This is a genomic window from Allobosea sp. P1_B10 (assembly GCF_056406735.1).
In genome coordinates this window covers 1-97,317 of the sequence record NZ_JBFTZP010000015.1, presented here as the reverse complement: position 1 = coordinate 97,317, position 97,317 = coordinate 1, and the positions used below count along the sequence as shown (strand labels likewise).

The window sequence follows — 97,317 nt, the reverse complement described above, 5'->3', positions numbered from 1 at the left end:
CATCTGGAAATCCGTCAAATACGAGGAGGTCTACCTGCGAGCCTACGCCAGCGTGTCCGACGCGCGCGCCTCGATCGGCCGGTATCTCGCCTTCTACAACGGCAGGAGACCTCATCAGAGCCTGGCACGGCAGACGCCCGATCAGGTCTACTTCAACCCGCTGCAGCCAATCCCGGTTGCAGCATAACAAGGGCCGAAATCCACCTAACCACAGCCCGCAAACTGTTCAGACAAACCGAGCCAGCTCTGTGACGAGGGATGTTGCCCGGAACCAGGCAATATCCCCTTTACTGTTCAGGCGGCTTATGCGGCGCGCCTGTTAGAGTTTGCTGGGTCCTGCTTCTCCCCGAGCGTCTGATAGCTACCGAGTTGCGGATCAAAGCGACGGCTAGCGCCCATGAACCAGAGCTTCACCATGCCAGGCGAGCCGCAGATCGGCTGCCGGCGGATCTTGCGCGAGATGACATAGGTGCAGCGCTCCTCGTAATCGCGATAGACGACAATCCCCGCGTCGGCCTTGTTGCGCCAGTGCGCCGATCCGGCGATGTCGTAAAGCCCTGGCATCGGCTCCTTGCCACCGGTCGGGTTCGCAATCTTGGTCGGGTGCGCGACCATGAACACCGTTACCTCGTGCATCTTGGCGAAACGCTTGCACTTGCTGATGAGCTGCGAGACGAACTCGGTCTCGGTCTGGTGAGGCGACCGGCCGGCTTCGAGCTCGTTGTACGGGTCGATGATCAGGGCATTGATGCCGTAGCGGAGGACAGCCGCCCGAGCCCGCTCCAGCACCCAATCGACGCTTGGGGTAATCGAGCGTCAGCCAGAGATACGGTAGAGACGCCGCCTAGGCCCATCTCCTTCAGCTTACCGTCCCACTTGAACATGTAGAGCCAGCGCCTGGCGCCGGTCTTGTCCACGATAAGATAGAGGCCGTCGCCGTCGTTATGGCGGCCGGGCTTCGTCAGCGTCACTACGCTTCGGGCCGAAAGTCGCTTGACCTCACGGGCCATCCGTCCACCCCAACTTCTACCCCAACCGGAGAAGCGGATTGTAACGGACTGATGCGAACGGAAACAACCCGGCCTTCACCGTTTGTCCTCTGGATGTTCCTGTTCTGTGGACCGTTCTGAACGGCTCCGGGCAGAGATTGGGTGGACCTCAGCTCCACCAGGTTTCTGGTGGAATTAGAAGCGTAGCAAGTTCATACGCTTAAGGGATGTGGCAGGTGGGTTTTATCCTCACTCGCGGACCCCGCTCGAAGGTCGCTTTCCCGTGATTCGATTACTGTCCGACAGGTAGCGTCAAGGCGCGCCTTGCGATGCGTTGCCTCAGCGTGACCGCGCGGATTTCGCTCGGTTCAAGTCTGCTCCTCCGGCCGGGGCGCACGCGCTGCTTCCAGCCAGGCCTCGATCATGGCGCCGTCCTTGCGCCTGCTCTGCCTGAGCCAGCTCATATAGAGCTTCGCGCCCTCGGGGGCGACGGCAAGGCTGCGAACCGAGCTCGGGCTGGTCTGGTATCGCTTCTGGAAGGCCCGGCTGAAATGCGCCTCGCTGCGGAAGCCGTGGCTGTGAGCGATGACGGAGATCTTGTCCCTGCCGGCCGACTGGACGATGCTCCGCAGGCTCGCGCGCAGCCGCTCGCCGAGCATCCAGCGCTGCACGCCACCATGGGCCTCGAACAGGCGAAACAGCTTCGAGCGCGAGATTGTGAGGGCTCGCGCCAGTTCCTCGGGACCGAAGCCGGGATCGGCCAGCCTGCGTCGTGCCAACCGGCTGGCGTGGTCGAGAAGCGACGCGTTATCGCCCCTCATCGTCAGCCCAGGTGCAGCCAAGCTGGCCTCGGCGAAGCGCAGGATGCCGTCGACGAGCGATTGAGCCTGGTTCAGGCCAAGCCCGTCGACATGGTCGACGAGAGAACGGATCTGGGCCCCGATCACCGCGCCTGCGCTGCTGCCTCCCGTCAGCGTCAGGCCATGGGCATTGGTCTGGAGACCAGCCGGCGCGTTGGCCCTGTCGAAGGTGATGGTGATCGCCTCGCAGCCCGAGGTCGCGCTCTCATAGGGCAGGGAATAGTCGATGACCGCGAGATCGCCGGTCTCGTGGTCGCGGACCAGGCCGTCGTAATTGGTCTCGATGCGGCCTCCCGTCACCAGGCACAGCGCCATCTGGGAGATCGGCCGGCTGTCGATGACCCGCTGCGGTCGCGACAGCTTCATTGCCGGGCCGCGGTTTGCGTGGACGAATGCGTGCGGCAGCTGCCAGGTCCTGCCGTGGAAATCGAAGCTCGCCGGGTCGGCGTCGGCGGGAATCGAGCCGTCGACCAGAGCGTGGATCGCCTTCTTCCAGGCGGCGAGGCAGACCCTGCCGGGAGGGTAGGGCCAGACGCTGCAATGGGGCGCGGCGGTCTGAACTCGGGCGTCGGCTTCGGCGTCGCGCATTCGCAGTCCGGTTCCGGATCGTCCGGCCCCGCATGGCGCCGGAAAACGCAGCAGGAAGAGACCCGACCGTCCCGGAAACGTCAACGCTTTCCAAGCGATATCGTCGCTATGGTAAATCGAACCTTGGCGCCGAGGGCAGTGCGCTCAGGCGTCAGGCGAGGCGACGGGCTCCTGCCCGGTCAGCATGCGCCCGACCCAGACCTTGTCGGCGACGAGGCGGCCTGCGATCTCGATGAAGGCCTCCCCGACGAAGCGTGCGGCCGGGCTCAACGGCCGATCCGCCGGATAGACCAGGACGAGCCGGCGCGTCGGCGTCGGGTCCCGCAGCGTCGCGACCTGGAGTTCGCCGGACGCCACCAGCGCGTAGATCGGAGCGAGCGGCAGGACCGTCGCGCCAAAACCGTTGCGTACGAGATCGATCATGGCGCCGAAGGCATCGGCCTCGACGCTTGCGCGCAGGGTGATGCCGGCCTTGGCCGCGCAGTCCTCGACGATCGTCCGCAGGCCATGCCGGGGGCTCGGCAGCACGAGCCGGGTCTCAGCGAGATCGCGGAAGCTCATCGAGGCTGGCAGCGACCGGGGCGTCTTCGCCGCGGTCACGAAGAGCAGTTCCTCCACCATCACCGGCACGATCCTGAGCGATTTCAGAGGCTTCGGGTCGTAGGACACCGCGAGATCAAGCTCGCCGCGCTGCAGCCAGTCCAGAAGATGCCCGCTGAAGGCCGATGTCACGCGAATCGCCAACTGCGGCTGGGCCTCGGTGACCATGCGCACCAACGGAACAGTCGCGATCTCGGCTACCGTCGGCGTCGTGCCGAGGGTGACCATGCCGCGCAGCGCGCGCGTGTCTGACCCGGCGAGCGCCCGGATGGCCTCCATCTCGGACAGGATGCGGGCCGCATGCTCCAGGATGTCGCGGCCGATGTCGGTGATGACCATGCCGCGGCCATGGCGCTCGAACAGCAGCACGCCGAGCTCGCGCTCGAGCAGGCGGATCTGCCGGCTCAGCGCAGGCTGAGCGATATGCAGGCGTTCGGCCGCCCGGCTGACGCTGCCGAGTTCCGCGACGTGAATCAATGTCTTGAGCTGCGCGATGTCCATGGTTCACACTACGCGCTTGGCGCGCCCAGAGACAGGCGCCGCGGGCGTGTCCGGCACCTTGCCCACCGAGATGGTCCAAGGAGCCTCAGGGGCGGGCAGGCCCGGCTGCATCGTCGCTGAGCGGGGCGTGTTCGCCGATGGCCGGGACGGGGCCGTAGCTGCGGCCTGCGCCCACCGTGATCGCTGCGGGTGCCGGGAGATCGACCGGCCCCGCCGGGGTCTGCGTCGTGATCCGGCGCAGCTGCGGATGGGTCGACAACGCCGCCATGTCATTGACCACGGCGAAGGCTGCATCGGCGGCCAGCAGGAGCGTCTTGGCTTCAGCGAGGTCGAGCGCCGCGAAGGCTGCGGCGACGATCGCGTCCGTCTCCGGCCGGTGGGCGACCCGGTCGACGTTACGGGCGAAGCGGGGATCGGTGATCAGCCCCGGCGCGTGCAGGAGCGCGGTGCAGAACTTCGCCCATTCGCGCTCGCTCTGGATCGAGACCAGGATGTTGCTGCCGTCGCGGGTGGCGAAGACGCCATAGGGCGCGATCGAGGGGTGGGCGAGGCCCAGCCGTTTCGGCGGCTTGCCGCCCTCGTGCTGCAGCAGCGGCACGGTGAGCCAGTCGGCCATGACATCGAACATAGAGACCTGGATTTCGGCGCCCTCGCCAGTGATGCCGCGCGCGATCAGGGCCTCGAGGATGGCCGCATGGGCCGTCGCGCCGGTTGCGATATCGACCAGCGAGACGCCGACGCGGGCCGGAGCCTCGGGGCCGCCGGTGATGGAGGAGAGACCCGACTCGGCCTGGATCAGCAGGTCGTAGGCTTTTCGCTGCGCCAGCGGGCCGGTCTCGCCATAGCCGGAGATCGAGCAGCAGATGAGGCGCGGATGGGTCTTGCGCAGGAGCTCCGGGGCGAAACCGAGGCGGGCGAGCGCGCCCGGCTTGAGGTTCTGGACGAGGACGTCGGCTGTGGCCAGGAGCCCGCGCAGGCTTTGCTTGCCCTCCGCCGAGGCGAGATCGAGCACCAGCGAATCCTTGCCCCGGTTGAGCCAGACGAAATAGCTCGATTGCCCGAGAGCTACATCGTCGTAACCGCGCGCGAAATCGCCTTCGGGCCGCTCGATCTTGATGACGCGCGCGCCGGCATCGGCCAGGCGCGAGGTGCAGAAGGGTGCGGCCACCGCCTGCTCGATCGCGATCACGGTGAGGCCCGCGAGCGGCTGGCGCGCGCTCGCCATCAGAACGACCTCGGCAGGCCAAGCACATGCTCCGCAACGTAGCTGAGGATCAGGTTGGTCGAGATCGGCGCGACCTGGTAGAGCCGAGTCTCGCGAAACTTGCGCTCGACATCGTATTCGCAGGCAAAGCCGAAGCCGCCATGGAACTGGATGCAGGCATTGGCGGCCTCCCACGAGGCTTTTGCGGCCAGGTATTTCGCCATGTTGGCCTGGGTGCCGCAGGGCAGGTTCGCGTCATAGCGCCGGCAGGCCTCGTAGCGCATCAGGTTGGCCGCCTCGACCTCGATAAAGCTCTCGGCGATCGGGAACTGCACGCCCTGGTTCTGGCCGATGGGGCGGCCGAAGACGACGCGCTCCTTGGCATAGGCCGTGACCTTGTCGATGAACCAGTAGCCGTCGCCGATGCATTCCGCCGCGATCAGCGTGCGCTCGGCATTGAGGCCGGTGAGGATGTATTTGAAGCCCTGGCCCTCCTCGCCGATCAGGTTCTCGGCGGGAATCTCGAGATTGTCGAAGAACAGCTCGTTGGTCTCGTGATTGACCATGTTGAGGATCGGCCGGACGCTCATGCCCTTGGCGAGCGCGTCCCGGAGGTCGACGATGAAGATCGACATGCCCTCGGACTTCTTCGTCACCTGGTCGAGCGGCGTGGTGCGCGCCAGCAGGATCATCAGGTCGGAATGCTGGATGCGGCTGATCCAGACCTTCTGGCCGTTGATGACGTAGCGGTCGCCCTTGCGGATGGCGGTCGTCTTGATCTTGGTGGTGTCGGTGCCGGTCGTTGGCTCGGTCACGCCCATGGATTGCAGGCGCAGTTCGCCGGTCGCGATCCGGGGCAGATAGTGCTGGCGCTGCGCCTCCGAACCGTGCCGGATCAGCGTGCCCATATTGTACATCTGGCCGTGACATGCACCCGAGTTGCCGCCGGCCCGGTTGATCTCCTCCATGATCACCGAGGCCTCCGTCAGGCCAAGGCCCGAGCCGCCATAGGCTTCCGGGATCAGCCCCGCCATCCAGCCCGCCCTGGTCAGCGCCTCGACGAAGGCTTCGGGATAGCCGCGCGCCTCGTCGATACCACGGTGATACTCGGCCGGAAATTCGGCGCAGAGCGCGCGGACGGCGTCGCGGATCTCATCAAAGCCTTCGCCGGCGGTGGTTTGCATCGGGATGTCCTTGGCCTGGCGGCGGGTTGGCGGGGCAGCGGCTGCTGCCGGTCAGAGCGGCGCGAGGCCGAGCGCTCCCCGGAAGCGGTTCTTGATGTACACGCCGTCACGCGGCGGCAGCACACGCGGCGGGTTCTCGGGCTTGATCTTCACCGTCACGAAGTTCGTTCCGTCGCGGGCCGATAGCCGGGTCCTCAAATCATCGACGCCGCCCATGTCTGTGATCACCGAGGTCCAGGCGAAACCGCAGGTTGCCGCGACCGCCGCAAGGTCGATACCGCGCCCGGCATGGCTCTCCTGCATGCCGGTCTCGCCGAAATGCCCGTTGTCGAGCACGACGATCGAAAGGTTCGCCGGCTTCTGCAGGGCGATGGTCGCGATCGCGCCGAAACCCATCAGCATCTCGCCGTCGCCCGTGATCACGACCACGGATTTGTCGGGCTGAGCCTTGGCGAGGCCGAGTCCGACCATCGCCGCACTGCCCATGGCCGCCCAGAGGTAATAATTGTTGTCGTGGTCGCCGGCGGCCATCACGTCATAGGAGGCCGAGCCCAGCCCGGTGACGACGAGAAGGTCCTTGCGGCCCTCCAGAAGTGTCGAGACGACCTCGCGACGTTCGAGCGTTCCGCCCTTCACTTGACCCATTTCTTCTCTCCGATCAGGCGCTGGCCCAGCAGCAGGGCGCAGGAGGCATCGCCGTTGAAGGCCATGGAGGCGGCGCCATGCAGCAGCGGCTCGACCTCGTCGGGGGTGTCGGCGCGCCAGGTCATCACGCCCATCAGGTTCAGGGCCTTTTCGGTGGCCTGCCCCATCGGGTTCTGCCAGCCGTTGAACTCGGCCCAGTCGCCGCGCATCGTCACCACCATCAGCAGCGGGAAGCGGGCGCAGGCCGGCAGCGCCAGCGTGTTGATGCAGTTGCCGGCACCGCTGGATTGCATCAGCAGCGCCCCGCGCTCGCCGCCGAGCCAGGCTCCGGCGAGATAGCCGATGCCCTCTTCCTCGGTCGTCAGCACCACGGCCTGGATCTCGTTATCGGCCTCCGCGAGGCGGATGGCGGTCGAATGGCCGGCGTCGGGCACGTAGACGATGTGCTTCACGCCATGGCTCTTCAGCACGCGAAAGACGTCGCCCTGCCAGTCCCTCGGCGTTTCGGCTGCCTTGTCGGCTTCACTCATGTCGATCTCCCGAGGCTCCCATCCGGCCGCTTGTGATGTCCTGCTAAGTCGGGACGCCCAGCGAATCGAATAGCGAATGTGACAATGAGATATGCCTGATTGCTATAGCTCGCCCGCTCGCCCTTGCGCGAAGCCTAAGGCGCGCGCTTGCCGCTCATGGAACAAATCCGGTCCGCGCGATGTTTTGGTCGGGCTGGCACATTGCCCAGCAGGAAAGGGTTACCATGCGCAATCGCATTATCATCGGCCTGTTCGCGGGCGGGCTGGCTGTTGCCGGGTCCCTTGGCCTCTCGGCCGGCGCGCAGGCTGCGAGCCAGGACGTCGATCCCGCGATCGCCGCGGCGCTCGACACGGCCGGCGTCGCGTTCACGCGGCATAACCGCGAGCACCGCATGTGGGAGATCCAGCGCAACATGGAACGCCAGCAGCGCGGACGCGGCGGCTACGGCCCCGGCTACGGTCCCCGCCGAGGCTATGGCGGCCGGCCGGGTTACGGCTATCGCGGCGGCTATCAGGGCACGCCCGGCTGGGCAGGCCGTCCCGGCTACTGAGATCCGCATTCAGCCAACGAGATCAAAGCCCGGGCGGTTTTCCGCCCGGGCTTTTTTGCATTCGTGGCGGGAGTGCTTGACTGGCGGGCTGCCGAGGAGACAAGCGCTGGTCGGGTTCTGAGCCTCCCCGCGAAGAAGAGCGATGCGGCGGCTGCGTTATCACGCGATTCGTGAGTGCTGCGGCAGCGTTTAAAGAACAAAGATTCGATGGAAGAACGCCAAAAGCCCTAAGGGGCGAGCCGCTGGGGCGTGGTCTTGCCGAACCATCGCGTTCGACACCAAATACGGCAAGCTCGGCGTCCTCGATTTCGTCAAGGCAGGCGCCGGGCGCGAAACCGGCGCGCGCGATCAGCGGCTCATCGACAATGCGGCGCCCGATTTCGTAACCGCGCCGCTCATTGCGCCGCCATCGCCTGCGCGCAGGCGAGCCACGACCGTGCCGCCCTGCTGGTAGAGGTAGACCTCGCCGTTGCGGTAGTCCCAGGCGGTGACCTTCTGAAGGTCGCGGTTGGAGCAGCCTGCGGCGTTGGCGCGGTAGAGATCGAGCGCAGGCGAACTCGAGAGCTGCACGCGGCAGGATCCGCCCGTGGCCTCGCGTGCCGTCCAGTTGCCGATCACGCCATCGCGTGACGATACGGCGCCGCGCGACGAGCCCCCGCTGCTGCCGCCGCCGAGCGTCGCGACCTGTCCGTCTCCGCCGCGCAGGGTCGGGATCGTCCCGGGCTGGGACGGAGGCGGGCCTGACGGCGCGGGCGCGCCGGCATTGGGGCTGTAATAGGGATCTTCCGGCGGGGGCAGGGCCCCGCCCGACGGCGGCGTCGACGTGACCGGATAGCCTCCCAGCGGAGGCAGCGGCTCTGACGTCACCTGCCCCGAGCTGATCGGCGGTGCCGGCTGCAGCGTCGGCTGGCTGTAACTCGGCTGCCCATAGGCCGATTGCGAGGGGCCAGGACCGGGACCGAAAGCGTCGAAGCGCTGCGAGCCCGCGCATGCTGTCAGGGCCAGCAAAGGCAGCAGTGCAGCGGCCTTGAGAGCGCCGGCACGGCATGCGGTTTTCGTCATCATGGCGCGTTTCCGTCCGATCATTGTCCAAAATCCATCCGCGACCCTACCGATGCCGGCTGAACGTGGCATGAGCGTTTTCTGATTCCTGGCCCGCTACCGGACCGGTTTAGCGCAGGAAACGGTGATTTGCGAACCCGCCATGGCTGGCCTGGTTCCGCCAGCGCGGGCATAGTTCAAGCCTGCCGTGGAGACATCCAGATGAAGCCGCTTGCCCCGACCTCGATTGCCAAACCCTTCGCGCGCTACAGCCATGGCGTCGAACTCCCGGCAGGACAGCGACTGGTGTTCTGCTCGGGCCAGCTCGGCATGGCCGCCGATGGCACGATTCCCGAGGCGGCGCGTGCCCAGGCCGATCTCTGCTTCGGCAATATCGCGGCGATCCTCGGCGAGGCCGGCATGACATTGGCCGATATCGTCAGGATCAATGCCTATGTCACCGACCGCGCCCATATGAGGGGCTACATGGAATCGCGTGACGCCCATGTCGGTACGCCGCCGCCAGCCTCGACCCTGATGATCGTCTCGGGCTTCACGCTGCCGGAGTTCAAGGTCGAGATCGAGGTCGTCGCCGCGGCACCCGAGCTGCGCTGACGGTATTGGCTCAGGGCGCGCGTCAGGCCGCCCGCCGCCTCACGCCTCCGCGCGCCAGGGGTAGCTCCAGGTCTCGGTCAGGGTCTTGCCTCCGCTCTTCAGAAAGGCGCGCATCTCGGCGACCTGGCCGGGCTCGACGACGATGTCGATGAAGGCCCGGAAGCCGTGTGTCTTCGGATTTGGCACGATGAAGGCGCGGTCGATCCGGCCATAGGCGATCGAGGGCACGATCTCGACCTTGTCGGGCTGGCGCAGGTGATAATCGAGGTCGCCACCGGCGAAATCGACGATGAAGCGGCGTGCGCCGTCGGTCACGGCCTCGCCCGAGCCGAGCGCCTTCGGCTTGGCCTGATAGGTGTTGATGATGCGCCCGCCCGGATGCAGCTCGCTGGAATCCAGCATCGAGGTCAGCTTGTAGCCGAAGCTGAATTCACGCCCGGGCTCGAGCGGGGTCTTCGGAGACCAGAGCGCGACGATATTGTCGTTGGTCTCATCGGTCGTCGGCAGTTCGATTAGCTCGACGATGCCCTCGCCCCAGTCGCCCTGCGGCTCGATCCAGTAGGACGGGCGCGATTCATAGGAGAGATCGAGGTCCTGATAGTGCTCGAAGACGCGGTCGCGCTGCATCAGGCCAAAGCCCCGCACATTGCGCTCGACGAAGGAGGAGACCGCCTGCTGGGGCGGGTTGCGCAGGGGCCGCCAGATCCACTCGCCGCTGCCCGAATGGATCATCAGCCCGTCCGAATCATGCAGCTCGCTGCGGAAATCGTCGTGGAAGCGGCGGTCGTTCTCGCCGGTGAAGAACATCGAGGTCAGCGGCGCCAGGCCGAGCTTCTCGATCGGCTTGCGCGGGAACAGCGTCACCGAAACGTCCATGACGCTCTCGACGTCGGGGTAGATCCGGAAGCGATAGGCGCCGGTGACGGAGGCCGAATCGAGCAGCGCGTAGATCGTGATGCTGTCGCCCGCCTCCTTCGCCGCCTCGATCCAGAACTCGCGAAAGACCGGAAACTCCTCGCCGCCGGGCACGCCGGCGCCGATCGAGAGCCCCCGCCCGGAGAGCCCGTAGCGCTGGCCGCGGCCGAGCACGCGAAAATAGCTCGCGCCGACGAAGGAGATCAGCTCGTCGAAGACGCGGGGGTCGTTGAGCGGGTAATGCAGGCGAAAACCGGCGAAGCCGAGATTGACTGGAAGCGGCTTCTCGAACTTGACCTTGCCGTAGTCGAACAGGCTGGCGGAGTAGGGCACGGGGGTCGGCACGCCATCGCGCAGCACATTGACCACGACAGGCCTCGTGAACAGGAAGCCCGGATGGAACATCTGCATCCGGAACGGCGTGCCGCTCTGGCTCAGCAGGGCCTTGTCGGGACGGAAGCGGATATCGCGCCAGGAATCGAAATCGAGGCGCGACAGCGGCTCGGGGATCGACGGGCCCGGCTCATAGGCGACGGCTGCGACCTCGCGGGCGCGGGTCACGACCTGTTCGAATCCGAATTGCGGTTGCGGCGGCGCCGGCGGGGGCGGGGCGGGCTGCGGCTGCTGGGCCAGCAGGGCCGCTGGTGCAACCGTGGCGGCGAAGGCGGCGGCGAGGCCGGCCAGGACGTGGCGGCGATCGGTCTGGATCATGAGCGGCGCGGGTCCCGTCGCATTGGGAGTGAAGTTAGTCGATCCAGGGACTTAGGCGATGAATTGGGGCCGGTCTAGGGCATCGGCGCGGCGCAGTTGCGCCGCCCGTCGTTGACAAGGTCGAAGCCGGGTTTTTAAGGTGCCGTATGGCCGGATGCAGCCAGCCGCTCGCGCCCCGAAAGGGTCTGGTGAATGCATCCGTGAGACGCCGCCCTGATCCCGATCGTTGTCGCGGATGGCCATCAGCAATGCGAGCCCTGATCGTTTCGTCCGCCTAACGTGAAGGATCACGACGATGCGTAGCTTTCGCGATGCGAAGCTGATGGCGAAAACCCTGCGCGAGGCGATGGCCGCACGGCAGGTCGAACTCTCCCACTCCGAGACACTCGAGATTGTTGCGCGCCAGTTCGGCTATGCCGACTGGAACGTCGCTTCAGCCGGCTTCGGCGAATATCGCGACGGCGCTGCCGCGCACACGGCCGATGCATCCGGGGTCAGCCTCGAGATGGGCATTCCGATCCTGCGCATCTTCGATGTCGACAAGGCGCGCGAGTTCTACCTCGACTTCCTCGGCTTCGGCATGGACTGGGACCACCGCTTCGGCCCCAATTTCCCAATCTACATGCAGGTCTCGCGCTCGGGGCTGAAGCTGCATCTGTCAGAGCATCATGGTGACGCGAGCCCCGGCTCGACCGTCTTCGTGAGGATGAAGGGCGTCGATGCCTATCGCGCGGAGCTGATCGGCAAGCACTATTCCTATTCCAAGCCCGGCATCCAGGAAGACGGTCCAGGCGGGCGGATGCTGGAGGTTCCGGACCCGTTCGGAAACCGGATCAGGTTCTGCGAATAGCAGCCTGCGCCGCGGCGGGGCAGGCATTGCCCAAGCGGCAGACAAATTGAGCCACGAGGCCAAAAAGGCCTTGCGGCGCAGGTCAAGCGTCCGTATATGCAGCTCACCCAATTCGCACGTGCCTGTGGCCGCGTGTCAGTCGGTGGGCATCCGGACAAGAGGCCGGACAGCCGCCAGGTGTTGGAGACGGATGGAGGGGGATGGATATCCCCTCAAATCACGCTCCCGGTTTCCTCCCAAGGGAAACTGTCACCGAACAGCGACTGGCAGCCGGAGGCGAAACCGGCGAACCCCGAATCTCCACGGGGGACGCAGCTTAAAGCAACGACGGAACGGGCTTTTTTTGGTCTCGCCAGCTTTCCACAGGCTGGCACCGAAGAGGCTTGTCCTTCATTGCCGGGCGTGCGGGGTCTCCCCAAGCGACGGTTAACAGAGTCCGAACGTGACGTTCGGCGGCTCCTGGCGTCTCCAACGCGCCTCGAAACGCCGACGGCTCAGCCGGTTTCATGTCGTATCGGCGCCGCCTGCGCCGTAGGGAGAAGCGTCTCATGACCGAGCGCATCCGTGAGTTCCTTCGTACCCGTCGCGAGGACGGCCCCTGCGTCGTCATCGACCTCGATGTCGTGCGCGAGAATTATCATGCCTTCTCGCGGGCCCTGCCCGACACGCGCGTGTTCTACGCCGTGAAGGCCAATCCTGCGCCTGAAGTCCTGGCATTGCTGGCCAAGCTCGGCTCCTGCTTCGATTGCGCTTCGGTCGTCGAGATCGAGCTGGCGCTGTCGGCTGGCGCCACGGCCGAGCGGATCTCGTTTGGCAACACCATCAAGAAGGAGCGTGACGTCGTCCGCGCCATGGAGCTCGGCGTGCGCCTGTTCGCCGTCGACTGCACGGCCGAGGTCGAGAAGATCGCCCGTTCCGCCGACAAGACCGGCGTCAAGGACGCGCGCATCTTCTGCCGCATCCTCTGCGACGGTGCCGGCGCCGACTGGCCGCTCTCGCGCAAGTTCGGCTGCGTGCCCGAAATGGCCGCGGACGTGCTCGAGCACGGCCATCGTCTGGGCCTGACCGCCTATGGCATCTCGTTCCATGTCGGCTCGCAGCAGTCGAACGTGAACGCCTGGGATTCCGCACTGGCCTCGGCCTCGTCGGTGTTCAAGGAGTGTGCCGCACGCGGTCTGTCGCTCTCGATGGTCAATCTCGGCGGCGGCTTCCCGGCGCGCTACCTGCGTCCGATCCCGGGCGTCCCGGCCTATGGCGATGCGATCTTCCAGGCGCTGTCGAAGCATTTCGGCAACCGCCTGCCCGAGACCATCATCGAGCCCGGCCGCGGCATGGTTGGCGAAGCCGGCCTGATCGAGGCCGAGGTCGTGCTGATCTCTAAGAAGAGCGAAGACGACCAGGTGCGCTGGGTCTATCTCGACATCGGCAAGTTCAACGGTCTCGCCGAGACCATGGACGAGGCGATCCGCTACCCGATCCGCACCGCCCGCGACGGCGATGCGACGGTGCCTTGCGTGCTTGCCGGCCCGACCTGCGATTCGGTCGACGTGATGTACGAGAAGACCCCGTACATGCTGCCGTTCTCGCTCGAGATCGGCGATCGCGTGCTGATCGAGGGCACCGGCGCCTATACGACGACCTATTCGGCCGTCGCCTTCAACGGCTTCCCGCCGCTGAGGCAGTACGTCATCTGACGAACCGGAGCGCGGCACTCCCCGCGCTCCTCACCAATCGGGTCCGGCGAAGCGCCCTGCCAGGTTCGGCAGGCTGCTCGTTCTTTCGGGCGGAGCGTTCGTGCCTCCAGAATGGAGCGTCGCGAACGTGGCTCCCGCCGGACCCTCTTCCACACATCCTGTTCTTTGTGGCCGCGTTCGCGCGGCGCCGGGAAGGTCTGCGCAACTTCGGTTGAGCTGCAGGCGCTCCGGCCGGAGGTGCGTCATGATCAAGGTTCGCGACGAAATCGCATCCGATATCCCCGCCCGCGAGCTTCTGCTCGACCGCTGCCTTGGCGAACGCCGCACGGCCAAGTCGAGCGAGCGCCTGCGCGAGGGCCGTCTGCCGGCGCAGGGGCTGGCCCTGACCGCCGAGCGGGACGGCGTCGTCGTGGGCACGGTGCGGCTCTGGCATGTCGAGGCCGGCGGCGCCTCCGCGCTGCTGCTCGGCCCCCTGGCGGTGTCGCCCGATCTGCAGGGCGAGGGCCTGGGCAAGTCGCTGATGCGCGAGGCGATCTGGCGCGCGGCTTGCCGTGGCCACGGTGCGATCCTGCTCGTCGGCGATGCCGCCTATTATGAGCGCTTCGGCTTCTGCGCCTCGCTCACGGGCGAACTGGCGATGCCCGGCCCGGTCGAGCGCGAGCGCTTCCTCGGGCTGGAACTGCGTCCAGGCGCGCTGGCTGGCGTCCGCGGCGTGCTCGCCGCCACCGGCGCGGTCCACTTGGACCTGCCCGAGATTGCCCGCGCGGCCTGAAAAGCCGCATATTCCGCGCACGTCATTGCGCCGTCATCCGCCGATGCCTCCCCTGCATTGCCATGCCGGGGAGGCATCGTCGCGATTGACGGCGCGTTGCTGCGCCCATACCAGCCTCGGTTTGCTAGAAACCAACCACCCAGGAGTTCTGAAGAATGATGAATTGGCCCGTATACGGCGAGATCACTGGTCCGATCGTGATGATCGGCTTCGGTTCGATCGGCCGCGGGACGCTGCCGCTGATCGAGCGGCACTTCAAATATGACAAGAGCCGGTTCGTGGTGATCGCCAAAGACGATGACAACCGGGCTTTGCTGGACGAGCGCGGTATCCGCTTCATCCACGAGGCCGTGACGCTCGAGAACTACAAGAACTTGCTGGAGCCCCTGCTGACCGCGGGCGGCGGCCAGGGCTTTTGCGTCAACCTGTCCTGCGACACCGGCTCTCGCGACCTGATGGAATTCTGCTCCGGCCTCGGGGCGCTCTATATCGACACCGTGAACGAGCCCTGGCTCGGTTTCTACTTCGACAAGACCAAGGGCCCCGCCGAGCGCTCGAACTATGCGCTGCGCGAGATGACGCTCGCCGCCAAGCGCGCTCGTGCGCCGGGCGCGACGACGTCGGTCTCCTGCTGCGGCGCCAATCCCGGCATGGCCTCCTGGCTCGCCAAGAAGGCGCTGCTCAACCTTGCCTCGGACCTGCGCCTGAACGTGCCGGAGCCGAGGACCCGCGAGGAGTGGGCCGCGCTGATGCAGCATGCCGGCGTCAAGGGCATCCATATCGCAGAGCGCGACACGCAGCGCTCGAAGAACCCGAAGCCGCCGGGCGTCTTCGTCAACACGTGGTCGGTGGAGGGCTTCATCTCGGAAGCGGTGCAGCCGGCCGAACTCGGCTGGGGCACGCATGAGCGCTGGATGCCGGACAATGCCTTCACGCATGAAACCGGTTCCCAGGCGGCGATCTACCTGATGCAGGCCGGCGCCGAGACCAAGGTGCGCAGCTGGTGCCCGACTCCGGGTCCGCAATACGGCTTCCTGGTGACACACAACGAGTCGATCTCGATCGCGGACTACTTCACCGTGCGCGACGACAGCGGCAAGGCCGTCTACCGGCCGACCTGCCACTACGCCTATCATCCGCCCAACGACGCGGTGCTGTCGCTGCACGAGATGTTCGGCAATGGCGGCCAGCCGCAGACCGAGCACCATATCCTCGAGGAAAACGAAGTCGTCGACGGCATCGACGAACTCGGTGTGCTGCTCTACGGCCATGCCAAGGGCGCCTACTGGTTCGGCTCGCAGCTCTCGACCGACGAGGCGCGTGCGCTGGCTCCCTATCAGACGGCGACCGGCCTCCAGGTCACCTCGGCCGTGCTGGCCGGCATGGTCTGGGCGCTCGAGAACCCCAATGAGGGCATCGTCGAGGTCGAGGAGATGGACGTCAATCGCTGCCTCGAGATCCAGCAGGCCTATCTCGGGCCGGTGAAAGGCTACTACACCGACTGGACCCCGCTGAACGGTCGACCGGGGCTGTTCCCGGAAGATATCGACGAAAGCGACGCCTGGCAGTTCCGGAACATTCTGGTTCGGTGATCCCAGCGCGTCATTCTCGGGCGGAGCCTGGCTCCGACCCGAGACCCTCATGACGACGGACCAAATCTCTCGGGGATGCTCGGGGCGAGCCCGGGCATGACATCAATGACGCGCGGGCGTTATCGCACCCGCTCGTCCCGCACGCCTGCCAGAAGCAGGCCACCGGCGAGAAAGAACGCGACCAGCACGGCCAGTCCTGCCCGCTGGCTCGCAAACAGCGTCGTCGCGAGCGCGACGAGCGTCGGGCCCATGAAGGACGTGACCTTCCCCGAGAGCGCAAACAGCCCGAAGAACTCGCCGTGGCGCCCCTCGGGCGCCAGCCGCGCCATCAGGCTGCGCGAGGAGGCTTGCAACGGCCCCGCGACCAGGCCGATCAGCAGGCCGAGCGCCAGATAGACCTGTTCGGGCAGGGACGCGAACAACCCGTCACCGGGTGACGGCGGGATCGACTTGATCACGAAGAACACGGTGTCGCGGTCGAGCGAGAGAATGCCGAAGCAGGCCAGCAGCAGGCAGGAAATGGCGCCCATCACGACGCGCTTTCCACCGATGGCATCGTCGAGCTTGCCACCGAGCCAGGCGCCGAGCGTGCCGGTGATCGTCAGCATAATGCCAAAGATGCCGAGCTCGATGGTCTGCCAGCCGAAGACGCCAGCGGCATAGATGCCGCCGAAGGCGAAAAGAGCGACCAGCGCATCCTGATAGATCATGTTCGCCAGCAGGAAGCGTCCGAGCGAGGGCAGGCGCGGCAGCTCCGCCAGTGTCGCCTTCAGGCGCCCGACGCCGCCCTTGGCGGCTTCGCGCAGATTCATGCCTGTGCGGGCCGAATCGGGCGTCAGCAGGAACATCGGCGTGACGAAGACGATGAACCAGAGCGCGGTCAGCGGGCCCGAAAAGCGGTCGCCCTCGCGGGCCGCGGCATCGAGGCCGAAGATCGGCGTGAGCCCGGCCAGCGTCCTGCCGGTGCTGGGATCGGCGGCGAGCAGCCCGAGCGTCAGGGCCAGCGACAGCAGCCCGCCGAGATAGCCGACGGCCCAGCCGGTGCCCGAGAGCCAGCCGAGGCGCTCGGGCGGCACCAGCCGCGTCATCATGGCGTTGTTGAAGGTAGTGGCGAATTCCGCGCCAATCGTGGCGACGATGAAGCCCGCAAGCGCGATCGGTACCGCGGTCGTCGAGCCCGGCACGGCGAACCAGAGTGCGGCGGAGCCGAGCACGAGCAGGGCGCCGAATATCGCGATCCAGGGCTTGCGCGGGCCGGTGCGGTCGGCGATCCCGCCGAGCAGCGGTGAGAGCAGGGCGATGCACAGGCCGGCAAAGCCGGTGGCATAGCCCCAGAGCGCCTGGCCCTGTGCCGGGTCGGACGCCAGCGCCGCCGCAAAGAAGGGAGCGAAGACAAAGGTCGTGATCAGCGTGAAGAAGGGCTGGGTCGACCAGTCGAAGAAGATCCAGGCCGTAACGGCGCGGCGGGGCGGGTAGGTCTTCGGATGCACCTGATCCATTGATCAGGCCTCATCCCGCGAGTCTGGCCGGTCATACAGAAAACGCTTCGACACGGTTGGGCTCTTGTATCGAAACGCACGGTCATCCCGGACGCAGCGAAGCGGAGATCCGGGATCCATTCCAGCGCGCGTTCTTGTCAGGCCCCGGACGGGATCCCGGGTCTCCACGCGGTCCCAGTGGAGTTCAGCGCGTTGCTTGTTCAGAAGCAGGCTGGTGACAATCGGATGCTCACTATCGGCCGGTCTGTGAGACGCCGCTTCGCGGCTCCTCGGGACGAGGGCTTGGCGAGAGAACGGCAGGGCGCTCACTGAAGGGTCGTCTCTGGGTCGCTGCCGCCCCGCGCCAGGTCGATCTCGGTAATCGCGACCAGAACCTCGGCTCGGCTTTTCAGGCTGTCCGCCTCGAGCAGGGCCTGCTTCTCGCGCGGGCCGAAGGGGCACATCATCGAAAGCGCATTGACCAGGGCCTCATTGGGCGCCTCATTGACGCCCTTCCAGTCGATCTTGAGGTCGTTGGCCTTGGCGAAGGCGCGCAAAGCCTTGAGCAGCCCGACGCGATCGACATCATCCTCGCCGGCGCGGGCCGTGAAGTCGATGGCGAAGTCGTCATAGCTCACGCGGGCCTGGCGATAGGCGGTCGTGACCGCCAGTTCCTCGGCGATGCGGAAGCGGGCGATGCCCGTAAGGGTCAGGACGTAGCGATCGTCGCCGGTCTCGGCGAACTGCGTGATGCGACCGATGCAGCCGACCTGGAGCAGCGGCGGCTTGTCAGGCTGGCGACCTGTCTCGGGTTCGGGCTGGACCATGCCGATGATGCGATGCGTGCGGATGGCATCGTCGATCATCGCGAGATAGCGCGGCTCGAAGATGTTGAGGGGCATCTGTCCGCGCGGCAGGAGCAGGGCGCCGGCCAGCGGGAAGACGGGGATCACCGGCGGGCAATCCTCGGCTCCGTTGTAGACGGCGTTCATGCCCATCGGCGCGATATCCTGTCGGCTTTAGGAGAAGAGCAGGGTCGAGAGCTTCCGGCGGCCAGCCAGGCTGTGCTCGTCCATTGGGCCCCAGGCCTCGAAGAACTGCAGCAGCTGCTTGCGCGCGCCATCGTCATTCCACTTCCTGTCGGCCTTGATGACGGCGATCAGATGATCGACCGCCTCCTCGCGCCGCTCGCGGGCGTTGAGGGCAACGGCGAGGTCGAAGCGGGCCTGATAGTCCTTCGGGTCGGCCGCGACCCTGGCCTCGAGCTCGGCGGTGTCGCCGAGGTCGGCGGCCTGTTCGGCGAGGTCGATGGCCGCGCGCAAGGCTGCAATGGCGGGGTCGGCGACCTTGGCCTCCGGCACCATCGTCAGGATGCCCTTGGCGCCCTCGAGATCCCCGGCATCGAGATGCAGGCGGGAGAGCCCGGCAATGGCCGACAGGTTCTCAGGCTCGAGATCGAGCACGTCGGCATAGAGCTCGCTTGCGGCGGAAGCGTCGCCCGCCTCGCTTGCGGCCTTGGCCGCCGCGATCAGCTCCTCGGTCGCGCCGGGACCCATCGGGCCGACCAGCTTCTCGATGAAGGCCTTGATCTGGCCCTCGGGCTGCGCGCCCATGAAGCCGTCGATCGGCTGGCCCTGCTTGAAGGCGATCACCGCGGGAATCGACTGGATGCCGAGTTGGCCCGGAATCTGCGGGTGGTCGTCGATGTTCATCTTGACGAGCTTGACCTTGCCGCCCGCCGCCTTGACCACCTTCTCGATGACCGGGGTCAGCTGCTTGCAGGGGCCGCACCAGGGCGCCCAGAAATCCACCAGGACCGGCTGGTTCGCCGATTCCGCGATGACATCGTCGCGAAAACTCTGGGTCGTCGCGTCCTTGATCAGGCCGGGTTGAGCGGCCGCCTCGCCATTGACCAGCATGGGTCGTCCTTCGTCGCGATCAGGTCTTTGAGAATTCGATTGGTCGGGCTGCCGTCGCAGCCCAGCCATAGATGGGGAGGATCAGCCGTTCTGTCCATCGGCAGGAACGGGCAAATCGACGATCAGTGGTTCGTGGTCGACGCCGCGCAGAAAGGCAAGCATGTCCTCGCGCGCGATGCGCAGGGTCGCTGTGTTGATCAGCGGATGAAAGTTCAGGTCCTCGCCTGTCATCAGGTTGGCGTCGAGGACCATGGTGACCTTGCCGGCGCGGTCGTTGATCACGGCGAAGGCGGTCACCGAGCCCGGCGTGACGCCGAGCTTCTCCTGCAGCAGCTCGGTCGAGCCGAAGGAGAGCCGCCCGCTCGCGCCGATGACCTCATGCAGGCGCTTCAGGTCGATGCGGGCGGTGTCGCGCGCCGAAACCAGGAAGAGCCGGCCCTTCTTGTCCTTGAGGAACAGGTTCTTGGAGTGCAGCCCAGGCAGTTCCTCGTGCAATCCGCGCGATTCCCCGACGGTGAAGACAGCCTCGTGATCGACGCGCTGGAAGGGCAGGCCCAGTGCGGTGAGATAGGTGCACAGCGCGTCGGGCGTCATGGCGCCGACGGGGCTCGATGCGGGGTCAAGGGCGGCAGGCGCGGCGGCAGCTGGCATGGCGGTTCTCGGGACGCGAGGGGTCGTGCAGAGCTCGGGGGATGCCTAACGTCAGCCTGCCCTGCCTGCAAGCGAGGAGAAACGAGCCTCTTCTGCGGCGCAAAAAAATCCGGGAAACTTCGGAAGAAGGCGCTTGCACTCCGCGGAGCTTTGGGGCAATAACCCGCTCACGCCGCCGGAAACGACGGCGGCGACAATGTCCGGACGCGGGAGTAGCTCAGGGGTAGAGCACAACCTTGCCAAGGTTGGGGTCGAGGGTTCGAATCCCTTCTCCCGCTCCAGACATTCTAATATGCGAGACTGCTGAAGGCGCCGGTTGTACCGGCGCTTTTCGCGTTTTGGGGTTCCCCGCGCCATGCCTGCCGCGGGGAAATTAATACGGTCGCGTCGCCTGGTCCCGATACCTGACATTGAGTTGGACGGGCGTTGCGGCGTACTACTCCCGAAGCGCACCTGTCCGCGCCCGACCGAGCCTGTAGGCTTTCACTTCTCCGAGATTTTTCGTGATGTGAGGGCAATCATGGGCACGATCCGCGGGACGAATCGCGCCGACATTCTGCCGGGCACGATCGAGGATGACCTGATCTACGGACGCCGCGGCAATGACACGCTGACGGCCGACGCCGGGACTGACAGCCTCTACGGCGATGCCGGGGACGACTGGCTGGACGGTGGCGACGGAAACGACACGCTTTGGGGCGGCGACGGGAACGACACGCTGTCGGGCGGCCTGCGCGATATCCTCCATGGGGGCCGCGGCGACGACCTCTTCGTTCTCACGGCTCCGAACAGGCCCGGCCTCCAGGCCTACGGTGGCGCGGGTGACGACACATTCACGAGCCCAATCACATTTTCCATCGCAATGACCCTTGATGGCGGCGACGGGCGCGACAGCTTCACCTTCGACTTCGTTCAGAGCAGCGATCTCTCCGGAGGCAATGGGCGCGACACATTCACCATCGGGGTGATGTCGAGCGGCACGCTTTCGGGTGACGACGGAAACGATACGATCTCGATCCGCACGAGCCTCGGCAGCGTCAACGGCGGCGACGGAAACGATACGATCACCATCAACGTCTTGACGGGCGTGAGCAGCATCTACGGAGATGCTGGCAACGATACCATCTCGGTGGGTGCAGGCGGCGCTCGGATCTTCGGCGGAGATGGGAACGACCACCTCACGATTGGCTCCGATCGACGCGTTGTGGGAGAGGTAGACGGCGGTCCCGGCAATGACGTCATTATCTGCCAAGGCAACGACATTGCGCGCGGCGGCGACGGACGCGACACATTGGAGAGCGCTGCGCGCGGCAACCTGTTGACCGGGGGTGCAGGCGCCGACCGTTTCGTCTATGGCGACCTCGTCTTTGCAGCGAGTATCGAAGCCGACACTATCACGGATTTTTCGTTTGCCGAGCGTGACGTGCTGGATCTGTCGAAGCTTCTCGACAGTGTCGGCGCATCCAGCAGGCCTTTCCGGGACGGATGGTTGTCCTTCGTCCAGGTCAATGGCTCGACCGAAATCATGTTCGATCCCGACGGCGGTGGCGACGGCTTCCAGACGCTCGTGGTCCTTCAAGGTGTCGAATTGAGCCAGAACCAGACGCGATATTTCGACGTGTAGGGAAGGAAGACCGGCCCAGTCGGAGCCGGCCGGGCGGCGCCATTTGCTTGGCGCGCAGTGGCACCCTGCGTTAGTCGGGGTCGTTCGATCGTACTAGCTTGGATAGGTTCGCGTCATCCTGCGCGGTGACATCAGTCGGGTGTTGGAACTGCACTGTCATAACAGAGCAAGGGCCGTCGTTCCGGGAGGGGCGGCGGCCATTTTCGTCCGCTAGGCGCTGTCACGGAACGCAGCAGCCGGGACGCAAGCCGCTGCGAGATCAAGGACCCCGGGCATCCGGCGGTGGAGCCGGCCCTGCACAGTTGCATTCGCGCTCGGCCGTCACTCGGGCACCCGCGGAACCGCTTCCCACAAACCTGCGTTGCCTGACAATTGCGGACGCGACGGATGCGTTGCCGGCCGCCTCACTTGCAAAGCCAATAGCGGGGTCTTCCGATGGGTGTAGCCGCGAATCTCCTGGCGCGTATCTCAGCCGGCGCGAATGACGATGCGCCGATGGCTGTCGAGGGCTTTGTCCCGCTGGCGCTGCCCGGCACGAGCAATGGCGTGTTCGTCGCCGAGAACGCCGCCGCGGAAGTCGGCACCGGCATCATCGGCGGCGAGCGGGTGATCGTGCTCGCCTTCCGGGGCAGCGACGACCGAACCGACTGGATCAACGATCTCCGCGACATCAACACCGACTACGCCAAGTTCGCGCCGTTGATCGCTGCGGTGGAGAGTTATGCCGCCGCGCATTTCCAGACGGTCCTCGTCACCGGTCACAGCCTCGGTGGCGCGCTGACGCAGATCTTCATGATGGAGCATCCCGCCGGTGGTACAGTTTCCTACGAGGCCGTCGCATTCGCTTCGCCCGGTGCTCTGATCGCGCCCGGGGTCGACGACCGCATCCTGACCTATAACGTCATCGACGACCCGATCGTCTTCATGGGCGAGAACCGGCTCGAGATCGGGAAGCTCACCGCCAGCATCCCCCTTGTCGCCCAAGCCTTCGCCGAGAAGCTGTCGCAGACGACCCCGCTGACGGCGGGCGACGTGCTGGATTCCGTGCCCTACCTGACCGCGGACTACGTCAATCGCGGTGCGATCACGGTTCTCGATCCCGGCGGGCGCGAGCCGTTGACGCTGCCGACGCTGATCACCGATGGCGATGTGAACGAGCACAAGGTCGAACTCTATATCGCGCTGAGCGTCGATGCGGCCGATCCTTCGACCCAGACCTCGGTCGCGACCGCCAGCACAATCTCGGTCACGACCGTCGAAACGGCCAGCCGAGGTATTTTGCGGGAGGTCTTTTCCAGCATCGAAGCCAATGCCGATGCGCTGCGGGTCGACAAGGGCCTGAGCCCGGCCGCCTATGGCGCCGAGCTCATAGAGCGGGCCCAGCAATCGACTGTTCCCGCCTTGCTCGTGGCCGACTTCATCGAGGGCGTCACGCCGCTCTCCGCCCGGCTCGACAGTCTGACCGCCTTCGCCCAGGCCCAGTACGATTCCTATCTGCGCAGCGGCGTGATGGATGCCCGCCTCGGCCCCTATGAGGCGCTCGGCCTCGGATTCAGCGGCACAATCCAGTTCAAGGAGGCCTTTGGCGCGGGAACCGACGCCACCTATATCGACGACGCCTATAGTTCGGCCTTCAGGATTGCGCCCTCCGACGCACAGCTGACGCATTTCCTCGAGCAGGACAGCTATTTCGAGGCGCGTTATCTCGCCGCCGGTCTCGAAGCCGCCGAGGCGGCGCTGCAGGCGCGCGGGGCGGTGTTCGGGCAGATCCTGGGCTTTGCCGCGCTGGCGGCCGACAGCCCGTACCAGGCAGCGGCGGCGGCCTTCCTCAATGATGCCGCGGATGGCGATGTCGCCTATGGCGTGCCGCTGGCCGGGCTCCCGGCAGGGATGACACTCGGCGTCTGACGGCGGCGGCGGGCGGGCTCAATCGTCAGAGCCTGTGCTCCGACGCGGCTGTGCCGCATCGGAGTTACGTCGCTCACCGAAAGAATGCGAGCAATAGAATAATCGGCAGGGGTATGCCCAGCATCCAAAGCAGAATTCCGCGGCCCATGATGATCTCCCGTGATGTCGAGGAATGATGCGCTTCCAACGCGCTGAGGTTTTACCTGTTCCCGGCGCGGGCAACGGAACTAGATGCCCGCCGCGTCAGTTGTGAATCTGCCGCATGAGATGCGGTCAGCTTCTACGGGAGGTCGGAATGGACGGAATTATTTATCTGATCGGGCTCGTCGTGGTCGTCTTGGCCATCCTTTCCTTCCTCGGCCTGCGTTAGGAGACGCGACATGTCCATGGAATCCACCGATGTCGTCGTCGTGGCCCAACCCTCCGGCGGAGGGCAGGCTGGCTCCTATCTCGAATGGAGCGCAGTTCTGGGCGGCGCGGTCCTCGCCGCCGCGATCTCCACCATCATGACCGCTTTCGGATCGGCGATCGGGCTCTCGATGGTCTCGGCCGAGACGGGCCGCTCAACGGGGCTTCTCGCACTGGCGATTGCAGGCGCGCTCTGGGCGCTGTGGATCACCGTGTCGGCCTGCGCGGCGGGCGGTTATCTGGCAGGCCGGATGCGGCGGCCCGCGATCGATGCCAGCGCGCATGAGCGGCACGTCCGCGACGGTGCACATGGCCTTGTGGTATGGGCAGCCGGCGCGCTGCTGATCGCGGTGATGACGACCTCTTCGCTGCTCGGCGTGGCGAAGACCGCCGCGACTGGGGTTGCAGCGACCGCTGCCGGCGCCGGCGCGCTCATCAGCCAGCAGGCCGACCCGATGGGCTCGGCGCTGGATTCGGTGATGCGCTCCGCGGGCACCACCGCGCCGACGCCTGCCGAACGTGACGAGGCCTCGCGCATCCTGATCTCGGGATTGAGCACCGGCAAGCTCGAGCAGGTCGATCGCGACTATATCGCCTCACGCATAGCGGCCCGGATGAACATCCCCCAGGCCGATGCCGAGAAGCGTATCGACGAGGCCTTCGCCAAGCTGAACCAGGCCAAGGAAACCGCCAAGCAGGCAGCCGAGCGGGCGCGCAAGACGGCTGTGATAACGGCCTTCCTGACGGCGGCGGTGCTGCTTGTCGGTGCGGCCGCAGCGTGGCTGGCCGCCCAGCTCGGCGGCAGGCATCGCGACGAGGAGATGGACCTCTCCGGCATTTTCGGCCGGCGCTGACAGCGCCATCCGAATTTGGACGGCAACCCTGCATCATCGCCGCTCAACCGGGCGGCGATGATGTACGTGTCAGGACGGGCTGGATATCGCGCTGTCGGGCCTCCACCTTCAGCGGGCTGACAGGAAGGACTAGCGACCATGGCAAGCGGGTGGGCTCCCGATGGGGCCGTTCAGGACCAGATCGACGATTCCATCTCGGACGCAGTCAGGCTCGCTCGGGCTCGCCTTCCGGCAGGGCCGGGCGAAATCCATTGCCAGCGCTGCGGAGAGGAAATCCCCGAGGCGCGTCGCCTTGCCTTGCCCGGAGCGAGGACCTGCGTCGACTGCCAATCCGGGCTCGACCGGCGGCCTGCCGCATCTGGCGGCATCAACCGGCGCGGCAGCAAGGACAGCCAGCTCAAATAGGGGCGCGGCGGCCTGCTGCGTCGCAGGCGGTGTTGAGATCGCCGACAGTCTCGATCTCTGGAATCCTGATGCAGAACCGTTTCGCCAGCGTGGAGGCCAGCCGGACGAGGTCGATCTCGCCCTCGATCATGACGCCCCGCATCCCGCTCTGATCGCAGATCCGGGGAACGGACGGCCCGTCGGCGTCGAACTGCCGGCAGATCTCTCCATAGATTGCGCGCGCCAACTGCTCCATCTCCTGGGCGGTCAATTCATGTTCGCACACTGCCAACCTCCCGGTCTCTTTCAGCGAAGGCTTCGATTACCGGTAGATAGGTATGCATCGCCGTCTTCAAACCCCGCATGGAACACGGACCGGCCCCGCTCGTTCAGCCATGGCATTCTCGGGGAAAGCTCACCATGGCGGCTCTGGTCCATCTCGTCGGCATCTGGCTCGCGCGCGACATCGCCGAGGGCCGCTATCCCCCCAAATTCGCGATCCCGCTGACATTCCTGATCTCGCGGCTGCGCACGCCGATGCTGACAGCGGCCGTGATGGGGTTTGCCTTGGAGGCGCTCGCGCTGAGGAGCCGATTCCGCAAGGCCCGAGACGTCACGCCGCCGCGCAAGACGACGCGTGCCGCGCCGAAAAAGACCGCGACGAAAAAGCCTGCACGGACGCGCTCGAAAGCCTAGGGCGGAGCGGCAGGACGGTCTCGGTTCTGCGGGCTGCGCCGCGCGCGGCGCCGTTCGGCCTATCCGATACCCCGTATGACCTGCTTGCCGGACGATGGTGCGGGAGCGAGGCTGCCGGCCGGTCGAGCTCCGGTTCAACGCCGCCCCCCCGGCGCCGGAGCCAATGCCGATTGGGCGACCCGGGAGATTAATCTCCTCGGGTCGCCTTCTCGGGCGTTGGTCGGTCCAGCGCTGACTCAGAACTTCGGTGCGGTGGCGGTCCCAGGCGCGGAGGGGGCCTTGCCCGCGTCCTGCATCGGCTTCGTGACGGGCCCGGGATCGACCGAGACGCGGTTGAGGGACACGTCGCCGGGCTTGACCTCGGCCGACCTCACCTTCTCGATTTCCTCGGACGACAGCTTGTTTCCCTGACCATCTCGCATCGCAACCTCCTGCGCTGCCCCCGCTGGGAAACTGCCGGGGCGATGATCAGTTCCGGTCGATCACCCACCGGCGCTCGCGAATGCGTCGTACGGCTCCGCGTCCCGCCGGCATTTGCAGGTTCCAGCCAGGTGCGGGCGGCGATGAGCGCCGGTCCTGCGCTTGCCGGAGATCAATCAGCCCGCAAGCCAAGTCGACGCCTGACGCGGCGGTCAGCGACGCTTCAGCGCGAGGCTGGCTCAGGGGCAGGTATATCCGGCCGCGTCGGGCAGGCAGCGCGCGCCTGTCGGAAGCAACAGGGCGCCCCGTGCGTCGCGACGGACATAGTCGCCATTGGGCAGCGAGAAGCCGCCCGTGCTGTCGGGCGTGACGAGCGTTCCGTCGGGCAACTTGAAGTTTCCGCCCTCGCGGACGATGCGCTTGGACGGCTGGGCCTCCGGCACATAGACCGCCTGGCGGGCGGGTTGAGTGCAGGCGGCGAGCCCGGCGAGGCCAGTGATGGCTGCAATCATGCGAATGTTCATGCCAGGCATTTTGGCGTATCGACCGGCCGAGGGCAAGAAGGCCGCGATGCGCCGCAATCCTGAAATCGGATTAGTCCCTCAGGCCCATTCGCCCTTGCGGAAGACCGGGACGCGGCGGCCGTCGGCATGGACGCCGTCGATGTCGATCTCGCCCGAGCCGATCATCCAGTCGATATGGATGAAGCTCTTGTTGCCGCCCTGTTCGGCGATCTGCTCCGGCGTCAGGTTCGCGCCGTCGACGAAACACTTCGAATAGCACTGGCCGAGCGCGATGTGGCAGGCGGCGTTCTCGTCGAAGAGCGTGTTGAAGAACAGCAGGCCGCTCTTCGAGATCGGCGAGGAATGCGGCACCAGGGCGACTTCGCCGAGCCGGCGCGAACCCTCGTCGGTGTCCAGGACCTTGTTCAGCACCGCTTCACCCTGCGAGGCCCTGGCCTCGACGATACGGCCGGCCTCGAAGCGCACCGCGATGTCGGAGATCAGCGTGCCCTGATAGGAAAGCGGCTTGGTGCTCGCGACATGGCCGTCGACGCGCTGCGCATGCGGGGTGGTGAAGACCTCCTCGGTCGGGATGTTGGGGTTGCAGAGGATGCCATTCTTCGCGGTCGAGGCGCCGCCCTGCCATTCATGCCCGTCGGCGAGACCGACCGTCAGATCGGTGCCCGGGCCGCTGAAATGCAGCGCGTGGAAACGCTGCTGGTTGAGCCATTGGGTGCGGCTGCGCAGGGCAGCGTTATGGGCGGCCCAGGCGGCGACGGGGTCGGGCTGGTCGACGCGGGACGCGGCAAAGATCGCGTCGGCGAGCTTGGCCACCGCGACATCCTCGCTGTCGCCCGGAAAGACCTGGCGAGCCCAGGCGGCGCCGGGGTAGGCCAGGATGTTCCAGTTGATGTCAAAGCCCGCGATCTTTTCCAGCGCCGGCTGGTAGGCGACGGAATTGGCCTTGCTGGCGCGCGAGACCTTCGCGGAATCCTCGCCAGCCAGCAGCATCGGGTTGTCGCCGACGACGGCGAGCCGCGCCGTGTTGTTGGCAAAAGCCTTGGCGACGCCCTCATGCAGCCAGCCGGCGGCGCGGTCGAAGCTCTCGTCGGGGGCGTAGCGATAGCGCGCTAGGGTGATCTCCTCGTCGGAGAACACAGGTGTCACCAGCCCGGCGCCGGCCTTGTAGGCGTGCTCGGCGATGCGGCGGACCAGCGACAGCGCGGTGACGGGCGCAGTCAGGAACAGGTCCTGGCCGGGCTGGAGGTTCAAGCCGACCCTGACGGCGACCTCGGCGAGCTTGTCGAGCTGGACGGGGTCGATCGCGGGGGTGGTCGGGCGCTGGTGCATGGTCATGGTCGTCTGCGGCCTGGCTTTGGGATTCGGGACAGGGGGCGCATTGCTGTCGGAAATGAGCGCGGGGTCAACCTCGCTGTCGCAGCCGCGCCTGCCGTCTGCCGCTTGGAGGCAGGCAGCTTGGAGGCAGGCAGCTTGGCGCAGGCTGTCCGCTCATGTGCGCCATCCCGGAGAATCACTTCCGCACCGGCATCTCCGCGTGCAAGCTGCCACGAGGAGGCGCCCGCCGCAGAGGCGCCCGGAGGAACCTCGATGAAGCACCCCGATCTCGCCCCGCCTTCCGCCGCCATCCGCGACCTGCTCGCACCGGGCGGGATCCTGCGGGCCGGCATCAACATGTCGAACTTCCTCCTTGTCTCGAGCCGCACATCCGATGGCGGACCGGCGGGCGTCTCCCCCGACATGGCGCGCGCGATCGCGGATCATCTCGGGGTTAGACTCCGCTACGTGACCTATCCGTCGCCGGGGCCGTTGGCCGATGCCGCGCCCAACGACGAATGGGACATCGGACTGATCGGCGCAGAGCCGCAGCGCGCCGAGGTCATCAGCTTCACCCCGGCCTATAGCGAGATCGAGGCGACCTATCTCGTGCCGGCGGGCTCGACGATCTCCGCGCTGTCGGATGTCGATCGCGACGGCGTGCGGATCGCCGTCGCGGGGCGTGCGGCCTATGGGCTCTGGCTCGATCGCAACATCAAGCAGGCGGAGCTCGTCCGGGCCGGCACACTGGACGAGGCCTTCGAACTCTTCTCCAGCCAGAAGCTCGATGTGCTCGCGGGGTTGCGTCCGAGGCTGATCACGGATCAGGCGGCCATCCCTGGCTCCAAAATACTCGACGGGCGCTTCATGGCCGTCCAGCAGGCGATCGGGACGCCGAAGGCGAAGGCCGCAGCGACCGATTATCTCTGCGCCTTCGTCGAGGCGGCGCGCAGCTCCGGCTTCGTTGCACAGCTCATCGCAAAGCATGGTGTCGAGGGGCTCACAGTAGCCTGAGCAGCGCGACCAGGGCAGCCGCAAAGAGCGGCGCAGGTTGAACCAAACGGCTCGCGCCACGTTCCCCAGAAGCTGTTCCCGTCGCGCAGGCGGGAGCAGGGCTCGCTTTCTGAAGGATATTTCATGGACAGACGCTCATTCATAACCAGCCTGATCGGTGGTTTCGCCGTGGCCAGCCTCGGTGGCATTGCGATTGCGGTCGCTGCCCCGTCCGCCACAGCGCCTTCGCCGGAGCCTGATGCCGACGCCGCGCTTGCGGCGGGCAAGGCCGAGGCGCTCGACGGCACCGATGCCGGCTACTCGCAATATTCTCATCGCCGTCGCCATCACCGCTATCACCACAGGCATCACGGTTATCGCAGGCCTTACCGCCACCGCGGCCGTCCCGATCGGCGCGCGCGGCCGCGAAGCCAACGCTGACACGGCATTCGACTGATTGAAGCAGGCGCACTTCGGTGCGCCTGCTTTTTTGTGTCTTCCAGTGCAGCCGGGATGGGGCGGAGGTTCACATTAGGCGATTGCGGGTCGGCGGGATCTGCTGTATCGAGATTTCAGTAATTACTGAAATAACGGTTTGTTCCAAACATGCCAATGCGTCTGACGCCTCTGTCCCAGGCCTTTGTCCTGCATTTCGGCGAAATGGGGAGCCGCTGGGGCATCAACCGCACCGTCGGCCAGATCTATGCGCTGCTCTATGTCTCGCCGGACCCGCTCTGCGCCGACGACATCGTGGAGAAACTCGGCGTTTCCCGTTCGAACGTCTCGATGGGCCTGCGCGAATTGCAGGCCTGGAACCTGGTGTTGCTGAAGCATCTGCCCGATGATCGGCGCGACTTCTTTACTACCCCCGACGACGTCTGGCAGATCCTGCGGACCCTGGCCGAGGAGCGCAAGAAGCGCGAGGTCGACCCGACCCTGTCGGTGTTGCGCGAAATCCTGATGCAGGAACCGGCCGATGACGACGAGCGTCACGCCCAGGCCCGCATGGCCGAGATGCATGGGCTGATCGAGCAACTCACCAACTGGTATGATGACGTCAAGAAACTGGAGACCGAGCGGCTGGCGACCTTGCTCAGCCTCGGCGCTCGGGTGACAAAGTTCCTGGAGGTCAAGGACAGGATTGTCGCTATCGGCCGGCCGCGCCGCTCGGCCGACAAGGACTGAGGACGATGACCGCACATACAGCCTCGCAAGCCGGCGATCTGCCGACGCGGGACATCGCGTCGCGTGCGGCTGTGCCAATGCCCTCGCAGCGTGGCGCCGCCTTGCTGCAGGTCGCGGGCTCCATGCTGTGGCTGCCGCAGGCGGGCCTGATCGCGCTTGCCATCGGCGGCATCGCATCGGGCGAGGGGTTTGGAGCTGCGCTCTGGCCTGCCGCCGGCGTCTTTGCGCTCGGACTGCTGAGGTCTGGCCTCGAGGCCTGGGGCGGCCGAAAGGCCTTTCTCGCCGCGCGTGCGTTCCTGTCCGTGAGCCGGCTAAGTGCTGTGGAGGCCCTCGCGGCCGGCTCGCCGCTGGATCGCGCCCGCCCGGCCTCGGGTCTCGCCGCCAGCGTCCTGACTGAACAGGCCGAGGCGCTCCTGCCCTATCTCTCGCGTTTCCGGCCCGCCCGGCTCAAGGCGACGATCCTGCCGCTCTTCATCCTGGCCGCAGTGTTTCCGCTCTCCTGGGTCGCGGGGCTGGTGTTGATGTTTGCGGCGCCGCTGATCCCGATCTTCATGGCGCTGATCGGCTGGCGCGCAAAAGCCGCCAGCGAGGCGCAACTGGTCGAGGCGGGCGGGCTCAATGCCTTCCTGCTCGACCGCCTGCGCGGGCTGGCGACGATCCGCGCGCTCGCTGCGGTGGACGCCACGGCCACGCGCCTGCGCGCCAATGCCGAGGATCTGCGCCGCCGCACCATGACGGTGCTGCGCATCGCCTTCCTGTCCTCGGCGGTGCTCGAACTGTTCTCGGCGCTCGGCGTTGCGCTGGTGGCGGTCTATGTCGGCTTCCATCTGCTCGGCGAGCTGAACTTCGGCGCGTGGGGCGGCAAGCTCAGCCTGGGCGAAGGGCTTTTCATCCTGTTGCTGGCGCCGGCCTTTTTCGAGCCGCTGCGCGAGCTCTCGGCTGTCTGGCATGACCGCGCGGCAGGGGAGGCCGGGCTGAGGGCGCTCAGCGATGTCTCTGCCGGCACGGTCGCGCTGGTCGGCCACGTCGAGGCGCCCCCCGCATCCGCCATTCGCCACATCCGCGCGCCGGCCGTGCGCATCGAGGGACTGGCTTATGGTCATGCCGGCAATGACGGTGCCGTGCTCGATGGCTTTTCCTTGTCCGTCGCGCCGGGCGAGCATGTCGCGATCCTCGGGCCCAGCGGATCCGGAAAATCGACCTTGCTCGCCCTGATCGCCGGATTGGCCGCCAGCGACGGCGGCACGGTCGAGATCGACGGCGTCGCGCTCGCTCCTGCCAGCGCCGACGCCCTGCGCCAGCGCATGGCCTGGATCGGCCAGCGGCCGCATCTCTTTGCCGGCACGCTCGCGGGCAATGTGGGCCTGGGCCGCGCCGGCATCGACAAGCCGGCGATCGCGGCTGCCCTGCGGCTGGCCGAGCTTGAGCATCTCGCCGGCGCCCGCCCCGGCGCGCAGATCGGCGAGGGCGGGGCGGGGCTTTCGGGCGGCGAGGGCTTGAGGCTCGCTCTGGCGCGCGGGGCCGCTAATCCGCATGCCGATCTCATCCTGGCCGACGAACCGACAGCCCATCTCGACGCGATGACGGCGCGCCGTATCGGCGACAGCTTGCTGGCCTATGCAGCCGGCCGCACGCTCATCGTTGCCACGCATGACCCTGTGCTGGCGGCACGCATGCACCGCATCGTCCGGCTCGATGAGACCCGCATGGTGGGTGCGGCATGAACGGCTCCCTGCATCATCTGCGCCCCGTCCTGCGCTTCCTCCTCGGCGAAAGCCGGCGCGCCCTGCTGACCGGCGCGGTCCTCGCTGGCGCCACCGTGCTGGCCGGGGTGGCGCTGCTCGGCCTCTCGGGCTGGTTCGTCACGGCGACCGCGCTCGCGGGGCTGTCGGCTGCAAGCGCGCTCGCCTTCGACGTCTTCGCGCCGTCCGCCGGCATCCGCTTCCTGGCGCTGGCACGCACCGGCTCGCGCTATGCGGAGCGGCTGGTCACACATGACGTTACGCTGAAACTGCTGGCAGGCCTGCGCGAGCGGCTGTTTCGCGGCTGGGCGGGCCCCGGTGCGGCGCGGCAATTGCTGATGCGGCCGGCACGGCTTCTGTTCCGCCTGACGGCGGATATCGACGCGCTCGATTCGCTCTATCTGCGCGTGCTGGTGCCTGCGGGGGCCGCGCTCCTGACCGCGGTCGTCGTGGCGCTGGCGCTGATGCCGATGCATTGGGCGTTTGGTCTCACGGTTGGCTTCTGGCTGCTGCTCGCCGGTCTCGGCATTCCGTTGCTGGCGGCCAGGCGCGCCTTGCGCCCCGCCCGGCGGCGCGCGCATGCGACAGAAGCCCTGCGCTCCCGCGCGATCGATCTGGTGGCAGGTCAGACCGAACTGCTGATGACCGGGCGGCTCCCGGCGCAATGCGCGGCGCTCACCTTGGCCGACCGGCGGATGGCGGAAGCTGACGATGCGCTGAACCGCATCGAGACCGGCGTCGGTCTCGGTTTCGGCGCGGCCTCGGCTGTGCTTCTGGCGGGCGCGTTGCTGGCGGTCGCCGCGCTGGCGGAAGCGGGCCTGATCGGCGCGCCGGTCGCGGCGCTCGGCGTGCTGATCGCTCTGGCTGCACTGGAGCCTTTCGCAGCCTTGCGGCGCGGGGCGCTGGAACTCGGCCGCACCCTGCTCGCCGCGCGGCGCATTGGGCCGCGCCTGGCGGCGGTCGCGATCGAGCCTGCGGTTGCAGAACCTGTGCCGGAGTATTCGCTCCAGCTGTCGCGGATCACGGTTCGCCATGAAGGTGCGAGCTTGCCGGCGCTCGACGACATCTCACTCGCGCTGCGGGCTGGCGAGCGGGTGGCGCTCGTGGGTCCGAGCGGGGCCGGGAAGTCGACGCTGCTCTCGGTGATCGCGGGTGAGATCGCGCCCGCTTCCGGGGCGGTACAACGCCGCGCAACCACGCTGCTGACGCAGCGCACAGAGCTCTTTCAGGACAGTCTACGCGACAATCTCCGGCTCGCCGACCCCCTGGCAGACGACGCCGCCCTGACGGCGGCGTTGCAGGCGGCCGGTCTCGACGGAGATGTCGCAAGCCTTGCGGCGGGGCTCGATACCCGTCTCGGCGAGGGCGGGCTCGGCCTGTCGGGCGGCCAGGGGCGACGGCTTGCGCTGGCGCGGCTGTTCCTGCGCGATACGCCGATCTGGCTGCTCGACGAGCCGACCGAGGGGTTGGACGGTGCAACCGCGCGCGATGTCATGGCGCGGCTGCTCGCCCGCGCTGAAGGGCGTTGCCTCGTTATCGCGACCCATATCCGGCGCGAGGCGCAGGTCGCCGATCGCATCCTCGTCATGGAGCAGGGTCGCATTCTCTCGGATTCGCGGCGTGGCGAGGCGGCCTTCCAGGCTGCGCTCGCGGCGTTGCGGCCGGACTGACGCTATCATTCTTCCGGCGTCGCATGTTGCGCCGCCGGACTTTCACAGGAGGCCGGGCTAGCCCGCCGGGACGCATATGGACCTCGACATTGTCGCGCTATCGCGCCTGCAATTCGCACTGACGGCGCTCTACCACTTCATCTTCGTGCCGCTGACGCTCGGCCTCTCGGTGCTGCTGGCGATCATGGAGACGGTCTATGTCATGACCGGCCGCACGATCTGGCGGCAAATGACCAAGTTCTGGGGCACGCTGTTCGGCATCAATTTCGTGCTGGGCGTCGCGACCGGTCTGGTGATGGAGTTCCAGTTCGGCATGAACTGGAGCTATTACAGCCATTATGTCGGCGACATCTTCGGCGCGCCGCTGGCGATCGAGGGCCTCATGGCCTTCTTCCTCGAGGCGACCTTTGTGGGGCTGTTCTTCTTCGGCTGGGACAAGCTCTCCAAGATCGGCCATCTCGCGGCGACCTGGGCGGTGGCGATCGGCTCGAACTTCTCGGCGCTGTGGATCCTGATCGCCAATGGCTGGATGCAGAATCCGGTCGGCTCGCAGTTCAATCCGCAGACCATGCGCATGGAGATCACCGACTTTGCCGCGGTGATCTTCAATCCGGTGGCGCAGGCGAAGTTCGTGCACACCGTTTCCGCCGGTTATGTCGCGGCCTCGATCTTCGTGCTCGGCGTTTCGGCTTGGTACTTGCTGAAGGGGCGCCATATCGAGCTCGCCAAGCGCTCGATGACGGTCGCCGCCTCCTTCGGCCTGGCGGGTGCGCTTTCGGTTGTCGTGCTCGGTGACGAGAGCGGATATCTCTCCTCCGAGCACCAGAAGATGAAGCTCGCCGCCATCGAGGCGATGTGGAAGACCGAGCCTGCCCCGGCCGCCTTCACGCTGATCGGCTTCCCCGACCAGGCCGCCCGCGAGACGCGCTATGCCGTCCACATCCCCTGGGTCATGGGGTTGATCGGCACGCGCTCGCTGACCGAGGAACTGCCGGGAATCACCAATCTGGTGGAACTGGCCAAGGAGCGGATCAAGCAGGGTATCGTCGCCTTCGACGCCGTGCAGAAGATCCGCGCTGCCGGCTCGACCGCCGCCGTGCCGGAGGATGTGAAGAAAGCCTTCGAGGATAATGGCGCGCAGCTCGGCTATGGCCTGCTGCTGAAGCGCTATGTCGACGATCCCCGCACCGCGACGCAGGAGCAGATCGACAAGGCGGCCTGGGACACGGTGCCGGGCGTGGCGCCGCTGTTCTGGACCTTCCGCATCATGGTCGGGCTCGGGCTGTTCTTCATCCTGCTGACCGCCGTGTTCTTCGTGCTCTCGGCAAGGCGCATGCTCGACCGCTACCCGATGCTGCTGAAGATCGCCGTCTGGTCGATTCCTCTCCCCTGGATCGCGATTGAATGCGGCTGGTTCGTCGCCGAATTCGGCCGCCAGCCCTGGCTGATCGAAGGCGTGCTGCCGACCGCCGTGGGCGTCTCCAGCCTCGGCGCCAAGACCGTGCTGTTCACGATCATCGGCTTCGCCGCGCTCTACACCGTGCTGCTGGTGATCGAGATGAAGCTGATGATCAAGGCGATCAAGGCCGGTCCCCAGCCCGATCCCGAGCCGGAAGCGCCGCTCGTCCCTGCCAACCTCGTCGCGGCGGAGTAAGCTCGATGATCCTCCATCAACTGATCGACTACGACACCCTGCGCATGATCTGGTGGCTGCTGCTGGGCGTCATCCTGATCGGCTTTGCCGTCACCGACGGCTTCGACCTCGGGGTCGGCATGCTGCTGCCCTTCGTCGGCCGCAGCGACATCGAGCGCCGGGTCGCGATCAACACGATCGGCCCGGTCTGGGAGGGCAACCAGGTCTGGCTGATCCTGGGCGGCGGCGCGATCTTCGCCGCCTGGCCGCCGCTCTATGCGGTTTCGTTCTCGGGCTTCTATCTCGCGATGTTCGCCATCCTGATGGCGCTCATCCTGCGGCCTGTCGGGTTCAAGTACCGCTCCAAGCGTGAAAGCGTGACCTGGCGCTCGGGCTGGGACTGGGCGCTGTTCGTTGGCGGCTTCGTGCCTTCGCTGATCCTTGGTGTTGCGGTCGGGAACGTGCTGCAGGGCGTGCCGTTCCGGCTCGATGGCGAATTGCGCATCTTCTATGACGGGACCTTCTTCGGACTGCTCAACCCCTTCGCGCTGCTGTGCGGGCTGTTGTCGGTGACGATGATGGTGATGCATGGCGCGGGCTGGCTGATGCTCAAGACATCCGGCCCCGTTTCGGATCGGGCGCGCAGCTATGGCAGCGTCGCGGCGCTGCTGACGATCCTGCTGTTCGCGCTCGGCGGCCTCTGGCTTTGGCTCGGCGTGGACGGCTATGCGATCACCAGCGAGGTGGTGAGGACGGGTCCGTCCAACCCTCTGGCCAAGACTGTGGCGCTCGACCAGCACGCCTGGTTCGCCAACTATGCCGCCCGTCCGTGGCTGCTGATCGCGCCAGCTTTCGGCTTCGTCGGCGCGCTCGCAGCCTTCATCGGCCAGCGTTCGGCGCGGCACGAGGTTGCGACGCTGCTCGCCAGCAAGCTCTCGATCTTCGGCATCATCTCCACCGTCGGGGTCTCTATGTTCCCGTTCATCCTGCCGTCCTCGGCCGATCCGAAATCCAGCCTGACAGTGTGGGATGCCTCGTCGAGCCACCAGACGCTGTTCATCATGCTGGTCTCGACTGCGATCTTCCTGCCGATCATCGTGGCCTACACCAGCTGGGTCTACCATGTGCTCTGGGGCAAGGTGGACGAGCAGGCGATCCGCGACGAATCCGGCCACGCCTACTGATTGCGAAAGGCAGACACGCTATGTGGTATTTTTCCTGGCTGCTCGGCCTGCCGCTCGCGGCGGCCTTCGCCGTGCTCAACGCGATGTGGTACGAGCTCATCGACGACGATGCCAAGCGCAAGCAGGCGGAGGCGCCGCGGCCGACCAAGTAGCGCGAGCGCCTTGTCGATCGGCAGGGCCCCGCGCATGAGGACCGGATGCGAAAGATCCTGATCATCGGCATCGGTGCCGGTGACCCCGAGCACCTGACGGTGCAGGCGATCAAGGCGCTCAACCGGGTCGATGTCTTCTTCATTCCCGACAAGGGCGCTGAGAAGCACGCCTTGCGGCAGTTGCGCACCGAAATCTGCGAGCGCTTCATCGACGATCCCGCCTATCGGACGGTGGATGTCGCGATCCCGCAGCGGGCGCCGGCCGGCTCCGACTATCGCGGCAGCGTCGACGACTGGCATGCGAGCCTGGCCGCCCGCTACGGCGCTCTCTTCGAGTCCGAGCTGGCGGAGGGCGAGTGCGGTGGCCTCCTGGTCTGGGGCGATCCCGCGCTCTACGACAGCACTTTGCGCATCGTCGACGCAGTCCGGGCCGGTGGCCTCGAACTGGACTGCGAGGTGTTTCCGGGCATCAGCAGCGTGCAGGTGCTGGCGGCAAGGCACAGGATCACGCTGAACCAGATCGGCAAGCCCGTGCTGATCACCTCGGGCCGCAGGCTCGCCCAGGGCTTTCCGGCTGGGCAGGACAGCGTTGTGGTCATGCTCGATGGCGAGCAGGCCTTTGGAACGATCGCGCCGGAGGACCTGGATATCTATTGGGGCGCCTATCTCGGCAGCGCCGACGAGATCCTGATATCGGGCAAGCTCGCCGATGTCGCCGACGAGATCGCCAGGGTCCGTACACAGGCGCGTCAGGACAAGGGCTGGATCATGGATACCTATCTGCTGCGCCGGACCGAGCGAGCCTGAGCCGCCCGCACGACACGGCCGCGTGCTTCGTCTTCCGCCCGGGCCAGCGCGGATTTCCCAATCGGCGCCGATGATTGTGCCTGCCGCCATCCCTGCCGCGAGCTCTGTCGAACTGCCCTGCGCCAGGGCGAACGTTGCAAGAGCGCAAGGTGTCTTTCGCGCTTGATAGCGCTGTTTTGCTTCCACGATAAAGTGGAACGACGATATCGGCTCGGAATCCACTTGCGAAGAATAATAAACCATCGCTATACACAGAATCAGCGTTTGTCGTGTGCGTCGATTGTCGTAATGGCCTACGTTGTCGATAGTTTCCTGAATGCGAGGAACAGAAATGTCTGATAACAATGAAGAGCTTATAGGCCTTTCGGCAATGATCGTCGCGGCCTACGTAGCGCATAACAACCTGACACGTTCCGAATTGACCGAAGTGATCGCGACCACGCACGCCGCCCTGCTTGGTTTGGGTAAAGAGACCCCCATTGCCGTTGCGGCAACGCCTCTGATACCCGCGGTTCCGATCAAGAAGTCGATTACGCCCGACGCGATCATCTGTCTGGAAGACGGCAAGGCGTTCAAATCCCTGAAGCGCCATATCGGCTCGAAATTCGGCCTGACGCCCGACGAGTACCGCGCCAAGTGGAAGCTGCCTCCGGATTATCCGATGACGGCGCCCAATTATGCCGAGAAGCGCTCGCAGCTCGCCAAGACCATCGGGCTCGGCCGCAAGGCCGCCGTCGCTGCGGAGCCTGCAGCCGAGGCGAAGCCGGCACCGGCGCGGCGCAAGAAGGCCTGACGCCTAGGGACGTCTTGACTGCAACGGCAGCCTGAATTCTGCAGCTGTTGCCTCTGCGTAAACGATCCGATGCAGGCGCCGCCACTACAGGTCGGTTGCCTGCCTCTTCGTTGCCGTTTTGGCATGGGACAAGCGTACCGACGCCGTCACGGCGCGGGAGATGTGATGCCATGCTGCAGCCGATCGCTGTTCACACCGAAGAAGACTATCAGCGCGCCCAGGAGCGCGTCGAAGAATTGAATGCCGAGCCTGACAGCAAGGCCAAGGAGTCGGAACTCGCCGCGCTGGCCGAAGCCATGCTGGCGTTCGAAATGCGCCGCGACGAAGCTGGAAACTAGCGCGCTGCGCTGCCGCCCGTCGGCCTGCCGCCACTTCGCGAGGGCCGCCTGATACCCGATCGGCTCTTGCGGACCCTGCGGGCCTGCCGTAACCGGGGTTTCTCGTCCTCCAAGAATTCCCGGACATGGCCGCCTCGATTCCCGAACGTTATGCCGCTCTCGTAGAGGCCGGCGCCATCGAGCGCGACCCGGCGCAGGTCGCCGTGGTCAAGCGGCTGTCGGCGCTGGCGGAAACGCTGGCCGCGCGCCGGCTGGGCCGGAAGAGCAGCGCGCTGGGCTGGCTGCTGGGTGGACGCCAGGCGAGCGTCGAAGCGCCCAAGGGGCTCTACATCTGGGGCTCGGTCGGGCGCGGCAAGACCATGCTGATGGACATGTTCTATGACGCTGTGGCGGTGCCGAAGCGCCGGCGCGTGCATTTCCACGAGTTCCTGGCCGATGTGCATGTCCGCATCCACGCCTATCGGCAGCGACTGAAGGCCGGCGAGGTCAAGGAGCCCGATCCGATCGCGCCCATCGCGGCGGAGCTCGCCGACGAGGCCTCGCTGCTGTGCTTCGACGAGTTCACCGTCACCGATATCGCCGATGCGATGATCCTGGGGCGCCTGTTCACGGCCCTGTTCGCAGCCGGCGTGGTCGTGGTGGCGACCTCGAATGTCGAGCCCTCCCGGCTCTACGAGGGGGGCCTGAACCGCGCCCTGTTCCTGCCCTTCATCGATTTGCTGGCGACGCGGGTCGAGGTGGTCAAGCTCGACGCGCGCACTGATTTCCGGTTGGAGAAGCTCGGCGGCGCGCCGGTCTATCATGTCCCTGCTGACGCTGCGGCGAAGGCTGCGCTCGACACGGCCTTCCGCCGCCTGTCGGGCGTGGCGACGGGGGCTGCCCTGACGCTCTCGATCAAGGGGCACGACCTGCGCATCCCTCAGGCCGCGGGCGGTGTCGCACGGGCCAGCTTTGCCGATCTCTGCTCGCAGGCCTATGGCGCCTCGGACTTCATCGCGCTGGCGCAGCGCTTCCATACGCTGGTGCTCGACGGGATTCCGGTGCTGGCCGATGAACAGCGCAACGAGACCAAGCGCTTCATCATCCTGATCGACACCCTCTACGAGCACCACGTCAAGCTCGTCGCCTCGGCCCAGGCCGAGCCGCACGAGTTGTACAAGGCCAGGTCCGGGCGCGAGGCCTTCGAGTTCGACCGCACCGTGTCGCGCCTGATCGAGATGCGGTCCGACGACTATCTCGGCATGGCGCATGGCCGCATCGACTCCGCTGCCAGCGGCGACAGCAGCGGCCTGGTCGAGACCTGAGCATGCCGACGCGCGAACCGAGCGAGACCCGCATCCTCTCGGTCGCCAGCGAGCATCTGCGCCAGTTCGGGCTGAAGCGCTTCACGGTGGTTGCGGTCGCGGAAGAGGCGGGCATGACGCACGCCAACGTCTATCGCTATTTCCCCTCGCGTGCTGCTCTCGTCGACGCGGTCGTCGATGTCTGGCTCAAGGCGACCGAACGCAGTCTCGCCGATATCGCGGACGGGCCCGACCCTGCGGACGACAAGCTCGAGCGCCTGATCCTGGCCCTGGCCAAGGCCAATCGCGACCTCCTCAGCGAGGAGCCGCATCTGTTCGCCGCGCTCTCGCAGGCCGTCGCGCAGCGTCATGCGATCAGCCGGCGCAACCGCACCCGCGTGCGGGCCCTGTTCGAGCGTGTCGTGGATGAGGGCGTGGCCTCGGGCGCATTCGAGCCGCGCGACCGCGACCGGGCCATCGCCTTCGTCATCGATGCCACCCATCGCTTCATCCACCCGGCCTCGCTTGCGCTCGAGGCGGATGTGCCGCAGGCTTCCGTGGATGCCCGCCTCGCGACCCTGATCCGGGTGGTGCTGCGGGTTCTCAGCACAGGCGTCATCTGAAAAAATCGGGTAACAAATTACGTTTTCTGTAAATCGTAACTGGCGGTTTTTGATGCGCTTTCCTATCTGGAGGCTACCCGCCATCGCGCAAGCCATTGAAATGACACGCGCGGCGCTGCCTCTATCCGAATGCTTCCGAGCCGCATCGCCAAAATGCCGCCGTCGTTTCCGGGGTTGCGGCAAAAGGGCGGTTTGGGCCAAAGAAGCCGGGGTTTTTGCCGTTTAGACGGCCTGTCGCAGCGCTAGGACAAGGACTGACACATATGGCCCGCAAGAAGATCGCCCTCATCGGCGCCGGCCAGATCGGCGGCACGCTCGCTCATCTCGCCGGTTTGAAGGAACTGGGCGACGTCGTGATGTTCGACATCGCCGAGGGCATTCCGCAGGGCAAGGGTCTCGACATCGCCGAGTCCGCTCCCGTCGACGGCTTCGACGCCTCCTACACCGGCACCCAGTCCTATGAGGACATCAAGGGCGCCGACGTCATCATCGTCACCGCCGGCGTGCCGCGGAAGCCCGGCATGAGCCGCGACGACCTGATCGGCATCAACCTCAAGGTGATGAAGTCGGTCGGCGAGGGCATCAAGCAGTACGCCCCCAAGGCCTTCGTGATCTGCATCACCAACCCGCTCGACGCGATGGTCTGGGCCCTGCAGAAGTTCTCGGGCCTGAAGCCCAACATGATCTGCGGCATGGCCGGCGTGCTCGATTCCGCCCGCTTCCGCCACTTCCTCGCCGACGAGTTCAAGGTCTCGGTCAAGGACGTCTCGGCCTTCGTGCTCGGCGGCCATGGCGACGACATGGTGCCGCTGGTGCGCTACTCCGGCGTGGCCGGCATCCCGCTGCCTGACCTGGTCAAGATGAAGTGGACGACCCAGGAGCGCATCGACGCCATCGTCGACCGCACCCGCAAGGGCGGCGGCGAGATCGTCAACCTGCTCAAGACCGGCTCGGCCTTCTATGCGCCGGCCGCATCCGCGATCGCGATGGCCGAGAGCTATCTCAAGGATCAGAAGCGCGTCCTGCCGGCCGCTGCCGCCCTCAAGGGCCAGTACGGCGTCAAGGACATGTTCCTGGGCGTGCCGGTCGTGATCGGCGCCAAGGGCGTCGAGCGCGTCGTCAAGATCCGCCTCAACGGCGCCGAGAAGGAGATGCTGGCGAAGTCGGTCGCCTCCGTGCAAACCTTGATCGACGCCTGCAAGACCGTCGACCCGTCACTGGCGTGACAGAATGTGAGTGGCGAGATGGCGCGCGGCCGCTCTAGGCCGCGCAGCAGTTCCCGCCATTCGCCACTCGCCTTTCGCGCATTTCCAACAGGACATCACGCATGAACATCCACGAATATCAGGGCAAGGCGGTTCTCAAGGAGTTCGGCGCGCCGGTCTCCGCCGGCTTTCCGGCACTGACCGTCGCTGAGGCTGTCGAGGCTGCAAAGAAGCTGCCCGGCCCGCTTTTCGTCGTGAAGAGCCAGATCCATGCGGGTGGCCGCGGCAAGGGCAAGTTCAAGGAACTCGGCCCCGACGCCAAGGGCGGTGTCCGGCTCGCCAAGTCGATCGAAGAGGTCGAGAGCCACGCCAAGGAAATGCTCGGCAACACGCTGGTGACGGCGCAGACCGGCGACGCCGGCAAGCAGGTCAACCGCCTCTACATCGAGGACGGCTCGGACATCGCCAAGGAGTTCTACCTCTCGGCGCTGGTCGACCGCGAGACCTCGCGCGTCGCCTTCGTGATCTCCACCGAGGGTGGCATGGACATCGAGGCGGTCGCCCATGACACGCCCGAGAAGATCGAGACCTTCTCGGTCGATCCCGCCACCGGCATCATGCCCCATCACGGCCGCGCCATGGCGCGCATCCTGGGCCTGACCGGCGACCTGGCCAAGCAGGCCGGCTCCGTGCTGACCCAGATCTACACCGCGTTCGTGTCGAAGGACATGGACATGCTCGAGATCAACCCGCTGATCGTGACGACGCAGGGCCAGATCAAGTGCCTCGACGCCAAGATCTCGTTCGATTCGAACTCGCTCTACCGTCACCCCGAGATCGTCGCGCTGCGCGACACCTCCGAGGAAGACGACAAGGAGATCGAGGCCTCCAAGTATGACCTGGCCTACATCGCGCTCGACGGCACGATCGGCTGCATGGTCAATGGCGCGGGCCTCGCCATGGCGACGCTCGACATCATCCAGCTCTACGGCGAAAGCCCGGCCAACTTCCTCGACGTCGGCGGCGGCGCCACGGAAGAGAAGGTCACCGCTGCCTTCAAGATCATCACCGCCGACCCGAAGGTGAAGGGCATCCTGGTCAACATCTTCGGCGGCATCATGAAGTGCGACGTCATCGCGCGCGGCGTCATCGCCGCGGTGAAGGCAGTCGGTCTCACGGTTCCGCTGGTGGTGCGCCTGGAAGGTACGAATGTCGAGGAAGGCAAGCAGATCATCCGCGACTCCGGCCTGAACGTCATTCCCGCCGACGATCTCGACGATGCCGCCCAGAAGATCGTGGCTGCGGTCAAGAAGGCCTGAGGAGAAACCATGTCCATCCTGATCGACAAGAACACCAAGGTCATCTGCCAGGGCTTCACCGGCAAGAACGGGACCTTCCACTCCGAACAGGCCATTGCTTACGGCACGCAGATGGTCGGCGGCACCTCGCCGGGCAAGGGCGGTTCGCTGCATCTCGGCCTGCCCGTCTTCGACAGCGTCCACGAGGCCAAGGCCAAGACCGGCGCCACCGCGTCGGTCGTCTATGTGCCGCCTCCGGGCGCGGCCGACGCGATCTGCGAGGCGATCGACGCCGAGATCCCGCTGGTGATCTGCATTACCGAGGGCATCCCGGTGCTCGACATGGTGCGCGTCAAGCGCTCGCTGGTCGGCTCCAAGACCCGCCTGATCGGCCCCAACTGCCCCGGCGTCGTGACCGCCGGCGAGAGCAAGATCGGCATCATGCCGGCCAACATCTTCAAGCCGGGTTCGGTGGGCATCGTCTCGCGCTCGGGCACGCTGACCTATGAAGCGGTGTTCCAGACCACCCGCGAGGGCTTGGGCCAGACCACGGCGGTGGGCATCGGCGGCGACCCGGTCAAGGGCACCGAGTTCATCGACATGCTCGAGATGTTCCTGGCCGACGAGCACACCAAGTCGATCGTCATGATCGGCGAGATCGGCGGCTCGGCCGAGGAAGATGCGGCCCAGTTCATCAAGGACGAAGCCAAGCGTGGCCGCAAGAAGCCGATGGTCGGCTTCATCGCGGGCCGCACGGCGCCTCCCGGCCGCCGCATGGGTCATGCCGGCGCGATCATCTCGGGCGGCAAGGGCGGCGCGGAAGACAAGATCGCGGCCATGGAAGCGGCCGGCATCCGGGTCTCGCCCTCGCCGGCGCGCCTTGGAAAGACCTTGGTCGACGTGTTGAAGAGCTAAGCATTCGGACCATCCGGGGCAGGCCGCTCGGCCGCCCCGGAACCGATGAACAGCGATCGTGACAGCCGAGGGGGCGTCGCGGTCAGAGATCCCGGTGGCCGGCTTGCCGGACCGGGATGACGGAACGAGAAAAGGCAGGGAAGACGATGGCTCGCCAGGACATCAACGAGGCTCTCGCGCAGACGGGTTTCCTCTATGGCGGCAATGCGGCCTATATCGAGGATCTCTACGCCCGCTATCAGGCCGACCCGCAGTCGGTCGACGAGCAGTGGCAGGGTTTCTTCGGCGGGCTGAAGGATGACGGCGCTGCCATCATCCAGAATGCCAAGGGTGCCTCCTGGAAGAAGCCGAACTGGCCGATCCACGCCAGCGGCGACATCGTCTCGGCGCTCGACGGCAACTGGGCCGTGGTCGAGAAGGTCGTCTCCGACAAGCTGAAGGGCAAGGCGCAGGCCAAGGGCGTCGAGCTTTCCGCGGCGGACGTCCAGCAGGCGACGCGCGATTCCGTGCGCGCGATCATGCTGATCCGCGCCTACCGGATGCGCGGCCATCTCCACGCCAAGCTCGACCCGCTGGGCATCGAGCAGGTCGACAATTCCGACGAGCTGTCGCCGGGCGCCTTCGGCTTCACCGACGCGGACCTCGACCGCAAGATCTTCATCGACAACGTGCTCGGCATGGAGTTCGCCACCATCCGCGAGATGGTTTCCGTGCTCCAGCGGACCTATTGCAGCACGGTCGGCATCGAGTTCATGCACATCTCGGACCCCGAGCAGAAGGCCTGGCTGCAGGAGCGCATCGAGGGGCCCGACAAGGAGATCGCCTTTACCCGCGAGGGCAAGAAGGCGATCCTGAACAAGCTCGTCGAGGCCGAGGGCTTCGAGAAGTTCATCGACCTGAAATACACCGGCACCAAGCGCTTCGGCCTCGATGGCGGCGAGTCGCTGATCCCGGCGCTCGAGCAGATCATCAAGCGCGGCGGCGCGCTCGGCGTGCGCGACATCGTCTTCGGCATGGCCCATCGCGGCCGCCTCAACGTGCTGACCCAGGTTCTGGGCAAGCCGCACCGCGCGCTGTTCCACGAGTTCAAGGGCGGATCGTTCGCGCCCGACGACGTCGAGGGCTCCGGCGACGTGAAGTACCATCTCGGTGCCTCGAGCGATCGCGAGTTCGACGGCAACAACGTCCACGTCTCGCTGACCGCCAACCCGTCGCATCTCGAGATCGTCGATCCCGTCGTGCTCGGGAAGGTTCGCGCCAAGCAGGACCAGTTCGGCGACATCGTCGAGCGCTCCAAGGTGCTGCCGCTGCTGCTGCATGGCGACGCCGCCTTTGCCGGCCAGGGCGTGGTTGCAGAATGCCTGGGGCTCTCCGGCCTGAAGGGTCACCGCACCGGCGGCTCGATCCATTTCATCATCAACAACCAGATCGGTTTCACGACCTATCCGCGCTATTCGCGCTCCTCGCCCTATCCGTCCGACGTGGCGAAGATGGTCGAGGCTCCGGTCTTCCACGTGAACGGCGACGATCCCGAAGCGGTCGTCTTCGCCGCCAAGATCGCCATCGAGTTCCGGCAGAAGTTTCACAAGCCGGTCGTGGTCGACATGTTCTGCTATCGTCGCTTCGGCCATAACGAAGGCGACGAGCCGGGCTTCACCCAGCCGCTGATGTACCGCAAGATCCGCGCCCACAAGTCGACGCTGGAACTCTATTCGGCCAAGCTCGAAGCCGAGGGCGTGATTCAACCCGGCGAACTCGACGAGGCGCGCGCCGCCTGGAAGGCCAAGCTCGAGATCGAGTTCGAGGCCGGACAGTCGTTCAAGCCCAACAAGGCCGACTGGCTCGATGGCCGCTGGGCCGGCATGAAGGCGATCCGCTCGGATGACGAGGATCCGCGTCGCGGCGCGACCGGCGTGCCCGAGGCGGTGCTCAAGAAAATCACCGACAAGATCACCTCCGTGCCACAGGGCTTCAACGTCCACCGCACGATCCAGCGCTTCCTCGACAACCGCAAGAAGGCGGTCGAGGCCGGCAGCGGCATCGATTGGGCGACCGCCGAGTCACTGGCTTTCGGCTCGCTGCTCGTCGACGGCAACCCGGTGCGCCTGTCGGGCCAGGATTGCGAGCGCGGCACCTTCTCGCAGCGCCACTCGGTGCTGATCGACCAGGAGACCGAGGCCCGCCACACCTCGCTGAACCATATCCGCGAGGGCCAGTCGCGCTACGAGGTCATCAACTCGATGCTCTCGGAAGAGGCCGTACTCGGCTTCGAATACGGCTACACCCTGTCGGAGCCCAACGCGCTGACGATGTGGGAAGCGCAGTTCGGCGACTTCGCCAATGGCGCGCAGGTGGTGTTCGACCAGTTCATCTCGTCGGGCGAGCGCAAATGGCTGCGCATGTCGGGCCTCGTTTGCCTGCTGCCGCATGGCTATGAGGGCCAGGGTCCCGAGCACTCCTCGGCCCGCCTCGAGCGCTTCCTGCAAATGTGCGCGGAAGACAACATGCAGGTCGCCAACTGCTCTACGCCTGCGAGCTACTTCCACATCCTGCGCCGCCAGCTGAAGCGTGACTTCCGCAAGCCGCTGATCCTGATGACGCCGAAGTCGCTGCTGCGCCACAAGCGCTGCGTCTCCGACCTCAGCGAACTCGCAGAGGGCTCGACCTTCCACCGCGTGCTGCATGACGACGCCGAGCGCGGCAAGTCGACGACCAAGCTGGTCAAAGACTCCAAGATCCGCCGCGTCGTGCTGTGCACCGGCAAGGTCTATTTCGACCTGCTGGAGGAGCGCGAGAAGCGCGGGGTGGACGACGTCTACCTGATGCGCGTCGAGCAGCTCTATCCGTTCCCGCTGAAGTCGCTGGCGCATGAGCTGGCCCGCTTCAAGGGCGCGGATGTGGTCTGGTGCCAGGAAGAGCCCAAGAACATGGGCTCCTGGACCTTCGTCGAGCCCTATCTCGAATGGGTGCTCGGCCATGCCGGATCGAAGTCGAAGCGGCCGCGCTATGTCGGCCGCCCGGCGTCGGCGGCGACCGCGACGGGCCTGATGTCGAAGCATCTCGCCCAGCTCAACGCGTTCCTCGACGAGGCTTTTGCCGCTTGATGCCGCTGTCATCCCGGGCGATCGCAGATCGAACCGGGATCCCTTCCTGACCTGGTCCGGACTGGATCCCGGCTCTCCGCTTCGCTCCGGCCGGGATGACGCTCACGAGATTTGAAGAAAAAAGAGGCCTGACATGGCGACCGAAATCCGCGTACCCACCCTCGGCGAATCCGTCTCCGAGGCCACGATCGGCAAGTGGTTCAAGAAGCCTGGGGATGCGGTTAAGGCCGACGAGCCCCTGGTCGAGCTCGAGACCGACAAGGTGACGCTCGAAGTCAACGCGCCGGCTGCCGGCGTGCTCGGCGAAATCGTCGCCAAGGAAGGCGATACCGTCGGCGTCAGCGCCCTGCTCGGCATGATCTCGGCCGGCGATGGCAAGGCTGCGGCACCGAAGTCCGATGCCGCCGTGGCGCAGGCCGCCGGCAAGGCCGGAGAGACGACCTCGGCCGCCGCCGAGAAGAAGACCGGCGAGGTTGCCGGCGACACCCAGATCAAGCCCGCCACCAAGGCCGGCGATTCCGGCCCGGCCGTGTCGCGCCTCGCAGCCGAGAGCGGCGTCGATCCGTCGAGCGTCAACGCGTCGGGCAAGGATGGCCGCGTCACCAAGGGCGACATGCTGGCGGCGATCGCGACCGGCCCGGCCGTCGTGGCGGCTGCGGCCCCTGCCGCGCCGGTCCAGGTCCGCGCTCCCTCGGCGCCCGACGATGCCTCGCGTGAAGAGCGCGTGCGGATGACCAAGCTGCGCCAGACCATCGCCCGCCGCCTCAAGGAAGCCCAGTCGACCGCCGCGATGCTGACCACCTTCAACGAGGTGGACATGTCGGCGGTGATGAGCCTGCGCAACCAGTACAAGGACGTCTTCGAGAAGAAGCACGGCGTGAAGCTCGGCTTCATGGGCTTCTTCGTGAAGGCCTGCGTGCAGGCGCTGAAGGACGTGCCCTCGGTCAACGCCGAGATCGACGGCACCGACATCGTCTACAAGAACTACTACCACATCGCGGTCGCGGTCGGCACCGACAAGGGCCTTGTCGTGCCCGTCGTGCGCGATGCCGATGCGCTGTCGATCGCAGGCGTCGAGAAGGCGATCGGCGCGCTCGGCAAGAAGGCCCGCGACGGTGCCCTCAAGATCGAGGACATGCAGGGCGGTACCTTCACAATCTCGAATGGTGGCGTCTATGGCTCGCTGATGTCGACGCCGATCCTGAACGCGCCGCAATCGGCGATCCTGGGCATGCACAAGATCCAGGAGCGCCCGATGGTCGTGGGCGGCCAGATCGTGGCGCGGCCGATGATGTATCTGGCGGTCTCCTATGACCACCGCATCATCGACGGCAAGGAGGCTGTGACCTTCCTCGTTCGCATCAAGGAAGCGCTGGAAGATCCCGCGCGCCTCGTGCTGGACCTCTGAGCGGTCTCGGCATCGCCATGCGCGGCGACGCATCGATGGTGGCCCTGGTCGTCGCGAGCGTCGCCCTGCTGCTGCTCTATCTGGCCGTTCAGGTCAGGTCCGTCACCCGCGAACGCGGCTCCGCCTGGAATGCCGGCGCGCGTGACGAGGGCAGCGAAACCAAGGGTGTCTTTGCGGGGCGCGCTGATCGTGCGTTCCGCAACTATCTGGAGACCTTCCCCGCCTTCGGCGTGCTGGCGCTACTGCTGATCGTCCTCCAGCGTGCCGACGGCATCGGCCTCGCCGGCGCGATACTCTGGCTGGTCGCGCGCGTGATCTACCTGCCGCTCTATCTGGCCGGCGTGCCCTATCTGCGCACCGTGGTCTGGATTGCGGCGCTGGTCGGACTGATCTTGATGGGTGTTCGCGCGGTCTTCTGAACCATGAGGGGCCACACCATGGCTTTCGGGCCCAATCCTCCGCCGATTCAACCGCATCTTTGCGTCGCCGGCGGCAATGCGGCGATCGCTTTCTACGAGAAGGCGTTCTCGGCGCAATGCACCTTCAAGGCGATGGCCGAAGATGGTGAGCGCGTGATGCACGCCAATCTCGCGCTGTTCGGCGGCGAGATCATGCTGCATGACGCGTTTCCCGAATTCGGCGGGCATGTCATGGCGCCGGCCGGTCACGGTGCAGCGAGCATTACCCTCAGCATCAACCTGCCATCGCCCGCCGATGTCGACGTTGCGCTGGCAAACGCGGAGACCGCCGGTGCCGAGGTGATCATGCCGGCGAGCGACGTCTTCTGGGGCGCTCGCTATGGGCGCATCCGCGATCCATTCGGCCATGTCTGGGCCTTCAATGCGCCGCTGGCACAAGCCTGATCCTCATTGTCTGATCCTTATTGAGAGAGAACCATCATGTCCTACGATCTCGTCGTCATCGGCACTGGCCCCGGCGGCTATGTCTGCGCCATCCGCGCTGCCCAGCTCGGCTTGAAGGTCGCGGTCGTCGAGAAGCGCAAGACCCATGGCGGCACCTGCCTGAACGTCGGCTGCATTCCCTCCAAGGCGCTGCTTCATGCCTCCGAGATGTTCGAGGAGGCCACCCACACCTTCCCCGCCCTGGGCATTGTCGTCGGCAAGCCGACGCTCGATTTCAAGGCGCTGATGAACCACAAGCAGGAGACCATCGACGCCAACGTCAACGGCGTCGCCTTCCTGCTGAAAAAGAACAAGATCGATCCCTTCCACGGCACAGCGAGCATCCCGGCCGCCGGCAAGATCGTGGTGACGTCGGATGACGGCAAGACGCAGGAACTCGAGACCAAGGCGATCGTGATCGCAACCGGGTCTGAGGCCATGGGCCTGCCTGGCGTCGAGATCGATGAGAAGTCGGTGGTCACCTCGACGGGCGCGCTCGAACTCACGGACGTCCCGAAGCAGCTCGTTGTGGTCGGCGCCGGCGTCATTGGGCTCGAGATCGGCTCGGTCTGGAGCCGTCTCGGCGCCAAGGTCACGGTCGTGGAGTATCTCGACCGCATCCTGCCCGGCATGGACAACGAGGTCGCCAAGCAGTTCCAGCGCATCCTCGCCAAGCAGGGCTTCGAGTTCATGCTGGGATCGAAGGTCACCAAGGTCGAGACCTCCAAGGCCGGCGCCACCATCACGGTCGAGCCCGCCGCCGGCGGCGAGGCCAAGACGCTCTCGGCGGATGTTGTGCTGGTCGCGATCGGCCGCCGTCCCAACACCGACGGGCTCGGTCTCGAGGCCGCCGGCGTCGCCACCGAGCGCGGCCGCGTCGTGATCGACGACCACTTCAAGACCAATGTCGCCGGGATCTACGCGATCGGCGACGTCGTGCGCGGCCCGATGCTGGCCCACAAGGCCGAGGACGAGGGCATGGCGGTGGCCGAGATCATCGCCGGCAAGGCGGGCCATGTGAACTACGACGCGATCCCCGGCATCATCTACACCTCGCCGGAAGTCGCAGCGATCGGCAAGACCGAGGAAGAGCTGAAGGCGGCCGGTGTCGACTACAAGATCGGCAAGTTCCCCTTCACCGCCAACGGCCGCGCCCGCGCCATGCGCCATACCGACGGCTTCGTGAAGTTCCTCGCGGATGCCGCAACCGACCGCGTGCTCGGCTGCCACATCATCGGCCCCCATGCCGGCGACCTGATCGCGGAAGTGACCGTGCTGATGGAGTTCGGCGGCTCGGCGGAAGACCTCGCGCGCACCTGCCATGCGCATCCGACGCTGGCCGAGGCGGTCAAGGAAGCGGCACTCGCCGTCGACAAGCGCCCGATCCATATGTGAGGGGCGGGGCTCAGCGAGCCCTGATCGTCATTGCGAGCCTAGCGAAGCAATCCAGAGCCGTGGAGCACGACGGCCCCCTGGATTGCTTCGTCGCTTTCGCGCCTCGCAATGACGCGGTAGCGCGGCTGATCAGCCGCGGTGGGCCCGGAAGGCTGTCAGCGTGTTGCGCAGCAGGCAGGCGATCGTCATCGGGCCGACGCCGCCGGGAACCGGGGTGATCGCGCCCGCGACGTTCAGGGCGCCGGCATAGTCGACATCGCCGGTCAGCTTGCCGTCGGGCAAGCGGTTGATGCCGACATCGATCACGGTCGCGCCTGCCTTCAGCCAGTCGGCCTTGACGAAGCCCGGACGGCCGACGGCTGCCACCACGATGTCTGCGCGCTTCACGACGGAAGCGAGGTCGCGCGTACGCGAATGCGCGATCGTGACGGTGCAGTCCGCCTGCAGCAGCAACTGCGCGACCGGGCGGCCGACAAGCTCCGAGCGGCCGATCACGACCGCGTCCAGCCCTGAGAGCGAGGGCAGAACCTGGCGCAGCAGCAGCATGCAGCCCAGCGGGGTGCAGGGCACGAGGCCGTTCTTGCCGCCCGCGAGCAGCCCTGCATTGATCGGGTGCAGCCCATCGACATCCTTGGAGGGGTCGATCGCGTCGATGATCGCACCGGTGTCGATGTGCTTGGGCAAGGGAAGTTGTACCAGGATCCCGTCGACGGCGTCATCGGCGTTGAGTTCGGCAAGCTTGGCCAGCAGCGCGGCCTCGGTCGTCTCCACCGGCAGCCGGTGCGCGACCGAGTTCATGCCGATCTCGGCTGCGAGCTTCTCCTTCGAGGCGACATAGACGCGGCTGGCCGGATCGTTGCCGACGAGGACGACATGGAGGCCGGGCACAAGGCCGGTGCTCGTCTTGATCTGCGCGACCTCGCGGGCGATCTCGGCCCTCAGCGCAGCGGCCGCGGCCTTGCCGTCGATGATGCGTGCCTGCTCCGCCATGTCAAAAATCCCTGTGCTGTGCGCGAGCCGCCGTCTTGCGCGATCCAGCCCCCGGCGACAAGCCCGGATGCGACGCAAAGCTTGCAGCCAGCGTCATCTTTGGACGTCCGGTAGACGTCGCGTGCCTTGCCGGAGCCAGGTCGGGCCGGTAACCATCGTAGCCTGAATGGACGATGCGGGCGGGAGAGACGTCGACGTGACCAGCGGTTTTGCCTCCTTACCCGATGCCAGCTCATATCGCCTGACCAATGCGCGAGCGCCCTTGTGCCTGATCGATGGCGGCGGCCTTGCCGGAGACCGTGACGGGTTGGCGCGGATCGACATAGCGGTCGAACAGGGCCGCATCGCATCGATCCTGCCGGTGGGGACGCCTGTGCTCGACGCCACCCCGGCGCTCGATCTCGATGGCGGCATCGTGCTGCCGCGTCTCGTCGACTGCCATGTGCATCTCGACAAGGGCCATATCTGGCCGCGGCGGCGCAATCCGGACGGCACCTTCATGGGCGCGCTCGAAAATGTCCTCGCCGATCGCGAAGCAAACTGGTCGGCGGCAGATGTGCGCGGCCGGATGGACTTCGGGCTGCGCTGCGGGCTGGCCCATGGCACCGCGGCAATGCGCACCCATATCGACTCGCTCGGCAAGCAGATCGGCATCACCTGGCCGGTGCTGGCGGAGCTGCGGGCGGAATGGTCCGGGCGCATCGCCCTTCAGGCCTCGCCGCTCTTCGGCATCCAGTTCGCGCTCGATGCCGCGCATATGCGCGCTGTGACGGATGCGGTGAAGACGCATGGCGACGCCATCTTCGGCTGCGTCACCTACATGATCCCCGATCTCGACGCTGCGCTCGACATCGTCTTCCGCATCGCGATCGAGAACGGCTTCGATCTCGACTTCCATGTCGACGAGACCAGCGATCCGCAGGCGCGCTCGCTCGGGCACATCGCGGAGGCTGCGCTACGCCATCGCTTCAGCGGCAAGATCCTGTGCGGGCATTGCTGCTCGCTGGCGGTGCAGGCGCCCGACGACGAGGCCCGGATCGTCGCCAAGGTCAGGGAGGCGGGGATCGCCGTGGTCTCGCTGCCGATGTGCAACATGTATCTGCAGGACCGCGCGCCCGGTCGTACGCCGCGCTGGCGCGGGGTCACGGCGCTGCACGAGCTGAAGGCGGCCGGCGTGCCGGTGATGATCGCATCCGACAACACCCGCGACCCGTTCTACGCCTATGGCGATCTCGACCTGATCGAGGTTTTCCGCGAGGGCACGCGCATCCTCCAGCTCGACCATACCGGAGCGGACTGGGCGAATGCGATCGCCCGGACGCCGGCTCAGGCGATGGGTGCGCCCAACGGCGTACTAGCTGCCGGCGGGCCGGCCGATCTCATCCTGACCCGGGCCCGCGACTGGACCGAGTTCTTCGCCCGTCCGCAGTCGGACCGGACCGTGCTCGTCGACGGCAAGGCCATCGACACCACCCTGCCGGACCATCGCGAACTCGATCACCTGATGGGCAAAGCCGTATGAGCAGCCGCTACGACATCGCCGCGCTGAAGGCCCGGCTGGACGGGATCCGGACGGAGGACAACCCGGCGCTGGTCAAGCAGAAGAGCCGCGACTTCTTCTGGTACTCGCCGGTGCTGAAGCAGCAGCTCGACAACGTCACTGCCGACATCGTGGTCTGGCCGACCAGCGAGACGCAGGTGCTTCAGGTCCTGGCTGCGGCGCATGCGCTCGGCATCCCCGTGACGCCGCGCGGCACCGGGACCGGCAATTACGGCCAGGCCATGCCGCTGTCGGGCGGTGTGCTGCTCGACCTCTCGGGCTTCGACAAGGTGCTCGACATCGCGCCCGGCCGCTATGTCGCCCAGCCCGGTGCGATCATGGCCAAGATCGACGAGCAGACCCGCGCCCATTCGCGGCAGGAATTGCGGCTGCATCCCTCGACCTACCAGACCGCTTCCATCGGTGGCTTCATCGCCGGCGGCTCGGGCGGCGTCGGCTCGATCAAATGGGGGGGCTTGCGCGACTGGGGCAACATCATCCGCCTGAAGATCGCGACAATGGAGGCCAGCCCGCGCATCCTGGAGCTCACCGGCGAGGACCTGCACAAGGTCGCCCATGCCTATGGCACCAACGGCATCATCACCGAGGTCGAGATGCCGCTGGCGCCGGCCTATGACTGGGTCGATCTCATCCTCGGCTTCGACAGCCTGCGCGGAGCCACCGAATTCGCCAACGCGCTCGGCGAGCAGGACGGGCTGGCGCTGAAGAACCTCTCGGTGGTCGCCGCGCCGGCAGGTCACGACTACTTCCTGCGGCACCGGAAATTCCTGCCGCGCGACAGCCACCTCGTCATCGTCATGGCGGCGGATTTCGCGGTGGATGCGCTGCTGGCCTATGCCTGCCGCTTCCGGGGCGGCGAACTCTTGATGCGGTCCGACCGGCTCGCGCCCGAGGAGGCCAGGGGCCTGCCGCCGGCTTACGAACTCGGCTGGAACCACACCACGCTGCGGGCGCTGCGCGTCGACCCCGCTATCACCTATCTGCAGGTGCTCTACCCCTTCCCGAACCAGGTCGAGCTGGTCGAGGCGATCCATGCTCGCTTCGGCGACGAATTGCTTTGCCACCTCGAATTCGTGCGCTTCGACGGAAAAATCACCTGCTTCGGCCTGCCGCTGCTGCGCTTCACTACGCAGGAACGTCTCGAGGAGATCATCGCGATCCATGAGGAGATGGGCGCGCCGATCTTCAACCCGCATCGCTACACGCTGGAGGAGGGCGGCATGAAGCAGACCGACGAGGCGCAACTGGCCTTCAAGCGCGAGGCCGATCCGCAAGGGCTTCTCAATCCCGGCAAAATGATCGCATGGGAGGACCCGGCCTACGATTACACCTCCGGCAAGACGTTCCTGTTCCGCAGCCTCTCCGACGCCGGGGTGGCGTGAGGGCCGCGCGTCTCCTGGCGCGGGGGCGGTCGGATGGCCTCCCGATTGCTTGGCGGCGCCCGCAATGGCGACAGGGCGGCGGGCCTGTCGCGCTCGATCCCGATGTGAAGGCTTAGCTGCATGCGCGTCCTCGTCCTCTACGCCCATCCCGATCCCGCCAGTTTCGGCGCGGCCCTGCACGAGACGGTGGTCGCCCGCCTGCGGCAAGCGGGCCATGAGGTCGATGACTGCGACCTCTATGCGGAGGGGTTCGACGCCGTGCTCAGCCGCACCGAGCGCGTCGGCTACCACGACACCGCCAGCAATACGCAGCCTGTTGCCGGCTATGTCGCGCGCGTCCAGGCGGCTGAAGCGCTCGTGTTGTGCTTTCCTGTCTGGAATTTCGGCTATCCCGCGATCCTCAAGGGCTTTTTCGACCGGGTCTTCCTGCCCGGCGTCTCGTTCAAGCTCATGGACGGCAAAGTCACACCCAACCTCTGGAACATCCGCCGGCTCGCGGCCGTGACCACCTATGGCGGCACGCGCTGGCGCGCCTGGCTGATGGGAGACCCGCCGCGCAAGGCCGTATGCCGCGCCCTGCGTGCCGTCTGCCACCCGACCGCACGGCCACGCTATCTCGCCCATTACGACATGAACCGAGCCACGCCCGACAGCCGGGCGGCGTTCCTGCGCGCGGTAGGCGAACGCATGGCCGCGCTGTAATACTGTTGGCGACCGCGATGTCATCAGGATGTCATGGCGGCAGGTGATCTGACAGCCGGCGAACGATCTGCCCCATTGTTAGCAAGGACTGGCTTATGACCAAGTCGCTGGAAAAGAGCGTCGGCCGAGCCCTGCTCGTCACTGCGCGCCTGCATCGCGCACGGATGGGCGAGCGGCTGAATGCGCTGGGACTGTTTCCCGGGCAGGAGCAGGCGCTCAAGGCGTTGCAGCCGGCGCCGATGACGATGGGCGAGCTCGCCGCGCTGCTGCGGGTCAAGCCGCCGACCGTGTCCAAGACGATCGGGCGCCTGTCGCTCCAGGGGCTGGTGACGCGCGAGGGCGGCAGCCGCGATGGCCGGCTGGTCCAGGTCGCCCTGACCGAGGCCGGGCAGAAGACGGCGCTGGCGCTCGACGCCGTCTGGACCCAGGTCGAGGACGAATTGCTGGAGCGGCTGGATTCGAAGGAGCGGCGGCAATTGCGCAAGCTGCTGCGCAAAGCTGCCAAGGGCCTCTCCAAGGCGGGCGCCGAGGTCGAGGACATCGAGCTCGATGGCGACGAAGCCGATAGCGACGCCTGATTTGCGCATGGAATGCATGCGTCCAGCCTCTGGCCAAGGGGCATAAATCGGTTAAATCTCAGCCTGTCATTCTCCTTACGCATGACGGGACCTCTCGTTGCCCGCCTCATCTCCCGACGTTCCCGAAGATAACGGCCGGACCCGGCTGCTCGCGATCGGGCTGATGTGCGCCGCCGTGCTCTGCTTCTCCGTGCTCGACAGCAGCGCGAAATGGCTAGGCTCCGAGATGCACACGCTGCAGGTCGTGTTCGCGCGTTATGCCGGCAGCATGATCCTGGTGCTGCTGGTGTTCAACCCGTGGAGCCGGCCCGGCGTGCTGCGCTCGAAGCGCCCGGCACTGCAATGGGGCCGCTCGCTGCTCCTGCTGGGCTCGACGGCGCTGAACTTCGTGGCGCTGCGATATCTCCAGCTTGCCGAGACCATCTCGATCATGTTCGCGACGCCCCTGCTGGTGGCGCTGGTGTCGGGGCCGCTGCTGGGCGAATGGCCGGGGCCGCGCCGCCTGGCCGCGATCGGCGTCGGCTTCCTGGGTGTGCTGGTGGTGACGCGGCCGGGCTTTGGCGGCACGCACCCGGCGGCGCTTCTCGTGGTGCTGGCCTGTGCCTGCTACACGTTCTACTCGCTGTCGACGCGCGTGCTCTCGGCTTACGATTCATCGGAGACGACGCTGATCTATTCCGGTGCTGCGGGCACGCTCGCCGTCCTGCCGCTGCTGCCCTGGTTCTGGACGACGCCGCAGACGCCGCTGTCCTGGCTGATCATGGCCCTGATGGGGCTGATGGGCGGCCTCGGCCACGGGCTGCTGATAATGGCGCATCGGCTGGCGCCCGCGACGGTGCTGGCGCCATTCATCTACTCGCAGCTGGTCTGGATGGTCGCGCTCGGCTGGCTCGTCTTCGGACAATTGCCCGACCGCTGGACCTTTATCGGCGGCTCCATCGTCGTCGCCTCGGGGCTGTACCTGCTCTACCGCGAGCGCGTCCGGCATGTGCCCGACGAGGCCGCGTCCGCCCGGCTGGATTGACGCGGTTTCGCTTGCGATGACGGCCCGGTGAGGGCCGTCAGACGGTGACCTGCGTGCCGACCTCGACGACGCGACCGGTCGGGATCTGGAAGAAGCTCGTGGCGTCGGTCGCGCTCTTGCTCAGGCCGATGAAGAAATTGTCCTGCCACATCGGCATGCCCGATTGCGGCGACGCCTTGATCGAGCGGCGCGACAGGAAGAACGAGGTCGACATGATGTCGAACTTGAAACCCTGCTTGCGCAGCGCGGCCAGACCCTTGGGGACGTTCGGGCTCTCCATGTAGCCATAGACCATGTCGACGCGCCAGAAGTCCTCTGTGATGCGCGCGAGGCGAACGCGTTCCTCATCGGGGACGCGCGGCGTATCTGCCGAGCGCACGGTCAGGATGACATTGCGCTCATGCAGCACCTTGTTGTGCTTGAGGTTGTGCAGCAGCGATGCCGGCGCGGTCTCCGGATCGCTGGTCAGGAAGACCGCCATGCCCTTGACCCGCACCGGCGGGCTTTTGGAGAGCATGCCGACAAGCTCGATCAGCGGCACGTCGGTCTTGCGGGTCTTGTCGAACAGGATCTTGCTGCCCCTGATCCAGGTCCACATCAGCACGACGAGCGCGATGGCGAGCAGGACCGGGACGTAGCCGCCATGCAGCAGCTTCAGCATGTTGGCCGAGAAGAAGGCGAGGTCGACCACCAGGAAGGGCAGGATGATCGAGGCGGCGGCGAGCAGGTTCCACCGCCAGTGGCGCCGGATCACGACATAGGCGAGCAGCGAGCTCACGACCATCGTCCCGAACACCGAGATGCCATAGGCGTGCGACAGGTTGGACGAGGTCTTGAAGCTCCAGACCAGGATCAGGACGATGATCAGCAGCAGCCAGTTCAGGCGTGGGATGTAGATCTGCCCGGAGGTCTGCTCGGAGGTGTGGCGGATCTCCATGCGCGGCAGGAGGCCGAGCTGGATCGCCTGCCGGGTCAGCGAGAAGGCGCCCGTGATGACGGCCTGGCTGGCGATGATCGTGGCCATCGTCGCCATGATGACGAAGGGCAGGAGCAGGCCCTGCGGTGCGAGCCGGTAGAACGGATTGTCGATCGCGGCGGGGTCGGACAGGATCAGCGCGCCCTGGCCGAGATAGTTCAGCCACAGCGCCGGGAAGACCAGATAGAGCCAGGCCTTGCGGATCGGGCCGCGGCCGAAATGGCCCATATCGGCATAGAGCGCCTCGGCCCCGGTGACGGCGAGGCACACCGAGCCGAGCACGGCCAACGAGACCCCGGCGTGATCGTAGAAGAAGCGCATCGCATAATAGGGGTTCACGGAGGCGAAGACGCCGAGGTCGTCGGCGATATGCAGGATTCCGAGCCCGGCCAGAGTCAGGAACCAGATCAGCATCATCGGCCCGAAGAAATTGGCCATCTTCTGGGTGCCGCCGCTCTGCACGAAGAACAGCGCGATCATGATCGCCGAGGCGATCGGCAGCACGTAGGGGTCGAGTGCCGGCGTCACCAGCTTGATGCCCTCGATCGCCGAGAGCACCGAGATCGCCGGCGTGATGACCGTATCGCCGTAGAACAGCGCCGCGCCGACCATGCCGAGCAGCAGGACGCCGCGGCCGCGCGCACGGGCGACGCCGCGCTGGGCCAACGCCACCAGCGTCAGGATGCCGCCCTCGCCATTATTGTCGGCCCGCATCAGCAGCAGGACATATTTCAGCGTCACCACGATCAGCAGCGACCAGAGGATCAGTGAGAGGACGCCGATGACGACGTCGCGCGGGACACCGGCGGCCAGGTTCCCACCGGTCGCGGCGAGGATCGTCTCGCGCAGCGCGTAGAGCGGGCTGGTGCCGATATCGCCATAGACGACGCCGAGCGCACCCAGCATGAGCACGGCGGCGCCGGATTTGGCGTGGCCATGTGGCGCTGCGGCGGGAGGCCCGGCCTCGCAGACGGGGCGAGAATCCACCGGCTGGATCGTCGGCGAATTCATTTGGTCATGACCCATAAGGGGTCCTCCGCGCGCTGCAGTGCAGCAAAAAGGCCGGGGCCTCTAGCACAATGTAAGGCCTGCGCAAAGCCGCGCGCAGGATTGCAGCGCGAAGTCGCTTCGTTTTACTCGGCAGCGTCTGCACGCCCGCCATAGCGCCGGGCGACATAATCATCGACCATGAGCTTGAACTCGGCGGCAATGCCGGCGCCACGCAATGTCTTGACCTTCTTGCCGTCCACGAACACAGGCGCGGTCGGCGCCTCGCCGGTCCCGGGCAGCGATATCCCGATATCGGCATGCTTGGATTCGCCGGGGCCGTTGACGATGCAGCCCATCACCGCGACGTTGAGGGTCTCGACGCCGGGATAGCGCGTCTTCCACTCCGGCATCGAGGTGGCGATCCAGGTCTGGATGTCGCGCGCCAGTTCCTGGAACACCGTCGACGTGGTCCGGCCGCAGCCGGGACAGGCCGCGACCTGCGGCGTGAAGGCGCGAAAGCCCATGGTCTGCAGCAGTTCCTGCGCAGCCTTGACCTCGAGCGTGCGGTCGCCGCCGGGCTCCGGGGTCAGCGAGAAGCGGATCGTGTCGCCGATCCCCTCCTGCAGCAGGATGCCGAGCGCGGCCGATGAGGCAACGATGCCCTTGGAGCCCATGCCGGCCTCGGTCAGGCCGAGATGGATGGCGTAGTCGGCGCGGTTCGCCAGCGTCCGGTAGACTGCGATCAGATCCTGCACGCCCGAGACTTTCGCGGACAGGATGATGTACTCCTTGCCCAGGCCCATCTCCTCGGCACGCTGCGCCGAAAACAGCGCAGATTGCACCATTGCCTCGCGCATCACGGCGCGTGCCTCGAGCGGGCGCTCGGAGAGGGCGTTCTCGTCCATCAGCGCGGTCAGCAGCTCCTGGTCGAGCGAGCCCCAATTGGCGCCGATACGCACCGCCTTGCGGTGCTTGATCGCGAGTTCGATGATCTGGCCGAACTGCCTGTCCTTCTTGTCCTTGAAGCCGACATTGCCGGGGTTGATGCGGTACTTCGCCAACGCCTCGGCGCAAGCCGGATGGTCGGTCAGGAGCTTGTGGCCGATATAGTGGAAGTCGCCGACGAGCGGCACGTCGACGCCGATCCGGTCGAGCCGCTCGCGGATGAAAGGCACGGCGGCGGCCGCCTCGTCGCGATCGACGGTGATGCGGACGAGCTCGGAGCCCTGGCGGGCGAGCGCAGCCACCTGCGCGACGGTGCCCGCGATGTCGGCGGTGTCGGTGTTGGTCATCGACTGAACCACGATCGGCGCGCCGCCGCCGACTGCGATAGTGCCGACCATGACGGGGACGGTGTTCCGGCGAGCCTGGGGGCCGGCCTGGTCGGGCAGGCAGGGGGGCGTGACGCGTTCGTTCATGCTGGCAGGTTCCGGCAATGCTCGCAGCGGCCGACGATCTCGACGACCTGATGCTGGGGCTGAAACTGGCGCGACGCGGTGATCGCGGACACGGCCTGTTTCATCGCGGGGGAGGAATCCTCGTCGACGCCGCCGCAGGCCTCGCAGATCAGGAAGGCTACGACCTCGCCCGCGCCATGGCCGTGCAGGCAGGCGAGATAGGCGTTGCGCGAGGAGAGGCGGTGCACGAAGCCCTGCTCCACCAGGAAGTCCAGCGCACGGTAGATCGAGATCGGCGCGAGCCGGCGCCCGCCCGCTGGCGAGATACGATCGGCCAGATCATAGGCGCCGACCGGACGATGGTCGGCATGCAGCGCCTCCAGCGCTTTGCGGCGGATCGGGGTCAGGCGCAGGCCGCGCTCGCGGCAGATCCGCTCAGCGCGCTCCAGCGCCTCGCCTGCATGACGGGCGTGGTCATGGGCGTGACGGCAGACGCTGTGGTCATGGCTGTCATGACCGTGTTCGGCGTGATCGTGGGCGTGTGGCTGCATTTCGGCCGTGTTGCGTTGCGACGGAGCATCGGGCAACCTGCCGTGACCCTAGGGACCATGGGCATATTGCCGGCTTGCGCCGAACCTAAGCATTTTTTCCCCGATTGTCAGGAGCCTTGACGCTCATGTTCCTCAAAGACCGTGCTGCTGCCATCACCGGATCGACCTCCGGCATTGGCCTCGCCTATGCCCGAGCGCTCGCCAAGGAGGGCGCCAACCTCGTGATCAACGGCATCCTGCCGGCAGACGAGGCGGAAAAGCTCCGTTCGGGGCTCGAAGGCGAGTTCGGCGTCAAGGTGGTGTTTTCCGCCGCCGACATGACGAAGCCCGCCGAGATCGCCGCCTTCGTCGCGCAGGCCGAGCAGGCGTTCGGAGCGGTCGACATCCTGATCAACAATGCCGGGATCCAGCACGTCGCGCCGGTCGACGAGTTCCCGATCGAGAAATGGGACCAGATCATCGCGATCAACCTGTCCTCGGCCTTCCATGCGACGCGCGCCGCCCTGCCGAAGATGAAGGCCAAGGGCTGGGGCCGCATCATCAACACGGCCTCGGCCCATGCCTTCGTCGCCTCGCCCTTCAAATCCGCCTATGTCGCGGCCAAGCACGGCATCGCAGGCCTGACCAAGACGGTGGCGCTCGAAGTCGCGACCGCCGGCATCACCGTCAACGCGATCGCGCCGGGCTATGTCTGGACGCCGCTGGTCGAGAAGCAGATCCCTGACACGATGAAGGCGCGCGGGCTGACCCGGGACCAGGTCATCAACGACGTGCTCCTGACGGCGCAGCCGACCAAGGAGTTCGTCACCGTCGAGCAGGTCGCGGCGCTGGCCGTGTTCCTGTGCTCGGATGCCGCGAAGTCGATGACAGGCACGATCCTGCCGATGGATGGCGGCTGGACCGCGGCGTGACCGGCCGCAAGAAGGCGCTGGCCCCGGTCAAGGGCCTCGCCGGCCCCAAGGCCGAGAAGACCGTCTCGCTGGCGCTGCAGGGCGGGGGTGCGCATGGCGCCTTCACCTGGGGCGTGCTCGATGCCATCCTCGCGGATGGGCGGATCGCGATCGAGGCGATCTCGGGCACAAGCGCCGGCGCGATGAACGCCGTCGTGCTCACCGAGGGCTGGATCGAGAGCGGGGCCGATGGCGCGCGCACAAAACTCGAAGCCTTCTGGCGCGCGATCAGCCTCGACGGGCGCTATGGCGGGGCACAGCGCTCGCTGATCGACACCATGCTCGGTGCCTGGGGCAAGAACGGCACGCCGCCGGGGCTGCTCTGGCTCGAAATGTTCCAGAAGGTCGCGAGCCCCTACGACGTCAATCCGCTCAACATCAACCCGTTGCGCGGCGTGATCGCCGATCTCATCGATTTCGAGAAGGTGCGCGGCTGCGATGACGTCAAGCTGTTCATCGCCGCCACCAATGTCCGCACCGGCAAGATCAAGGTCTTCAACGGTCCCGAGTTGACGCCCGACCATGTCATGGCCTCGGCCTGCCTGCCGATGGTATTCCAGGCCGTCGAAATCGCGGGCCACGCCTATTGGGACGGCGGCTACATGGGCAATCCGGCGCTCTACCCGCTGTTCTACGAGACCCATTGCGACGACATCATGCTGGTCCAGATCAATCCGCTGGAGCGCAAGGAACTGCCGACCAACCCGCGCGCCATCCAGGAGCGGCTGAGCGAGATCACCTTCAACGCCTCGCTGCTGCGCGAACTGCGCGCGATCGGTTTCGTCAACCGGCTGATCGATTCCGGCAAGCTGCCGGTCGACGAGTACAAGCGCGTGCTGATGCACCGCATCGACGGTGGTGCGCCGCTGGGCGCGCTGACATCGTCCTCGCGGATGAACTCCGACTGGACGTTCCTGCTGCGCCTGCGCGACATGGGCCGGACGGCGGCAAGGCACTGGCTCAAGCGCAACTACGAGGCGATCGGCGCGACCGGGACGCTCGACCTCAAGGAGGCGATTTCGTAGACCTCGCTTCCAGATTCACCAAAGGCCCACCCTTACGGAAAGTCCAGCCTCAATGACCAAGCTGATCATCACCGCCGGCCCGTTCACCTTCGAGGGGAAGCTCGAACTGGAGGCGGCGCCAAAGACCTGCGCGGCGTTCCTGCGTCACCTGCCCTTCCTCAGCAAGGTCATCCATGTGCGTTGGAGCGGCGAAGGCGTCTGGATGCCGCTCGGCGAGCTCGATTTCGGCGTTGGCTACGAGAACCATACGAGCTATCCGGCGCCGGGTCAGATCATCCTCTATCCCGGTGGAATCAGCGAGACAGAGATCCTTCTGGCCTATGGCGGCGTGCATTTCGCCAGCAAGGTCGGCCAGCTCGCCGGTAACCATTTCATCACCCTGACCGCGGGCCTTGAGAACCTTTATACGCTGGGCCGCAAGACGCTGATGGACGGCGCGCAGGATATCCGCTTCGATCTCGCCTGAGATTCACCGGAGCCGATGCCGATGCCTGTGACCCTGATTCGCAATGCCAGCTGGATCGTCGCTTACGACGCAAAGACCAAGGGGCATGTCTATCTCCGCGACGGAGACGTCGCCTATGAGGGCAACCGCATCCTGCATGTCGGGGGCAGCTTCAAGGGCCGGGCGGATGTGACGATCGACGGCCGTGGCCGGATGGTCATGCCCGGCCTCGTCAACATCCACTCGCATCCTTCCTCCGAGGCGATGACGAAGGGCTGGAACGACGAGCTCGGCTCGCCGAAAATGTACGGCACGGCACTCTACGAGTTCATGCCGCTGTTCCGCTGCGACGCGCAGGGCATCAAGTCCTGCGCGCAGGTGAGCTATTCCGAGCTGCTGATGTCGGGCGTGACCACGCTGGTCGACATGTCGGTCGCCTGGGATGGCTGGCTCGAGACCTTCAAGGCCTCAGGCCTGCGAGCCGTCTTCGCGCCGATGTATCGCTCGGCGCGCTGGTACACCGACAACGGCCATCTCGCGAAATACGAATGGAATGCCAAGGCCGGCGAAGCCGCGATGGTGGCGGCGATGAAGCTGCTCGATGAGGTTGCCGCCGACGACAGCGGCCGTCTCTCGGGTATGGTCTCGCCCTCGCAGATCGACACCTGCACGCCGGAGCTGATCCAGGCGAGCTATGCCGAGGCCGAGGCGCGCAAGCTGCCCTTCCAGATCCACGCCGCCCAGAGCGTCGTCGAGTTCCACGAGATCACGCGGCGGCATGGCATGACGCCGGTCGAGTGGCTGGAATCGCTCGATGTGCTCGGACCGTTCTCGATCATCGGCCACGGCATCTTCCTCGACCATCATTCCTCGGTGAAGTGGCCGGCGACCGACGATCTCGGCGCTCTGGTCGAGACCGGCACGACCGTCGCCCATTGCCCCGTGGTGTTCCAGCGGCGGGGCATAGCGATGCAGAGTTTCGGGCAGTATGTGGGCGCCGGCGTCAATGTCGGCATCGGCACCGACACCTATCCCCATCACATGCTGGAAGAGCTGCGCGCCGTCTGCATCGGTTCGCGGATGATGGCGGAGGATGTCTTCGACGTCAGGACCACTGACGCGTTCAACGCAGCGACGCTGGGCAGCGCCAAGGCTCTCGGCCGCGACGATATCGGCCGGCTCGCCAAGGGCGCCAAGGCGGATATCGTGATGGTCGACGTGACGCATCCGATGATGCGGCCGCTGCGCGACCCGATCCGCAGCCTGATCTACGCGGCCGGCGAGCGCGCCGTGACCACGGTGATCGTAGACGGCGTGACCGTCGTCGAGAACGGCAAGGTCCTGACCATGGACTATGCCAGCGCGGCTGCCGAACTCGAGGAAGCGCAGCGCCGGGCCGAGCCACAGGTCAAGGCACTCGACTGGGCCAAGCGAGACCATCTCGAGATCTCGCCGCTGACCTTCCCGGCCGGCCGGGGCTGATCGTCCCCGGCGCCGGTAACGATCCGTGCCGGCTCAGGCCGGCGCGGTACCGGCGGCATCGGGGGCAGCTGGCTTCTGACAGAGCGCCAGCATGGCGCGGGCGATCTCGGCCTCGCCCATGATCGTCAGCGTAGCGCCGCAGCGCGTGAGGTGCTCCACCGCCGCATCCGAATGGGCGCGGGCGATGATCGGGAGTTCCGGATTGTCGCGACGCGCCTGCTCGCAGACCTGGCCGGCCTCGAAGCTTTCCGGAATGGCGACGAACAACCGCTTGGCGCGGGCAAGGCCAGCGGCAGCGAGCACGACGGGGTCGGCCGCATTGCCCAGCAGGATCTCCGCCCCGTGCAGCCGGGCCGTTGCGACGGCATCGGACTGGTCCTCGATGACCAGGATGGTATCGCCCAAAGCAACCAGGCCAGCACCGAGCAGGCCACCGACGCGGCCATAGCCGACGATCACCGTATGTCCCGACAGGGTCGTGGGGGCGATGTCGCGCTCGGGTTCGGGTTCGGCCTCTGCCTGCGGCCCGATGCTGCCAGCGGGCTTGGGCTTTGCGGAGGCGGGCTCGGCAGCGAACCGGTCCACAAGCGCAAACATGACCGGATTGAGCAGGATCGAGAGGATCGAGCCGGCCAGGATCAGATCGCGTCCCTGCTCGGGCAGGATCGCGAGCGCGACGCCGAGCCCCGCCAGGATGAACGAGAACTCGCCGATCTGCGCCAGCGAGGCCGAGATCGTCAGCGCGACCGAGTGGGAGCGTCCGAAGGCGCGCATGATCAGCCAGGCCGCGGCGGACTTGCCGAACAGGATGATGACCAGCGTCGCCAGGAGCGGCAGGGGCGCGCTGAGCAGGATGCCGGGGTCGAAGAGCATGCCGACGGAGACGAAGAACAGCACCGCGAAGGCATCTCGCAGCGGCAGCGTTTCCTCCGCGGCGCGCTGGCTCAGCGGCGATTCGCTCAGGATCATGCCGGCGAAGAAAGCGCCGAGCGCAAAGGAGACGCCAAAGAGGCTTGCCGCCATGAAAGCGACGCCGAGCGCCAGCGCCAGCACCGCAAGCCGGAACAGTTCGCGCGAGCCGGTATGAGCGACCCAGTGCAGGATCCAGGGAATGATGCGGCGCCCGACGATCAGCATGAAGGCGACGAAGGCGGCGACCTTCGCCAGGGTCAGCCCGAGCACGCCCCATAGGCCGAAGTCGAAGCGCCCCGCGAGCGGGATCGGGGTGCCCGGCCGTGCGCCGTTGAGCGCATCGGCGATCGCCGGCAGCAGCACCAGCGTCAGGACCATCGCGAGATCCTCGACGATCAGCCAGCCGACCGCGATCTTGCCCTTCTCGGTCTGGACGAGCCTGCGCTCCTGAAGCGCGCGCAGCAGCACGACCGTACTGGCGACTGACAATGCCAGGCCAAAGACGAGGCCTGCCGCCAGGTTCCAGCCGAGCGCGAGCCCCAGCCCCAGCCCGAGCAGCGTCGCGACGCCGATCTGGACCAGCGCGCCGGGCACGGCGATCGCCCTCACCGAGAGCAGGTCCTTCAGCGAGAAATGCAGGCCGACGCCGAACATCAGCAGGATCACGCCGATTTCGGCGAGCTCGTTGGCGAGGTTCTGGTCGGCGACGAATCCGGGCGTGAACGGCCCGACCGCTACGCCGGCCAGGAGGTAGCCCACCAGCGGGGAAATTCGCAGCCTTTGGGCAACCGCCCCGAAGACAAATGCAAGGCCGAGGCCCGAGACAAGAATAGCGATCAGGGGGCCGTGATGCATCAGCGCTCCGGTGCGGGCGAATTGTGGGCGATTCCAAGACCATGAGGGCTGCAGCCCCGAAATTCAACCGCCGAAGTTCAGCCCCGGGGCCGCCCGGGACGCTGCGCTGCGCCGCAGACGGCTCCGCGCCTGGTCAGGGGCGCGGCTTGTCGAGCAGGATCTGGCCCTGTTTCTCGACACCGAGCTTCAGCTTCTCGGCGAACACCGCGAGCATCCAGGGCAGCATCATCTCGACGCGCACGAGGGCGTCCTCGACCTCGAGTTTTCCCCGCACGGTGTAGCCGAGCGCAGCCACGCCGAAATGCAGGGTGTCTCCCTGCCAGTCCTCCTCGACGAGCTGCATCTTCACCATGCCGAGCTTGTCGCGAATGCGATCGACGCCGCCGCGTAGTCGCGCGACCGCAGCCTCGCGCCCGAGCTCATGGGAAACTGTGATGCTGACGGGCTTGGCCATGGCGCCTGTGCTGTCGGTTGATCCGGAAGGCGTCCGGAAAAGGGAGAGCCGGATGGCGACGATCGCACCGATCCGGCTCGCAGTTAAGGGGCAGAGGAATGGGGCAGGGCGCCGGAAACCCCGGCCGGACTCACATGCTGCGTTCGGTCAGGGCTTTGTGGCCATGAGCCGTCACGCGCCAGCGGCCATCCCTGGGTTCGGCCATGCCACGGTCCCTGAGGATGACGAGCATGTCGTCGTCGAAGATGAAATGGCTGGTCTGCTCCTCGAGGCTTTCGAGCGCGATCCATTCAGGGTCCGACAAGATGCCGGCTTGGGCGATCTGGAGGTGCTGCGCTTGCATGAGCGTCTCCTGTCCGGTGAGCGTCGTCCTTGAGCAAGGCGTCTCATTCAATCTTGACGGAGTCATGACCGGCGGCGGGCCTTGGCTCGGGCCTTTGCCGGCTACCTTTTCGCTCGCCGGACATCAGATGGTCGCGACGCGGCCGCGGGGCCATCTTTCTGCGCCAGGCGGGGAACTCTCCCTGCCGTACCTCGTTCTCTGACCATATGTTTCTTCAATTGGAGGGCCCCGCGATGGCGACCATGAACAAATTTCCGCCTGACGTGCCGAAGGATTGGGACGAGGCGGCCGATGACGTGGCGAATGCGACCAGCGATCTGCGGGCCAAGGCAAGCGACGCGGCCGAACGTGCGACCGAGAGCGTCAAGGACGGCTATTCGCGTGCCAAGGCTGCTCTGACCGAGATGGATCCGCTCGAGACCGCGCGCGAGGGCGGCGAGGCGGTGATGGAGGCCGTCGAGCGCCACCCGCTCGTCGCCTTCGGCCTTGGTGCGCTGAGCGTCGGACTGATCGCCTGGGCGAGCCTGCGCGAGCAGCGTGCGCCTGCCTGGGAGCGCTACCAACCTGATTACGGTCGGCTCCGCGGTCTGTTCCAGAGCTATGGCAATGAGGCCGCCAAGACTGGAGAGGGCGCCCTGAAGACCGGGCAGGACTGGCTCAGCAGCTATGGCGGCGATGCTCGCGATTATGCCGAGCATGGCGGCCGCTATATCGCCAGCCGTGCCCAGAAGGAGCCGATCGCGGCGCTGCTGGGCGTCGGCATCGCGGTTTACGTGATCGGCTCGCTGCTCAGTTCTTCGAGCGATCAGGCGCCTGCGCGCCGGCGGGCCGCCAAGCGCTGACGCATCAGCCGCTGGCTAAACGAAAGAAGGGCCCTGCGGCGTGCCGCAGGGCCCTTCTTGTTCATCCCCGATGGGGACGGGCGCGCATCCCTAGCGGGATTGCGCGCTCAGCGATCACCACCAGCCACGGCGGCCGTAGTAGCCGCGGCCGTAATAGGAGCGGTTGTCGGCGGCAACGAGTGCACCACCGATGACGCCGGCGGCGACGCCGGCGGCAACAGCGTTACCGGCCTCGTTCGAAGCGCGGCGGTTCTCGACATAATTGGCCGAGCGGCACTGCTGGTAAGCGCGCGTGCCCGGGCGGAAGCCCTGCGACTCGCAGGTGATTTCGGCGTCGGCCAGCGACTCTTGCGTGGTCTGGCAGCCGGCGAGCATGGCGGCCATTGCGCCAACAATAAGAACGGAACGCATCAGTTTTTCCTTTTCAGCCTCCCAAGTGGCTGTTTGGACTTAAAATGCACGGATGGTTGCAGGTCAAGAACAACCGGCCCGATTAGGTTAAGCCTATGCCACCAGGTCCTAGAATACTCGGCCCTGTTGCGCCGCTCCCACGTAGTGGCGCGTCAGCCGGCCTTTCGGCTAGGCTTTTCGACAGACTTGACTGAACGCGTGATTGTCGCAATCGCGAGCGCCGGTCTGCCGGATTTCTCAGCGATAACCTGATCCTGCTCCGCGATTACCTCTCGGGCAGGTTCGTCACCATCGAGGCCGCCGAGCATGGCGGTCGGCACGCGCCGGTTAGAGGTGCGCGAGCCGTCGCTGTAGACGACATCGAACATGACGAATTCGGCATCCAGCGGCTTTGATTTCTTGCGGGCCATGGCCAGTCCTTCCGAGGTTGCGTCGCCACCTCGCTCGGCGGCTCCCTGGCGATCCCGGCGGAACTGGCGTTCGCGCGCGGAATCTCAACATGGCGCGACGGGTAGACCATGGCTTGCGCGAGTGCAATCCAAAGGCGCTGGCGGCAATCTCTGCTCCTGGCTCTTGAAATTGCCGCGAGGGCGGGGATCATGGGCGCGAGGCGCGCCGGTGCGCTTCGCCTGAGGACAGGTTCCCGATGCTGCGCTCCGTTCTGCTGTTGCCCCTGCTTGCGCTTGGCGCCTGCGCCGTCGCGACGTCGCGTTCGAACGTTGTCGTGGTGACGGAGAGCCCTGTCGTCGTCGAGGGTTGCGCGCGGCTCGGTCCTGTCGATGGCGCCTCCTCGCTGCGGGAGATCCAGCTGCGCGACCAGGCGCGCGACTCGGCGCTGGCGCGGCTGAAGATCGCGGGCGCGGACCTGGGCGCCACGCATGTCCAATCCACGGTCGCCGACATCAAATGGAAGGGCCCCGACATGTCGGGCGTCGCCTTCAAGTGCAGCCGCTGAGGCGAACAGGCGGACTGCAGGCCTTGCGGGGCGCGGGGTGTGGCGACCGGTAAAAGCATCCGGTCCGGACATCATGAGGCGCCACGCCGCTGCGAGGCGAGCCTATAAAAGCGGTATGGCGAAAGCCGTGCGGCGCAGAAAGCGGCGGCAATGGCGGACAGGGAGGGATTTGAACCCCCGATACCCTTGCGGGTATGCCGCATTTCGAGTGCGGTGCATTCAACCTCTCTGCCACCTGTCCGCGGTCGCTGCTGTCGAAGCGGGCTGGTAACTACACGGGGGATCGGCAGGAGGCAAGCCTCGGATGCGTGTTTAATCGTGCCCGTCCCCGTGCTTTCGCTTGACCTTGCCGGAGACGCCTACTATTGAGCCCAAGTCCGGCGTGGGGAAACCCGCGCCTGATCTCTTTTGGCGTCCTGGTTTCGCGTATCGCGTGCCTGACGCGCGACAGAGCACACCAAACCCGCAACGACTGCCAAAAAGCTGTCCCGCTTGCGCCTCGCTCCAGAGGTCATGACAGGACAGGGCTGAACATGGAGAACAATGATGTTCGCAGTCATCAAAACCGGCGGCAAGCAGTTCCGCGTCGCCGCGAACGATGAAATCACCATCGCCAAGCTCGTTGGAGAGCCTGGCGACACCGTCGCCTTCGGCGAGGTGCTGATGCTGACCGATGGCGAGACCTCGACCATTGGCGCGCCCTTCCTCGGCGACATCACCGTCGCCGGCGAGATCGTGAAGCAGGCCCGCGGCGAGAAGGTCATCGCCTTCAAGAAGCGTCGCCGCCAGAACTCGAAGCGCAAGCGCGGCTTCCGCGCCGAGCTGACGGTCGTGCGCATCACCGACATCCTCACCGGCGGCAAGAAGCCGGAGATGAAGAAGGGCGATGCCAGCGCTGTCGCGCTCAAGGCCGCTTCGGGAGCCACCAAGGGCAAGGCTGCCGCCAAGGCAGAAGCCGGCGCCCTCGACGCCTCGAACCTCTCGCTGATCTCGGGCGTCGGCCCCACCATCGAGAAGAAGCTGCGCGCTGCCGGCATCACCTCGTGGAACGACATCGCCGCCTGGTCCGAGGCCGACGTCGCCAAGTGGGACGAGGAGCTGAAGCTCCGCGGCCGCGCCACCCGCGAAGAGTGGGTCGAGCAGGCCAAGGAACTCCTGGCCGGCAAGCCCCCGCGTGCGAAGGCCGACCAGGCCGAGCTGGCTTCGGGCGAGGACTACTGACACCAACCGTCAGTCTTCCCAGCTAAAAGCCTAGGGCAAGATGCCGATCGCAAGCGGGTTTCCGCGGCTCGGCATCATGCTCTGGCGTTTCATCTCCGGACCGGGTGGCTTTTGCCGCCGATTCGGGTTAGAGAGACCACAGAGTTTTTTGAGGTAGGGCGTTATGGCTCACAAAAAGGCAGGCGGTTCATCCCGCAACGGTCGCGACTCCGCAGGCAGGCGCCTCGGCGTCAAGCGCTTCGGCGACCAGGCCGTCGTCACCGGCAACATCATCATTCGTCAGCGCGGCACGAAATGGCACGCGGGCGCGAACGTCGGCATGGGCAAGGATCACACCTTGTTCGCGCTTACGGACGGCCGCGTCCGATTCATTACGAAACTCGGCCGAGCTTTCGTGAACGTAGTCCCGGCCCAACAGGCCGCAGAATAAACGGCGGATAGGGAAATTTCCTCGATCCGCCGGTTCCATCGAACCGGAACGGATCAGGGGTCAAGACCCGACACGGGTTTCCCAAAGGTCAGCGAAGGGGAGGTGGGACAAAATCCCAGCTCCCTTTTTCGTTTTGGCCGACGGAGAGACTCAGATGTTCCCCGAACTGACCCGCGACGACGTCTTCCGGCTCGAAACCCGCCGCCTCTGGCTGCGCTGGCCGCGCATGGCCGACAGCTCTGCCATCCTGCGCCTCGCCGGCGAGAAATCAGTGGCCGAGATGACGGCCTCGATCCCGCATCCCTATCCGGTCGATGCCGTCGAGCCCTTCATCTTTGCGATGCGCAAGGGCAATGCCCTGGGTGAGCATCTCGTGCTGGCGATCACGCCGCGCTCCAGGCCCAACGAACTGATCGGCATGATCGGGGCACACAGGCAGGCGACCGGGGTGCCGTTCCTGGGCTATTGGCTCGGCACGCCGCACTGGAACAAGGGCTTTGCTACCGAAGCCGTGCAGGCGCTGATCGACTCGCTGTTCTCGCTGGTCGAGCTGCCTGCGATCGAGGCCGATACGCGCGTCATCAACCCGGGCTCGCGCCGTGTGCTGGAGAAGTCCGGCTTCAGGGCAGAGGGCTCATTCCTGAAGTCGCTGCCGGCGCGGGGCGGGCTGTTCCCCTGCGAGCAGTACCGGCTCGATCGCTCGACCTGGTCGGCGTTGAAGAACTGGGGCACCAGCGGCTGGGCGCATGCGCCGGAACTCGCCGACGACGCGATCGTCGGAGAGACGCTTCGCGCACCTTGCGACGCGTGAGGCGATAGCCTTTCGGTCATTGCGACGAGCGTAGCGACGAAGCAATCCGGAGGACGCTCGGCGGCTACCGGATTGCTTCGCTGCGCTCGCAATGACGGGGTGGGCTCACCCTTACTTTACAAAGGTGCCGCCGAGCTCGTCGTCGATATGGGCGCGGATGATCTCTTCGAAGCTCGATTCGGCCTTGAAGCCCAGCGCGATCGCGCGCTGCGGGTCGAAATTGCGCGGCCAGCCGGCGACGATGCCGTCGATCACAGGATCAGTCTCGCGCTTTATGCGGGCGACGACGTTGTCGCCGGCGATCTTGCGCAGGGCCTCGATCTGTTCGGCGACCGTGCAGGAATAGCCGGGCATGGTCAGGCTGCGGCGCGGGCCGATCGCTGATGTGTCCATGGTCGCGGCATGGACAAGGAAGCCGACGGCCGAGCGCGGCGAGGCATGCCAGTGCCGGACCTGGTCGGAGACCGGCAGCACTGCGTCATGGCCGGCGAGGGGCTCGCGGATGATGTTGGAGAAGAAGCCCGACGCCGCCTTGTTGGGCAGGCCCGGGCGCACGCAGATCGTGGGCAGGCGGATGCCGACGCCGTCAAAGAAGCCACGCCGCGAATAATCCGCCAGCAGCAATTCGCCGATTGCCTTCTGCGTGCCGTAGCTCGTCAACGGGGTGGTGAAGAACTCGTCCGCGATCTTGTCATGGAAGGGCGCTCCGAAGACCGCCACGGAGGAGGTGAAGACGAGGCGCGGCTTGTAGCCGTCGCCGGCATGCCGGATCGCCTCGAAGAGATAGCGCGTGCCGTCGAGGTTGATCCGGTAGCCCTTGTCGAAATCGGCCTCGGCCTCGCCCGACACGACAGCGGCGAGATGGATGATGATATCGGGGCGCGAGGCGATCAGCGCTTCGGCCTGGCCGGGGATCGAGACGTCGGAGACCACGGCGTCGAAAGTGAAGGGGCAGGCTGCGGGGGCGTGGGCGGCGACGACGTCCTGCGCCGTGACCTTGGAGACGGTCTTGCCGCCGAGCTGGCCGTCGCGGGCCAGGCGCTCGATGAATTTGCGGCCGACCATGCCTGCGCCGCCGAGAACGAGAATATGCATGGGGTTTCCTCTGATTTTTCTGCCGTCAGGCCGTTGCGGCCGACGTGGGCAAGGCGACGCGGGATCGGCTAGATCGTCCCGTGGCGGAGCGTCCGGGGGCGCCCCGCCACGGGATATGCTCAGAGCGCGAAGCCACCATCGGCGAGGTGGATCTGACCCGTGGTGTAGCTCGCCTCGTCGGAGCCAAGATAGACGGCGAGCCAGGCGATTTCCTCGGCGGTGCCGAGGCGGGCCATGGGCTGGCGGTCGATGAAGGCCTGCCGCGCCTCGGCCTCGCTCGTGTTGGTCAGCTTGGCGAGGTCGATGATGCGCTGGTCGAGCGAGGGCGACTGGATCGTGCCGGGGCAGATCGCGTTGGCGCGGATGCCCTTCTTGATGTAGTCGGCCGCGACGGCCTTGGTCAGGCCGATCACGGCCGCCTTGGTCGCGCCATAGGCGTAGCGATTGGGGATTCCGCGCACGGAGCCCGCGCCCGACGCGATGTTGATGATCGAGCCCGAGCCCTTGGCGAGCATGCCGGGCACGAACGCCTTGACGGTGCGGTGCATCGACTTGACGTTGAGGTCGAAGGAGAAGTCCCAGGCCTTGTCGTCTGTGTCGAGCACAGTGCCGTGATGGACGAAGCCGGCGGCGTTGACGAGGATGTCGATGGGGCCGACCTTTTCTGCGAAGGCTTCGACGGCCTTGGTCGACAGCACGTCGAGCTTGCGCTTCTTGGCTTTCGGAATGCCTTCAAGCAGCGCCACATCCTTGTCGGTCGCGTAGACCGTCGCGCCCTCGGCGACAAACGCCTCGGCGATCGCGCGGCCGATGCCCTGTCCGGCTGCGGTGACGACCGCGACCTTGCCCTTCAAACGTCCTGCCATGGTGTATTCCGTCCTTATTGTGCCGGGTTATCGAGTGTTTTGCGCATATGCGCGAGCCGCCGGTCGGTTCGGTTCTCGTGGTGGGTGATCTCGTAGCCGAGACGCTGGTACCAGCCGATGCGCTGGAGAAGCTTGGCATGGGTGTAGAGATAGACCGCGTCGTAGCCGAGCCGCAGGGCGCGCTCCTCGGCAAAGCGCATCAGCGTGGTCCCGAGCTTGCGGCCGGCCGCCTGCGGCGAGACGGCGATGCTCCAGATGGTGAACCTGTCGGGGTCGGTCTCGACTTCGAGTACGAGGGCTGCGCTGAGCCCGGTGTCGTCCTCGGCAAGCCAGACCTCGTGGTCGCTGACGACCTGCGCGTAATCGGCGATGCGTGGCAGCGAGGGCACGCCGATGATGCTCTCATTGGGCGTATAGGCCGCGTCCTTGAGTGCCAGGATCGCGGGGATGTCGGCGAAGGATGCGCGGCGCAGTGCGACCGTCTCGGCCATGGCTGTCGGTTGGTTGAAGACCCCGAGCGAGAGTTTCTGGCGTCCATCGGCATCGAAGTTCTCAGGCGCGAGCCAGCGCTGGAACCCTTGCGCGCGTACCGGCCATTCGCTGTCGAGGATGGAGAACCAGGCGGTGTCGCGGTTGGCGCCCTTCACGACCATATGCTGGCGAAACAGCCCCTCGTACTGGAAGCCGAAGCGCAGGGCTGCCCGCCTGGACGGCTCGTTCAGGGCGTTGCACTTCCACTCGAAGCGGCGATAGCCGAGCGAGAAGCCGTACTCCCCGCAAAGGAAGATCGCCTCGGTCGCGACGCGGGTCCTCTGCAGTGCTGGCGAATAGGTGATGTAGCCGACCTCGAAGACGCCGTGCTCAGGGCGGATCTCCATCAGCCAGAGATGCCCCTTGGCCTTGCCGTCGGCCTTGTCGATGATTGCGAAGGGGACGATACCCGGCTTCTTCGCCATCATCACGAGCAGTTCGCGATAGGCCTCGCGGCTATGCGGCGGGCTGGCGGGCATCCACTGCCAGATCTGCTCATGGCCGCGATTGACGGCCCAGATGTCGTCGAGGTGCCGCGCCGGGTCGATCGGCTCAAGACGGCAATAACGCCCTTCCAGAATCCGGGCCGGCGGGAAGGGCGGAGCCTTCCAATCGGGCGAGAGACCGGTTGCGGGCGAGGGGGTCATGGCTTGGTCATCTCGCGCCAGCCGGCGAGATCCGTCGACACCGTCCAGTTTGGCCCGAGCTCATCGACGACCATGGCTGCGATGGCTACGCCTTCCGCCTCCCAGGCCAGCTGCTCGACCGGGTCGGGGAAGCGCGAACGGGCCTCGTTGTCTTCCTCATAGATCGCGTCGAAGGCGTCCATCCAGGCTTCGAGCCGGTCGGCGAGGTCTTCGGACAGGCCGATATCCTCGGCGTCTACCGGCTTGCGATTGCCCTTTGCGTCCAGGCGCCAGAGGCCGCTCAGGCCGAGCCAGGCCGGCGCGATGAGCAGGGTCCCGCTCACGAGCGCGCCTTGAGGTCGCCGCGGAAGAAGGGGTTGAGCGGTCCAGAGGGGCCATTGCCCGCAAAACCGGCAAAGCTGCCCTCGTCCTTGATCAGCCGGGTCGCCTCGATGAAGGCCGCCCAGGCCGCTCGCGCCAACGCGCCGCCTATCGAGATGCGGCGGACGCCGAGCGCAGCGATGTCGGAGACGCTCAGGCCGAAGTCGCCATAGATCAACTGGTTGACGGGGCGGCCGCCGGCCGCCGCGACGATCCTGGCGATATCGTCGCGCGTCTTGGGGCCGGGCGCATACAGCACGTCCGCGCCGGCCTCGGCATAGGCCTCGATGCGGCGGACGGATTCGTTGAGGGCGTCGGGATGGCCGGTCAGGAAGCATTCCGCCCGTGCGGTCAGCAGGACGCCGGAGCCGGTATCGTCGATGGCGCGGCGCGCGGCGCGAATCCGCTCGACTGCGAGCTCGAACGGATAGAGCGGCTCCTCGCTGCGGCCGGTCGCGTCCTCGATCGACAGGCCGGCCACGCCTGTGGCCACGCATAGCTTCACATTTGCGGATACGCCGTCCGGCGTGTCGGCATAGCCGTTCTCGAAATCGGCGTTGACCGGCAGATCGGGCACCGCCTTCACCATCTCGGCGATGTGGGCGAGCATCATGTCGCGCGGCACGTCCTGGTCGGCGCGGCCTTGCGTGAAGGCATAGCCTGCGCTGGTCGTCGCCAGCGCCTTGAAGCCCTCGCCGCGCAGCCAGCGGGCCGAGCCGAGGTCCCAGGGATTGGGCATTACGAAGCAGCCGGAGCCGTGCAGCTTGCGGAAGCTTTCGATTTGCGGAGCGTAAGCCATCTTAAATCGTTTCAAATCCGCCGATCCGGAAAGGCCGGCATAGTGTGCGCTCGGGGTGGTTTTGTCAGCCCCCGCTCGCGCGCACCACAAGGCGGGCGCCGATGCGCGGACGGAATGGCGCCAGTCACCGTTCCCTGCGGCATCGCTCGCGCCTGCATCCCCGGATCGCCCGGGCATGCGCGTTGCGAGCGCGAGCCATCGCCTCGGTGAAGGCGGGATGGGCGCCACAAGGGCGACCATCCCGGGATAACGGCCTGACCGGCGCGCGACCTCAGTGGTTGTCGCGCGGGATACCGAACTTCTTGTGGATCTTCTGGTACTTGACCGCCGGCTTGAGAACCATGCCCTCGGAGAGTTCGCCAACGATCTTGCGCTGGATCTCCTGCCACGGGGTCTGGCTCTTGGGGTACTTGTAGCCGCCGGCGGCCTTCAGGGCGGCGCGGCGCTCGGCCAGTTCCTGATCCGAGATCAGGATGTTGGCGGTGCGCTTGTTCAGGTCGATGCGGACCTTGTCGCCGGTGCGCAGCAGCGCGAGGCCGCCGCCTGTCGCCGCTTCCGGCGAGGCGTTCAGGATCGAGGGCGACCCCGAGGTGCCGGACTGGCGGCCGTCGCCGACGCAGGCGAGCGCGGTGACGCCCTTCTTGATCAGGTAATCCGGCGGCCGCATGTTAACGACCTCGGCTGCGCCGGGATAGCCGATCGGGCCGACGCCACGGATGAACAGGATCGAGTGCTCGTCGATCGCCAGCGCGGGATCGTCAATGCGGTGATGATAGTCCTCGGGACCGTCGAAGACCACGGCCTTGCCCTCGAAGGCCATCGGGTCCTTCGGGTTCTCGAGGTAGCGCTGGCGGAATTCCGGCGTGATCACGCTGGTCTTCATGATCGCGGAATCGAACAGATTGCCCGAGATGTTCAGGAAGCCCGACTGCGCCTTCATCGGCTCGTCATAGGTCTTGATGACCTTGCGGTCCCCGGAGAAGAAGCCTTCGCAATTCTCCTGCAGGGTCTTGCCGTTGGCAGTGATCGCCGGCTTGAGCTTGCCCTTGGCGGCGAGCTCGGCGATCACGGCGGGCAGGCCGCCTGCGCGATAGTAGTCCTCGCCGAGATATTCGCCGGCCGGCTGCATGTTGACCAGCAACGGGATCTCGTAGCCGATCTCAGTCCAGTCCTCATTGTCCAGCGCGACGCCGATATGCTTTGCGATGGCGTTGACGTGGATCGGCGCATTGGTCGAACCGCCGATCGCCGAATTGATGATGATGGTGTTCTCAAACGCGTTGCGCGTCAGGATCTTCGAGGGAACCAGGTCTTCCCAGACCATCTCGACGATGCGGCGGCCGGTCAGATAGGCCATCTCGTAGCGGTCGCGATAAGGAGCGGGGATGGCGGCGGCGCCGGGCAGCGTCATGCCCATCGCCTCGGCCAGCGAGTTCATCGTCGAGGCCGTGCCCATGGTGTTGCAGTGGCCGGCCGACGGCGCCGAGGAGGCGACCAGGTCGACGAAGCCGCGATAGTCGATCTCGCCGGCTGCCATCATCTGGCGCGCCTTCCAGACGATCGTGCCCGAACCGGTGCGCTCTCCGCGGAAGGAACCGTTCAGCATCGGGCCGCCCGGCAGGGCGATCGCCGGGATGTCGACGGTGGCGGCGGCCATGATCTGGGCCGGCGTGGTCTTGTCGCAACCGGTAGTCAGCACGACGCCGTCGAGCGGATAGCCGTAGAGGATCTCGACCAGCGAGAGATACTGCAGGTTGCGGTCGAGCGAAGCGGTCGGGCGCTTGCACGTTTCCTGGATCGGATGGATCGGAAACTCGAATGGCACGCCGCCCATCTCGCGGATGCCGTCACGGATGCGCGGCGCGAGTTCGAGGTGATGGCGGTTGCACGGCGCGATGTCCGAACCGGTCTGAGCGATGCCGATGATCGGGCGGCCCGACTGCAATTCGTCACGCGACAAGCCGAAATTCATGGTGCGCTCGATATAAAGCGCGGTCATGTCGGCATTGGCGGGGTTGTCGAACCAGGCCTTCGAACGCAGCTGCTCCGGCTTGATCCGGCGCGTAGCCTTCTTCCTGGGGGCGGCTACGGGCCTGTCCTCGCTCGGAACATTGCTTTCGGGCGTCTTGCCACTCGGCGTCTTGGCCATACCAGTCACTCCCTCCTGCGGCGCGACGCTGAGGGTCGCTTGCCGGTCTCTTTACAACGATTGCAGATTCGCAACTTTGCCGATCATCGACGATGCGGCAAGAGCCGCTGCGCAGATAATCATACTATTGAAAATCCGGCATACAGCATGCACGGCGATCCACCAATGCGAAGCGCGCGCGGCGGCACTGCCGCATGCAAGGGTCGCGGGACTTGCATCGCGCCGGGATTTGCGGCCAAGACAGGGCCAAGGCTCCGATGATAACGGGCCGCGTCGACTGAAAATGTCCCAAGGAAATGCCGCCATGACGCTCCATGTCGTCCCGTCCTTCGCCCGCATCGGCGAGGAGAATGCCTTCGCCGTCCTAGCGCGCGCCACCGAGTTGCAGCGCCAGGGCAAGGACGTCATCAATCTCGGCATCGGCCAGCCGGATTTCCCGACGCCCGACCATATCGTCGAGGCCGCCGTCAAGGCGCTGCGCGACGGGCATCACGGCTACACCCCGGCCAATGGCATCCTGCCGCTGCGCGAGGCCGTCTCCGCCGACCTGCACAAGCGCTTCAAGGTCGAGGTCTCGCCCGAGAGCGTGATGATCGTGCCCGGCGGCAAGGTCACGATGTTCATGGCGATCCTGATGTTCGGAGAGCCGGGCGCGGAGATCCTGTATCCCGACCCCGGCTTCCCGATCTATCGCTCGATGATCGAATACACCGGCGCGACGCCGGTCCCAGTGCCGATCCGCGAGGAGAACGGCTTTGCCTTCTCGGCCGACGAGACGCTCTCGCTGATCACGCCGAAGACACGGCTTCTGATCATCAACTCCCCGGCGAACCCGACCGGCGGCGTCACACCCAAGGCCGAAATTGACAAGCTCGTCGCTGGCCTCGCCGCCTTTCCCGATGTCGCGATCATGTCGGACGAGATCTACGACCAGCTGCTCTATGATGGCGAGCAGCATGTCTGCCTGCTGAGCTATCCCGAAATCCGCGACCGGCTGATCCTGCTCAATGGCTGGTCCAAGACCTATGCCATGACAGGCTGGCGGATGGGCTACTCGGTCTGGCCCAAGCCGCTTTACGAGAACGCGCGCAAGCTCGCGGTGAACTCGCATTCCTGCGTCAACGCCTCCGCGCAATGGGCGGGGATCGCCGCGCTGACGGGCCCGCAGGACGCGGTCGCGATGATGCTCGCCGAATTCGACAGGCGTCGAAAGGCCGTGGTCAAGGGGCTGAACGCCCTGCCGGGCATCTCCTGCATCGAGCCCAAGGGCGCGTTCTACGCCTTCCCGAACGTCTCGCAGACCGGCTGGAAGGCCAAGAAGCTCGCTTCAGCCCTGCTCGACGAGGCCGGCGTCGCCACGATCGGCGGTCCCGATTTCGGCGTCCATGGCGAGGGCTATATCCGTCTCTCCTATGCCAACTCGCTCGAGAACATCGAGAAGGCGCTGGCGCGGATGGGAGAGTTCCTCGCCAGCGCGAAGGCGGCGTGAGCTATCTCTACCTCGCGATTGCGATCATCTCCGAGGTCATCGGGACCTCGGCGCTGAAGGCGTCCGACGAGTTCACGCGCGTGGTGCCGTCGCTGATCACGCTCGTGGCCTTCGTCACCGCCTTCTACTTCCTGTCCCTGTGCCTGCGCACGATCCCCGTAGGCATCGCCTATGCGATCTGGTCCGGGGTGGGCATCGTGCTGATCAGCCTGATCGGCCGCTTCGTCTTCGGCCAGACGCTGGACCTGCCCGCGCTGATCGGCATGGGTCTGATCGTCGCCGGCGTCATCGTCATCAACGTCTTTTCGCGGACGGCCGCTCACTGAGCAGCAGCCTGCCAGGGGCAGCCTTCGATCATAACGGATCGTCATTGCGAGCGTGAGCGAAGCAATCCAGGCGCTGCAGTGCACTACGCCCCCTGGATTGCTTCGTCGCTTTGCTCCTCGCAATGACGGTCGTGTCTCCAGCAGGCCCGGTGCCGTGCTAAGACCCTCCTCAGGATGAGAGGGGCGGGCTTGCTGGCTGCTCAGACCTTCGCGGCGCTCGCTGCGGCGTCGATATTCGCCGTCAGCTCCGCATCGAGGCCGAGCGAACCTGAAAGCCCGGCCAGGAAATCCTTCTCCGCGCGCGTGTCGGGATTGATGGCGATGCGGGCCGCCGTATAGATCTGCGCCGCGATTTCCGGCGAGGATGCCGCCTCTACCAGCGTGTCGACGGAGGCAGGGTTGGCCATCTCGTGGTTGAGCCATTCATTGGCCTCGGGATCGAAACCGGCCTCGCGCAGGCCGCCCAGGATGGCATTTCGCTCGTCGGCGTCGATCGCGCCGTCGGCGGCCGCGGCTGCGATCATGGCGCGGATGAAGATCAGCGCCGTCGCCTCGCTGGCTGCTTCCGGCTCGAAGCCCGTGCCGGCGGGGGCAGGCAGAATCTCCTGCTGCTTCAGGTCGAGCAGGGGCTTGCCGGCCTGGCTGTTCTGATAGGCCCGGTAGGCCAGTCCGCCGATCAGGGCGAGACCGCCGAGCTTGGCCGCCGATCCCACCACCGAACGCCCCGCCGAGCTGCCGAACACCAGCGCGCCAAGGCCGCCGAGCACGGCCGTCGCCATGCCGGGATTCTTGTCGAACATGCCCTTGGCCTGCGCGAGAATGTCCTGCGGGGTACGCCCGCCGGCAGCTTGGCCAAAGGCTTCGCCGGCCTTCTGCTGCACGCCGGTCTGGCGCGCGGCATCGCCGACGCCCTGGGTCGCCTGGGCCAAAATCTGGCTGGCCATGCCCGCCAAGCCACCGACGCCCCCGGCTTTCTGGACCTGGTCTGCCAGCCCGCCCAGCATGCCGCCGAGACCACCGGCCTGACCCGGTTTGCTGCCGGCCTGGCCCGCCTGGTTGCCGGCGCTGATCAGTGCGTCGAGTAGCGATTTGGCGTTGAACATCGATATTGACCCTCGAAATGGCGTTGTGCGCGTCATCCGCAGAGGGTGAGGTAAGTCCTGCAGGCGGCAATCGCTAGGGCGCCATCGCCTTTCAACCCATCGACAAGGGCAGCAGGCCTGGCTCCTTCAGCGTGTCGAGGGCGATCTCGGAGCGCACCCGCGCGACGCTTTCATGCGGCATCAGGATCTCGTTGACGAAGCGCGAGAGCTCCTTGAGATCGCCGACGGCGACCTTCAGCAGATAGTCCGCCTCGCCGGTCAGGGCGTGAGCCTCGAGGATCGCCGGTGTCAGCCTGACGAGGTCGCGGAAACGGCGGGCATTGTCGCGCGAATGCGTGTCGAGCGCGACATGGATGAAGACGGTGACGCCCAGCCCGATCGCGGAAGGCTCTATCAAGGCGCGATAGCCACGAATGGTGCCGTCCTGCTCGAGGCGCAGGCGTCGGCGAGAAATCTGGCTGGCCGACAGCCCGACCTTCTCGGCGAGCGCGCCATTGGTCAGCGACGCGTCCTGCTGGAGCGCCTCGAGCAGGCGCCAGTCGAAAGCGTCGAGAGTGGCTGCGTCTTGCATGACTGACCCATCCGATGCGTGTTCCGTGCAAATCATGCGGCATCTTGCTCTAGTTTGCACGCATATTGGCGTCCCAACGCGCGATCATGGCGGCAGTTTCACGCTGCAGGAGCACGCTATGGGTCCCTTTCCGCATAACAGCGCCCCGCCTGAGATCTCCGACGCCAATCCGATGGGCACCGATGGGTTCGAGTTTGTCGAGTATGCGCATCCCGAGCCCGAGAGACTCGGCGCATTGTTCGAGACCATGGGCTTTGCCCGCGTTGCGCAGCACCGCTCCAAGGCGGTCACGCTCTTCCGCCAGGGCGACGTGAATTTCGTCGTCAATGCCGAGCCCGATTCCTTCGCCCAGGCTTTCGCCCGGGAGCATGGCCCCTGCGCCTGCGCCATGGCCTTTCGCGTCGTCGATGCGCGGCATGCCTTCGAGCGCGCGGTTGCGCTCGGGGCCGAGCCCTATGAGAGCAAGGTCGGGCCCGGCGAACTCGCCATTCCGGCGGTCAAGGGCATAGGCGGCTCGATCCTGTATTTCGTCGAGCGCTACGGCGAGAAGGGCTCGATCTGGGACATCGATTTCGACTGGCTGGGCGAACCCGATCCGCATCCCGAGCAGGCCGGGCTCTATTACCTCGACCACCTCACGCACAATGTGATGCGCGGGCGCATGAACCATTGGGCGGACTGGTACGGACGGCTGTTCAATTTCCGCGAGATCCGCTTCTTCAACATCGAGGGCAAGCTCACCGGCCTGATCTCGCGGGCGCTGACCTCGCCCTGCGGGAAGATCCGAATCCCGATCAACGAGTCGCTCGACGACAAGAGCCAGATCGAGGAGTACCTGCGCCAGTACAAGGGCGAGGGCATCCAGCACGTCGCGATGGGCGCGCGGGACATCTACAAGACGGTCGAGCAGTTGCGCCGCAATGCGCTACCCTTCATGCCGGCTCCCCCTGAGACCTATTACGAGAAGATCGATGCGCGCGTGCCCAACCATGGCGAGCCGGTGGAGCGGCTGAAAGCCAACGGCATCCTGATCGACGGGGAGGGCGCGGTGGCGCTCGGCGACAAGGAGGGGCGGATGAGCAAGGTCCTGCTGCAGATCTTCTCGGGGACCGTGGTCGGGCCGATCTTCTTCGAGTTCATCCAGCGCAAGGGCGATGACGGCTTCGGAGAAGGCAACTTTCGCGCGCTGTTTGAGTCGATCGAGGAAGACCAGATCCGGCGCGGAGTCATCGGCACCGAAGCAGCCTAGAGCGACGCAGGCTATTGCCTTCCGATACTGCGCCGATGCTTTGAAAACCTTGCCGCGTTGCTGAAATCGGCGTAACGCCGACGGATGCGCCGGCACAGGCGCAATCGGGAGGACGCCCATGACGACGGCGACCGCTGAAACCCTGCGCGGCCACCAGGGACCCTGGTGGACCCACCTCTACGTCCAGGTTCTGACCGCGATCGCCATCGGCGTGCTGCTCGGACACTTCTATCCGCAGACCGGCGAGGCTATGAAGCCGCTCGGCGATGCCTTCATCAAGGCGATCAAGATGATCATCGCACCGATCATCTTCCTCACAGTCGTTCACGGCGTCGCCTCGATGGACGACATGAAGAAGGTCGGCCGGGTCGGGCTCAAGGCGCTTCTCTATTTCGAGCTCGTAACGACGCTGGCGCTTGTCGTGGGCCTGGTCGTGGTCAATCTCTGGAAGCCCGGCGTCGGCATGAGTGTCGATGTCAGCACGATCAACACCTCTGGTATCGCGGCTTTCACCGCCAAGGCCCATGACCAGAGCACGGTCGCCTTCCTGATGGGTATCATCCCCGATACGGTGGTGGGCGCCTTCGCCAATGGCGAGATCCTGCAGGTGCTGTTTTTTGCGCTGCTCTTCGCGTTCGGCCTGCAGATGATCGGCGAGCGCGGCAAGTCGGTGCTGCTTTTCATCGACGACATCGCACAGGTCTTCTTCAAGATCGTCGGGATCATCATGAAGGCGGCGCCGATCGGCGCGTTCGGGGCGATGGCCTTCACCATCGGAAAGTTCGGCGTCGCGACGCTGTTCTCGCTCGCCTCGTTCATGGCGGCGTTCTACACGACCTGCCTGATCTTCATCTTCCTCGTGCTGGGAACGATCGCGCGCCTGCACGGCTTCTCGATCCTGAAATTCATCGCCTATATCAAGGAGGAGCTGCTGATCGTGCTCGGCACCTCGTCCTCCGAGAGCGTGCTGCCCCGGATGATCGCCAAGATGAGCCATCTCGGCTGCAAGGAGAGCGTGGTCGGCCTGGTGATCCCGACCGGCTACTCATTCAACCTCGACGGCACCTGCATCTACCTGACGATGGCGGCGGTGTTTTTGGCGCAGGCGACGAACACCGATCTCACGCTGTCGCAGGAACTGGGCATCATCGCCGTGCTGTTGCTGACCTCGAAGGGCGCGGCCGGCGTCACCGGCTCCGGCTTCATCGTCCTGGCGGCGACGCTGTCCTCGGTCGGTACCATTCCTGTCGCGTCGATCGCGCTGATCCTCGGCATCGACAGGTTCATGTCGGAGGCACGGGCGCTCACCAACCTCGTCGGCAACGGTGTCGCGACGGTCGTGGTCTCGAAATGGGAGAACTCGCTCGACGAACCGCGGATGCAGGCGATCCTGGCCAAGGAGACCGGTTATGACGATGTCGGTGAGCCCAGCCGGACCAGCGTGGGCTGAGCGGCCGGGCCGAGCTGCTACAGTGCAAGCTTTCGCAGCATCAGCGGCGCGCCGACGGCGGGGTCCTTGCGCCATTGGCCATTCTCGAAAATGAGTTCGATGCTGTGGCCCTTGCGGGCGACCAGCGCGAGTCGCCCCGCGGTGTAGCGCCATCCGACGGGGTCGAAGATGGTCAGGCCGGTATCGCCGCAGTTGCTCTCGAAAGCCGCCGGTGCATTGCCCGACGAGGCCGCAGCCGCCGGAGACAGCACCACGCGGCACGCCTCGCGATTCTGCTGGCGCATCATGCTGTAGCGGCCCGGCACAGTCTCAGGAGCGGGCATGGTGGCGGGATTTACCACCGTCCGGCGCTGCGCGGACTGCGCGCTCGTTTCGGCCGCGCTCGCCGGCGCGCGCCGGGCGAGGCGCGAATAGGCCTTGGAGTCCAGGCCGTAGGTCTTGCCGTCGGAGCTCTGGCCGCGCAGCAGCTTCTCGCTGCCGGCATGCGTGAAACTGATCACAGGCTTGCCAGCGGCGTCATTGAGGCGGGGCTCGCCGCCCGGCGTCACGCTCCAGCTCGCGATCTGGTCGAGAATGGGCAGTGCGCGGCGGCAGATCGCGGGAAAGCGCAACTGGCGGCCGCCCGACACCTCGTCGGAACCGAAGGTGACGGTGCACAAACGCGAGGCGCCGACCAGTTCGAGATCCCAGGCGCCGAGCAGGATGCGCACGGAATCCGGTGCCTTGTCGGATCCGCGCGGCGCAGGCGGGGTCTGCGCCGCGGCGGAGCCGCCCAGGGCCGCGAGCACCAGGCTCGCGGCGGCTATGCGATGGGTCAGGCCTTCCATGGCGTTTCGACGACCGGGGTCAGCGGACCCTTGCCCTCGAACCAGGAGACGAGATTGTCGACCAGCAGCTGCCCCATCTGCTCGCGCGTATGGATCGAGGCCGAGCCGACATGCGGCAGCAGCACCGCGTGATCGATGTCGATCAGCGCCTGCGGAACGCGCGGCTCGTCCTCGAAGACGTCGAGGCCGGCGGACAGGATCGTCTTGTTCTGCAGGGCCTCGATGAGGGCCTGCTCGTCGACCACCGTACCGCGGCCGACATTGATCAGGATGCCGTTGGGGCCGAGGGCCTTGAGCACCTCGGCATTGATGATGTGATGGGTCGAGGCGCCGCCCGGCGCGACGGAGATCAGGACATCGACATCAGCGGCCATCTCGACCAGCGACGGATAGTAGCGATAGGCGACGTCGGCCTGGCGCGAACGGCCGTGATAGGACACCGGCAGCCCGAACGCCTCGACGCGGTGTGCCACGGCCTTGCCGATACGGCCGAGCCCGACGATGCCGACCGTGCGCTTGCGCAGCGAGGTGGTCAGCGGATAGTTGCTCTTGAGCCATTTGCCCTCGCGCAGATAGCGGTCGACCTGCGGCAGCTGGCGTACGGTGGCGATCAGCAGGCCGAGCGCGAGGTCGGCGACCTCGTCGGTCAGGACGTCAGGCGTATTGGTGACGACCAGCCCGCGCTTGCCGGCTTCCGCCGCATCGACATGGTCGTAGCCGACGCCGAAGCTGGAGATGACCTGGAGCTTGGGCAGCGCCTCGAACAGCGCCGTATCGACGCGGTTATGACCGCCGCCGGCGGCGACACCGCGCACGCGATCACCGATCTCGCGCAGGAAAGCGGCCTTGTCGTCGGCCTTCCAGAGTTCGTGCACGGTGAAGCGCGCCTTCAGCTGGTCTGCCGCGTAGGGCATCAGCGGGCCGGTCATCAGGATCTCGGGGGCGTCGGGCCGTGTCATCAGGAATAGTCCGTGAGCTGGTGTGAGGCGGGTTGCTTGATTAGGCGATTATGAATCGATTAAATAGCGCTGCCGAGGACGTTGGGGGAACGAACACGTCTCGCCAGGTGGATGACCGGCATTTCAGCACGCCGCGCGGCCTGCGCAAAGGCGCTATGGCGCCTATTTAGTATGCTTTATTCGCGTGATCTTGGACGGTCCGGGCGCGGTTCGGGCGGCGAGCGCGGCCAGGGTCGTGTTGAGGCTGTCGATCACCAGCCCCGCCATCCGGGCCGCGGCGAGATCCCCGTCGCGCTCCACGATCGCTGTCAGGATATGCTGGTGGTCGTCGAGCGAGGCGATGAAGACGTCATGCTCCTGAGACTTTAGGAGCAGAGACCATTGGATCGTCGCCGCCACCGCGCTCGCCAGGCATTGCAGCGTCGAGTTCTGGGCGGCTGTGAAAATCGCCTCGTGGAAAGCGAGGTCGGCGCGGATCGTGGTGTCGGCATAGGGCGCATTCTCGGTCATGCCGCGATAGGCGGCCTCGATCGCCGCGATGTCGGCGGCGCTGCGGCGTTGCGCGGCGAGCCGGGCGGCGCTGGGCTCGACGAAGCGCCGCAACTCAAAGAGATCCCTGATGAATTTCTCGTTGGGGTCGGCCTCGAAATGCCAGGAGAGGACATCGGGATCGAGCAGATTCCAGCTGCTGCGCGGTGCGGCGCGGGTGCCGCTCTTCGGCCGCGCCTCGACCAGCCCTTTGGCGGTGAGCACCTTCACGGCTTCGCGATAGGCCGTGCGCGAGACCGAGATCTCGGAGCGCAGCGCATCCTCGTTGGGCAGGAGTTCGCCGGCCTTGACGCCCCCTGTGATGATCGAAACAGCGAGTTTCTGGGCGACCTGACCGAAGAGCCGGTCCGGATTGAGCGTCGTCGGCCGCGAGTAGTCGCGTACCCGCATTATCCCGCCTCCCTCCCCGTTTTCTCATGGCGGAAGGCTGCGGAAAGCACCCCTGACCGCTGCGATTGCGGCGCTTGACACGCCTGCTCGTATCGTATGACTTTATCGCAGATGGTTTCGGACGCAACAGGCTTGCCCTGGATTGCGGCTGTTTGCATCGATCGGCCGCAAGAAGCCGGGAATGCGAAGACGCGGACGGTCCGAGAGGGCCGCTACCGCATCCGCGGGGAAACGAACACCAAGGGAAGCCCTCAGATGGCCTCAGTCCAAATCGCCGACGTGCGCAAAGCTTATGGTTCGACCCAGGTCATCCATGGCGTCGACATCGATATCAATGACGGCGAATTCGTTATCCTCGTCGGACCGTCGGGCTGCGGGAAGTCGACGCTGCTGCGGATGATCGCAGGGCTTGAGAACATCTCCGGCGGCGAGATCCGGATCGGGCCGCGCGTCGTCAACGACGTGCCGCCCAAAGAGCGCGACATCGCGATGGTCTTCCAGAACTATGCGCTCTACCCGCATATGACGGTGGCCGACAACATGGCCTTCTCGATGAAGCTCAGGAAGGCGCCCAAGGCCGAGATCGAGGAGCGCGTCGGCAAGGCCGCCGGCATCCTGGGCCTCGACAAGCTGCTCGACCGCTATCCGCGCCAGCTTTCGGGCGGCCAGCGCCAGCGCGTCGCCATGGGCCGCGCGATCGTGCGCGATCCGCAGGTCTTCCTGTTCGACGAGCCGCTCTCCAACCTCGACGCCAAGCTGCGCGTGCAGATGCGTACCGAGATCAAGGAATTGCACCAGCGCCTGAAGACCACGATCGTCTATGTCACGCACGACCAGATCGAGGCCATGACCATGGCCGACAAGATCGTGGTGATGCATGACGGCATCGTCGAGCAGATGGGCGCACCGCTCGATCTCTATGACCGGCCCGAGAACCTGTTCGTGGCGGCCTTCATCGGCTCGCCTTCGATGAACCTGCTCAAGGGCAGGATCACCTCGGCGGGCTTCGAGACAGAGGGCGGGGTGGTCTGGCCGATCGGCGCCCACCCGGCCAATTCCGAGGGCCGCGCGGCCGTCTTCGGTATCCGTCCCGAGCATATCCAGCTCGACCCCAACGGCCTGAAGGCAGAGGTCGTGGTGATCGAGCCAATGGGATCGGAGACCCAGGTCGTGGTTCGCTGTGGCGGCCAGAACCTGACCTGCATCTTCCGCGAGCGCATCACCGCAAAGCCGGGCGAGACGATCACCATCACGCCCGACATCCATGTGACGCATCTGTTCGATGCCGCGACGAGCAAGCGCATCTGAGCGTCTCGTCGCCCGGATCGCCGGCCGGATCGGCTCTGTTCAAGGATAAGGTCCGCGCGAAATACTGCTGCCAAAAACCCGTGACGCGGCTCCCATGCAGGGTCGTGCACTTGCAAAGAGGGAGGAGTCAATTTCATGAGCATTTCAAGACGTGACGTTCTGATCGGCGGCGCGGGGCTCGCGGCAGGCGCAAGCCTGCCGCTGGTATCCGCATCGGCACAGGCCAAGATCGAGCAGGGCGCGACGCTGCGCGTACTGCGCCCGACGAAGTTCGTCGACCTCGACCAGACGATCTTCGACGAGAACACTGCCGCCTTCACCAAGGCGACCGGCGTTCCGGTGCGCGTGGACTACGCCGGCTGGGAAGACCTTCGGCCGCAGACGGCCGTGACCGCGAACACGGGCGCAGGGCCCGACGTCGTGGTCGGCTGGGCCGACGATCCGCACATCTTCTCCGACAAACTGATCGACCTGACCGAACTCGCCAACGATCTCGGCAAGAAGAACGGCGGCTGGTACCCGATCGCCGAGAAATACGGCAAGAAGGACAAGACCGACCAGTGGGTCTCGATCCCGATGGGCGCCTCGGGCGCGCCGGCGGTCTATCGTGAATCCTGGATCAAGGAAGCGGGCTTCGACACCTTCCCGAAGGATCTAGACGGTTTCCTCACCCTCTGCCGCAAGCTGAAGAGCATTGGCCATCCGGCGGGCTTCGCACTCGGTAACGCCGTCGGCGACGGCAACGCCTTCTGCAACTGGCTGGTCTGGACCCATGGCGGGTTCATGGTCGACGAGAACAACAAGGTCGCGATCAACTCGAAGGAGACGGTCGAGGCGCTGAAATACGCCAAGGCGCTCTACGAGACCTTCATTCCCGGGACGTTGTCCTGGCTCGACATCAGCAACAACAAGGCCCTGGCTGCCGGCGAAATCGGCGTCACCCAGAACGGTGTCTCGCTCTACTTCTCGATCAAGAACTCGAAGGACGAGAAGACCGCGGCGATCGGCAAGGACCTGAACCATGCGATGATGCCGGTCGGCGCCCTCGGACGGCCGTCGGAGCCAGCGCTGATCATCAACGCGATGGCGTTCAAGCACACCAAGTTCCCCAACGCCGCCAAGGAATATCTGCGCTTCATGATGGAGCGGGAGAACTACGAGAAATGGCTGACCGGCAGCTCGGGCTACTGGGCCCAGCCGCTGAAGGGTTACGCCGACAGCAAGGTCTGGTCGACCGATCCCAAGGTCACGATCTATCGCGACACCTGGGAGCGTGCGCTCTGGAGCGGCTACAAGGGCTCGATCAACGAGGCTGCCGGCACCGTCAACGCCGAGTATGTCGTCGTCCAGATGGTCGCCTCGGTCTGCGCCGGGCAGGCCACGCCGGATGAAGCGGCCAAGGAAGCCGAGCGTCGCGCCCGGCGCTACTACCGGACCTGATCTCTCGCCATCGCGCCGCCGGTTCGCCCGGCGGCGCGATGCGCCTGGCTCCAGCAGAGAGTACATCATGGCGATTGCGGCTGACGCCCCGCGAGCGGCCCTCCACTTCCAGCAGAGCTGGCTGTCGAAGCTGTTCGACTACAAACCCTTCCTGATCTTCGTCTGCCTGCTGCCCGCCGCCGTGCTGCTGCTGGTGTTCCTGAGCTACCCGCTCGGCCTCGGCATCTGGCTCGCCTTCACCGATACGCGCATCGGGCGCCCTGGCAATTTCATCGGCTTCGAGAACTTCCAGTCGCTCCTCGAGGACCGGGTCTTCATCACCTCGGTCTGGAATACGCTGCTTTATACCGGCGTCGCCACCGTGGGTAAGTTCGCGCTGGGCCTGTGGCTCGCGCTTCTCCTGAACAACCACCTGCCGTTCAAGTCGCTGCTGCGCGCGCTGATCCTGGTGCCCTGGATCGTGCCGACCGTGCTGTCGGCGATCGCCTTCTGGTGGATCTACGACCCGCAATTCTCGATCATCTCCTATGTGCTGGTCGATGTGCTGGGCTGGCGCGACACCTATATCGACTTCCTGGGCCAGCCCTGGGCTGCGCGCTGGTCGCTGATCGCCGCCAACATCTGGCGCGGCATTCCCTTTGTCGCGATCAGCCTGCTCGCGGGCCTGCAGACGATCTCGCCGGCGCTCTACGAAGCCGCCATGCTCGACGGCGCCAATGCCTGGCAGCGCTTCCGGCACGTGACCTTTCCGATGCTGATGCCGATCCTGGCGATCGTGCTCACCTTCTCGGTGCTGTTCACCTTCACCGACTTCCAGCTGGTCTATGCGATCACGCGCGGCGGACCGGTGAACTCGACCCATCTGATGGCGACTTTGGCCTTCCAGCGCGGCATTCCCGGCGGCCAGCTCGGGGAGGGGGCCGCGATCGCCGTCGCGATGATTCCGTTCCTCGTGATGGCGACGCTGTTCAGCTATTTCGGCCTGTCCCGGCGCAAATGGCAGCAGGGAGAAGAAAATGACTGATCACGCCGTCGCCGAACGACCCCATCTCGTCGAGAAGGAGAGCGAAGGCGTCATCAACTGGGCGTCCGCCCCGCAGCGCCTCCTGACGATCTACCTGCCGCTGTCGCTGTTCGTGATCGTGCTGCTGTTCCCGTTCTACTGGATGACGATCACCGCGATCAAACCCAACTCGGAATTGCTCGACTACAAGAACCACAATCCGTTCTGGGTGAAGTCGCCGACGCTGGACAACATCAACAAGCTGCTGTTCCAGACCGACTACCCGCAATGGCTGCTGACGACGATGACGGTCGCGGCGGTCGCGACCGCGCTGTCGCTCTTCGCCAGCGTGCTCGCCGCCTATGCGATCCAGCGCCTGAAGTTCAAGGGCGCGCAATATGTCGGCCTGGCGATCTATCTGGCCTATCTCGTGCCGCCGTCGATCCTGTTCATCCCGATGGCGACGTTGATCTTCCAGCTCGGTCTGTTCGACTCCAAATGGGCGTTGATCCTCACCTATCCGACCTTCCTGATCCCGTTCTGCACCTGGCTCCTGATCGGCTATTTCAAGTCGATCCCCTATGAGCTCGAGGAATGCGCCATGATCGACGGCGCGACCCGGCTGCAGACGCTCTGGATGATCACCTTGCCGCTGGCCATGCCGGGGCTGATCTCGGCGGGCATCTTCGCCTTCACCCTGTCCTGGAACGAGTTCATCTATGCGCTCGCCTTCATCCAGTCCTCGGAGAAGAAGACGGTGCCGGTTGCGGTGCTGACCCAGCTCGTCGAGGGCGACGTCTACCATTGGGGCTCGCTGATGGCGGGCGCCCTCCTGGGGTCGATCCCGGTCGCGCTGCTCTATTCCTTCTTCGTCGACTATTATGTCGCCTCGCTCACCGGCGCGGTGAAGGAGTGAGTGGGACGGCCTGACGCGGGCGTCCCGATATCGTCGTGGCGCCACCTCGCGCCTTATTGCGGGCGATCCTCCGCCCGCTCCTGCCTTCCGTCTCAGAAACGACTGTTCCAATGCCTGACGCCATCAAGTCCATCGCCTTTGTCGGTCTCGGCGCCATGGGCGCGCCGATGGCGGAGAACCTGATCAAGCGCCAGTTTCGCGTCACCGGCTTCGACATGCGCGAAAGCGCGCGCGAGGCCTTGGCCGCCGCGGGTGGCCACGCCGCCGGCAGCGCCAAGGCAGCGGCAAGCGGAGCGGAGGCCCTCGTCCTGATGGTGGTCAACGCGGCGCAGGCGCGCGCGGTCCTGTTCGATGCCGGGGCGCTCGAGGCGCTGGTGCCGGGCGCGGTGGTCATGCTGATGGCGACATGCCCGCCGGGCGAGGTCGAGGCGATAGCGGCGCAGGTGACGCAAACGGGCCGGCACTTCGTCGATTGCCCGGTCTCGGGCGGGGTCGGCGGCGCGCGCGGTGCGACGCTGACGATCATGGTCGGTGCACCCGACGAGAGCTTTGCTCTGGCCAGGCCGATGCTCGATGCGCTCGGCGACAAGGTGTTTCATGTCGGCACAAAGCCGGGGCAGGGCGCCACGGTGAAAACCGTCAACCAGCTGCTCTGCGGCGTGCATATCGCCGTCGCGGCGGAAGCATTGTCGCTGGCCGAGAAGGCCGGCATCGACGGGCGCGTTCTGTTCGAGATCATGGGCGGCTCGGCGGCATCGTCCTGGATGCTGCGGGATCGCGGGCCGCGCATGCACGATCCCGATCCCCCGGTGGCGAGCGCAGTCGACATCTTCGTGAAGGATCTGAGCATCGTGCTCGATGCCGGGCGGGCGGCGAAAACCGCCTTGCCCCTGGCAGCCGCCGCTCACCAGATGTTCCTCGCCTCGTCTGGCCTGGGCCATGGCGCGCGCGACGATTCACAAGTGGTGAGGGCCTATCGGGCGCTCAACGCCAAGCCCGCGAACGATGCCTGAGCCCGCATCATCCCCGAGCCGGTACGGTCGTGGCGCGGATCACGAGCTCCGGCTTCAGGGTCAGGCGCCGCACCGGCGCGGCAGGGTCTTCGATCCGCTTGAGCAGGAATTCCGCGGATTTCCGCCCCATCTCGAACTGGAAGTTCTTGATGGTCGTCAAGGCGGGGTACCAGAGCGCCGCCTCATGGACGTCGTCGCATCCGACGATGGAGAAATCCCGGCCGGCCTCGAGCCCGCGATGGCGCAGTCCGAGCATCGCGCCAAAGGCGGTGAGGTCGTTGAAGCAGACTGCGGCGGTGGGCGGGTCGGCGACGTCGAGCACCGCCTGGATACCACGAAGCCCGTTCTCGCGCGTGCCATAGCCGGGATAGACCAGCGCGGGATCGAAGGGCATGCCCTGCCGCGCGAGCGTCTCGCAGTAGCCGACATAGCGATTGCGGCCGGTCGAGATTTCCTCGCTCTTGCTGAGGAAGGCGATGCGGCGATGGCCCAGCCCGATCAGGTGCTCCATCGCCAGCACGGTGCCGTGGCGGTCGTCGGAGCCGACGAAATCGAGGTCGACGCCGGCAATCTCGCGGGAAAGCTGCACGAGGGGTACGCCGGCCGCGATCAGATGATCGAAGATCGGCGCCTGGCTGCCAGCGGCGGCGCAGATGATCATGCCGTCGGGACGGTACTCCTTGAGCGTGCTCAGCGCGCGCGCCTGCTTTTCGAGGTTCTCGGCATAGGTGCCGAGCAGGATCGAGCGCCCATGCGCGGTCGCCGTCTCCTCGATGGCCGCGAGCAGTTCGGCGAAATAGGGATTGGTGATGTCGTGGAAGCCGACACCCAGGATGTTGGTGCGGTCGGTGCGCAGGGAAGCGGCGCTGCGGTTGTAGCTGTAGCCCATCTCACGGGCGATCTGCTGGACGCGCTGGCGCGTCGCCTCGGCGACAAGCGGCGAGCCGCGCAGGGCGAGCGAGACCGTCGCGGTCGAGACCGCGAGGTGATCGGCGATGATCTGCAAGGTGACGCGGCTGCGCCCGCCGTTGATGGGCATGGGCGGGACCGCGGCCGGCGTCGCCGGCTCGCTGGGGAGGCCATTCCTCGTCATGACGCGCATCTCCCGACGGCGACGCCGGCCCCCCGCGACCTGCTCCGGGGCGCGCCGTTCCGTCACATCCATTGAGTCCATCTCATAGAACCAGGAGAATTTGAAGATGACCGAGACCAAGGAGGCAGTCGGCTTTATCGGAGTCGGCTTCATGGGCCAGGGCATGGCCAGCAATCTGCTGGCGAAGGGCTTTCCGCTCACCGTGATGGCGCATCGCAACCGCAAGCCGGTCGAGGAACTTGTGGCCGCCGGCGCCAAGGAGGTGAAGACGCCGCGCGAGCTCGCGGCCAATGCGACGATCATCTTCCTCTGCGTGACGGGATCGGCCCAGGTCGAGGCCGTCGTGAACGGCCCAGACGGCATCATCGCCGGCGCCAGGCCCGGCACGGTGGTCGTCGATTGCTCGACCTCCGACCCCACGGTCACGGTCAAGATAGCGGCCGAGCTCGAGGCCAAGGGCCTGCATCTCGCCGATGCGCCGCTTGGCGGCACACCCGCCCAGGCCGTGCTCGGCCAGCTCTCGGCTATGATCGGCGCGACGCCGGACGTCTTTGCGCGGATCAAGCCGGCCTGCGACGCCTGGGCCCAGAAAGTGGTCCATCTCGGCGCCGTCGGCGACGGCCACAAGATGAAGCTGCTCAACAACTTCCTGTCGCTGGGCTATGCCGCGATCTATGCGGAGGCGCTGGCCCTCGGACAGAAGATCGGCATCACGCCGCAGACCTTCAACAGCGTGGTCGGCGGTAGCCGGATGGATTGCGGCTTCTACCAGACCTTCATGAAGTATGTGCTGGAGCGCGACCGTGACGCGCACAAGTTCACGATCAACAACGCTTTGAAGGATGTCCGCTATCTCGAAAGTGTCGCCAATGCGGTCGGGGCGCCGAATCCGATCGGCAACGCCGTGAAGAACGCTTTTGCAACCGCTGCGGCGGCCGGCAAGGGCGAGGATTTCGTGCCGATGCTGTCGGACTTCGTCGCGGCGCAGAACGGCGTCTCGCTGGCGAAGAAGGGATGAGGGAAGCGCGGGTCTCGCGCTCTCCCCATTGAGCCCGACTGCGCGCAAGGCCCGTCCCGAGGCGCCGTTCGGTAACGATCGGCGTCTCAAGCCGGGATATTGGCGGCTCGAGACCAGCTGAACCGTTTCCCGATGCTGGCTTCGGCTCCTCGGGCCGAGCGATCTGTGGCGGCCGGCCTAGACCTTCGGCGGCAGCGAACCGCGATCGAAGACGGGCACGGATTCTGTCGCGCCCGTCGGGGATTGCCCTGTCGGGATATCCTCGGCCGCGTGCCGGACAGCCTCCTCGCTCTCGGTCAGTCCGTCGGGCGTGTCGTTGGCATCGCTGCCGGCGTCGTGGATATTGGTGGTGTCACTGGCGCGCCGGCCGATGGCGACGGGATCGTCGGCAGCGCCGGCCTCCGTCGGGGTGGTGGCCAGGCGCTCGTCCTGCAGGAGCGCGGGGTTTTCCCGTCTCTTCTCCACGGCTGACATTGCAGTTCTCCTTGCTCGCTCGTCCGCTTGAGTAAGCCGCGGCCCCCGCGATTGTTCCCAGGGGCCGCGCCGAGCCTCACGCGCGCGCAGTCCCGGTGGACTGCCCTGCGAGGGTGCAGATCATGCGCGCGACCTCGTAGGACTTCTCGAAAGCGGGCACGGGCAGGAACTCGAAGCGCGAGTGGAAATTATACGCGCCGGTGAAGAAGTTCGGTGTCGGAAGGCCTCTTGCCGAGAGCGCCGCGCCATCGGTGCCGCCGCGCATGGGGATCTGCTTCGGCTCGATTTTCAGCGCCGCTAGAGCTGCAAACAGCAGGTCGACCGAGCGGCGGTCCTCGCCAAGGCTGTCATGGATGTTGCTGTAGGTGTCACTGACCGTGCAGGTGACCGTTCCGCGGGGATAGCGTGCGGCGATCTCGGCTGCGACCTCGCTTAGGCGCGCCTTGCGCCGCTCGAAACTGGCCTTGTCGAAATCCCGGACCATCGCCCGCAGCCGTGCCTGGCTCGAATTGGCGACGATATCGTTGAACCAGATATAGCCCTCGCGCCCTTCCGTATGCTCGGGCGTCTGCGCGCGATCGAACTCCGCGATGTAATCCTGTGCCATTAGGAGCGGGTTCACCAGCACGTCCTTGGCCGACATTGGATGGGCGCTGACGCCGGTGAAGCTGATCTCCCCCTGCGCCGCATTGAAGTTCTCGATCACGACCTCGCCGAGTTCGCAGCAATCGATCGTATAGGCGAAGTCGCAGGCGAAGCGCGCGAGATCGAGTGCCTTCGCGCCGCGCAGGCCGATCTCCTCGTCCGGCACGAAGGCGACGAGGATGTCGCCATGGGCGCTGTCGGCACCAAGCGAGGCCAGCAGCGTCATGATGACGGCGATCGCTGCCTTGTTATCGGCGCCGAGTACGCTGGTGCCATCGCTGAACAGGATGTCCTCGCCGGTCCAGGGCGCGATCTCGGGATGCTCCTCGACCCGCAGCCAGATCCCCTCATGCCGGTTCAGGCAGAGGTCGCCGCCGTCGAACCGAAGCATCTGGGGCCGGATGACCGGAGCGAGCCCACTGTCGACGGTGTCGAGATGGGCGATGAAACCGATCCTTGGCGCACCGGCCACGGTCCCGCGCTTGATGGCAGTGACGGTGGCGTGGTCGTCGATGACGACGTCGTCGAGTCCGAGCGCGAGAAGTTCGCTCGCCAGCAGCGCCGCGAGATCCTGCTGCCCCCCTGTGCTCGGCAGCGTCGACGCCTTGGCGTCACTTTGGCTCGGGATCGCCACATAGCGGCAGAACCGCTCGATCAGCTGTTCGCGAATGCTCATCAGATCCTCATCCAGTCCGTCACGGCACGGCTGATCGAAAGGGCCGGCCTCCAGCCGCACTATCCACCAGCGCAGGCGCCTGTCGCTATCGTTTCGACCGAGATCGAAGGGGTTGTCGCGCCGCCGTCACAAAAAAACGCAAGGCTCCCGAAATCCGTGTTGACAGGGGAAAGGTCTGGCCCCTATAAGCAGCACATCAGGACGGCAGCGCCGCTGGCGCCGCCGCCTACCGCTTCATGAGAATTCAGGGCTTGCCGCCGACCAGTTCGGTGTGCAAGGTCGTCTCGTCGAAGACATGCTGTTTGAAAATTGAAGACAGAAAGAGAAACGTGGACGGCGATGTTCTTGCGGTTCCGGTCTAAGGACTGGGACAAGAGAACTTCGGTGTGCTGCGTTTTACAAGAGCCATCGCTGGTTACTTGGGTTTCGGCC

General features: G+C 66.0%; 99 protein-coding genes, 2 tRNA genes and 1 pseudogene. 58 read left to right on the top strand and 44 right to left on the bottom strand.

The genetic code is table 11. The features are described 5' to 3' along the window. Nucleotides 1–187, top strand: a 187-nt coding sequence (locus AC1D2L_RS22760; protein ID WP_476847684.1) for an integrase core domain-containing protein, incomplete at its 5' end; no start/stop codon positions are given. Between the two features lie 116 nt (nucleotides 188–303). Here the strand turns inward: AC1D2L_RS22760 and AC1D2L_RS22755 are convergent. The 8 genes from AC1D2L_RS22755 to AC1D2L_RS22720 all read right to left on the bottom strand — a co-directional run bounded on the left by AC1D2L_RS22755 (nucleotide 304) and on the right by AC1D2L_RS22720 (nucleotide 7,101). Further along, nucleotides 304–789, bottom strand: a complete 486-nt coding sequence (locus tag AC1D2L_RS22755; RefSeq protein ID WP_476848182.1) for a P-loop NTPase family protein — start codon at nucleotides 787–789, stop codon at nucleotides 304–306. Then, nucleotides 738–1,010 (bottom strand): Arm DNA-binding domain-containing protein, encoded by a 273-nt coding sequence (locus tag AC1D2L_RS22750; protein WP_476848181.1) that lies wholly within the window; start codon nucleotides 1,008–1,010, stop codon nucleotides 738–740. Before AC1D2L_RS22750 ends, AC1D2L_RS22755 begins: the two co-directional genes overlap by 52 nt. A gap of 347 nt (nucleotides 1,011–1,357) precedes the next feature. Continuing rightward, on the bottom strand, nucleotides 1,358–2,437 hold the full coding sequence (locus tag AC1D2L_RS22745) for an AraC family transcriptional regulator (RefSeq protein ID WP_476848180.1): 1,080 nt from the start codon (nucleotides 2,435–2,437) through the stop codon (nucleotides 1,358–1,360). 144 nt (nucleotides 2,438–2,581) lie between these two features. Further along, nucleotides 2,582–3,538 carry a LysR substrate-binding domain-containing protein gene (locus tag AC1D2L_RS22740; RefSeq protein WP_476848179.1) on the bottom strand — a complete coding sequence of 319 codons (957 nt, stop codon included), beginning with the start codon at nucleotides 3,536–3,538 and terminating at the stop codon, nucleotides 2,582–2,584. An 85-nt stretch (nucleotides 3,539–3,623) separates the two neighbouring features. Beyond that, nucleotides 3,624–4,763: a CaiB/BaiF CoA transferase family protein gene (locus AC1D2L_RS22735; RefSeq protein WP_476848178.1), complete on the bottom strand. Its 1,140-nt coding sequence runs from the start codon at nucleotides 4,761–4,763 to the stop codon at nucleotides 3,624–3,626. Further along, a complete protein-coding gene (locus tag AC1D2L_RS22730; RefSeq protein WP_476848177.1) occupies nucleotides 4,763–5,926 on the bottom strand; it encodes an acyl-CoA dehydrogenase family protein in 1,164 nt (387 codons plus the stop codon). Before AC1D2L_RS22730 ends, AC1D2L_RS22735 begins: the two co-directional genes overlap by 1 nt. Before the next feature lie 51 nt (nucleotides 5,927–5,977). Continuing rightward, nucleotides 5,978–6,571 (bottom strand): thiamine pyrophosphate-dependent enzyme, encoded by a 594-nt coding sequence (locus AC1D2L_RS22725; RefSeq protein WP_476848176.1) that lies wholly within the window; start codon nucleotides 6,569–6,571, stop codon nucleotides 5,978–5,980. Next, nucleotides 6,559–7,101 carry a thiamine pyrophosphate-binding protein gene (locus AC1D2L_RS22720; protein WP_476848175.1) on the bottom strand — a complete coding sequence of 181 codons (543 nt, stop codon included), beginning with the start codon at nucleotides 7,099–7,101 and terminating at the stop codon, nucleotides 6,559–6,561. The genes AC1D2L_RS22725 and AC1D2L_RS22720 overlap by 13 nt, the downstream gene beginning before the upstream one ends. A gap of 224 nt (nucleotides 7,102–7,325) precedes the next feature. Between AC1D2L_RS22720 and AC1D2L_RS22715 the strand changes: the two genes are divergently transcribed. Then, on the top strand, nucleotides 7,326–7,652 hold the full coding sequence (locus AC1D2L_RS22715) for a hypothetical protein (protein WP_476848174.1): 327 nt from the start codon (nucleotides 7,326–7,328) through the stop codon (nucleotides 7,650–7,652). 348 nt (nucleotides 7,653–8,000) lie between these two features. On the opposite strand, the gene AC1D2L_RS22710 is transcribed toward AC1D2L_RS22715, so the two are convergent. Then, complete coding sequence (locus AC1D2L_RS22710) at nucleotides 8,001–8,717, bottom strand: AprI/Inh family metalloprotease inhibitor (protein WP_476848173.1); 717 nt, start codon at nucleotides 8,715–8,717, stop codon at nucleotides 8,001–8,003. 198 nt (nucleotides 8,718–8,915) lie between these two features. On the opposite strand from AC1D2L_RS22710, the gene AC1D2L_RS22705 reads away from it, so the two are divergent. Next, nucleotides 8,916–9,308 carry a RidA family protein gene (locus tag AC1D2L_RS22705; RefSeq protein WP_476848172.1) on the top strand — a complete coding sequence of 131 codons (393 nt, stop codon included), beginning with the start codon at nucleotides 8,916–8,918 and terminating at the stop codon, nucleotides 9,306–9,308. Between the two features lie 39 nt (nucleotides 9,309–9,347). On the opposite strand, the gene AC1D2L_RS22700 is transcribed toward AC1D2L_RS22705, so the two are convergent. Further along, on the bottom strand, nucleotides 9,348–10,934 hold the full coding sequence (locus tag AC1D2L_RS22700; RefSeq protein ID WP_476848171.1) for an OpgD/OpgG family glucan biosynthesis protein: 1,587 nt from the start codon (nucleotides 10,932–10,934) through the stop codon (nucleotides 9,348–9,350). Between the two features lie 295 nt (nucleotides 10,935–11,229). On the opposite strand from AC1D2L_RS22700, the gene AC1D2L_RS22695 reads away from it, so the two are divergent. The 4 genes from AC1D2L_RS22695 (at nucleotide 11,230) to AC1D2L_RS22680 (ending at nucleotide 15,842) form a co-directional block, all read left to right on the top strand. Then, entirely contained in the window at nucleotides 11,230–11,784 is a 555-nt protein-coding gene (locus tag AC1D2L_RS22695) for a glyoxalase superfamily protein (protein WP_476848170.1), read from the top strand. 548 nt (nucleotides 11,785–12,332) lie between these two features. Continuing rightward, on the top strand, nucleotides 12,333–13,478 hold the full coding sequence (locus AC1D2L_RS22690; RefSeq protein ID WP_476848169.1) for a type III PLP-dependent enzyme: 1,146 nt from the start codon (nucleotides 12,333–12,335) through the stop codon (nucleotides 13,476–13,478). Between the two features lie 244 nt (nucleotides 13,479–13,722). Further along, nucleotides 13,723–14,250 carry a GNAT family N-acetyltransferase gene (locus AC1D2L_RS22685; RefSeq protein ID WP_476848168.1) on the top strand — a complete coding sequence of 176 codons (528 nt, stop codon included), beginning with the start codon at nucleotides 13,723–13,725 and terminating at the stop codon, nucleotides 14,248–14,250. A 155-nt stretch (nucleotides 14,251–14,405) separates the two neighbouring features. After that, nucleotides 14,406–15,842 carry a homospermidine synthase gene (locus AC1D2L_RS22680; RefSeq protein WP_476848167.1) on the top strand — a complete coding sequence of 479 codons (1,437 nt, stop codon included), beginning with the start codon at nucleotides 14,406–14,408 and terminating at the stop codon, nucleotides 15,840–15,842. A gap of 119 nt (nucleotides 15,843–15,961) precedes the next feature. Here AC1D2L_RS22680 and AC1D2L_RS22675 read toward each other — a convergent pair whose 3' ends face one another. The 4 genes from AC1D2L_RS22675 to AC1D2L_RS22660 form a co-directional block, all read right to left on the bottom strand. Beyond that, complete coding sequence (locus tag AC1D2L_RS22675; RefSeq protein WP_476848166.1) at nucleotides 15,962–17,341, bottom strand: MFS transporter; 1,380 nt, start codon at nucleotides 17,339–17,341, stop codon at nucleotides 15,962–15,964. Nucleotides 17,342–17,646: 305 nt separating this feature from the next. Beyond that, nucleotides 17,647–18,318 carry an LON peptidase substrate-binding domain-containing protein gene (locus tag AC1D2L_RS22670; protein WP_476848165.1) on the bottom strand — a complete coding sequence of 224 codons (672 nt, stop codon included), beginning with the start codon at nucleotides 18,316–18,318 and terminating at the stop codon, nucleotides 17,647–17,649. Nucleotides 18,319–18,339: 21 nt separating this feature from the next. Beyond that, a complete protein-coding gene (gene trxA, locus AC1D2L_RS22665) occupies nucleotides 18,340–19,239 on the bottom strand; it encodes a thioredoxin (protein ID WP_476848164.1) in 900 nt (299 codons plus the stop codon). 81 nt (nucleotides 19,240–19,320) lie between these two features. Next, the gene (locus AC1D2L_RS22660; RefSeq protein WP_476848163.1) at nucleotides 19,321–19,890 is read right to left on the bottom strand and encodes a prolyl-tRNA synthetase associated domain-containing protein; all 570 of its coding nucleotides are present in this window, start codon (nucleotides 19,888–19,890) and stop codon (nucleotides 19,321–19,323) included. Between the two features lie 206 nt (nucleotides 19,891–20,096). On the opposite strand from AC1D2L_RS22660, the gene AC1D2L_RS22655 reads away from it, so the two are divergent. The 5 genes from AC1D2L_RS22655 (at nucleotide 20,097) to AC1D2L_RS22635 (ending at nucleotide 25,089) form a co-directional block, all read left to right on the top strand. Next, nucleotides 20,097–20,171 (top strand) — tRNA-Gly (locus AC1D2L_RS22655). Nucleotides 20,172–20,410: 239 nt separating this feature from the next. Continuing rightward, the gene (locus AC1D2L_RS22650; protein WP_476848162.1) at nucleotides 20,411–21,514 is read left to right on the top strand and encodes a calcium-binding protein; all 1,104 of its coding nucleotides are present in this window, start codon (nucleotides 20,411–20,413) and stop codon (nucleotides 21,512–21,514) included. Between the two features lie 435 nt (nucleotides 21,515–21,949). Further along, a complete protein-coding gene (locus tag AC1D2L_RS22645; protein ID WP_476848161.1) occupies nucleotides 21,950–23,422 on the top strand; it encodes a Tle-like phospholipase domain-containing protein in 1,473 nt (490 codons plus the stop codon). A gap of 380 nt (nucleotides 23,423–23,802) precedes the next feature. Continuing rightward, a complete protein-coding gene (locus AC1D2L_RS22640; protein ID WP_476848160.1) occupies nucleotides 23,803–24,684 on the top strand; it encodes a hypothetical protein in 882 nt (293 codons plus the stop codon). 138 nt (nucleotides 24,685–24,822) lie between these two features. Then, nucleotides 24,823–25,089: a DksA/TraR family C4-type zinc finger protein gene (locus AC1D2L_RS22635; protein ID WP_476848159.1), complete on the top strand. Its 267-nt coding sequence runs from the start codon at nucleotides 24,823–24,825 to the stop codon at nucleotides 25,087–25,089. Here AC1D2L_RS22635 and AC1D2L_RS22630 read toward each other — a convergent pair. Next, a complete protein-coding gene (locus AC1D2L_RS22630) occupies nucleotides 25,082–25,354 on the bottom strand; it encodes a hypothetical protein (protein WP_476848158.1) in 273 nt (90 codons plus the stop codon). The two genes, AC1D2L_RS22635 and AC1D2L_RS22630, sit on opposite strands and share 8 nt — an antisense overlap. Nucleotides 25,355–25,488: 134 nt before the next feature. Here AC1D2L_RS22630 and AC1D2L_RS22625 point away from each other — a divergent pair, with 134 nt between their 5' ends. After that, nucleotides 25,489–25,764 (top strand): hypothetical protein, encoded by a 276-nt coding sequence (locus AC1D2L_RS22625; RefSeq protein WP_476848157.1) that lies wholly within the window; start codon nucleotides 25,489–25,491, stop codon nucleotides 25,762–25,764. A gap of 236 nt (nucleotides 25,765–26,000) precedes the next feature. Here the strand turns inward: AC1D2L_RS22625 and AC1D2L_RS22620 are convergent, their stop codons facing one another. The 3 genes from AC1D2L_RS22620 to AC1D2L_RS22610 all read right to left on the bottom strand — a co-directional run bounded on the left by AC1D2L_RS22620 (nucleotide 26,001) and on the right by AC1D2L_RS22610 (nucleotide 28,043). Next, on the bottom strand, nucleotides 26,001–26,186 hold the full coding sequence (locus AC1D2L_RS22620) for a hypothetical protein (RefSeq protein ID WP_476848156.1): 186 nt from the start codon (nucleotides 26,184–26,186) through the stop codon (nucleotides 26,001–26,003). A gap of 237 nt (nucleotides 26,187–26,423) precedes the next feature. Beyond that, nucleotides 26,424–26,696 (bottom strand): hypothetical protein, encoded by a 273-nt coding sequence (locus tag AC1D2L_RS22615; RefSeq protein ID WP_476848155.1) that lies wholly within the window; start codon nucleotides 26,694–26,696, stop codon nucleotides 26,424–26,426. Nucleotides 26,697–26,786: 90 nt separating this feature from the next. Continuing rightward, nucleotides 26,787–28,043, bottom strand: coding sequence for an aminopeptidase (locus AC1D2L_RS22610; RefSeq protein WP_476848154.1), 1,257 nt, complete (start codon nucleotides 28,041–28,043; stop codon nucleotides 26,787–26,789). A 252-nt stretch (nucleotides 28,044–28,295) separates the two neighbouring features. Between AC1D2L_RS22610 and AC1D2L_RS22605 the strand changes: the two genes are divergently transcribed. The 21 genes from AC1D2L_RS22605 to lpdA all read left to right on the top strand — a co-directional run bounded on the left by AC1D2L_RS22605 (nucleotide 28,296) and on the right by lpdA (nucleotide 50,652). Next, nucleotides 28,296–29,036: a transporter substrate-binding domain-containing protein gene (locus tag AC1D2L_RS22605; RefSeq protein WP_476848153.1), complete on the top strand. Its 741-nt coding sequence runs from the start codon at nucleotides 28,296–28,298 to the stop codon at nucleotides 29,034–29,036. Nucleotides 29,037–29,159: 123 nt separating this feature from the next. Then, nucleotides 29,160–29,456, top strand: a complete 297-nt coding sequence (locus AC1D2L_RS22600) for a hypothetical protein (RefSeq protein ID WP_476848152.1) — start codon at nucleotides 29,160–29,162, stop codon at nucleotides 29,454–29,456. Between the two features lie 171 nt (nucleotides 29,457–29,627). Next, nucleotides 29,628–30,200 carry a GbsR/MarR family transcriptional regulator gene (locus AC1D2L_RS22595; protein ID WP_476848151.1) on the top strand — a complete coding sequence of 191 codons (573 nt, stop codon included), beginning with the start codon at nucleotides 29,628–29,630 and terminating at the stop codon, nucleotides 30,198–30,200. Nucleotides 30,201–30,205: 5 nt separating this feature from the next. Next, nucleotides 30,206–31,924 (top strand): thiol reductant ABC exporter subunit CydD, encoded by a 1,719-nt coding sequence (cydD, locus tag AC1D2L_RS22590; RefSeq protein WP_476848150.1) that lies wholly within the window; start codon nucleotides 30,206–30,208, stop codon nucleotides 31,922–31,924. Further along, nucleotides 31,921–33,612 (top strand): amino acid ABC transporter ATP-binding/permease protein, encoded by a 1,692-nt coding sequence (locus AC1D2L_RS22585; RefSeq protein WP_476848149.1) that lies wholly within the window; start codon nucleotides 31,921–31,923, stop codon nucleotides 33,610–33,612. Before cydD ends, AC1D2L_RS22585 begins: the two co-directional genes overlap by 4 nt. 76 nt (nucleotides 33,613–33,688) lie before the next feature. Next, the gene (locus tag AC1D2L_RS22580) at nucleotides 33,689–35,266 is read left to right on the top strand and encodes a cytochrome ubiquinol oxidase subunit I (RefSeq protein ID WP_476848148.1); all 1,578 of its coding nucleotides are present in this window, start codon (nucleotides 33,689–33,691) and stop codon (nucleotides 35,264–35,266) included. Nucleotides 35,267–35,271: 5 nt separating this feature from the next. Further along, complete coding sequence (cydB, locus tag AC1D2L_RS22575) at nucleotides 35,272–36,429, top strand: cytochrome d ubiquinol oxidase subunit II (protein ID WP_476848147.1); 1,158 nt, start codon at nucleotides 35,272–35,274, stop codon at nucleotides 36,427–36,429. A gap of 20 nt (nucleotides 36,430–36,449) precedes the next feature. Then, nucleotides 36,450–36,581, top strand: coding sequence for a cytochrome bd-I oxidase subunit CydX (gene cydX / locus AC1D2L_RS22570; protein ID WP_476848146.1), 132 nt, complete (start codon nucleotides 36,450–36,452; stop codon nucleotides 36,579–36,581). A 45-nt stretch (nucleotides 36,582–36,626) separates the two neighbouring features. Next, nucleotides 36,627–37,388, top strand: a complete 762-nt coding sequence (gene cobF / locus AC1D2L_RS22565) for a precorrin-6A synthase (deacetylating) (protein ID WP_476848145.1) — start codon at nucleotides 36,627–36,629, stop codon at nucleotides 37,386–37,388. 331 nt (nucleotides 37,389–37,719) lie between these two features. Continuing rightward, nucleotides 37,720–38,181: a Ros/MucR family transcriptional regulator gene (locus tag AC1D2L_RS22560; RefSeq protein ID WP_476848144.1), complete on the top strand. Its 462-nt coding sequence runs from the start codon at nucleotides 37,720–37,722 to the stop codon at nucleotides 38,179–38,181. A gap of 170 nt (nucleotides 38,182–38,351) precedes the next feature. Continuing rightward, nucleotides 38,352–38,519, top strand: a complete 168-nt coding sequence (locus AC1D2L_RS22555) for a hypothetical protein (protein ID WP_476848143.1) — start codon at nucleotides 38,352–38,354, stop codon at nucleotides 38,517–38,519. Between the two features lie 125 nt (nucleotides 38,520–38,644). Then, nucleotides 38,645–39,823, top strand: a complete 1,179-nt coding sequence (gene zapE, locus AC1D2L_RS22550; protein WP_476848142.1) for a cell division protein ZapE — start codon at nucleotides 38,645–38,647, stop codon at nucleotides 39,821–39,823. A gap of 2 nt (nucleotides 39,824–39,825) precedes the next feature. Further along, nucleotides 39,826–40,425, top strand: a complete 600-nt coding sequence (locus tag AC1D2L_RS22545) for a TetR/AcrR family transcriptional regulator (protein ID WP_476848141.1) — start codon at nucleotides 39,826–39,828, stop codon at nucleotides 40,423–40,425. A gap of 263 nt (nucleotides 40,426–40,688) precedes the next feature. Then, complete coding sequence (gene mdh / locus AC1D2L_RS22540) at nucleotides 40,689–41,651, top strand: malate dehydrogenase (RefSeq protein ID WP_476848140.1); 963 nt, start codon at nucleotides 40,689–40,691, stop codon at nucleotides 41,649–41,651. Between the two features lie 101 nt (nucleotides 41,652–41,752). Next, a complete protein-coding gene (sucC, locus tag AC1D2L_RS22535) occupies nucleotides 41,753–42,949 on the top strand; it encodes an ADP-forming succinate--CoA ligase subunit beta (protein ID WP_476848139.1) in 1,197 nt (398 codons plus the stop codon). A 9-nt stretch (nucleotides 42,950–42,958) separates the two neighbouring features. Then, complete coding sequence (gene sucD / locus AC1D2L_RS22530) at nucleotides 42,959–43,843, top strand: succinate--CoA ligase subunit alpha (RefSeq protein ID WP_476848138.1); 885 nt, start codon at nucleotides 42,959–42,961, stop codon at nucleotides 43,841–43,843. A 146-nt stretch (nucleotides 43,844–43,989) separates the two neighbouring features. Beyond that, nucleotides 43,990–46,947, top strand: coding sequence for a 2-oxoglutarate dehydrogenase E1 component (locus AC1D2L_RS22525; protein WP_476848137.1), 2,958 nt, complete (start codon nucleotides 43,990–43,992; stop codon nucleotides 46,945–46,947). A gap of 133 nt (nucleotides 46,948–47,080) precedes the next feature. Beyond that, nucleotides 47,081–48,355 carry a 2-oxoglutarate dehydrogenase complex dihydrolipoyllysine-residue succinyltransferase gene (odhB, locus tag AC1D2L_RS22520; protein ID WP_476848136.1) on the top strand — a complete coding sequence of 425 codons (1,275 nt, stop codon included), beginning with the start codon at nucleotides 47,081–47,083 and terminating at the stop codon, nucleotides 48,353–48,355. A gap of 17 nt (nucleotides 48,356–48,372) precedes the next feature. Beyond that, a complete protein-coding gene (locus tag AC1D2L_RS22515; RefSeq protein WP_476848135.1) occupies nucleotides 48,373–48,774 on the top strand; it encodes an MAPEG family protein in 402 nt (133 codons plus the stop codon). 18 nt (nucleotides 48,775–48,792) lie between these two features. Further along, nucleotides 48,793–49,218 carry a VOC family protein gene (locus tag AC1D2L_RS22510; RefSeq protein ID WP_476848134.1) on the top strand — a complete coding sequence of 142 codons (426 nt, stop codon included), beginning with the start codon at nucleotides 48,793–48,795 and terminating at the stop codon, nucleotides 49,216–49,218. Nucleotides 49,219–49,254: 36 nt separating this feature from the next. Beyond that, nucleotides 49,255–50,652 (top strand): dihydrolipoyl dehydrogenase, encoded by a 1,398-nt coding sequence (lpdA, locus tag AC1D2L_RS22505; RefSeq protein WP_476848133.1) that lies wholly within the window; start codon nucleotides 49,255–49,257, stop codon nucleotides 50,650–50,652. 129 nt (nucleotides 50,653–50,781) lie between these two features. Here the strand turns inward: lpdA and folD are convergent, their stop codons facing one another. After that, nucleotides 50,782–51,642 carry a bifunctional methylenetetrahydrofolate dehydrogenase/methenyltetrahydrofolate cyclohydrolase FolD gene (gene folD / locus AC1D2L_RS22500; protein WP_476848132.1) on the bottom strand — a complete coding sequence of 287 codons (861 nt, stop codon included), beginning with the start codon at nucleotides 51,640–51,642 and terminating at the stop codon, nucleotides 50,782–50,784. Nucleotides 51,643–51,838: 196 nt separating this feature from the next. Here folD and AC1D2L_RS22495 point away from each other — a divergent pair, with 196 nt between their 5' ends. The 5 genes from AC1D2L_RS22495 to AC1D2L_RS22475 all read left to right on the top strand — a co-directional run bounded on the left by AC1D2L_RS22495 (nucleotide 51,839) and on the right by AC1D2L_RS22475 (nucleotide 56,889). Further along, nucleotides 51,839–53,164, top strand: a complete 1,326-nt coding sequence (locus AC1D2L_RS22495; RefSeq protein ID WP_476848131.1) for a cytosine deaminase — start codon at nucleotides 51,839–51,841, stop codon at nucleotides 53,162–53,164. After that, nucleotides 53,161–54,585, top strand: coding sequence for an FAD-binding oxidoreductase (locus tag AC1D2L_RS22490; RefSeq protein WP_476848130.1), 1,425 nt, complete (start codon nucleotides 53,161–53,163; stop codon nucleotides 54,583–54,585). The genes AC1D2L_RS22495 and AC1D2L_RS22490 overlap by 4 nt, the downstream gene beginning before the upstream one ends. Nucleotides 54,586–54,705: 120 nt before the next feature. Next, entirely contained in the window at nucleotides 54,706–55,287 is a 582-nt protein-coding gene (locus AC1D2L_RS22485; protein WP_476848129.1) for an NAD(P)H-dependent oxidoreductase, read from the top strand. A 95-nt stretch (nucleotides 55,288–55,382) separates the two neighbouring features. Further along, nucleotides 55,383–55,865, top strand: a complete 483-nt coding sequence (locus AC1D2L_RS22480) for a MarR family winged helix-turn-helix transcriptional regulator (protein ID WP_476848128.1) — start codon at nucleotides 55,383–55,385, stop codon at nucleotides 55,863–55,865. 97 nt (nucleotides 55,866–55,962) lie between these two features. Next, a complete protein-coding gene (locus AC1D2L_RS22475; protein WP_476848127.1) occupies nucleotides 55,963–56,889 on the top strand; it encodes a DMT family transporter in 927 nt (308 codons plus the stop codon). A 37-nt stretch (nucleotides 56,890–56,926) separates the two neighbouring features. Here the strand turns inward: AC1D2L_RS22475 and AC1D2L_RS22470 are convergent, their stop codons facing one another. The 3 genes from AC1D2L_RS22470 to AC1D2L_RS22460 all read right to left on the bottom strand — a co-directional run bounded on the left by AC1D2L_RS22470 (nucleotide 56,927) and on the right by AC1D2L_RS22460 (nucleotide 60,803). Continuing rightward, complete coding sequence (locus AC1D2L_RS22470; RefSeq protein ID WP_476848185.1) at nucleotides 56,927–58,771, bottom strand: potassium transporter Kup; 1,845 nt, start codon at nucleotides 58,769–58,771, stop codon at nucleotides 56,927–56,929. 227 nt (nucleotides 58,772–58,998) lie between these two features. After that, complete coding sequence (ispG, locus tag AC1D2L_RS22465) at nucleotides 58,999–60,273, bottom strand: flavodoxin-dependent (E)-4-hydroxy-3-methylbut-2-enyl-diphosphate synthase (protein ID WP_476848126.1); 1,275 nt, start codon at nucleotides 60,271–60,273, stop codon at nucleotides 58,999–59,001. After that, the gene (locus tag AC1D2L_RS22460) at nucleotides 60,270–60,803 is read right to left on the bottom strand and encodes a Fur family transcriptional regulator (RefSeq protein WP_476848125.1); all 534 of its coding nucleotides are present in this window, start codon (nucleotides 60,801–60,803) and stop codon (nucleotides 60,270–60,272) included. Before AC1D2L_RS22460 ends, ispG begins: the two co-directional genes overlap by 4 nt. A gap of 125 nt (nucleotides 60,804–60,928) precedes the next feature. Here AC1D2L_RS22460 and AC1D2L_RS22455 point away from each other — a divergent pair, with 125 nt between their 5' ends. The 4 genes from AC1D2L_RS22455 to AC1D2L_RS22440 are packed head-to-tail and all read left to right on the top strand — an operon-like array spanning nucleotide 60,929 to nucleotide 64,705. After that, complete coding sequence (locus AC1D2L_RS22455) at nucleotides 60,929–61,714, top strand: 3-hydroxybutyrate dehydrogenase (protein WP_476848124.1); 786 nt, start codon at nucleotides 60,929–60,931, stop codon at nucleotides 61,712–61,714. Further along, a complete protein-coding gene (locus AC1D2L_RS22450) occupies nucleotides 61,711–62,778 on the top strand; it encodes a patatin-like phospholipase family protein (RefSeq protein WP_476848123.1) in 1,068 nt (355 codons plus the stop codon). Before AC1D2L_RS22455 ends, AC1D2L_RS22450 begins: the two co-directional genes overlap by 4 nt. A gap of 52 nt (nucleotides 62,779–62,830) precedes the next feature. Continuing rightward, nucleotides 62,831–63,244, top strand: coding sequence for a DUF3830 family protein (locus AC1D2L_RS22445; RefSeq protein WP_476848122.1), 414 nt, complete (start codon nucleotides 62,831–62,833; stop codon nucleotides 63,242–63,244). A 21-nt stretch (nucleotides 63,245–63,265) separates the two neighbouring features. Beyond that, nucleotides 63,266–64,705, top strand: coding sequence for an amidohydrolase family protein (locus AC1D2L_RS22440; protein WP_476848121.1), 1,440 nt, complete (start codon nucleotides 63,266–63,268; stop codon nucleotides 64,703–64,705). 33 nt (nucleotides 64,706–64,738) lie between these two features. Here AC1D2L_RS22440 and ybaL read toward each other — a convergent pair whose 3' ends face one another. The 3 genes from ybaL to AC1D2L_RS22425 all read right to left on the bottom strand — a co-directional run bounded on the left by ybaL (nucleotide 64,739) and on the right by AC1D2L_RS22425 (nucleotide 67,269). Continuing rightward, nucleotides 64,739–66,475: a YbaL family putative K(+) efflux transporter gene (ybaL, locus tag AC1D2L_RS22435; protein WP_476848184.1), complete on the bottom strand. Its 1,737-nt coding sequence runs from the start codon at nucleotides 66,473–66,475 to the stop codon at nucleotides 64,739–64,741. A gap of 130 nt (nucleotides 66,476–66,605) precedes the next feature. Continuing rightward, complete coding sequence (locus AC1D2L_RS22430; RefSeq protein WP_476848120.1) at nucleotides 66,606–66,926, bottom strand: polyhydroxyalkanoic acid system family protein; 321 nt, start codon at nucleotides 66,924–66,926, stop codon at nucleotides 66,606–66,608. A gap of 130 nt (nucleotides 66,927–67,056) precedes the next feature. After that, nucleotides 67,057–67,269 carry a hypothetical protein gene (locus tag AC1D2L_RS22425; protein WP_476848119.1) on the bottom strand — a complete coding sequence of 71 codons (213 nt, stop codon included), beginning with the start codon at nucleotides 67,267–67,269 and terminating at the stop codon, nucleotides 67,057–67,059. A gap of 233 nt (nucleotides 67,270–67,502) precedes the next feature. Between AC1D2L_RS22425 and AC1D2L_RS22420 the strand changes: the two genes are divergently transcribed. Further along, the gene (locus tag AC1D2L_RS22420; protein WP_476848118.1) at nucleotides 67,503–68,111 is read left to right on the top strand and encodes a hypothetical protein; all 609 of its coding nucleotides are present in this window, start codon (nucleotides 67,503–67,505) and stop codon (nucleotides 68,109–68,111) included. A 114-nt stretch (nucleotides 68,112–68,225) separates the two neighbouring features. Here AC1D2L_RS22420 and AC1D2L_RS22415 read toward each other — a convergent pair whose 3' ends face one another. Further along, nucleotides 68,226–68,522, bottom strand: coding sequence for a hypothetical protein (locus AC1D2L_RS22415; protein WP_476848117.1), 297 nt, complete (start codon nucleotides 68,520–68,522; stop codon nucleotides 68,226–68,228). A gap of 152 nt (nucleotides 68,523–68,674) precedes the next feature. Beyond that, nucleotides 68,675–68,932 carry a hypothetical protein gene (locus tag AC1D2L_RS22410; protein ID WP_476848116.1) on the bottom strand — a complete coding sequence of 86 codons (258 nt, stop codon included), beginning with the start codon at nucleotides 68,930–68,932 and terminating at the stop codon, nucleotides 68,675–68,677. A 236-nt stretch (nucleotides 68,933–69,168) separates the two neighbouring features. On the opposite strand from AC1D2L_RS22410, the gene AC1D2L_RS22405 reads away from it, so the two are divergent. After that, a complete protein-coding gene (locus AC1D2L_RS22405) occupies nucleotides 69,169–69,477 on the top strand; it encodes a hypothetical protein (RefSeq protein WP_476848115.1) in 309 nt (102 codons plus the stop codon). A gap of 151 nt (nucleotides 69,478–69,628) precedes the next feature. Here the strand turns inward: AC1D2L_RS22405 and AC1D2L_RS22400 are convergent. After that, nucleotides 69,629–69,718, bottom strand: a tRNA-Ser gene (locus AC1D2L_RS22400). A gap of 305 nt (nucleotides 69,719–70,023) precedes the next feature. Here AC1D2L_RS22400 and rplU point away from each other — a divergent pair. The 3 genes from rplU to AC1D2L_RS22385 all read left to right on the top strand — a co-directional run bounded on the left by rplU (nucleotide 70,024) and on the right by AC1D2L_RS22385 (nucleotide 71,939). After that, the gene (rplU, locus tag AC1D2L_RS22395; protein ID WP_476848114.1) at nucleotides 70,024–70,698 is read left to right on the top strand and encodes a 50S ribosomal protein L21; all 675 of its coding nucleotides are present in this window, start codon (nucleotides 70,024–70,026) and stop codon (nucleotides 70,696–70,698) included. A 163-nt stretch (nucleotides 70,699–70,861) separates the two neighbouring features. Beyond that, nucleotides 70,862–71,128 (top strand): 50S ribosomal protein L27, encoded by a 267-nt coding sequence (gene rpmA, locus AC1D2L_RS22390; protein ID WP_476848113.1) that lies wholly within the window; start codon nucleotides 70,862–70,864, stop codon nucleotides 71,126–71,128. Nucleotides 71,129–71,282: 154 nt separating this feature from the next. Continuing rightward, nucleotides 71,283–71,939: a GNAT family N-acetyltransferase gene (locus AC1D2L_RS22385; RefSeq protein ID WP_476848112.1), complete on the top strand. Its 657-nt coding sequence runs from the start codon at nucleotides 71,283–71,285 to the stop codon at nucleotides 71,937–71,939. Nucleotides 71,940–72,050: 111 nt separating this feature from the next. Here AC1D2L_RS22385 and denD read toward each other — a convergent pair whose 3' ends face one another. The 7 genes and pseudogenes from denD to AC1D2L_RS22350 form a co-directional block, all read right to left on the bottom strand. Further along, nucleotides 72,051–73,034: a D-erythronate dehydrogenase gene (gene denD, locus AC1D2L_RS22380; RefSeq protein WP_476848111.1), complete on the bottom strand. Its 984-nt coding sequence runs from the start codon at nucleotides 73,032–73,034 to the stop codon at nucleotides 72,051–72,053. A gap of 119 nt (nucleotides 73,035–73,153) precedes the next feature. Next, nucleotides 73,154–73,900 (bottom strand): SDR family oxidoreductase, encoded by a 747-nt coding sequence (locus AC1D2L_RS22375; RefSeq protein ID WP_476848110.1) that lies wholly within the window; start codon nucleotides 73,898–73,900, stop codon nucleotides 73,154–73,156. 14 nt (nucleotides 73,901–73,914) lie between these two features. Continuing rightward, nucleotides 73,915–74,391: a GNAT family N-acetyltransferase gene (locus AC1D2L_RS22370; RefSeq protein ID WP_476848183.1), complete on the bottom strand. Its 477-nt coding sequence runs from the start codon at nucleotides 74,389–74,391 to the stop codon at nucleotides 73,915–73,917. A gap of 15 nt (nucleotides 74,392–74,406) precedes the next feature. Further along, a pseudogene (locus AC1D2L_RS22365) lies at nucleotides 74,407–75,078 on the bottom strand (GNAT family N-acetyltransferase); the annotation flags it as partial. Beyond that, the gene (locus AC1D2L_RS22360; protein ID WP_476848109.1) at nucleotides 75,075–75,401 is read right to left on the bottom strand and encodes a hypothetical protein; all 327 of its coding nucleotides are present in this window, start codon (nucleotides 75,399–75,401) and stop codon (nucleotides 75,075–75,077) included. The gene AC1D2L_RS22360 and the pseudogene AC1D2L_RS22365, both read right to left, overlap by 4 nt. Next, nucleotides 75,398–76,237, bottom strand: a complete 840-nt coding sequence (locus AC1D2L_RS22355) for an isocitrate lyase/PEP mutase family protein (RefSeq protein WP_476848108.1) — start codon at nucleotides 76,235–76,237, stop codon at nucleotides 75,398–75,400. Before AC1D2L_RS22355 ends, AC1D2L_RS22360 begins: the two co-directional genes overlap by 4 nt. Nucleotides 76,238–76,508: 271 nt before the next feature. Continuing rightward, nucleotides 76,509–78,386: an IlvD/Edd family dehydratase gene (locus tag AC1D2L_RS22350; RefSeq protein WP_476848107.1), complete on the bottom strand. Its 1,878-nt coding sequence runs from the start codon at nucleotides 78,384–78,386 to the stop codon at nucleotides 76,509–76,511. 304 nt (nucleotides 78,387–78,690) lie between these two features. Between AC1D2L_RS22350 and AC1D2L_RS22345 the strand changes: the two genes are divergently transcribed. Both AC1D2L_RS22345 and AC1D2L_RS22340 read left to right on the top strand, forming a co-directional pair. Further along, entirely contained in the window at nucleotides 78,691–79,875 is a 1,185-nt protein-coding gene (locus tag AC1D2L_RS22345; protein WP_476848106.1) for a pyridoxal phosphate-dependent aminotransferase, read from the top strand. After that, nucleotides 79,872–80,201 carry an SMR family transporter gene (locus AC1D2L_RS22340; protein ID WP_476848105.1) on the top strand — a complete coding sequence of 110 codons (330 nt, stop codon included), beginning with the start codon at nucleotides 79,872–79,874 and terminating at the stop codon, nucleotides 80,199–80,201. Before AC1D2L_RS22345 ends, AC1D2L_RS22340 begins: the two co-directional genes overlap by 4 nt. 200 nt (nucleotides 80,202–80,401) lie before the next feature. Here AC1D2L_RS22340 and AC1D2L_RS22335 read toward each other — a convergent pair whose 3' ends face one another. Next, nucleotides 80,402–81,304: a tellurite resistance TerB family protein gene (locus AC1D2L_RS22335; protein WP_476848104.1), complete on the bottom strand. Its 903-nt coding sequence runs from the start codon at nucleotides 81,302–81,304 to the stop codon at nucleotides 80,402–80,404. 91 nt (nucleotides 81,305–81,395) lie between these two features. Beyond that, nucleotides 81,396–81,875: an Lrp/AsnC family transcriptional regulator gene (locus AC1D2L_RS22330; RefSeq protein ID WP_476848103.1), complete on the bottom strand. Its 480-nt coding sequence runs from the start codon at nucleotides 81,873–81,875 to the stop codon at nucleotides 81,396–81,398. 118 nt (nucleotides 81,876–81,993) lie between these two features. Between AC1D2L_RS22330 and hppD the strand changes: the two genes are divergently transcribed. Further along, nucleotides 81,994–83,124, top strand: coding sequence for a 4-hydroxyphenylpyruvate dioxygenase (gene hppD, locus AC1D2L_RS22325; protein ID WP_476848102.1), 1,131 nt, complete (start codon nucleotides 81,994–81,996; stop codon nucleotides 83,122–83,124). A 118-nt stretch (nucleotides 83,125–83,242) separates the two neighbouring features. Continuing rightward, nucleotides 83,243–84,574, top strand: coding sequence for a dicarboxylate/amino acid:cation symporter (locus tag AC1D2L_RS22320; protein WP_476848101.1), 1,332 nt, complete (start codon nucleotides 83,243–83,245; stop codon nucleotides 84,572–84,574). Between the two features lie 17 nt (nucleotides 84,575–84,591). On the opposite strand, the gene AC1D2L_RS22315 is transcribed toward AC1D2L_RS22320, so the two are convergent. The 3 genes from AC1D2L_RS22315 to AC1D2L_RS22305 form a co-directional block, all read right to left on the bottom strand. Then, on the bottom strand, nucleotides 84,592–85,401 hold the full coding sequence (locus AC1D2L_RS22315) for an AprI/Inh family metalloprotease inhibitor (protein WP_476848100.1): 810 nt from the start codon (nucleotides 85,399–85,401) through the stop codon (nucleotides 84,592–84,594). Then, the gene (locus tag AC1D2L_RS22310) at nucleotides 85,389–86,360 is read right to left on the bottom strand and encodes a 2-hydroxyacid dehydrogenase (protein WP_476848099.1); all 972 of its coding nucleotides are present in this window, start codon (nucleotides 86,358–86,360) and stop codon (nucleotides 85,389–85,391) included. The genes AC1D2L_RS22315 and AC1D2L_RS22310 overlap by 13 nt, the downstream gene beginning before the upstream one ends. 162 nt (nucleotides 86,361–86,522) lie before the next feature. Continuing rightward, nucleotides 86,523–87,299 (bottom strand): FadR/GntR family transcriptional regulator, encoded by a 777-nt coding sequence (locus tag AC1D2L_RS22305; RefSeq protein ID WP_476848098.1) that lies wholly within the window; start codon nucleotides 87,297–87,299, stop codon nucleotides 86,523–86,525. Nucleotides 87,300–87,554: 255 nt separating this feature from the next. On the opposite strand from AC1D2L_RS22305, the gene AC1D2L_RS22300 reads away from it, so the two are divergent. From AC1D2L_RS22300 to AC1D2L_RS22280, 5 genes are all read left to right on the top strand, one after another. After that, nucleotides 87,555–88,607, top strand: a complete 1,053-nt coding sequence (locus AC1D2L_RS22300) for an ABC transporter ATP-binding protein (RefSeq protein ID WP_476848097.1) — start codon at nucleotides 87,555–87,557, stop codon at nucleotides 88,605–88,607. A gap of 135 nt (nucleotides 88,608–88,742) precedes the next feature. After that, nucleotides 88,743–90,047 carry an ABC transporter substrate-binding protein gene (locus AC1D2L_RS22295; protein WP_476848096.1) on the top strand — a complete coding sequence of 435 codons (1,305 nt, stop codon included), beginning with the start codon at nucleotides 88,743–88,745 and terminating at the stop codon, nucleotides 90,045–90,047. 67 nt (nucleotides 90,048–90,114) lie between these two features. Next, the gene (locus AC1D2L_RS22290; protein WP_476848095.1) at nucleotides 90,115–91,071 is read left to right on the top strand and encodes a carbohydrate ABC transporter permease; all 957 of its coding nucleotides are present in this window, start codon (nucleotides 90,115–90,117) and stop codon (nucleotides 91,069–91,071) included. Continuing rightward, nucleotides 91,064–91,966: a carbohydrate ABC transporter permease gene (locus tag AC1D2L_RS22285; RefSeq protein WP_476848094.1), complete on the top strand. Its 903-nt coding sequence runs from the start codon at nucleotides 91,064–91,066 to the stop codon at nucleotides 91,964–91,966. The genes AC1D2L_RS22290 and AC1D2L_RS22285 overlap by 8 nt, the downstream gene beginning before the upstream one ends. A 110-nt stretch (nucleotides 91,967–92,076) precedes the next feature. After that, on the top strand, nucleotides 92,077–92,979 hold the full coding sequence (locus AC1D2L_RS22280; RefSeq protein WP_476848093.1) for an NAD(P)-dependent oxidoreductase: 903 nt from the start codon (nucleotides 92,077–92,079) through the stop codon (nucleotides 92,977–92,979). A 7-nt stretch (nucleotides 92,980–92,986) separates the two neighbouring features. On the opposite strand, the gene AC1D2L_RS22275 is transcribed toward AC1D2L_RS22280, so the two are convergent. Beyond that, nucleotides 92,987–94,072 carry a LacI family DNA-binding transcriptional regulator gene (locus tag AC1D2L_RS22275; RefSeq protein WP_476848092.1) on the bottom strand — a complete coding sequence of 362 codons (1,086 nt, stop codon included), beginning with the start codon at nucleotides 94,070–94,072 and terminating at the stop codon, nucleotides 92,987–92,989. A gap of 106 nt (nucleotides 94,073–94,178) precedes the next feature. Between AC1D2L_RS22275 and AC1D2L_RS22270 the strand changes: the two genes are divergently transcribed. Beyond that, nucleotides 94,179–95,090 carry an NAD(P)-dependent oxidoreductase gene (locus AC1D2L_RS22270; protein WP_476848091.1) on the top strand — a complete coding sequence of 304 codons (912 nt, stop codon included), beginning with the start codon at nucleotides 94,179–94,181 and terminating at the stop codon, nucleotides 95,088–95,090. Nucleotides 95,091–95,267: 177 nt separating this feature from the next. Here the strand turns inward: AC1D2L_RS22270 and AC1D2L_RS22265 are convergent, their stop codons facing one another. The 3 genes from AC1D2L_RS22265 to AC1D2L_RS22255 form a co-directional block, all read right to left on the bottom strand. Further along, nucleotides 95,268–95,564 carry a hypothetical protein gene (locus tag AC1D2L_RS22265; RefSeq protein WP_476848090.1) on the bottom strand — a complete coding sequence of 99 codons (297 nt, stop codon included), beginning with the start codon at nucleotides 95,562–95,564 and terminating at the stop codon, nucleotides 95,268–95,270. Nucleotides 95,565–95,640: 76 nt separating this feature from the next. Beyond that, nucleotides 95,641–96,885 carry a peptidase T gene (pepT, locus tag AC1D2L_RS22260; RefSeq protein WP_476848089.1) on the bottom strand — a complete coding sequence of 415 codons (1,245 nt, stop codon included), beginning with the start codon at nucleotides 96,883–96,885 and terminating at the stop codon, nucleotides 95,641–95,643. A gap of 182 nt (nucleotides 96,886–97,067) precedes the next feature. Further along, the coding region (locus AC1D2L_RS22255; protein ID WP_476848088.1) for a hypothetical protein at nucleotides 97,068–97,317 on the bottom strand (250 nt) is incomplete at its 5' end.

Excerpts from the sequence above, each read along its gene's own strand:
- AC1D2L_RS22750 (WP_476848181.1), bottom strand. The coding sequence starts at position 1,010 with ATGGCCCGTGAGGTCAAGCGACTTTCGGCCCGAAGCGTAGTGACGCTG.
- AC1D2L_RS22745 (WP_476848180.1), bottom strand. The coding sequence starts at position 2,437 with ATGCGCGACGCCGAAGCCGACGCCCGAGTTCAGACCGCCGCGCCCCAT.
- AC1D2L_RS22740 (WP_476848179.1), bottom strand. The coding sequence starts at position 3,538 with ATGGACATCGCGCAGCTCAAGACATTGATTCACGTCGCGGAACTCGGC.
- AC1D2L_RS22735 (WP_476848178.1), bottom strand. The coding sequence starts at position 4,763 with ATGGCGAGCGCGCGCCAGCCGCTCGCGGGCCTCACCGTGATCGCGATC.
- AC1D2L_RS22730 (WP_476848177.1), bottom strand. The coding sequence starts at position 5,926 with ATGCAAACCACCGCCGGCGAAGGCTTTGATGAGATCCGCGACGCCGTC.
- AC1D2L_RS22725 (WP_476848176.1), bottom strand. The coding sequence starts at position 6,571 with ATGGGTCAAGTGAAGGGCGGAACGCTCGAACGTCGCGAGGTCGTCTCG.
- AC1D2L_RS22720 (WP_476848175.1), bottom strand. The coding sequence starts at position 7,101 with ATGAGTGAAGCCGACAAGGCAGCCGAAACGCCGAGGGACTGGCAGGGC.
- AC1D2L_RS22715 (WP_476848174.1), top strand. The coding sequence starts at position 7,326 with ATGCGCAATCGCATTATCATCGGCCTGTTCGCGGGCGGGCTGGCTGTT.
- AC1D2L_RS22710 (WP_476848173.1), bottom strand. The coding sequence starts at position 8,717 with ATGATGACGAAAACCGCATGCCGTGCCGGCGCTCTCAAGGCCGCTGCA.
- AC1D2L_RS22705 (WP_476848172.1), top strand. The coding sequence starts at position 8,916 with ATGAAGCCGCTTGCCCCGACCTCGATTGCCAAACCCTTCGCGCGCTAC.
- AC1D2L_RS22700 (WP_476848171.1), bottom strand. The coding sequence starts at position 10,934 with ATGATCCAGACCGATCGCCGCCACGTCCTGGCCGGCCTCGCCGCCGCC.
- AC1D2L_RS22695 (WP_476848170.1), top strand. The coding sequence starts at position 11,230 with ATGCGTAGCTTTCGCGATGCGAAGCTGATGGCGAAAACCCTGCGCGAG.
- AC1D2L_RS22690 (WP_476848169.1), top strand. The coding sequence starts at position 12,333 with ATGACCGAGCGCATCCGTGAGTTCCTTCGTACCCGTCGCGAGGACGGC.
- AC1D2L_RS22685 (WP_476848168.1), top strand. The coding sequence starts at position 13,723 with ATGATCAAGGTTCGCGACGAAATCGCATCCGATATCCCCGCCCGCGAG.
- AC1D2L_RS22680 (WP_476848167.1), top strand. The coding sequence starts at position 14,406 with ATGATGAATTGGCCCGTATACGGCGAGATCACTGGTCCGATCGTGATG.
- AC1D2L_RS22675 (WP_476848166.1), bottom strand. The coding sequence starts at position 17,341 with ATGGATCAGGTGCATCCGAAGACCTACCCGCCCCGCCGCGCCGTTACG.
- AC1D2L_RS22670 (WP_476848165.1), bottom strand. The coding sequence starts at position 18,318 with ATGGGCATGAACGCCGTCTACAACGGAGCCGAGGATTGCCCGCCGGTG.
- trxA (WP_476848164.1), bottom strand. The coding sequence starts at position 19,239 with ATGCTGGTCAATGGCGAGGCGGCCGCTCAACCCGGCCTGATCAAGGAC.
- AC1D2L_RS22660 (WP_476848163.1), bottom strand. The coding sequence starts at position 19,890 with ATGCCAGCTGCCGCCGCGCCTGCCGCCCTTGACCCCGCATCGAGCCCC.
- AC1D2L_RS22650 (WP_476848162.1), top strand. The coding sequence starts at position 20,411 with ATGGGCACGATCCGCGGGACGAATCGCGCCGACATTCTGCCGGGCACG.
- AC1D2L_RS22645 (WP_476848161.1), top strand. The coding sequence starts at position 21,950 with ATGGGTGTAGCCGCGAATCTCCTGGCGCGTATCTCAGCCGGCGCGAAT.
- AC1D2L_RS22640 (WP_476848160.1), top strand. The coding sequence starts at position 23,803 with ATGTCCATGGAATCCACCGATGTCGTCGTCGTGGCCCAACCCTCCGGC.
- AC1D2L_RS22635 (WP_476848159.1), top strand. The coding sequence starts at position 24,823 with ATGGCAAGCGGGTGGGCTCCCGATGGGGCCGTTCAGGACCAGATCGAC.
- AC1D2L_RS22625 (WP_476848157.1), top strand. The coding sequence starts at position 25,489 with ATGGCGGCTCTGGTCCATCTCGTCGGCATCTGGCTCGCGCGCGACATC.
- AC1D2L_RS22620 (WP_476848156.1), bottom strand. The coding sequence starts at position 26,186 with ATGCGAGATGGTCAGGGAAACAAGCTGTCGTCCGAGGAAATCGAGAAG.
- AC1D2L_RS22615 (WP_476848155.1), bottom strand. The coding sequence starts at position 26,696 with ATGATTGCAGCCATCACTGGCCTCGCCGGGCTCGCCGCCTGCACTCAA.
- AC1D2L_RS22610 (WP_476848154.1), bottom strand. The coding sequence starts at position 28,043 with ATGACCATGCACCAGCGCCCGACCACCCCCGCGATCGACCCCGTCCAG.
- AC1D2L_RS22605 (WP_476848153.1), top strand. The coding sequence starts at position 28,296 with ATGAAGCACCCCGATCTCGCCCCGCCTTCCGCCGCCATCCGCGACCTG.
- AC1D2L_RS22600 (WP_476848152.1), top strand. The coding sequence starts at position 29,160 with ATGGACAGACGCTCATTCATAACCAGCCTGATCGGTGGTTTCGCCGTG.
- AC1D2L_RS22595 (WP_476848151.1), top strand. The coding sequence starts at position 29,628 with ATGCGTCTGACGCCTCTGTCCCAGGCCTTTGTCCTGCATTTCGGCGAA.
- cydD (WP_476848150.1), top strand. The coding sequence starts at position 30,206 with ATGACCGCACATACAGCCTCGCAAGCCGGCGATCTGCCGACGCGGGAC.
- AC1D2L_RS22585 (WP_476848149.1), top strand. The coding sequence starts at position 31,921 with ATGAACGGCTCCCTGCATCATCTGCGCCCCGTCCTGCGCTTCCTCCTC.
- AC1D2L_RS22580 (WP_476848148.1), top strand. The coding sequence starts at position 33,689 with ATGGACCTCGACATTGTCGCGCTATCGCGCCTGCAATTCGCACTGACG.
- cydB (WP_476848147.1), top strand. The coding sequence starts at position 35,272 with ATGATCCTCCATCAACTGATCGACTACGACACCCTGCGCATGATCTGG.
- cydX (WP_476848146.1), top strand. The coding sequence starts at position 36,450 with ATGTGGTATTTTTCCTGGCTGCTCGGCCTGCCGCTCGCGGCGGCCTTC.
- cobF (WP_476848145.1), top strand. The coding sequence starts at position 36,627 with ATGCGAAAGATCCTGATCATCGGCATCGGTGCCGGTGACCCCGAGCAC.
- AC1D2L_RS22560 (WP_476848144.1), top strand. The coding sequence starts at position 37,720 with ATGTCTGATAACAATGAAGAGCTTATAGGCCTTTCGGCAATGATCGTC.
- AC1D2L_RS22555 (WP_476848143.1), top strand. The coding sequence starts at position 38,352 with ATGCTGCAGCCGATCGCTGTTCACACCGAAGAAGACTATCAGCGCGCC.
- zapE (WP_476848142.1), top strand. The coding sequence starts at position 38,645 with ATGGCCGCCTCGATTCCCGAACGTTATGCCGCTCTCGTAGAGGCCGGC.
- AC1D2L_RS22545 (WP_476848141.1), top strand. The coding sequence starts at position 39,826 with ATGCCGACGCGCGAACCGAGCGAGACCCGCATCCTCTCGGTCGCCAGC.
- mdh (WP_476848140.1), top strand. The coding sequence starts at position 40,689 with ATGGCCCGCAAGAAGATCGCCCTCATCGGCGCCGGCCAGATCGGCGGC.
- sucC (WP_476848139.1), top strand. The coding sequence starts at position 41,753 with ATGAACATCCACGAATATCAGGGCAAGGCGGTTCTCAAGGAGTTCGGC.
- sucD (WP_476848138.1), top strand. The coding sequence starts at position 42,959 with ATGTCCATCCTGATCGACAAGAACACCAAGGTCATCTGCCAGGGCTTC.
- AC1D2L_RS22525 (WP_476848137.1), top strand. The coding sequence starts at position 43,990 with ATGGCTCGCCAGGACATCAACGAGGCTCTCGCGCAGACGGGTTTCCTC.
- odhB (WP_476848136.1), top strand. The coding sequence starts at position 47,081 with ATGGCGACCGAAATCCGCGTACCCACCCTCGGCGAATCCGTCTCCGAG.
- AC1D2L_RS22515 (WP_476848135.1), top strand. The coding sequence starts at position 48,373 with ATGCGCGGCGACGCATCGATGGTGGCCCTGGTCGTCGCGAGCGTCGCC.
- AC1D2L_RS22510 (WP_476848134.1), top strand. The coding sequence starts at position 48,793 with ATGGCTTTCGGGCCCAATCCTCCGCCGATTCAACCGCATCTTTGCGTC.
- lpdA (WP_476848133.1), top strand. The coding sequence starts at position 49,255 with ATGTCCTACGATCTCGTCGTCATCGGCACTGGCCCCGGCGGCTATGTC.
- folD (WP_476848132.1), bottom strand. The coding sequence starts at position 51,642 with ATGGCGGAGCAGGCACGCATCATCGACGGCAAGGCCGCGGCCGCTGCG.
- AC1D2L_RS22490 (WP_476848130.1), top strand. The coding sequence starts at position 53,161 with ATGAGCAGCCGCTACGACATCGCCGCGCTGAAGGCCCGGCTGGACGGG.
- AC1D2L_RS22485 (WP_476848129.1), top strand. The coding sequence starts at position 54,706 with ATGCGCGTCCTCGTCCTCTACGCCCATCCCGATCCCGCCAGTTTCGGC.
- AC1D2L_RS22480 (WP_476848128.1), top strand. The coding sequence starts at position 55,383 with ATGACCAAGTCGCTGGAAAAGAGCGTCGGCCGAGCCCTGCTCGTCACT.
- AC1D2L_RS22470 (WP_476848185.1), bottom strand. The coding sequence starts at position 58,771 with ATGCTGGGTGCGCTCGGCGTCGTCTATGGCGATATCGGCACCAGCCCG.
- ispG (WP_476848126.1), bottom strand. The coding sequence starts at position 60,273 with ATGAACGAACGCGTCACGCCCCCCTGCCTGCCCGACCAGGCCGGCCCC.
- AC1D2L_RS22460 (WP_476848125.1), bottom strand. The coding sequence starts at position 60,803 with ATGCAGCCACACGCCCACGATCACGCCGAACACGGTCATGACAGCCAT.
- AC1D2L_RS22455 (WP_476848124.1), top strand. The coding sequence starts at position 60,929 with ATGTTCCTCAAAGACCGTGCTGCTGCCATCACCGGATCGACCTCCGGC.
- AC1D2L_RS22445 (WP_476848122.1), top strand. The coding sequence starts at position 62,831 with ATGACCAAGCTGATCATCACCGCCGGCCCGTTCACCTTCGAGGGGAAG.
- AC1D2L_RS22440 (WP_476848121.1), top strand. The coding sequence starts at position 63,266 with ATGCCTGTGACCCTGATTCGCAATGCCAGCTGGATCGTCGCTTACGAC.
- AC1D2L_RS22430 (WP_476848120.1), bottom strand. The coding sequence starts at position 66,926 with ATGGCCAAGCCCGTCAGCATCACAGTTTCCCATGAGCTCGGGCGCGAG.
- AC1D2L_RS22425 (WP_476848119.1), bottom strand. The coding sequence starts at position 67,269 with ATGCAAGCGCAGCACCTCCAGATCGCCCAAGCCGGCATCTTGTCGGAC.
- AC1D2L_RS22420 (WP_476848118.1), top strand. The coding sequence starts at position 67,503 with ATGGCGACCATGAACAAATTTCCGCCTGACGTGCCGAAGGATTGGGAC.
- AC1D2L_RS22415 (WP_476848117.1), bottom strand. The coding sequence starts at position 68,522 with ATGCGTTCCGTTCTTATTGTTGGCGCAATGGCCGCCATGCTCGCCGGC.
- AC1D2L_RS22410 (WP_476848116.1), bottom strand. The coding sequence starts at position 68,932 with ATGGCCCGCAAGAAATCAAAGCCGCTGGATGCCGAATTCGTCATGTTC.
- AC1D2L_RS22405 (WP_476848115.1), top strand. The coding sequence starts at position 69,169 with ATGCTGCGCTCCGTTCTGCTGTTGCCCCTGCTTGCGCTTGGCGCCTGC.
- rplU (WP_476848114.1), top strand. The coding sequence starts at position 70,024 with ATGTTCGCAGTCATCAAAACCGGCGGCAAGCAGTTCCGCGTCGCCGCG.
- rpmA (WP_476848113.1), top strand. The coding sequence starts at position 70,862 with ATGGCTCACAAAAAGGCAGGCGGTTCATCCCGCAACGGTCGCGACTCC.
- AC1D2L_RS22385 (WP_476848112.1), top strand. The coding sequence starts at position 71,283 with ATGTTCCCCGAACTGACCCGCGACGACGTCTTCCGGCTCGAAACCCGC.
- denD (WP_476848111.1), bottom strand. The coding sequence starts at position 73,034 with ATGCATATTCTCGTTCTCGGCGGCGCAGGCATGGTCGGCCGCAAATTC.
- AC1D2L_RS22375 (WP_476848110.1), bottom strand. The coding sequence starts at position 73,900 with ATGGCAGGACGTTTGAAGGGCAAGGTCGCGGTCGTCACCGCAGCCGGA.
- AC1D2L_RS22370 (WP_476848183.1), bottom strand. The coding sequence starts at position 74,391 with ATGGCCGAGACGGTCGCACTGCGCCGCGCATCCTTCGCCGACATCCCC.
- AC1D2L_RS22355 (WP_476848108.1), bottom strand. The coding sequence starts at position 76,237 with ATGGCTTACGCTCCGCAAATCGAAAGCTTCCGCAAGCTGCACGGCTCC.
- AC1D2L_RS22350 (WP_476848107.1), bottom strand. The coding sequence starts at position 78,386 with ATGGCCAAGACGCCGAGTGGCAAGACGCCCGAAAGCAATGTTCCGAGC.
- AC1D2L_RS22345 (WP_476848106.1), top strand. The coding sequence starts at position 78,691 with ATGACGCTCCATGTCGTCCCGTCCTTCGCCCGCATCGGCGAGGAGAAT.
- AC1D2L_RS22335 (WP_476848104.1), bottom strand. The coding sequence starts at position 81,304 with ATGTTCAACGCCAAATCGCTACTCGACGCACTGATCAGCGCCGGCAAC.
- AC1D2L_RS22330 (WP_476848103.1), bottom strand. The coding sequence starts at position 81,875 with ATGCAAGACGCAGCCACTCTCGACGCTTTCGACTGGCGCCTGCTCGAG.
- hppD (WP_476848102.1), top strand. The coding sequence starts at position 81,994 with ATGGGTCCCTTTCCGCATAACAGCGCCCCGCCTGAGATCTCCGACGCC.
- AC1D2L_RS22320 (WP_476848101.1), top strand. The coding sequence starts at position 83,243 with ATGACGACGGCGACCGCTGAAACCCTGCGCGGCCACCAGGGACCCTGG.
- AC1D2L_RS22315 (WP_476848100.1), bottom strand. The coding sequence starts at position 85,401 with ATGGAAGGCCTGACCCATCGCATAGCCGCCGCGAGCCTGGTGCTCGCG.
- AC1D2L_RS22310 (WP_476848099.1), bottom strand. The coding sequence starts at position 86,360 with ATGACACGGCCCGACGCCCCCGAGATCCTGATGACCGGCCCGCTGATG.
- AC1D2L_RS22305 (WP_476848098.1), bottom strand. The coding sequence starts at position 87,299 with ATGCGGGTACGCGACTACTCGCGGCCGACGACGCTCAATCCGGACCGG.
- AC1D2L_RS22300 (WP_476848097.1), top strand. The coding sequence starts at position 87,555 with ATGGCCTCAGTCCAAATCGCCGACGTGCGCAAAGCTTATGGTTCGACC.
- AC1D2L_RS22295 (WP_476848096.1), top strand. The coding sequence starts at position 88,743 with ATGAGCATTTCAAGACGTGACGTTCTGATCGGCGGCGCGGGGCTCGCG.
- AC1D2L_RS22290 (WP_476848095.1), top strand. The coding sequence starts at position 90,115 with ATGGCGATTGCGGCTGACGCCCCGCGAGCGGCCCTCCACTTCCAGCAG.
- AC1D2L_RS22285 (WP_476848094.1), top strand. The coding sequence starts at position 91,064 with ATGACTGATCACGCCGTCGCCGAACGACCCCATCTCGTCGAGAAGGAG.
- AC1D2L_RS22280 (WP_476848093.1), top strand. The coding sequence starts at position 92,077 with ATGCCTGACGCCATCAAGTCCATCGCCTTTGTCGGTCTCGGCGCCATG.
- AC1D2L_RS22275 (WP_476848092.1), bottom strand. The coding sequence starts at position 94,072 with ATGACGAGGAATGGCCTCCCCAGCGAGCCGGCGACGCCGGCCGCGGTC.
- AC1D2L_RS22270 (WP_476848091.1), top strand. The coding sequence starts at position 94,179 with ATGACCGAGACCAAGGAGGCAGTCGGCTTTATCGGAGTCGGCTTCATG.
- AC1D2L_RS22265 (WP_476848090.1), bottom strand. The coding sequence starts at position 95,564 with ATGTCAGCCGTGGAGAAGAGACGGGAAAACCCCGCGCTCCTGCAGGAC.
- pepT (WP_476848089.1), bottom strand. The coding sequence starts at position 96,885 with ATGAGCATTCGCGAACAGCTGATCGAGCGGTTCTGCCGCTATGTGGCG.